Below are 112,716 nucleotides of genomic sequence, written 5' to 3'. Positions count from 1 at the left end.
GGCGTCGCCGCGATGGGCGTCCAGAACGCGATCGCGCGCTTGGCGCTGGCACATCTCGCCGCCACCACGGTGATGACGGTGAACGTGACGCAAGCCGTGATCGATGCCGTCGACCTTCTGCGGCTCGGCACAGGAGGCGCCGGCGCGGCGCGCGGGCGGATCGGCCGGATGCTGCCCGCGATCCTCGCCTTCGCGATCGGAGCGATCGCGGGGGCCTTCGGTGTGGCCCATCTGTCCTTCGCCTGCCTCGCCCTGCCGATTCTGGTGCTCGCAATCCTCATCCCGGTGGTCGGCCGCGAGTGACCGGGCGCCCATCACGGGGCAGCGTTGCTCTCGTCGCCGGGCTCGTCCCGGGCATGTTTCCACAGGGTGAGCGCCTTGCCCTCCTTCGGATCGGGATTTGCGTCGGCCGGGTCGCCGCGGTCGCGGGCGTGGCGGCCGCCCTCTGGCGCGAGTGGCGGGGGAGAGCGGGGGCGTCGCTAGGCCGGGTCTCCCGGAACGCGGGGTTCGGGGCGCCCCGAATCACGTGCCGGTGCCTCCCGGCAACGGCTTGGGTTGCGGGCGCGCGACCCCTCCCATATACTGTGTGGCAAAATTCCATCCGTTCGCGAGCGATCAGTCCCGCCGATGTCCGATCTGGTGCCCCTTCAGGCCGTGCTCAACGCCCGGACCTCCTCCTTCCCGGGCGAGGCCGCCGGTGCGGGCCGTCGTGGCTGCCCCCTATCGGACCTGCGCGACCGGCTGCGCCGTGCGGGCCTGCGCCCGACCCGGCAGCGCCTCTCCCTCGGCTGGCTGCTCTTCGGCCGCGGCGACCGCCATCTGACCGCGGAAATGCTCTACGACGAGGCCATGCGCGCCAAGGTGCCGGTCTCGCTTGCCACCGTCTACAACACTCTGCACCAGTTCACGGAGGCGGGCCTTCTGCGTCAGCTCGCCCTGGACGGGTCGAAAGCCTATTTCGACACTAACCCGAGCGAGCATCATCACTTCTACCTCGAGGACGAGGGGCAGGTGCTGGACATGCCCGATTGCGGCATCACGGTCGATTCGCTTCCCGACGCTCCGGAGGGCATGGAGATCGCCGGGGTCGAGGTGATCGTGCGTCTCCGACGCCGCCCGGGCAGCCGCCAGAGCTGAGCTCACGGCGCAACGAGGTTTTACGAGAAGGCCCGGTCCTGAGCGACCGGGCCTTTCTCATTCCACCTTCTCGTTCGGGTAGACGCCCCAGAGTCGATCCTGCCGGATGTAGCCGTCGACGTCGCCGCGCTTCTCGGGCAGCGCCACGATCAGGCGGCACCACGTGCCCGTGCAGGTCTTCACGCTCCCGATCACGCCGGCCTGCAGCCGCGCCTCGTCGGAGGCGCCCTCGTCCGCGCGCGAGCGCAGCGGCACCGGCGCGCTACGGTCACCGCCCTTCGGCGCCGTCACGATCGCGGTGCGCCGGCCCGACAGGAGCGAGTGCAGAACCCAGCCCTCGGTTCCCTCCGAGTCGCGGATGCGGCGCCACGTCTCGAATTCGGCCACGATCTCGACGGGCAGGCCCGCGCGCTGGAAGACCCAGAGCGTGCGGTGGTCCTTGGAGGGACCTTCGCGCAGGTTCACCCGGTCTGTCTTCAGGCTGGCGTAGCGCGGCAGCGGCAGCTTCGTGACCGGGCCGACGCCGGGCTCCGGGGCGCCTCCGGCAGGCGCTGCCAGGGCCGAGCCGGCAAGGAGCGTCAGGCCTGCGGCCAGAAGGGCATGGGAGCGCATCGTCCGTCTCCTGTTCCGCGCGGGCGCCCGAAAGGCTGTCGAAATCCCGGCCCGGTCCGCGCTGGTCGAGCGCTGGGCCGCGGACCCGCATTGTGTTCCGGCCCCTCTCTGATAGAGAGGCCGCAGGGGTCATCCAGGGCGGCCCCGGGGCGCCGTTGGGTCCTGTCTGACGGAAAAGTGGTTAACGGAGCTTGAAGCCGCGTCGCCACCTGCCGAAGGCGGCTGGCGGAACCGGCGGAGCCCGAGACGCGTCGATGCTGGGGCAGGGCGGTCATCGGCGGGGGAGGAGACATGTCGTCGTTGAAGCGCAAGCCGCTCGTCGTGGTGACGCGGCGCCTGCCTGACGTGGTCGAGACGCGCATGCGCGAATTGTTCGACACACGCCTCAACCACGAGGACAAGCCGCTCTCGCAGGAGGCGATGGCGGCGGCGATGCGCGAGGCTGATGTGCTCGTGCCCACCGTCACGGACGAGATCGATTCCGGTCTCCTCGCGCAGGCCGGTCCGAACCTGCGGCTCATCGCGAATTTCGGCAACGGCGTCGATCACATCGACGTCAGCGGGGCGCTGGAGCGCGGCATCACGGTCACCAACACGCCGGGCGTGCTGACCGAGGACACCGCCGACATGACGATGGCGCTGATCCTCGCCGTAGCGCGCCGCGTCACCGAGGGCGCACGCATCATCCCGGACGATGCCTGGGACGCGGGCTGGTCGCCGACCTGGATGCTCGGGCGCCGCATCACCGGCAAGCGCCTCGGCATCGTCGGGATGGGGCGGATCGGCCAGGCCCTCGCCCGCCGCGCCCGCGCCTTCGGCCTTCAGATCCACTATCACAACCGCCGCCGGGTTCCGTCGCCGATCGAGACGAGCCTCGACGCGACCTACTGGGAATCCCTCGACCAGATGCTGGCGCGGGTCGACATCGTGTCGATCAACTGCCCGCACACGCCCGCGACCTACCACCTGCTCTCGGCCCGCCGCCTCAAGCTCCTGAAGCCCGAGGCGATCGTCGTGAACACGGCGCGCGGCGAGGTGATCGACGAGAATGCGCTCGCTCGCCTGATCGAGGCCGGTGAGATCTCGGCGGCCGGCCTCGACGTGTTCGAGCAGGAGCCCGCGGTCAGCCCGCGCCTCGTCAAGCTCGCCCGCGGCGGCAAGGTCGTGCTCCTGCCGCACATGGGCTCGGCCACCTTCGAGAGCCGCGTCGACATGGGCGAGAAGGTCATCATCAACATCAAGACCTTCATGGACGGCCACCGGCCGCCGGATCGCATCCTGCCGAGCATGCTCTGAGGGGCATCGCGAGGAACGCCAGGGAGGGGACCCGAGATGAGCACGACGGCTGCCGGACCCGCTTCGGGCAAGCTCTCGCACGCGGTCTTCGACGTGGCGGCCGCGGCGTCGGGGCTGCCGGAGACCTCCGCGACCATGGTGGCCGACCACCGTTTCACGGAAGACCCGGCGGCGAGTGCCCGCGTCTTTCGCGTCTACAAGCCGACACCGCCCCATTCCCATGCGAGCTGCGACGAGTACCTCTACGTCCTGACCGGCCGCTGCCGGATGAAGTTCGGCGACGAGGAGCCCGTCGAGGTGGGGCCGGGCAAGCTCGTCGTCTTCAAGCGCGGCGTCGTGCACTCGGTGCCGGAGATCCTGGAGGAGCCGATGGTCTTCCTCTCGGTCGACACGCCCCGGCGCGAGCCCCGCGACATCCGATTCGTGACGGATGGGACGGGTACGCCCGACACCTTCATGCGCCAGACGGATTGAGGCGACTCACATCACCTCCGAGCCGGCCGGCACCGATGATGCGCGCCGGCCCGTATGCTGCGTCGCCTGGAACAGCCGCTCGCTCGTGAGCTTCAGCAGATAGAAGCCGAATTCCGGGTTCTGGTAGTAGAGCTGCTTCACCTCCAAATAGGAGATGCAGCGGGCCTGACCCGCCTCCACGCAGACGAGGGAACCGGTGCGCAGATTGCCGGGCGAGAGCATGCCGAGCTCGCCGACGATGGCGCCGGGGCGCACCGTGATGTCCTGCTCCGGGATTCGGAAGAGGCCGCTCTCGACATAGAGCATCTCGGCCGCCGGCTCGCCCTGGCGGAACACGACGGCGCCGGCAGTGAAGCGCCGCGCCTCGCCGAAGGGCTTCAGCCAGTCAAAGGAGAGGTCGCCGGTCGCCGCCCGCTCCGCGTCACGAATGAGGCGAATCATCTGGTAGAGCCGGATGGCGTTGAACGGGATCTGGATCAGCTCCGTCAGCACCACCGGCATGCTGCCGATCAGGAAGCCGTAGGTGATGACGGCGCAGCTCGCCAGCAGCGCCACGATCCGCAGCGGGATCATCGTGCTCATCGCCGAGGCCGCGATCGTCAACGCCGTGCCGAGATAGCCGATCGCTTCGACCCAGTTCATGCGGCGCTCCCTCGCGGCGACGGTTGAGGGGGTTCATCCCCGTCCGAGGCCCGCAAGGCAATGCGTGCGCCGCCGATTTCCCATTCCTCAGGCTGCTTCGGCCCGGATTCCGCCCGCGATGGCGTCGGCGGCGCGCGTCCCCTCCTCGTAGGCGCCACCCACCGTTCCCCATTGCAGGCGGGACAGGGCCTCCCCCGCGAACCACAGCCTTCCGCCCACCGGCCCACGCAGCATGGCTCGTGCGGGGGCGTGACCCGGTGGCACCACGGCCCAGGAGCCGCGCGACCACGGATCGTGCCGCCACGCGCTGATGGCTGGGATCGCAAGGTCGCGCAGACGCGCGGGTCCGAAATGTTCGGCGAGCACCGCGCGCACGAAATGCCGGACGCCGTCCGCACCGGCGCCGCGCGCGTCGAGTGCCTCGGCTGACGGGGCATCGAGCTCGAAATAGTGAAACGGCGTGCCGTCGATGCGCGCGAGCAATCCCGGCGGTTTGTGGCGGCCGCCCACGATGCTGGCGAGCCGGTCAGCACCGCGGAACGGGCTCGATGGCCAGTGCAGCACGGCGTGCTCGTAGATTCCGGAGACGAATCCGTCGATCAAGCCCCGAACCGATGCCGGCAGCGCGGGTGCGAAGGTGATGCTCTCCCGCAGCACCATCACGGGCACCGTGATGATGACGGCCCGCGCCGAGAGGTTGCGCCCGTCCGCCGTCTCGACGCGCACGCCGGGACCACCCCAGTCGATGCGGGTGACGGCGCTGCCGAGCGCGATCGGCAGCCCTTGAGCCAGCCGCGCCAGATAGGCACCGTACCCGCCGGCCAGGAAGAAATTGTCGCCGTACTCCATGCTCGGGAAATCGTGCAGCGAAACCTCGGCGAGGGGCCGACCCGAGACGAGCCCGTGCACCCGTGCCACTCGCTCGGCCCAGGGGCCGAGGCCCGGCGGCAGGGCGGTGGCTGCCGGTCGGTCAGGGCCGCCCTCGGAGGCGCCGGCCGTCATCGCGCGGTCGGCGACGGCGAAGGCCCGTCCGGAGGCCGCCGCCTCCTCGGGGCGCCCGGGCCGGCGCCCGACCCAGACGTGGCTGTCCTGCGGCGCCCGCCGCAGCGGCTCGCCCCGCGCGTGGCCCAGCCTGACGAGCGGGTTGATCGGTCCCGCATGCAGCCAATGCGCGCCGAGATCGACCGCGTGCCCGCGCAGCATCGTGGTGAGCGCCCTGCCACCGACCCTGTCGCGGGCCTCGAGCACGGCCACGGAGACGTTTCGCTCGAGGAGCCGCCGCGCCGATGCGATCCCCGCCGCGCCCGCGCCGATCACGACCACATCGGGAGCGGCCGGGAGCGTCGCGTGCCGGGGAGTGACGCTCGACCGGAAATGCGCGTGCCCGATCTCTCGTCCTAGCATCCTGTGATCCTCTGGTCCTGTCGCGGTCGGTCAGCGCGCAGCGAGCGCTCTCACGGCTTGAACACCTCGACCGTGCCCGACTTGTCGCCGCCCGGCTGCGGGCTGCCGACGAGCGTGTATATCCGGCCGTTGTAGCTCACCGCACCAAACCCGTGGCGGGGCGTCGGCAGAGAGGCGAGAGCGCGCCAGAGGTTCCGTGGCAGGTCGAAGGCCTCGACCGTGCCGAAGGCCTTCTCCCGGGATTCGCCGCCGATCACGTAGACCTCTCGATCGAGGACCGCGGAGGCCGACCCGCTGCGGGCCGTGGGAAGGGGCGCCGCCTCCGTCCAGGCCCCGGTCTTCGGATCGTAGATCTGCGTGGCGTCGAGGTTCCGGCCCGGATCGCCGTCGACGCGCCCGCCGGCGGCGACGATCCTGCCGTCAACCGCCTGCACCGCGAGGTGGTCGCGAGGCGTCGGCAGCGGTGCGGCCTTGGTCCAGCTGTCGGTCGCCGGATCATAGATCTCGTGGGCGGGCGTGTTGCCCCGTCCCGTCACGCTGCCGCCGACGACGTGGATGCGATCGCCGACGAGAGCCGCGCCGCCCGCCGCCCTCGCGGTCGGCAGGCTTGCCCGCGGCGACCACGCATCGGTCTTCGGATCGTAGGCGAAGCTGTTGCCGACCGCGTTCCAGCCGTTCGTGTAGCCGCCGAAGACGTAGATCCTGCCCTCGAATCCGGCCGCCATCGCGTGGTGGACAGGGTACGGGAAGGACGCGCCCTTGCTCCAGGTTTCGGCGGCGAGATCGAAGATCAGGAGCTCCGTGGCGCCGTTGTAGTCGCCGATGACGTAGGCCTTGTCGTCGATCGCCGCGACGGCGACCTCCGAGCGCTCCGCCGGTGCGGCGCTGCCGCCGGCCCAGGCGCCGATCTCGTGGGCGTTGGCCGGTGCGGCGAGGGTGAGGAGAAGGGCGAGCGGAGCCGACAGGCGCATCGGGCAAATCCTCCGGTGAAGCGGGGCGGACGGCACGAGAACGCGGCAGGGCGGCGAAAGTGCGGGCTTGCGCTTAGGGCCCCGTGCTCCTCTTTAAGCGCTCGGCCCACATCGGAGAGGATCCCCTCGGCATGCTCATCCAAGCCGCCTACGGCGCCTTGCGTCAGGTCTTCTCAGCCCCGCTCCGCGCGATCCTGTGGAAATCCCTCGCGCTCACGGTGGGGCTCCTCCTGCTGATCTGGTTCGGGCTGACGCGGCTGATCCAGTGGTTCCAGGCGAGCCACCACATCTCCGCCGACTACCCCGTCCTCGATACGCTGGCCTATTTCCTGGCGGGCGCGGGCCTGTTCGTGGCGCTCGCCTACATCATGCCGGCGGTCTCGATCCTGGTGGCGGGGTTCTTCCTCGACGACGCGGCCGAGATCGTCGAGCGGACGGACTTTCCCGGCGAGCCGCCCGGCCGGGCGCTGCCGACCGGCACCGCGCTCCTCTACGCTCTGCGCTTCGCGGGCCTCGCGCTCCTCGTGAACCTCGCGGCGCTGATCCTGTTCTTCGTGCCCGTCGTCGGGCTCGTGGCCTTCTTCGCGGCGAACGCCTACCTCCTCAGCCGCGAGTATTTCGAGACCGCCGCGGCGCGCTTCCGATCCCTCGACGAGGCCGCCGCCATGCGCCGGCACTTCGGCGGCACCACTCTGGCGGCGGGCTGCCTTCTGGCCGGGATGATGGTGGTGCCGGTGGTGAACCTGCTGACGCCTCTCTTCGGCATCGCCCTCATGGTCCATGTCCACAAGGCGCTGAGCCGGCGTGGACCGGCCCTCGCGACACCCGTCGCGCCCGAGCGGATCCGCTGAGGCGGCCCGCTTAGCGCCGCGAGCCCCAGCGCGTGCCCATGCGGCTGGGATTGGCAGCATTCGGGCCGACAGAGGGGCCGCTCGCGCGGTTCGGGCGGTGCTGCGAGCCCTCTCCCATCGGCTCCGGGCTCAGGGTGTCCGGTACTTCGGCCTCGGATTCCGAGCCGCGTCCTGTGGCGAACTGGCCGGCCTTGCGGAAGCGCCAGAGGTAGCCCGGCACCACGGCCTCGGCGGCGGTCGGCGTGATGCCGAGCGCTTCGAGCGTCCGCCCTTCAGCCTTCGCACCGTCCGAGACCACGTTGTCGGTCTGCAGCAGGATCACCTGATCGCGGGTCAGCTTCAGCTCGTCCGGCAGTAGGCCGAGGGTCAGCGTGTTGGCGATCTCCATGACCCGCGCCTGGATCTTGGCGACCGGCAGCGGCAGGGCGACGACCGGACGACGGCGCTGCGTCGTCTCCAGCATGTAGCGGACGAGGTGCTCGAGCGTCGCGACCTCGGGGCCGCCGAGCTCGTAGACCTTCCCCGCCGGCACGTGACCCTCCACGGCCCGGGCGATCGCTTCGGCGACGTCGCCGACGAAGACGGGCTGGAAGCGGGTGTCGGCGCCCGTGAGCGGCAGCACGGGAAGCGCGCGGGCGAGGCTCGCGAACCGGTTGAAGAAGCTGTCGCCGGTCCCGAAGATGAGGGAAGGACGGAACACGATCGCGTCCGGGCAGGCGGCGACGACCTGGGCCTCGCCCTCCGCCTTGGTGCGGGCGTAGGCCGACGGCGAGGCCGGGTCGGCGCCGATCGCGGAGACCTGGATCATCGCGGCGCCGACCCGGGCGGCCTGCCGCGCGATCTCGCCCGCGCCGTCCGCCTGGAGGCGGGAGAAACTCTGGGCGCCGGCCTCCTGCAGGATGCCGACGAGGTTGATCACGACGTTGGAGCCCTCGACGGCGCGGGCGATCGAGTCCGGGTAGCGCAGGTTCGCCTGCACGGCCACGATCTGCCCGACCTTGCCGAGGGGCTGCAGGAACAGGGCGAGATCGGGCCGGCGAACCGCGACGCGGATCCGGTACCCGCGCTTGGCGAGCGCCCGCACCACATGACGCCCGAGGAAACCGGACCCGCCGAAGATCGTGACGAGCTGCGAGGTGGGCCGTGTGAGGGGCAGGGTGTCGAAGCCGGTCATCGCCTGTTCTCGGTGTTGTTTCCGCCGCGCGCGGGCGCCGACGGTCGCGGGGCTGTTTAGCCCAATTTACGCCGCTGGGGAGCCGGAGAGGCATACGAAATGCAACGCTCCCGCGCGAAGTGCGATGCAGGAGGCCTGAGGGCGGTCCCGGTGTCGGGTCGGAACCCGGCGCGGCTCACACCAGCGCCTCGATTCGGCAGGCGACACCGTCGGCCCCGAAACTGAGATCGACGCGACCGTGCAGCTCGGCCGCGAGACCGCGTTCGAGGAGACGCGAGCCGAAGCCGCGGCGGGTCGGTGCGGTCACGGGCGGACCGCCGCGCTCCGTCCAGGACAGGTCGAGGCGGCGGTCCGCCGATGCGGCGCCGCCTGCGGGCTCGATCGTCCACGAGACCGTGACGCAGCCCTGCTCCACCGAGAGGGCGCCGTACTTGATGGCGTTGGTGCCGAGCTCGTGCAGAGCGAGCGCGAGGGAGAGTGCGGCGTTCGGCGTGAGGCGCAGGGCCGGGCCCACGACTTCGACCTGCCGCCCCGGCACGCCGAGGCCACCCTCGAGTGTGGCGTGCACCACCTCGGACAGGTCGGCTCCCTCCCAGCTCTCGCTGGTCAGGAGATCGTGGGCGCGGGCGAGCGCCACAAGGCGGGCGGTCAGGTCGCCCCTGGCCTGATCGAGGTCGCGGGCGGTGCGTAAAGTCTGGCTGGCAATGCCCTGAACGACGGCGAGCGAGTTCTTCACCCGGTGATTCAGCTCGTTGACCATCAGCTGGCGCCGCTCCTCGTTGCGGTGCCGTTCGGTGATGTCGCGGAAGAAGACCGAGAGACCGGCAGGGCCCGGGTAGATGCTGGTCTCGACCCAGCCCCGAGGGCCTCCGAGAAGTACTCGAGACGTTGCGCACTTCCGAGCAGCGCGGCACGCACGTGCGCCCGCCGGATCTCGCTGTCGGGCGAGCGGTCGAACACGTCCCAGATGATCTGCCCGATCAGCCCATCGCGCGGGCGGCCCCAGAGCGTCTCGGCCTTGCGGTTGACGTAGGTGAAGCGATCCTGCGCATCGATCGCGTAGAACGCGTCCGAGATGCTCTCCAAGATCTCGCTCATCTGCGCGTGGGACGCGGCGAGCGCCTCTTCGGCCCGCAGGCGCTCGCTGACGTCGTGGCCCTGCACGAAGATGCCGGTGACGGCGCCGGACGCGTCGGTGATCGGCTGATAGATGAAATCGAGGTGGAGGAGCGACGCTTCCCCGGTGGCGCCCCGGCGCAGCAGGACCGGCACGGCGTGGCCGATGAAGGGGCGGCCGGTCGCGTAGACCTCGTCGAGCAGGCCGAAGAAGGTCTGGTCCTCGAGTTCCGGCAGAGCCTCCCGGACATTGCGGCCGAAGAGATCGCGCGGGCCGACGAGATCGAGATAGGCCGCGTTGAACAGCTCGAAGACGTGAGCGGGCCCGGTCAGGACGGCCATGAAGCCCGGCGTCTGCTCGAACAGGGCGCGCAGGCGCAGGCGCTCGGCGTCGAGGAGGCGGTTGGTGTGGGAGACGGCCTCCGCGCGGTGCAGCACGTCGGTCTCGATCTGCGCGACGGCGGAGCCCGGCGCACCGAGCCGGGCGTGGCTGCGCAGTCGGTGCAGTTCCGTGACGTCCACGGTGTGTTGAAGGATCAGGGCGATGGCCCCCGAGCCGTCGAGGAGGGGTGTGTGCGTGGCGCTCCAGTAGCGCTCCTCGATGCCGCCGTCCGGTCGCGCGATGTCGTAGCGGATCAGCGGCAGGTGATCGACCTCCCGGGTGGTCAGGACCCGTTCCAGGGACGTGCGAAGCTCGCTCGCGCCGCTGTCGTTCGGGAAGGCCTCGAACATCGTCCGGCCGACGAGTGCGGCGCGGTCGCGCATGGTGACGCGGAGATACGCCTCGTTCATGTCGACGAGGACGAAGTTCGGATCGAGCAGGACGTAAGGATTGGGCGAGTGCGCGAAGATCAGCGCGAAGTCGATATTCTGGCTCGGCAGCACGTCCGACAACATTTCCGTTCCGCGCAGGGACGAGGGTGCGTCGGTAAACCTGCGTCAATAAGGGCTCTGATCGGCCCCGATCCGCGACCCTCGTCTCGGTCGGCGGGCGGGTTGGTGTTAGTGCATGAAGGCGGAAAGGGAAATCCGGTTTTCCCAAGGAGCGGTACGGCAGCGGGACGATGCCTGTCCGTGCGGTCCGGGCCTCAGTCCCGGATCTCCGTTCAGGCCGGGATGCGGACGGTGGCGCGCAGGCCGCCGAGGGGGCTGTCTTGGAGCGAGACGTCGCCGCCATGCGCCCGGGCGATGTCGCGGGCGATGGCGAGGCCGAGGCCCGAGCCGCCCGCATCCTGGCGGGCGTCGTCGAGGCGCACGAACGGTTTGAACACCTCCTCGCGGCTCTCAGGGGGAATGCCCGGCCCATCGTCGTCGATCGAGACTAGGAAGGCGCGGTTTTCCTCGCGGGCCGAGATCGTCACCGTCTCGCCGTAGCGGGCGGCGTTGGCCGCGAGGTTGAACAGACAGCGCCGCAGGGAATCCGGCCGCACGGTGAGGATGGGGGAACCGGCGAGTTCCACCGCGGCCACGTGCGCGCCGAGGCGCTCGACATCCGTGCGCAGATCTTCGAGTAACGCCCGCATGTCGGTGGGAGCCGCGGGCTCGGCGGAATCGCCGCGGGCGAAGGCGAGATAGCCTTCCAGCATCCGGCTCATCTCGTCGACGTCGCGCGACAGATCCTCGACCTCCGGCGTCTGCTCGACCAGCGCCAGCGACAGCTTGAAGCGCGTGATAATGGTGCGCAGGTCGTGGCTGACTCCGTTCAGCATCGTCGTCCGCTGCTCCATCGCCCGCTCGATGCGCCGGCGCATCTCGATGAAGGCGTGCCCCGCGGCCCGCACCTCGCGGGCGCCGCGGGGTCGGAACTCGATGTCGCGGCCCTTGCCGAATCCCTCCGCCACGGCGGCGAGCCGCAGGATCGGCTTGATCTGGTTGCGCAGGAACAGGATCGCGACGCCGAGGAGAACCATCGACGAGCCGATCATCCAGACGAGGAAGATGTGCGAGTTCGAGGCGTAGGCCTGGCTCCGGCGCGCCGTGATCCGCATCACTCCGTCGGGGATCGCGACCCGGATCTCGATGAGGTTCGAGCGCCCCACGGTGTCGATCCAGAAGGGGCGTCCGATCTGGCGCTTGATCTCGTCGGAGAGCGCCTCGTCGAGGATCGAGAAGAAGGGGCGCGGCCCCGGCACCGGGAGCTTGGCGCCCTTCAGGATGTCGAGGTCGAGGCTCAGGCGCTCGCTGGCGATCCGGGTCAGGATCTCCGCGTCCTTGGTCTGGGGATAGCTCTCGTAGATGTCGATCAGGGCGGCGATGTCGGCCGTTACCGCCGAGGACAGGCGCTTCGTCACGAGCTGCCAGTGCCGCTCCATGAAGGTGTAGGCGATCACCGACTGGAGCAGCACCACCGGCGCGATGATGATGATCAGTGAGCGGGCGTAGAGGCCCTTCGGCAGGGCATCGCCGATGGCGCGGGAGAGGCGCTTCAAGAGGGTGCGCGGCCTCGGTGCGGCGGTCGGCCGGTCCTGCCGGGCGAGGTCCGCCTGCCGCGCGAGGTCGGGATCCTGCGCGTTCATCGCGCCTGTCAGTCGACGGCCAGGCGGTAGCCGACGCCGCGGACCGTCTGCAGGAAGAGGGGGTTGGCCGGATCGACCTCCGTCTTGCGGCGGAGCCGATTGATCTGGACGTCGATGGTGCGCTCGGCCGCGGCGCCCCCGTTGCCCGCGAGCGCCTCGCGCTCGACGTTGGCCCCCCCCGCGGCGGCGAGGATCGTCAGGATCTCGCGCTCGCGCTCGGTTATGCGGATCATCTCGTCCTCCCGGCGCAGCTCACCCCGGTCGAGCCGGTAAGAGAACGGCCCGAACGTCACGGTCTCGCCGCCCGTGTCCCGGCGCGGACCGGCGTTGCGGTTGATGATGTTGTTGAGCCGCAGGATCAGCTCGCGGGGCTCGAAGGGCTTCGGCAGGTAATCGTCGGCGCCGATCTCGAGACCCGTCACCCGGTCGTTGGTGTTCGAGCGGGCGGTGAGCATCAGGATTGGCACCCGCGAGGTCTCGCGGACCTTGCGCGCGTAGTCGAAGCCGCTCTCGCCCGGCATCATTACGTCGAGGACCATCGCGTCGAAGACTAGGCTCTGGGCCTTGGCCCGCGCCTCGGCGGCATTCGCCGCAGCGGTGACGCGGAAGCCCTGCTCGAAAAGGTAGCGCGACAGGAGTTCGCGCACCCGCCGGTCGTCGTCGACCACGAGGACGTGCGGCGCCTGATCCGATAGCTCGCAGCGCGAGCCGGGGGCCGTTGCGCTCATCAGGCCGCCCCCTTCGTGCGCCGGGCCATCAGGCGGCGCACGGCGGCGCGCTCGTCGGGCTCGATCATGGAGAGGAGGAAGCTGTGAGCCGAGCTCGAGGCGCCCGAGGGCAGCGCCTCGCCCACCTCGACGGGGTCCGCGAGGGCACGGGCGAGCCGCCTGGCTTGGACGCGGGTGAGATCGGCGGCGAGTTCGGCGCCGGCGCGGCTGCAGAAGAGGAGCCGCTGACGCCGGTCGCTCGTGCCGGTCTTCTGCTCGATGTAGCCCTGCTCGATCAAATCCTTGAGCACCCGGTTGAGGCTCTGCTTGGTGATGCGCAGGATATCGAGGAGTTCGGCGATCGTGAGACCAGGGTAGCGGTCGACGAAGTGCAGAACGCGGTGGTGCGCGCGCCCGAAGCCGTACTCGGCGAGAATCCGGTCGGGATCGCCGACGAAGTCCCGGTAGGCGAAGAACAGCAGCTCGATCAGGTCGTCGCTGGCGCTGCCGGGACGGTCCGCGCGCCCGGCCGCCGGAGGCTCGGCATTCCCCGCCACATCGGCCTCTTGCCTCGTCATGGGGCGTGTCACGTCGCGATCGATCCCGATATAAGTCAGTGTTGTTGACATATCTCAGCCCGGTTGATACCCGTCAAGCCTTCCGGCAATACGGGCGCGCTCGGGCGCCCGCCCGACTGCCGGCGTTCAAGCCTGACCCGATCGATCCCGCGGCGCGAAGCGGATTCGGCCGCGCGAGAAGGAAGTACCCGCCATGTCCGTGATCCCGTTCGACGAGCGCGAGGGCACCATCTGGTTCGATGGCGCCATGGTGCCGTGGCGGGAGGCCAAGATCCACGTACTCACCCACGGTCTCCACTACGGATCGGCCGTGTTCGAGGGCGAGCGGGCCTATGGCGGGCGCATATTCAAGAGCCTGGAGCACTCGGAGCGCCTGCGCCGCTCGGCCCAGCTCCTCGACTTCGAGATCCCTTACAGCGTCGCCGAGATCGAGGCCGCGAAGGAACTCGTCCTGAAGACGAGCGGCCTGACCGAAGCCTATCTGCGGCCGGTGGCGTGGCGTGGTTCCGAGATGATGGGCGTGGCCGCCCAACAGAACACGATCCATCTCGCCATCGCCGCCTGGGAATGGCCGAGCTACTTCGATCCGGCCACCAAGATGAAGGGCATTCGGCTCGACATCGCGGATTATCGGCGGCCGGACCCGCGCACGGCGCCCTCCACCTCGAAGGCGGCCGGTCTCTACATGATCTGCACGATCTCGAAGCACCGGGCCGAGAACAAGGGCTACGCCGACGCCCTGATGCTCGATTGGGAGGACAACGTCGCCGAGTGCACCGGCGCCAATGTCTTCTTCATCCGGGACGGAGTGATCCACACCCCGAACGCCGACCGCTTCCTGAACGGCCTCACCCGCCAGACCGTGATCGACCTCGCCCGCCGCCGCGGTTTCGAGGTCGTGGAGCGCCGCATCCGGCCCGAGGAGATGGAGGGCTTCGCCGAGTGCTTCATCACCGGCTCGGCCGCCGAGGTCACGCCGGTCGCCGAGATCGGCCCTTACCGGTTCACGCCCGGTGCGATGACCAAGACCCTGATGGACGATTACCTCGCCGAGGTGCAGCCGAAGGCCAACGCGGCCTGAGGCCGCATCGGTTCCGGCGGCCGCACGGGCCGCCGGAACCGCGCGGACGGCTTCGCGTTTAACAGAACATTTCGAGAACAGGAGGTTCTGTGATGAGCAAGCCTGAGGCGAAGGCCGGCCCGACCAACCCGAAGACCGACCCGAAGGACGTCTCCAACCAGATCAAGGATCCAGATCAGTGGACAACTGGTGGCGAGCCGATGACCGGCGCGCAAGCGTCCTACCTGAAGACCCTCTCCGAGGAAGCGAAGGAACCGAAGGCGTTCGATCCCGACCTCGACAAGGCGGAGGCGTCGAAGCGGATCGATGCCCTGCGCAAGGAAGCGGGCCGGGATCGGTAGGTGCGGCGCTTGCGCCGCATTCCGGCTCTGCAAGTCCGCATGTCGGATCGGGCGCGCCGCTCATCGGACGGCAGAGAGAGACATCGGACGCGATCGACCATCACGCTCGGCCGCGGCGCGAGAGTGGCCCTTTGCCGTGACGACCGCGGTGCAAGTGAGAAGTTTGAGCCCCCGCGTCTCAGTTTTCCGGCCAGTTTTCCGAAATGGCGCAGGATGCGCGTGATTGGACAATGCGTGTCGTGCATCGGCCTGTTCCGGAGATCACCTTAAATCATCCGCAACGGACGAGCCGTAAGCTCTCTCACGCCGCGGGGTGCGGGCGGGAGCGAGATCCATGGCGAAACCAGCAGCGCAGGAGGGATGCCCCGCCATCCCCGGGCGCGTCTCGCGCCTCCGGGCGCTGATCAACGGTCTCGGGCGGGATCGCCGCGGCGCCACCGCCATCGAGTACGCGATGATCGGTGGCCTGATCTTCGCCGTCTCGGCGGGCGCGATCCGGCTCTACGGAGCGAAGCTCAACACCGTCTACGACAAGATCGGCACCACGATCGGCTCGAACCTGAACTGAGCGATCTCAGCGGGGCTTCGAAACCGTGGGCTTGCGTGCCGGCTTGGGGCTGCTGCCCCTCGACGCTTCGGGCTTCGGGGAAGCGGATTTATTAGGCGCGCCGGACGCAGGCGTCGCGGACTTCGCTGCCGCGGATCTCGGCGCGGCGCGCGAGGCGGCTCGAACAGGCGGCACTTTGTGCTGCTCCGTCTCCTTCCCAACCGCCTTCTCCTTCGGGTCTGCCCAGAATGCGTCGAAGATGTCCTGCATCGCCTTCACGTTCTGTGTCTGAACCTCGGCGCCGGTCTGGAGCATCTTGTTGAACATATCCAACGGTTGCTCGGCCGCCCCCTTGTCCGCACTCTTGTCCAGGCTCTTGGCCGGGTCCTTGGGGCTGCTTCTGGGTGCCTCGACGGGCGGCGGGCTCGGCGGCTGGGGCGCGAGGGGGTGGCCTGCGGCGGCTGAGGCGGGGCGAAAGCCCTCAGCATGTCGGCCCAGAACGTGTTGGCGGCGACGTAGGGGTTTGCCGGCGCGGGTTTCGGAGCCGGCTGCTGGGGCGCCGGGCTCTGGTTGAGGATCATGTGCACGATGCTCGCCACCACCATGCCCGCCATCAGCGGCAGCATCTGGCGCACCACCTGAGAACCGACGCCGCTCGCCGCAGCCGCCTGCTGCACGACCGCCTGCGCGAGCATCGGCGAGCCGAAAAGCTGCCCGAGCATTACCTCCGGCGTCTGCGCGGTCGGGTTTCCGGCCGAGGCGCCCGGCAACCCGAAGAGCTGGCCGAAGCCGATCGGGTCGCTCGGGGTGTTGCGCTGCAGGCCGATCGTGAAGGCGGGCAGGAGCGCCTCCATGGCACGACGCGTCTGATCTGTCGTGAGGCCGAATTGCTGGGCGAGCCCCTGCATCCCGGCGCTCTGGCCCTGGAGCATGTCGATCGGGTTGAACATGGCCTGTGGCCTCATCATCGGGCACGGCGGAGAAACCCCGCGCGCACGTACATATCCCATGGTGAAGTGTGTCCCATCCGCCGCCAACTGACCAGCGCCAGCGGCCTTTTGCCGGCGCAGCGCCGGCATTCGGCCGTGGATGGGTGGCCGGAACCTCAGACGAGCGCGCCGCTCTGCGCCGGCCCGGCGGCGAGCGAGGCCTCGGTGTGAGCCTGCGCTTCGGGGGGCGAGGGCGGGTTCGCGGCGCGCAGCGCGAGGGCGCGGCGCTCCAGCCGGGTCACGGTGCGGAAGGCGAGCCCGATCGCGAGCCCGCCGAACAGCAGCGAGCCGACCCCGACGCCCGCGATGACGCCCTGGGGTCCGTAGAGCGCGGCGCCGGCCAGCGCCGGCGGCATCGTGCCAAGCGTCGCCCGTCCCCAGTTGAGGCCCGTCGAGAGGAAGGGAAAGCCGAGGTTGTTGAAGGAGGCGTTCGACAGGAACAGCAGCCCGTTGAAGAACCAGATCGCGCCGCTGACATGGCAGAAGAAGGCGAAGAGGTCGCGCGCGCTGCCGTGCAGCTCGAAGAGGGCGGACAGCGGTGCGCAGGCGGCGAGGAGCGCTGCCCAGACCACGATCACGTAGGTCGCCGTGACGTAGGCGCCGGTCCGCAATACGCCGCGCATCCGGTCGAACCGGCCCGCTCCCCAGTTCTGGCCGAGGATCGGGCCGATCGAGCCCGACATCGCGAACAGGCCGCCGAAGGCGACGGGGGTCAGGCGGTCGATCACGGCGTTGCCCGCCACAGCCTCGGGCCCGAACCGGGCGAGCGCGTGGGCGACGAAGGCGCTGGCGACGGAGGGAGCGAGGTTCGTGAGGACCGCCGGAAGAGCGATCTTCAGCATTACCGGCGCGTCGGAGAGAACGTCGGAGAGGTGCGGCCGGGTCAGCATGCGGTGATCCTGCACGCCCTGCCAGCCGATCAGAGCGAAGGTGGCACGCGCCGCGCAGGTCGCGAGGGCGGCTCCGTCGACGCCGAGCCCGGCCCCGAAGATCAGGAGCGGGTCGAGGCCGGCCGTGACGAGGCCGCCGCCGAGGGTCACGTACATGGCCTGGCGCGCGGCGCCGACCGCGCGCAGAAGCCCGGAAAACATCATGCCGGGCGCCATCAGGACGTTCGAGGGCAGTGCGATCCAGAGGAAGCGCTCGGCGACCGGCAGGGTTTCGGCATCGGCCCCGATCAGGCGCAGCAGCGGCCCCAGCAGCGGCAGCATGACGACGACGAGGACGACCGAGACGACGAGCCCGTGCAGGGTCGCCGAGGTGGCGAGCCGGCGGGCCAGGGCGTCATCGCCCGCCCCGATCGCCCGTGAGACGAGAGCGCCCGCCGCGATCATCAGGCCGATATTGATCGAGATCGCGAAGAACTGGACGATCGTGGCGAACCCGACCGCGGCGGTCAGGCGCGGGTCGCCGAGCTTCGAGACGTAGAGGAGCGAGAGCAGGTCGACGACGAAGATCGCCATCAGTCCGATCGAGCCGGTCCCGCTCATCACGACGACGTGGCGCAGGATCGAGCCTTCGACGAAGCGCGCGGCCTCGCGGGGCGGTGCCGGAGCCTCCTCGCCGCGACGGACCGGTCCCTCAGGCATCCGGCCGCCCGTCCTGGGTCTCCAGCGCGCGGTTGGCCGCCTCGCGGCGCTCATGGCCGATGATGTCGCGGGTCTCGGCGTTGAGCGCGCGGGCCGGGCGCTGCGGCGCGGTGAGCGGCTCGGGCTTCAACTCGCCTGGCAGGCCGCGCAGCCACCCGGAGCCGTCCGGAAGGGCCCCGGCCTGCTGCAGGACGAGGCGGGCGACGTCGCGCTTGCGCACGTCCTCCGTGCGGCGTGCGGCCGCCTCCGCCGAGAGGCCCAGCGCCTCCAGCGTCGCGCGGCCGAAGGCCAAGGCCGATTCGGAGGTCTCGCGAAGCTGGAAATCGACGTCGCGATTCATCAGCTCGACAGCATGGGTCCGGTCGTAGGCCCGCACGTAGGTGCGCACGCTCTCGAACTCCTCGTGCACGATGTCGACGATCTTCAACGCGGCCTCGACGTCGTCGATGCAGATGCAGACCAGCTCGACGCGGCCGATCCCCGCCGCCCGCAGCACGTCGAGGCGCGTGCCGTCGCCGTAGTAGATCCGGAAGCCGAAGCGTGAGGCGGAGCGGATCTGCTCCACGTCCTTGTCGATGACGGTGACACTGATCCCCTCCGCCAGGAGAACCTGAGTCAGGATCTGCCCGAAGCGGCCGAATCCGATGAGCAGGACCCGCGCCTCGGTGCTCTCGACGACGTCGAGGGCCTGCTCTTCGGTCGCGCGCGGCCGGCGGGCGAGCACCGCGTCGAGGCTCTTGGCCGCCACGGGGCCGATCAGCATGGTGAGCGCGGCGAGTGCCACGGTGAAGCGCGTCGCGTTGGCGTCGATCAGCCCGAGTCCGCCGGCGACGGGCAACAACACGAAGGCGAACTCGCCGGCCGGCGCCAGGATGGCCGCCCCCCGCACGGCGTCGAGCCACGGCGAGCCGAACAGCCGGAAGAGGCCGACCACCAGGGCGACCTTGAGCAGGATGGCCCCCGCCGTCGCCCCGAACAGGATCGGCCACAGGCTCTTCACGAGGCCGCCGTCGATCGACATGCCCACGCTCATGAAGAACAGTCCGAGCAGCATGCCCCGGAAGGGCTCGATATCGGCCTCGAGCTGGTGCCGGAAATTCGATTCGGCCAGCAGGATGCCGGCGAGGAAGGCGCCCATCGCCATCGACAGGCCGACCTCCTGCATCAGCAGCGCGGTGCCGAGCACGACGAGGAGGGCCGCAGCGGTCATCACCTCGCGGGCGCCGCTCGCGGCGAGCAGCCGGAAGAACGGGTTGAGGCCGTAGCGCCCGACGAGAACGACGGCGAGGATCGCGGCGAGCGCCTTGCCGGTCGATTGCACAGCCTCGCCGAACCAGAAATCCCCGCCACCCCCGCCGCCGGCCGAGGCGAGGAGCGGCATCAGGGCGAGGATCGCGACGACGGAGAGATCCTGGAACAGCAGCACCGCGAAGGCGCGCCCGCCATAAGGCGTGCCGAGGTCTCCGCGCTCTTCGAGAAGCTGCAGCGCTACGGCGGTCGCCGAGAGCGCCAGCGCGATCCCGACGACCGTCGCCGCCGAGGGTGTCAGGCCGAACAGGAGCGCGGGCCCCCGAGCGCCGCCGCGCAGACGAGGAGCTGCGCCGTGCCGAGGCCGAAGATGTCCCGCCGCATCGAGACGAGCTGCGACAGGTGCAGCTCCAGACCGACGATGAAGAGGAGGAGCACCACGCCGATCTCGGCGACGCTCGCGGCGGTCTCGGGTTCGGCGATCAGCGAGAAGCCGAACGGGCCGATCAGCACGCCCGCCACGAGGTAGCCGAGCACGGCGCTCTGGCCGATGAGGCGGAAGACCGGAACGCCGATCACCGCGGCCGACAGGAAAGTCAGGACCGGCGGCAGGAAGCTCGCATGTTCCGTCGGGCTCGCCATGGGGCCGGTCGGTCGTCCTTGGTGAGAGGCGTCAGCGCGACCCGTTCTTAGACCGGGCCGGCGGCGGGAGCGAGCTTGCCCGCGTGAGTTTCCTCACGGCCCTGTCCGTGCTGCGAGCCCTCGACGCCGGCCTGGGCAGGCCATAGATGTGCGGACCATGACGACCCGCACGCCTCTCCTGCCCCTTCTCCTCACCGCGGCGGCCCTGTCCGCCGGCTGGGTCGCCGCCGCGGGTGCCCAGGCCGCGCTGAACCTGACGGGCACCTGCGAACGGCTCGTCATCGCGGGCCAAGACCTCACCGCTACCTGCCGAGGCACCCTGTTGAACAACGTGGCGCGAAGCCGAACGAGTTTCGGCTTCGCGTCGAGCGAGGGGCAGAACCTGACCTTCAGCGGCACCGGTGCCCAGCAGGATCGCACGGAGGAGACCGATCCGCTGCAGCCGATCAACCTCGTCAGCCCCGGCAAGTCGGGCCCCGAAGGCGTGGTCCAGACCCCGACGCCCGCGGTCGGTTCGTGCCGCTTCTCGACGCCGAGCCCGGGCAAGACGGCGATCACCTGTGAGGCCCATGCGGGCGGCAAGGATTACGCGGGCACTTTCGTCACGGACGCCAAATCTGCCGGGGATGCGGGCAAGCCCTGAAGACGAGCGCGCGGACCAAGCGGGACGGGGTGGTCAGGGAAGCGGGCAGGCCCCATGTAAACCCTCGCGATCTCTCCTAGAGGATGTGTCGAAGCGGGATGCCCGCGATCCGCGTCACGTCAGAGCAATCTCACGACGCCGAATCCCAGCGGCCGCGATCGAACCCGGGTCGCGCGGACAGCCCGCCTCCACCATCGGCCGTTGCCGCGAGGACAAGATGTTGAACGACGCCCCCCTGACCGGCGCCCCCGCGGGCGACGGATCCGCCGACCTGATCAGGGACACGACGACCGCGAGCTTCCGCCAGGACGTCATCGCCGAGTCGATGAACCGGCCCGTTCTCGTGGATTTCTGGGCGCCCTGGTGCGGCCCCTGCAAGCAGCTCACGCCCGTCCTCGAGAAGGCCGTGAAGGCCGCGGGCGGCAAGGTGGTGCTCGCCAAGATGAACATCGACGAGCACCCCTCGATCGCGGGCCAGCTCGGCATCCAGTCGATCCCGGCCGTCATCGCCTTCCAGCGCGGCCAGCCCGTGGACGGCTTCATGGGCGCGGTGCCGGACAGCCAGATCAAGACCTTCATCGAGCGCCTCGTCGGTCCCTCCGGCCCGACCCAGATCGAGGAGCTGATGACGGAGGCCGAGACGGCTTTGGCCGAGGGAGACCTCGCGGGCGCCTCCGAGCTCTACGCGGCCGTGCTCGGCCAGGAGCCCGACAACGTCGTGGCGCTCGCGGGCCTGGCCAAGATCCAGCTGGACGCGGGCGAGTTGGAGAACGCCAAGCAGGTCCTCGCCATGGTGCCGGAGGCGAAGGCGAACGATCTCGCGCTCGCGGGCATCCGCGCCGCGGTTGAGCTTGCCGAGCAGGCCGCGTCCCTCGGCGATCTCGCCGGCCTGCAACGTCAGGTCGAGGCGAACCCGGACGACCATCAGGCTCGCTTCGACCTCGCCCTCGGCCTCAATGCCCGGGGCGAGCGGGCGCAGGCGGTCGACCATCTGATCGAGATCCACCGGCGCGATCGGGAGTGGAACGAGGGTGGCGCGCGCAAGCAGCTCCTCCAGTTCTTCGAGGCCTGGGGACTGATGGACGCCGACACGATCCGCGGACGGCGCAAGCTCTCGACATTGCTGTTCGCCTGAGGCCCGGCGGGGCGGGGGAGATGCCATGAGCGCGCATGCGGGCTACAAGGGCCCGGCGGATTGTCCCGCCGTGATCCCGATCTTTCCTCTCCCCGGCGCGCTGCTGCTGCCCCGGGGCCAGATGCCCCTCAACATCTTCGAGCCGCGCTATCTCGCCATGGTGGACGACGCGCTGCGCACCGACCGGATCATCGGCATGATCCAGCCGGATGCGGAAGGGGGCGGCTCGCCGATGGCGCCGCGGCTCTATCGGGTCGGCTGCGCGGGCCGCGTGACCCAGTTCGCCGAGACCGGCGACGGACGCTACCTGATCTCGCTCACGGGGATCAGCCGCTTCCGGGTCGAGAGCGAGCTCGCCACGACCAACACTTACCGTCGCTGCCAAGTCTCCTACGACGATTTTGCCGCGGACTTCGAGGCACGGGCCGGCGAGGAGGCGGTCGACCGCGAGGGCGTGCTGAAGGCGCTGCGCGACTTCGTGGAATCGAACGACCTCAAGGTCGATTGGGCCGGGATCGAGGAGGCGCCGAACGAGGCCCTCGTCAACGCGCTCTGCATGATGAGCCCCTTCGGCGTTCGCGAGAAGCAGGCCATGCTGGAGGCGTCCGACCTCAAGACGCGGGCAGAGGTCTTGATCGCGGTGACCGAAATGGAGTTGGTGCGCGGTTCAGGGACCGAACCGACCCTGCAGTGACCTTTGGCGAGACACGCGACCATGGACGATGATTTCTCACCTCCCGTCGAGGCGACCCGGGTGGATCCGAAGCTCCTCGAGATCCTGGTGTGCCCGCTGACCAAGGGCTCGCTGGAATATGACAGCGCCCGCCAGGAACTGATCAGCCGCTCGGCCAAGCTCGCCTACCCGATCCGCGACGGCATCCCGATCATGCTGCCGGAGGAGGCCCGTCCGCTGACGGATTGACGGGCGGACCCGGCTGCGTCGCTCGGAGCGGCTTTGCGGGCGCCTTCATTCGCAGCGCTCCCGGCGGACGGTGGTGGACGAGCCGTCCTCCTCGGTGCGCGTCACGGTGCGCGTCTCGCAGCCGCCCTCGCGCTCGACCGGCACGACGCGGCGCTCCACGACGACGGGGTCGCGTTCGATCACCACCGCCCGCGGCGGCGCCTCGCGCTCGATGATCGTGGTCTGGGCCGAGGCCGTGCCGGCCGAGAGACCGGCGAGCAGCGTGGCGGCGGTGAGGATCAGGCGCATATCTTCTCTCTCCAGATCTCAGGCGACGAGGCCCGTAGCGCGGCAAGGCCGACGCGGAGCGCCGATATCCGGCGCAGAGGGGTCCATTCGGTCTAAGCAACGACGGGGCAAGCGTAGCAGTTCCCGGGCGAGGCCGCATCGCAGCGCGGAGCAGGCGCAAATGCAGGCCGATGAGATCTCGCGTACAGCTACGCTCTGATCCCCATCAGATCTTCGCGTGCCGAGGTGCGTCGCCGGTCATATTCTCGCCGCTTCCGATCAATATTCGGGTTTCATTCACATCGCGTCGGGCAACAGGCCCAAAACCGATCAGGCGATCCGCTCCGGCGGGTCCGGCCATGTCCCGATCCTGTCCGAAGGGGGTTCCATGATGAAGCTTGCCACGATCGTTGCGCTCGGCGCCGGCCTCTGCGCGCCGGCCATCACGTCGCCGCGCGCTGCGGACGGGGGCAACTTCAACGGCACTTGGTCGGTCGAGCTCGTCACCGAGAGCGGCCTGTGCGACAGCCGCTACAGCTACGCGGTCGCGGTTCAGGAGGGGCAGGTGCGTCTGGTCTCCAGCGGCGGTGCGGCCCGGATGAGCGGGCGCGTCGGGCCGGACGGCACCGTCGGCCTCAGCGTCTCGAACGGCACCGCGAGCGGGGCCATCTCGGGCCGTCTCCAGGCCCGCTCGGGCGGCGGCACCTGGAAGGTCTCGGCCCTCTGTTCGGGCCGCTGGACGGCCCGCCGCCACAGCTCGCAGGTCGCCCAGGCCGAGTGAGTCGGGAGCGGCTCAGGCCGCGCCGGCGAGCCAGGAACGCGCCTCGTCGAGACGGGCGCGCTCGAACACCTTGATCTGCGCCGGAGAGACGAAGCTGAACGTCTCCGCGAGCGCCTTCAGCCACGTCGCGTCCGTCACCAGGGCGACGTGGCTCACGCCTTTCATCATCGACAGGCCGATGCGCGGATCCTTGAAGAAGGCCGCCGGCTCCATGCCCTGGAAGCTGCGGATATCCTCCAGAAGCTTTATCTTCCCGCCCCCTTCCAGATCGGCCTTCATCGCCGTCATCACGGCGTTCATCTCCTCGTCGCTGATCTTTCCGTCGACGACGATCTCGGCGACGTTCGATCCCGCCTTCTTCTCGTAGCTCAGCACGTGCACGCTCCTCTTGGGCCGTCGGACGACGACGACCGGAGCCTGTAGGTTCCTACAAAAAGCTCTGCGGGTCGACGTCGATCGCGACCTTCACATTGCCGCGCACCTTCGGGCCGCGGGCGAGCCAGTCCCGCAGGTAGACTTGGAGGTCGATCCCGCGCTCGGTCTTGACGAGCAGGCGGAAGCGCCAGCGGCCGCGGATCAGGGCGAGCGGGGCCTCGGCCGGTCCGAGGACCATGACGCCTGCGGGCGGATCGGCGGCGCGGGCGAGCGCCTGTCCGTGAGCCTCCGCCGCCTCGCGGTCGTTCGCCGAGACGATCAGCGCCGCGAGCCGCCCGAAGGGCGGCAGGCCGGCCGCCTCGCGGGCGGCGATCTCCTCCGCGTAGAAGCGCTCCGCATCGCCCGAGAGAAGAGCCGCGATCACCGGATGGTCCGGCTGGTAGGTCTGGACCAGCGCCCGGCCCGGCTTCTCGCCGCGCCCGGCGCGGCCCGTGACCTGCTGCAGCAGCTGGAAGGTCCGTTCGGCCGCCCGCGGGTCACCGGTAGTGAGGCCGATATCGGCGTCGAGGACACCGACGAGGGTCAGGTGCGGGAAATTGTGGCCCTTGGCCACGAGCTGCGTGCCGATGACGATGTCGCAGCCGCCGTCCGCGACGGTCTGCAATTCGGCGCGCAGGCGCTCGGCCCCGCCGGGGAAGTCGCTCGACAGGACGACGATCCGCTGCTGCGGAAACAGCTCCGCCACCTCCTCGGCGATCCGCTCGACGCCCGGCCCGCAGGGGGTGAGGTGATCGAAGGCGCCGCATTCCGAGCAGGCCTCGGGCTTGCGCTCGGCGTAGCCGCACTGATGGCAGACGAGCGCCCGGCGGAAGCGATGCTCCACGAGCCAGGTCGAGCAGTTGCGGCACTGGTAGCGATGGCCGCAGGCCCGGCAGAGGGTGAGGGGCGCGTAGCCCCGGCGGTTGAGGAACAGCAGCGTCTGCTCACCGGCCGCGAGGTTGTGCTTGACCGCGTCGATCATCGGCGGCGCCAGGAAGCGGCCGCGCTCGGGCTTGTCGAGGCGCATATCGATCGCCCGGATGTCGGGCAGCCGGCGCCCGCCGAAGCGTTCGGGCAGGATAACGTGGCGGTAGCGGCCCTTCTCCGCATTCACCCGCGTCTCGATGGAGGGCGTCGCGGAGGCGAGCACCACCGGGCAGCCCTCGAGCTTGCCGCGCACCACGGCCATGTCACGGGCGTGGTAGTGGACGCCGTCCTCCTGCTTGTAGGCGGACTCATGCTCCTCATCGACGACGATGAGGCCGAGCCTCGCGAACGGCAGGAACAGGGCGGACCGAGCGCCGACCACGACCGCGATCTCGCCCGCGGCGACGCCCGCGCGGATGCGCTCGCGCCGCTTGCCGCCGATGCCGGAGTGCCACGCCGCCGGGCGCACGCCGAAGCGGGCGGCGAAGCGATCGAGGAACTGCGCGGTGAGCGCGATCTCGGGCATCAGGATGAGCGCCTGCCGCCCGTCTCGGACGCAGGCAGCGACGCCCTCGAAATAGACTTCCGTCTTGCCCGAGCCGGTGACGCCTTCGAGGAGCGTCGCGCCGGGATCACCCTCGGGGGGCAGCAATTCCAGAGCGGCGGACGCTTGCGCCTCCGAGAGCGGCACCCGAGGGTGGTCGGGATCGGGCGGCAGGGCCACGGGCTCGGGCTCCAGCGCCACCGTCTCCAGGGCGCCGTCGTCGATGAGCCCGTCGACGACGCTCACCGAGACGCCGGCCTCCTTCGCCAATGCGGTCTTGCCCCGCAACGCGTTGTCGTGGGCCACCGCCATCACCTTCGTGCGGGCGGCGGTCGCGCGGGCGGGAGGGCGGCCGGAGGCCCGCACGCCGACGCGCAGGCTCTCGCGGGCGGCCGCCTCGTCGGGAAGGCGGAGTGCCATCGCCAGAGCCGAGCCCTTCGGCGCGAGCGTATAGCGGGCGAGCCAGTCGACGAGGCGGCGCAGGGGCTCGGACAGGGGCGGCACGTCGAGCCGTCCCGTCACCGGCCGCAGGTTCGAGCCGGAGGCGCTCTCGGCGACGCCCCAGACCACGCCGATCGTCTCGCGAGGGCCGAGTGGCACCTGCACGACGTCGCCCTCGGTGAGGCTCAGGCCCGCGGGCACGGCGTAGCTGTAGGCCGTGTCGAGGGCGAGCGGGATCAGGATCTCGGCGGTCTGGGGCATCGGGTCCGCTGCATGTCAGCCATATGTTCTATATATGTCCTACCTTCGTTCCGTAGAACCGCGCGCTTGCGCGCTTCGTTGCGCGCGCAAGCTCAGGCTGACGGGCAAAGCCGCAAGGCTCAGGACCGCCATCACCCAGAAGGCGCGCGCTCCGAACGTCGCGTAAAGGCTGCCCGAGGCGAGCGTCAGCAGCGCGGTCGCGAGGCCGACACCGAGGCTTCCGTAGAGGGTCAGCGCCGTCGCGCGAAGCCCCGGTGCGACGTTGGCCGCGATCAGATCGAGGCAGGCGAGGTGCAGGAGCGCGAAAGTGAGCCCGTGCAGGAGTTGGATCGCGACGATCGCGGGTAGCGCCACGGTCTGCGCGGTGACGGCCCAGCGCAGGGCCCCGGCCCCGGCGGCGAGGGCGAGGCAGGGGCCGGGCCCCAGCCGCTCGATCAGCCACGGCCCGGCGACGAGGAACACCAGAACCTCGGCCGCCACCGCCTCGGACCAGAGCAGGCCGGCGAGCCCCGCGCCGATCCCTGCCTCCCGCCACAGGATCATCGTGAAGGCGTCGTGCATGGCGTGCGCGCCCACGACGAGGGCAGCGACAAGGAGGATGCGCCGGTAGGCAGCATTTCGAAACAGGGTGGAGAAGCCCTGCCAGAGACCTTCAGAGGCGCCGGCATCCACCTCGGCAGGCGCGCCTGCGGGGACGAGGCGCGTCGCGAAGGCGGTGGCCCCGAACAGGGCGCCTCCGGCTGCGACCGCGGCGCTGAGGCCGTGGCCGGCGACGAGCCAGCCGGCGAGGCTCGCCGCGCCGATGAAGGCTGCAGCCCCCGCGCCGCGGACCCAGCCATACTGGAACGCGCGGCCGTCCTCGGCGGCGACGAGCGCGAGGGCGTCGGCGAGCGGCGCCAGGGGCGCGGTGGCGAGCGCGTAGACAAGCCCAACGGCGAGGAGGACGGAGAAGCCCTGACCGGGCAGGTGCGCGAGGGCGGCGAAGCCTGCCAGCGCAGCCGCCGCGGCGAGGATGCCTCGCCCGGTCCCGCGCTGGTCGGCGATGCGCCCCGCGAGCGGGCCGGCGGCGAGGCGCACGAGCAGCGCGCCCGCGAGCACGACCGAGATCTCCCGCGCCGAGAGTCCGCGGGCAGCGAGGAAGTTCGGCAGGATCGGCGACAGGCAGCCATAGGCCGCGTAGAGGAGCCCGTAGAGCAGGAGGAAGCGCGGGAGCACGCCTCCCGTCTCCGCTACCGGCCCTTCGTGCCACCGCCCCATCCGATACCCCTTGCGGCCACGCTAGCACGCGTCGCCCCGTCGCGCGCGTTGCTCCCGGCCACTCATGCGTTATGGAGCCCGGACCGAGCCACCGGACCCGCCGATGACCCTTCCAGACGCCGCCGATGCCCGGCCCGAGCCGCCCCGCCTGGAACTTGCCGGCATCGGCCGCCGATTCGGCGCGGTCCAAGCGCTCGATCAGGTCTCCCTCGTGGTTCGAGCAGGGGAAATCGTCGCGCTGCTTGGCGATTCCGGCTGCGGCAAGAGCACCTTGCTGCGCGTCGTGGCGGGCCTCGAATCGGCGGATGCGGGCACGGTCCGCCTCGACGGCCGGCCGGTCGACGCCGGCGTGCCGCCGGAGGCCCGCGGCATCGGATTGATGTTCCAGGACTACGCCCTGTTCCCGCACCTGACGGTGGGCGAGAACGTGCGCTTCGGCCTCGGTGGCCGGCCGCGGTCCGAGGCGCGCGCGATCGCTGCGGGCCGGTTGGAGCAGGTCGGGCTCGCACACCGCGCCGAGAGCTATCCGGCGACGCTCTCCGGCGGCGAGGGTCAGCGGGTAGCGCTCGCCCGGGCGTTGGCACCGGGCCCCCGCATCCTCCTCCTCGACGAGCCCTTCTCGAACCTCGACCGGCGCACCCGCGACCGGGTGCGGGCCGACACGTTCGGGCTCCTGCGCGAGACCGGCACGACGACGCTTCTCGTCACGCACGATCCCGAGGAGGCGCTCGCCTTCTGCGACCGGATCGCGCTGATGCGGGCGGGCAGCATCGTGCAGGTCGGCACCGGCGAGGATCTCTACGAGCGGCCGCGTTCACGCTTCGCGGCCCGCTTCTTCGGCGATCTCATAGAGATGCCGGCCCGTTGCCGGGGCGGGCGCCTGGACACCCCGTTCGGTCTCCTCGCCGCGGGCGCGTCCCCCGAGGGTGCGGATCGCCTCGCCTGCCTGCGCCCCGAGGCGATCCGGCTCGCCGAGCCGGGAAGCGGGACGCCCGGGCGCGTCCTGCGGCGCAGTTACCTCGGCGCGCGCGCCGCGCTCGAGATCACGGTCGACGGTGTCTCCGCCCCGTTCAGCCTCGCGGTCCGTCCCGACGAGCCGGCGCGCCCGGGAGACACGGTCGCTCTCGCGTTACACGGCTCGCCGCTGATTTTCGAAGTGGATCGGGATTAAATTGCCCGCTGAATCGAGCGGTGCCAATTCTACGTTGAATGGGGCAGTATAGTTTTTAATCGTTTTAATTCAAAGACTTCGTGCTTGATTTTTCTTGCGTGATGCGTCCCAAGCTCCTGCCACGGAGTTGGGGAACGCATCATGTTGGGCTCGGTCGCGAGAATTGCCGTGGCGTGCGGTGGCCTGCTGGCCGCGGGAGCGGTGCAGGCGGCGGAAGTCAACCTCTATACGACGCGCGAGCCCGGACTGATCCGCCCCCTGCTCGACGCCTACACGGCGAAGTCGGGTGTGAAGGTCAACACCGTCTTCGTCGAGAAGGGCCTCGCCGAGCGCGTGGCGGCCGAAGGCGAGCGCGCCAACGCCGACGTCCTGATGACGGTCGATATCGGCAACCTGATCGAGATCGTGGATCGCGGCCTCGCGCAGCCGGTGAAGTCGCCAACCCTGGAGGCCGCGGTGCCGGCCGGCCTGCGCGACGCCGAAGGACGCTGGTTCGCGCTCTCCACGCGCGCCCGCGTCGCCTACACCGACGCCAAGGACTTCGCCGACCTCAAGACGCTGGCCTACGAGGATCTCGCCGATCCGAAGTGGAAGGGGAAGATCTGCCTGCGCTCGGGTCAGCATCCCTACAACACGGCGCTGATCGCCCATTACCTCGTCAAGCACGGGCCGGAGAAGACGGAAGCGTGGCTGCGCGGCGTCAAGGCGAACCTCGCCAAGAAGCCCGCGGGCGGCGATCGGGACGTGGCCCGCGACATCCTGGCCGAGACCTGCGAGATCGGCCTCGGCAATTCCTATTATGTCGGTCTGATGCGTTCGGGCCGCGGCGGCCCGGAGCAGAAGAAGTGGGGCGAGGCGATCCGAGTCGTGCTGCCGAGCTTCGAGAACGGCGGCACCCACGTGAACGTCTCCGGCGCCGCGGTGGCGAAGAGCGCGCCGAACCGCGACGAGGCGGTCAAGCTCCTCGAATACCTCGTCTCGGACGAGGCGCAGGGCATCTACGCCAAGACCGATTATGAGTACCCGGTGAAGCCCGGAGCCCCGGTCGACCCGCTCCTCGTAGAGCTCGGCACCCTCCAGATCGACCAGACGCCGCTCGCCGAGATCGCCCGCAACCGGAAGGCCGCGAGCCTCCTCGTCGACAAGGTCGGCTTCGACAACTGAAGGGATAGAGCCGAGATCTCTTCGTTTTCGGCCACCGCGATGGGTCCGCTGCCTCCGGAAATCCGGGCCGTTCCATGAGCTTTCCGCTCGCACAGACCTTTCGCTCTCCGCCTCTCGCCTGGGCGCTCGGCGCCCTGGCGTTGACCGGGCTCGTACTGAGCCCGCTCGTCTCGCTGGCGCACGCCGCGCTGCAGGGCTCCGGGGAACTCTGGCCGCACCTCCTCGAATACGTGCTGCCGCAGGCGATCCTGCAGACGGCGGGGCTGCTCGCGGGCGTCGGGCTCACGGTCACGCTGATCGGCACCGGAGCGGCGTGGCTGGTCGCGGCCTACGACTTCCCCGGCCGGCGCCTGCTGGAGATCGGGCTGCTGCTGCCGCTCGCGGTCCCGACCTACATCGTCGCCTTCGCCTATCTCGATCTGCTGCACCCGCTCGGCCCGGTACAGTCGGGCCTCCGCGACGCTCTCGGCCTCGCCAGCCCGCGCGACCTGCGGTTGCCTGAGCTGCGCTCGCTGCCCGGCTGCATCCTGCTCCTCGGCTTCGTGCTCTACCCCTACGTCTACCTACCGACGCGGGCGCTCTTCCTGATGCAGGCGGCCAATCTCCTGGAGGCGGCCCGCACCCTCGGCCACAGCCCTCGCGCCGTCTTCGCCCGGGTGGCGCTGCCGATGGCCCGGCCGGCCGTGGTGCTCGGCGCGAGCCTCGCCCTCATGGAGGCGTTGAACGACATCGGCGCGGCCGAGTTCCTCGGCGTTCGCACGCTGACGGTTCAGGTCTACGCCACTTGGATCAACCGCTCGGACCTGCCGGGCGCGGCACAGATCGCCCTCGTGATGCTCCTCGTGGTGATCGGCCTCGTGGTCGCGGAGCGCTGGGCCCGGCGCGGGCGCGGCTTCGCCGGCACCGCTCAGCGCCCGCGGACCCTTACCCGAACACACCTGACAGGGTCCCGTGCCGCCGCGGCCTTCCTCCTCGGCCTCACTCCTGTCGCCCTCGGCTTCCTGATCCCGGCCGGATACCTCGCCCATTCCGCCGCGGGCCGGATCGCGCGCGCCGGCCTGCCCGAGACGCTGCCGGCCGAGATCCTCAGCACCGTCCTGTATGCCGGTGCCGCCACGCTGATCGCGGGCATGGTCGGCTTTCTCGTGGCGGCGAGCCCGCGGTTGATCGCCAAGCGGGCTGGCACGGCCCTGATCCGCGTGGCGAGCCTCGGCTACGCGCTGCCGGGCACGATCCTCGCCATTGGCCTCCTCGGGCCCCTGGCTCTCGCCGATTCGGCACTCGCCGCCGCCTCGAGCGCCGTCTTCGGTGCGGCGCCGGCACTGATCGGCCTCGGTACGGGCGGAGCGCTCATCACCGCCTACCTCGTGCGCTTCCTCGCGGTGGCGATCGGCACCTGCGAGGCGGGCCTGTCGCGGGTGCCGGGCTCCTTGCCCGACGCGGCGCGCATGCTGGGGCGCGGGCCCGTCGCGACGCTCGCCCACGTGCAATTGCCGCTCACCTGGCCGGCGCTCGTCAGCGGCGGCCTCCTCGTCTTCGTCGATTGCGTGAAGGAGTTGCCGGCGACCCTCCTGTTGCGCCCGCTCAACGTCGAGACGCTGGCCACCCATCTCTACGGCGAGGCCGCGCGCGGCACCTACGAAGACGGCGCCGTGGCCGCCCTGCTCATCGTGCTGGTCGGGCTGATCCCGGTGGCGATCCTCCTGCGCCTCGGGTCGCGCAGCCAGCAGGCCATGCGCTGATCAGCGCCTGCCCGTCGAGCCGCGCAGCACCGGCCGTCCACTGAGCACCACCTTGCGCACCGGCTGGTCCGGGCTTTTCAGCCGATCGAACAGCAGATTCATCGCCTGCGCGCCAATCTCGGCCACAGGCTGCTCGATGACGGTGAGGCCGGGGTCGAGGAGTTCGGTCCAGGGCTCGTTGTCGAAGCCTGCCAGCGCCAGCGCGCCCGGAACCGCCAGGGCGAGCGCGCGGGCCGCCCGCACCGCACCCATCAGCATCAGCCCGTTCGACACGATCAGCGCCTCTGGCCGGTCGCCCTCCGCGAGCCAGCGCACGCTTTCCGCCTCCGCGGCGGCGGCGTTCGGCGCGCAGGCTCGCGTCGCTGGCTCGAGCCCGTGGCGGGCCATCGCCGCCTCGTAGCCGGCGCGCCGTTCCTGGGCGGTCGAACTCGTCGAACCGAACAGGCCGCCGATCCGCGCGTACCCTTGCGCGACGAGATGGTCGACGAGGGCGGCGGAGGCGGCCGTGTTGTCGAGAACGACGCTGTCGTGCGCGCCGGGCGGCCCCGAACGGTCGATGAGCACGACGGGGAAGTCGAGGTCGCCCGCGCGCATCGCCTGCGCGGTCGTCCGCGTCGGCGCGAAGATTACCCCCGTAACCCGCTCCTCCTGCATCAGGCGCAGGTATAGGGCCTCGCGCTCCGCATCCTCGTCGGTGTTGCAGAGGATGACCCGCATGCCCGCCTGATAGGCCGCATCCTCCACCGCCCGGCTGACCGCGGTGAAGAACGGGTTGCGGATGTCGGCGACGATCAGGCCGATCGTCTGTGTCGCCTGCGAGCGCAGGCGCCGCGCCGAGAGGTTAGGCCGGTAGCCGGTGGCGCGCACTGCGGCCTCGACCTGCTCGCGGAGCGCGTCGCTGACCGGGCCGCGGCCGAGCGCGCGCGACACCGTCGCCGTCGAGACCCCCGCCGCGCGGGCCACGTCGCGGATGCCGACACTCATCGAACGGGAAACGTTTGCAGCGCCATACCCGCGTTCTGCCACGGGCTGCAACTTGCAGCAAGGGCTCACGGATGCGTGATCCCCTGTATCGGTTGACACAATCACTGAAAACGTTTTCAGTTAACTCAGGAACGAAATCAGACAACGATCCGGGAGGAGCACGCCATGCTCGCACCGACGCCCAACCTCACGCCTCGCCTGCTCATCCGCATGGGCACCGCGCCGAAGGACAAGGTGGCCGCCATCCGCGAGGCGGCCCAGCTCCTGAGCGCGGCCGGCTGCATCGACCCGGCCTACGGCGAGAGCATGCTGCGGCGAGAGGAGGTCGCCAATACCTACCTGGGTCACGGTGTCGTCATCCCGCACGGCATGGTCGACGACCGGCACCTCGTCCGGCAGAGCGGACTCGCCGTGCTCCAGGTTCCCGGCGGCCTCGAATGGCACGATGGGCAGACGGCCCATCTCATCGTCGCCATCGCCGCGCAGTCCGACACCCACATCACTGTCCTGCGCCGCCTGACCCGCCTGATCCAGGACGAGGCCCGGCTGGAGCGCCTGCGCGGAACGAGGCGCCAGGAGGACATCGCCGAGGCGCTGACCGAGGACTCGGCGGCCCCCGCCGCGTCCGGGTCCGCCGCCGACTTGAGCCAGCGCTTTGACTGGACGGTCGATTACCCGACCGGCCTGCACGCGCGTCCCGCCTCCCACTGGGTGGAGACGGCCCGCGCCTGCGCGGCGCGGATCCAGGTGCGGCACGGTTCGCAGGCGGCCGACGCCAAGAACCTGATCGCCCTGCTGCAGCTCGGCCTCCGCTGCGGCGACGAGGTGGTGATCTCCGCCGAGGGCGACGACGAGGCCGGCGCGCTCGCGAAGATGTGCGCGGCCGTGACGGGCCTCAGCGCCGGCGAGAAGGCCGCGGCCCAGCGCGCGGCCGAGGCTGCCGCCAGGGCCGCTGGTCCGGTCGCGGGTTGGAACCCGGCGGACGCCCCGCGCGTCCATCCCGGCATCGGCGCGAGCCCCGGGATCGCGATCGGCCCGGTCCACGTTCTCGCCGCGACCGAGATCACGGTGCCGGACGAACCGGAGCCCCTGACGAGCGGGGGCGACCGGCTGCACGCCGCGCTCGCCGCGACCGCCGATCAGCTCAAGGCGCTCGCCGACGACACCGAGCGCCGCCTCGGCAAGGCGGATGCCGGCATCTTCAAGGCCCAGGCCGAGCTCATCGCCGACACCGACCTCATCACGCTCGCCTGCCAGCTCATGGTCGAGGGCCACGGCGTCGCCTTTGCCTGGGACCGGGCGGTGGAGCGCCTCGCCGGCCAGCTCTCGGCGCTGGGCAACCCCGTTCTCGCGGGTCGCGCCGCGGATCTCCGTGACGTCGGCCGCCGCGTGCTCGCTCAGATCGACCCGGCGCTCAAGAGCGGGCACGACCTGCCGGACGAGCCCTGCATACTGATCGCGCCCGACCTCGCGCCGTCCGACACGGCCGGCCTCGACCCGGCACGCGTCATCGGGCTCGCCACCGCTCAGGGCGGTCCGACCTCCCACACGGCGATCCTGGCACGCACCCTCGGCATCCCCGCCATGGTGGCGGGGGGCGCCGCGCTCCTCGGGCTCGCGAACGGAACGAACGCCATCCTCGACGGCGCCACCGGCCGCCTCTACCTGGATCCCAGCGCGGGCGACGTTGCCTCGGCTGCAGCATGGCGCGAACGCCAGCGCGAGAAGGCGGATGAAGAGGCCCGCGAGCGGGCGCTCCCGGCCCGCACCCGCGACGGGCACGTCGTGGCCATCGGCGCCAACGTCAACAATCCGGAGCAGGTCCCCTTCGCCCTCGACCAGGGCGCTGAGGGCGTCGGCCTGATGCGCACCGAGTTCCTGTTCCTCGAGCGCGGCGACACGCCCGGCGAGGACGACCAATTCGAGACCTATCGCGCGATGTTGCGGGCGCTCGACGGGCGCCCGCTCATCGTGCGCACGCTCGACATCGGCGGAGACAAGCAGGTCGCCCATCTCCACCTGCCGCGGGAGGAGAACCCCTTCCTCGGCGTGCGCGGCGCCCGCCTGCTGCTGCGTCGCCCGGACCTGATGGAGCCGCAGCTGCGCGCGCTCTACCGGGCCGCCAGGGAATGCGTGGCGCCGGGCGCCCCCACGGGCAAGGACGCGCCGCTCTCGATCATGATGCCGATGATCACCTCGGTGCCCGAGGTGCTGCGCCTGCGCGAGGTCTGCGACCGGATCCGCGTCGAGATCGGCGCTCCGGAGGTGCCGCTCGGCATCATGATCGAGGTGCCGGCCGCCGCGATCCAGGCCGACGCGCTGGCGCAATACTGCGACTTCTTCTCGATCGGCACCAACGACCTCACACAATACGCGCTGGCCATCGACCGGCAGAACACGGACCTCGCGCCCGAGGCGGATTCGCTGCATCCGGCGGTTCTGCGCCTCATCCACATGACCTGCGAGGGCGCGGCCCGGCACAGGCGCTTCGTCGGCGTCTGCGGCGGCATCGCGGGCGATCCGTTCGGGGCCTGCCTGCTGGCCGGCCTCGGTGTTCACGAACTCTCGATGACGCCCCGGGATCTGCCCGGCGTGAAGGCGCGTCTGCGCGCCGTCGAGATGGGTGAATTGCGGGCGCTCGCCGCCCGGGCCTGCGCGCAGGAGGACGCGGCCGCCGTCCGCGCCCTCGACACGGCCGAGATCGGGGGAGCGGCGTGAGCGCCGTCGTCACCCTCACCCTCAACCCGGCGATCGACCAGACCGTCACGCTGGACCGCCTGGTGCCCGGCGCCGTTCACCGGGCGCGGGACGTGCGCTCGGACGCGGGCGGCAAGGGCGTCAACGTCGCCCGCTGCCTCGCGGATTGGGGGATCCCGGTCGCCGCCACCGGCATCCTCGGGCAGGATAACGCAGCGCCCTTCGAGCAGTGCCTCGCGGAGAAGGGCATCGACGACCGCTTCTGCTGGATTTCCGGCGAGACCCGCACGAACCTGAAGCTCCTCGACCTCGCCACCGGCGACACCACGGACGTGAACCTGCCGGGCCTCGCGGTGACGCCCGGCACCCTCGACGCGGTGCGCGCCGTTCTCGTCGACATGGTGAGGCCGGACACGCTCGTGGTGCTCGCCGGCAGCCTGCCCGGCAGCCTGCCGCCCGAGACCTATGCGCACCTGACCCGGGACCTGAAGGCGCGCGGTGCCAGGGTCCTGCTCGACGCGTCGGGCCCGGCGCTCGCAGCCGCGCTCGCGTCCGAGCCGGCGGGCCTGCCGCATCTCGTCAAGCCGAACCGGCACGAACTGGAGGAATGGGCGGGGCGCCCGCTCACCGCGCTCGGCGAGGTCGCCGATGCGGCGCGCACGCTCGTGGCCCGCGGCATCCCCCTCGTCGTGGTCTCGCTCGGCGCCGACGGCGCCATCCTCGCGTCGCAGGATGAGACGCTCCACGCCCGGCCGCCGGCGATGCGAGTGGCGAGCACGGTCGGAGCCGGCGACGCGCTGGTCGCCGGTCTCGCGGCAGCCCTCCACATCGGCTTCGACCTCGCGGGCACCGCCCGCCTCGCGCTGGCCTTCGCCGCCGGCAAGCTCACGAAGCCCGGTGCGAACCTGCCGGGCCGCGCCGAGGTCGAGGCGATCGCCCGCACGATCGCGGTCGAGGCGGTTCGGCCGTGACTGTGGCGTCCGGCCGCCACGCGGCGGGCCCCGCTCCCGAACGGGACAGGGCTCGCGCGCCCTAGGAGATCACGCCGCGGCCGAGGCGCGCGGCGACCCACGAACGAGACCACCAGGAGGAAACCATGGCACAGCTCTTGGCGGTGGTGGGAGGCGGTGACCTCTCGACCCACGCCGTCCTCGCCGTCGAGGCCCTGCGCAAGGCCGCGGGCCGCCGCAACCAACCGATCGCGCTCGAATTGCGCAGCCCGGGCACCAGCGGCAACCCGCTGCCGGAATCCGCCATCGCCCGCGCCGAGGCGGTGCTTCTCGTGGGCTCCGGTGATCTGGGTGAGGGCCGTTTCGGGGCGCTGCGCCGGGCCAAGGTCGCGATCGAGGACGTGCTCACCGACGTCAACGCCGTCATCGATCGCGTGCTGAGCGGCGCAGGTGACGCGCGGGCGGCTTCCGGCCCCACCGTGGCGGCAGCCGCCGGACCGATGCGGATCGTCGCCATCACCTCCTGCCCCACCGGCATCGCCCACACGTTCATGGCGGCAGAGGGCATCCTGAGCGCCGGCAAGGCGCTCGGCCACGAGGTCCGGGTCGAGACACAAGGATCCGTCGGCGCCCGCGATGCGCTGACAGCGCCCGAGATCGCGGCTGCCGACATCGTGCTGATCGCGGCCGACACGGGTGTCGACCGCGCGCGCTTTGCCGGCAAGCGGGTCTACGCGACGAACACCAAGGCGGCGATCCGCGACGGCAAGGGGCTGATCGCGACCGCGCTCGCCGAGGCGCAACTCCAGGCAGCAGGCGAGGCCGAGGCGGAGAGCCCGGCCCGTCCGGCCGCCGCCGAGAAGAAGGCCGGTGCCTACAAGCACCTGATGACCGGCGTGTCGTTCATGCTGCCCTTCGTGGTGGCGGGCGGCCTCCTGATCGCACTCGCCTTCGCCGTCGGCGGCATCGACGCGATGGCGCCCGGCAATGCCGGCACCCTCGGCTACGCGCTCGGCGAGATCGGCGCCAAGGGCGCCTTCGCCCTGATCGTCCCGGCGCTCGCCGGCTACATCGCCTATTCGATCGCCGACCGGCCCGGTATCGCGCCGGGCATGATCGGCGGGATGCTCGCCGCGAACCTCCAGGCGGGCTTCCTGGGCGGCATCGCGGCGGGCTTCATCGCCGGATACACGGCCCGCTTCCTCAACCGGCACATCCACCTGCACAAGAACCTGGAAGGGTTGAAGCCCGTCCTGATCCTGCCGCTCCTGGCGACCCTCGTGACCGGCCTCTTGATGGTCTACGTGGTCGGCGTGCCGGTGGCTGCGATCCTCTCGGCGCTGACGGGCTGGCTCAAGGGCATGCAGGGCGCCGGCGCCCTCGTCCTCGGCCTCGTGCTCGGCGGCATGATGGCCGTCGACATGGGCGGTCCGATCAACAAGGCGGCCTACGCCTCGTCCGCCGCGCTGATCTCGTCGGGCATCTACGCCCCGATGGCCGCGGTCATGATCGGCGGCATGACGCCCCCGCTCGGCATCGCTCTCGCCACCCGCCTCTTCCCCGTCCGCTTCACGGCCCCGGAGCGCGAGGCCGGCGGCGCGGCGGCGGTGCTCGGTGCTGCCTTCATCACCGAGGGCGCCATCCCCTTCGCGGCGGCCGACCCGCTGCGGGTGATCCCCTCGATGGTGGCGGGCTCCGCAATCGCCGGCGCCGTCGCGCTGAGCCTCGGCGTGGAGCTGAAGGTCCCGCATGGCGGCCTCTTCGTCCTGCCGATCCCGAATGCGGTGACCAACCTGACGGGCGCCATGATCGCGATCATCGCCGGCACGGTCGTCACGGCGATCCTCGTGGGCCTCCTCAAGAAACGCGCGGCGTGAGGCCGTGAGGACACGGACGCGAACCGCGGCACTGATTTAGCCTTGATGAAATCAGGATAGATTCGCGGTGTTTGAGCAGTAATAGTTAAAAATACAATATACGTTTCAACCCGGCGAAGATCGGGACAACAAGCCATCAGAGGTCACGTCGGGGGGATCATGAAGGGATGTCGGAGCTGGCTCGCCGCGCTGGGCCTATGCACGGCCGGAGGATTCGCGGCGCAGGCGCAGCCGATGCCACAGGACGGCACTGCCGGCATCGCGGTCCCTGCGACCGCGCAGCGACCGGCGAATCGCCTGCGTCGGGGACCTCCGCCGCGACAGGATGGCCAGGGCTTCGACGGGGCGGATTCCGCTGCCGGGGCGGCCGACACGCTCGGGCAGACAGCGACGCCGCCGACCTTGCCGCCCGGTACTTACAACCTCGGCAACGGCCTCAGCGTCCTGCTCAACTACACCGGCCAGGGTGCCATCAACCCGGTCGGTGGCATCCGCCAGGGCTCGGCCTGGGCGGGCCAGCTCTTCTTCGGCCTCGACGCTGACCTCAACCGGCTCGCGGGCATCGACGGCGGCTCGCTCCACATCGCGGTCACGAACCGCCACGGGCGCAGTCTCGCCAACGACTACATCGGCAACAACACCAGCGTGCAGGAGATCTTCGGCGGCGGCCAGACCACCCGCCTGACCCTGTTCAGCTACCAGCAGAAGTTGTTCGATAACCGGTTGGATATCGAGGTCGGCCGCTTGGTCGCCAACATCGCCTTCCTGAACTCGCCGATCTACTGCAATTTCCAGACGAATTCCGCCTGCGGCAACCCGACCTTCGTCTTCAAGACCTCGAACTTCACCTTCTGGCCGGTGGCGAGCTGGGGCGCCCACGCGAAGGCGTGGCTCACCGACACGGTATTCTTCCATGCCGGCGCCTACGAGGTGAACCCGCTGCACCAGCAGCCCGGCGACAACGGGCTCGACTTCTCGACGAAGGGCGCCACCGGCGCGATCATTCCGTTCGAGCTCGGCTACTCGACGACCTTCGCCACCGACCGCCTGCCGCGCAACTACGGCATCGGCGGCTGGTACGATGCGTCGGACTATCCCGACCCGGTGCGGGACGGGCGGGGCGGCGTCTCCGTCCTGACCGGCTTGCCCTCGGCGACCCGGTTCGGGCGCTCGGGCGTCTACGCCCGCTTCGACCAGATGGTCTGGCGGCCGGACCCGACCGCGCCGCAGGGCCTGTCCCTGTTCGGCGTGGCGATGGCGGGCACCTCCGGCCGGCTGATCGAGGATTATTTTCTGGAGATCGGCGCGCTGCAGACCGGCACCTTCCAGGGGCGGCCCTTTGACACGGTGGGCTTCGTCATCAACACCCAGAAATTCAGTCCCCTGGGGCTCGCCAACATCACTTTCGCTCAGAATGCGCTCAACCTGAACCGGAGCATTCCGACGCAGCAGATCATGATGGAGCTGAACTACGGCATCCAGGTCACCCCCGCGATCCGGCTGACGCCGAACCTGCAGTACATCATCAATCCGGATCAGACCCGCTTCCCATTCCGCACCCGCAACATCCCGGATGCCTTCGTGGTGGGCGCGAAGCTCTCGGTCGATCTGTTCACGCTCGCCGGGCTCGCCAAGGGACCAGGCAGTCCGTGAGGGCAGGGCGCCGCCTTGCGACGTCCCGGATGATCGCGCCGCGTCAGATTCTTGGCCGCGGGGTGTCCCCTCCGCGGCTCGGCAATGCTATGCACACCTGCTTTTTCCTCGTAAGGACGCCTCGGCCGCGCCGCGGCTTCGTCAAGACGTGAGTGATCGATGAACAGCCCCCTGACGCCGCTCTTCATTCTCGTGCTGCTGCCGATCGCCGCGATCGGCCTCGTGCTCTTTACCGACACGGGCATCGAGCCGGCGCTGTTCTACGCCTCGGTCAAGACCTTCGTGATCCTCGGCATCATCGGCGTCGCGATCTCCTTCGCGGCGAGCCGGCTCGCCGATCGCTCGAACGGCTGACGAGCGCGGCCCGATCCGGCGCGCGGGTACGCCGCGCGCACGAATCTTGAATGGGCGGGACGGCCACGGCCGTCCGGCCGGCCATCGACGGGAGGCGCCTCCATGATCACGATCGTTCCGGCCTTCGGACGCATCGGTGAGGAGAACGCCTTCGCGGTCCTCGCCCGTGCCGGCCAGCTCGCCGCGGAAGGGCGCGACATCATCAATCTCGGCATCGGCCAGCCGGACATGCCGACGCCGGCCCATATCGTGGAGGCCGGCATCCGGGCATTGCGCGACGGGCACCACGGCTACACGCCGGCCGTCGGCATCCTCCCCTTGCGCGAGGCGGTCTCCCGCGATCTCCACCGCCGCCACGGTGTCGAGGTCTCGTCGGACAGCGTGTTGATCGTGCCGGGCGGCAAGGTCACCATGTTCATGGCGATCCTGATGTTCGGCGAGCCCGGCGCCGAGATCCTCTATCCCGATCCCGGATTCCCGATCTACCGCTCGATGATCGAGTTCACCGGCGCGACGCCCGTGCCGGTGCCGATTCGCGAGGCGAACGGCTTCGCCTTCTCGGCGCAGGAGACCCTGTCGCTCATCACCGAGCGCACCCGGCTCCTGATCCTCAACTCGCCCGCCAACCCGACCGGCGGCGTGACGCCGAAGGCGGAGATCGATGCGCTGGTGGCGGGGCTCGCGGCTCACCCGGATGTCGCGATCCTGTCGGATGAGATCTACGGCACCATGACCTACGACGGGGAGGCGCACCACTCGCTGCTGCGCTACCCGGAGATCCGCGAGCGCCTGATCTACCTCGACGGCGCCTCCAAGACCTACGCGATGACGGGCTGGAGGCTCGGCTGGTCGGTCTGGCCGAAGCCCCTCTACGACGCGGCCCGCAAGCTCGCTGTGAACGCGCATTCCTGCGTGAATGCGGCGACGCAGTGGGCGGGCGTCGCGGCCCTCGACGGGTCGCAGGATTGCGTGGCCGAGATGGTCGCCGAGTTCGACCGGCGCCGAGCCCTCGTGGTCGAGGGCCTGAACGCCCTGCCGAACGTCTCCTGCATCACGCCGAAGGGTGCCTTCTACGCCTTCCCGAACGTCGGGAAGACGGGCTGGAAGGCGAAGGCACTCGCCTCGGCACTTCTCGAGGAGGCGGGCGTCGCCACGATCGGAGGTCCGGATTTCGGCGTTCACGGCGAGGGCTACATCCGGCTCTCCTACGCGAACTCGTCCGAGAACATCCTGCGGGCACTGGAACGAATGGGCTCCTTCCTGTCCGAGCGCGCGGGCGGCTGAGGGACGCGACGCGCTCGGGCGCCTCGCGCCTCCGGGTCAGCAGCGTGCGGCCCTGTTTCGCGAGACTTGGCTCCCTTCCTCACCCCGCGAGTTCCCGGTCGACCCGTCCCGCCGCTTCCTCCGCGACGTCGAGGGCCTCGGCCAGCATCTTCAGGAACTGGCGTTCCTGCAGCGTGTCCGCCGCGATGGCGAGACGCGCGGCGGCATAGATGCGGGCGGCCGCGTCGGGGTCGTTCACCGCGTCGGCAATCTCGTCGACATCCGCCGGGTCGGCGAGTTCCTTGTCGAGCCAGGCCCGCCCGTCCGGGGCGACGCCCGCGGCTTCGACCGCGGCGTCGAGGCGGCGGCGCTCGTCCGCGTCGACCATGCCGTCGGCGACGGTAGCGGCCACCATCGCCCGCAGCATCAGGCGGGCCTCGTCCTCGTTCACCTCGGCGAAGGATGCCGTCGCAGCCGCCGGCGCGGCCTCTCCGCGAACCGCCCGGTAGGCTAGGCCGGCAACCAGTGCGAGACCGCCGAGAGCCGCCCCTGCGGCGAGACCGCCCCTGCGCGAGCGCACGAGAGCGTCCACCAAACTCTTCGCATCAGCCATGACCTGCCCTCTCCGAACACAACCAAAGGATCGGTCCGGCAACGACGGGACCGGGCCTGCGGTTCAGTCGGAGTTGTCCGGGCGAATGCTACTCGGCCGCGACCCGCGGCGGGTAGATCCGTGGATCGTTGGCGGCATAGCCCGGCGGGGCATAGGCGGCCTCGTCCTCCGGATCGTCCCGCTCGCCGACGAACCGGCCGAGGATTCGCGCGAACAGGCGCGAGAGGTCGTCCATCAGCACGAAGAAGGCCGGGACGAAGATCAGCGAGAGCCCCGTCGAGACGATGAGGCCGCCGATCACCGCGATCGCCATCGGCGCGCGGAACTCGCCGCCGATGCCGAAGGCCATCGCCGAGGGCACCATGCCAGCGGCCATGGCGATCGTCGTCATCACGATCGGCCGAGCCCGCTTGCGGCCGGCATCGACGATGGCGGTCGCCCGGTCGACGCCGCGGGCCATCTCCTCGACGGCGAAGTCGACCAGCATGATCGCGTTCTTCGTCACGACGCCCATCAGCATCAGGATGCCGATCACCACCGGCATCGAGATCGGCTTGTGGCAGACGAGGAGCGCCAGGATGGCGCCGCCGATCGAGAGCGGCAGCGAGAACAGGATCGTCACCGGCTGGAAGAAGCTGCCGAAGAGCAGGATCAGCACGCCGAACACCATCATGATGCCGGCGCCCATCGCCATGGCGAAGCCGCCGAACACCTCGGCCATGATCTCGGCATCACCCGTCTGGCTGATGGTGACGCCGGGCGGCAGGGTCTTGGCGGCCGGCAGGTTCATCACGTTCTCGATGAGCGAACCCAGGGCGTCGGAGCCGCGCATGTCGGCCTCCAGGGCCACGCGCACGGCCCGGTCGTAGCGGTCGATCGCGGTCGGACCCTGGCCGAGGCTGAGGTCGGCCACGGTCGAGAGCGGCACGGCGGCCCCGCCCTTTACCGGCACCTTCAGGGTCGCGAGTTCCGCGAGGTCGCCGCGCAGGCGCTCGGGCAGCTGCACGCGGATCGGCACCTGCCGGTCTTTGGCGTTGAACTTGGCGAGATTCGCGCCGATGTCGCCGATCGTGCCGACGCGCACGGTCTCGGCGATCAGGTCGGTCGAGACGCCGAGGTCGGCCGCGACGCCGGGCTTCGGGCGGATGCGGATCTCGGTGCGATCGAGGGGAGCCGTCGAGACCACGTTGACGAGGTGCGGCACGGCGGCCGCCTCGCGCTGGAGGCGGGCGGCGACGTCGGCCACGACTGCCTTGTCGGGGCCGGCGATGATGAGGGCGAGGTCGCGCTGGCCGCCCTCGCGCAGGGCCCAGAAGCGGAGGTCGGGCTCCTGGCGGAGGATGTTGCCGACGACGACGTCGACCTCCTTCTGGGTCAGGTGGCGCTCGTTCTTCGGTGTCAGGTTGATGGTCAGGCTCGCGAGCCGGACCTCCTTCTTGCCCGGCAGCTGGCGGCCGCCATCGACGAAGACGCTGCGGACCTCGGGCAGCGCCCGGATCTTCTCGACGAGCTTGTCGGTGACGCGGGTGGTGTCGGCCAGCCGCGCGCCGGGGGCAATTCGACGACGAAGAGCGTCCGTGCGGCGTCCTCGGCCGGGATGAAGCCGGCGGGGAGAAGGCCCGTGGACATGATCGAGGCGGCGAAGCAGCCGAGGCCCGCCACCAGCGTGATGTACTTGTGACGCACCGACCACGCGACCGCGCGGGTATAGGCACGCATCACGAACCCGTCCCGCTCCTCCGGATGGCCGTGGTCGCGCAGGAAGTAGGCGGCGAGCAGCGGCGTGATCAGGCGCGCGACGAGGAGCGACATGAACACGGCGGCCGCGATGGTGAGGCCGAACTGCTTGAAATACTGGCCCGCGATGCCGCCCATGAAGGAGACGGGAGCGAAGATCGCGATGATCGTCGCGGTGATCGCGATCACCGCGAGGCCGATCTCGTCGGCGGCCTCCAGCGCCGCCCGGTAGGGCGACTTGCCCATGCGGATGTGGCGGACGATGTTCTCGATTTCGACGATCGCGTCGTCGACGAGGATGCCGGTCACCAGCGTGATCGCGAGCAGGCTCACGGCGTTGAGCGAGAAGCCGAGCGCGCTCATCACCCAGAAGGTCGGCAGCACCGAGAGCGGCAGGGCGATCGAGGCGATCACCGTGGCGCGCCAGTCCCGCAGGAACAGGAACACGACGACGACCGCGAGCGCCGCGCCCTCGATCAGCCCCATCATGGCCGAGTGGTAGTTGCCGATCGTGTTGGTGACGGAGGTGTCGATCAGGTCGAAGCGGACGCCGGGATTGGCCTTGTGCAGATCGTCGATCTTCCGCGCCACGGAATCCGCGACCTCCGCATCGCTCGCCCCGTTCGCCCGGGAGATCGCGAAGCCGACCACGGGCTCGCCGTTGAAGCGCGCGAAGGTGCGCGGCTCCTCGGCCCCGTCGATCAGAGTGGCGAGTTCATCCAGGCGGACCTTGCGGTTGCCCGGCACGATGATCGTCGTGGCGGCCAGCGTGTCGAGGCTCGCGGAGGCGGCCAACGTCCGGATCGACTGCTCCTGCCCGCCGACCTCGCCGCGCCCGCCCGCCATATCGGCGGAGGTGAGGCGCAGTTGCCGGTTCACGTCGGCCGCCGTGATGCCGAGCGCCAGCAGCCGGTCCGGCTTCAGGGTGACCCGAACCTCGCGGGCGACGCCGCCGAGGCGCTCGACGCCGCCGACACCCTTCGCGCCCTGGATCTGGCGGGCCACGACGTCATCCACGAACCAGGACAGGTCCTCCGGCGTCATCGCGGGCGCCGAGGCGCCGTAGATCATGATCGGCAGTCCGGCGATCTCGACCCGGTTGATGATCGGCTCGTCGATGGTCCGTGGCAGGTTCACGCGGATCTTCGAGATCGCGTCCTTGACGTCGTTGACGGCCCGGTCGGTGTTCACCTCCAGCCGGAACTCGACCGTCGTGATCGAGGAGCCCTCGGTGATCGTCGAGAGGATGTGTTTGACGCCCTTCACGCCCGCGATCGAATCCTCGACCCATTTGGTGACCTGGGTCTGAAGCTCCGAGGGCGCGGCGCCGGCTTGCGTGACCGTCACCGAGACGATCGGGATGTCGATGTTCGGAAACCGCGTGATCGGCAGGCTACGAAAGCTGACGAGCCCGAGCACGCCGAGCACGATGAACAGCACGATCGAGGGCAGGGGCTTTCGGATCGCCCAGGCTGAGATGTTGAGGCGCATGGGGCGTCCGATCCGTCAGCGGGGCGCGGCGTCGGCGGCCGCGAGGGGTTTCGTGCCCTCGGGTGCCACCGCGCGCACCCGGTCGCCGTCGCGTAGGAAGCTGCCCGCGCGAGCCACCACCGCCTCGCCCGCGGCGAGCGTTCCGCGCACCTCCGTGAAGCCCTCGGCCGAGAGGCCGGTGGTGACCGGCCGCGCCTCGACCCGCCCGTCGCGCACGACGAGGACGCTGGCGCCCCCATCGCTCGCGAAGAGCAGGCTGGAGACCGGCACGGCGATTCCGCGGCGGCGCGCCACCTCGACGGTGCCGCGGGCGAAGGCGCCGATGCGCAGGGCCGGATCGTCCTTGAGCGAGATGCGGACCTTGCCGAGGCGGGTCATGCGGTCGACTTCCGGATAAACCCGCCGCACGCGGCCCGCGAGCTTGCGACCCTCGTCGAGGTCGAGGGCGGCGGTGTCTCCGACGTGCAGGCGCGGCATCACGGTCTCGGGCACCTCGCCCTCGAGCTCGATCTCGCCGCGGGCGATCAGGCGGAACAACGGCTCGCCGACCGCCGTCGCGGTGGCGCCGACGCGGGCGGTGCGCCGGTTGACGATACCGGCCTCCGGCGCCCGGATCTCGGTGCGGGCGCGCCGCAGCGAGATCTCGGCGGCCTGCGCCTTGGCGGTGGCGAGGTCGGCCTCTGCTGCCTGCAGGCCGCCGCGGGCGGCCGCGAGTTTGCCCTCGGCGCCCTGCGCGGCAGAAACGCGCTGCTCCAGGGTGACGGCGGTGGCGTTGCCGGTGCGGATGAGCGTCTGCGCCCGCTCCAGGGATTGGCGCGCCTCGGTCTGCGCGGCCTCGGCCTGCACGATCTGGCTGCGGGCCTGCACGATCGCGGCCTCGGCCCGGGCGATTGCGGCGAGGTTGGCGGCCTCCTGCGTCTCGATCATCTCGCGGGAGAGGCGGGCCAGCACCTGACCCTGAGCGACGCGGTCTCCCTCCTCGACGAGGAGTTCGGTGATGCGGTGACCCTCGATCTCGGGCGAGACCAGAATCTCGTCCCGCGGGACCAGGGTGCCGGTGACGATCGCGCGCTCGACGATCTCGCGATCCTCGGCGGGCACGACCGTGACGGCGGGCGCGAGCGACTCGGCCGACGATACGGAGGCGACCTCGGCCGCCGCGGCCGGTGCCGCGGCGAGCGGCAGGAGCAGCGGAGCGAGGGTGGCGAGGAAAACGGGAAGACGCGGCGCGGGCATCGAACCACCCAGTGCAGGTGCGGCGGACTCTGTTGCTCGGCACCCTGTTCCGGGGCCGCGGCCGGTCTGTCGCCGCTCAGGCCGGCGTTTTGATGGCGTGTATCATACACGACCATCCCCTACGGCATCGAGCGGGCACGACACCCCTGCGGCGCCGCGGCACGAATCAGACGCCGACGCAACCAGAGAGGCGGAAAGTCGTTACCAAGTCGTGAATGTCCGGCCCTTCCGAGCCGGAGTGAACGAGGCGCTCGATGAGCATCTTCCAGATCCGGCAGAAGACCAGCGGCGCGATCCTGTGGACGGGATCGGCCGACGACGAGGAGACCGCCCTCGACGCCATGGCCAGAGAAGCCGGCTACCGCGATTACGCCGCCCTGCCCGATTCGATTCGGGCGAGCGGACTGGAGACGGCAAAGCTCGACATGATCTCCTGACTGGGCGCCGGCGGGTCGCACCCCCGACCGCGCTCTTGCGACACCATGACATTTCAAGGCGCGCCCGCCCTGGTGAGGCGCCTTTCGGCATGTCCGGAGAGTGCGTGTTGCGATCGAGAAAAAGACTTCTGCCGCGCTTCGTAAGCACTTGTCAGCTTCCGCGCGGCGGGCCTACCATCCCTGACGTGCGAGGGGCCCGGCGGTTCTCAGAAGACTGCCGGAAACCGCCGCCCGATCGCAGACGAAGGAGGCTGGCCATGTACGCTCACGCCCTTCATTCCCGTCCGGCTCGTACCGCTGACGGTGATCAGGACACGCCACCGGACCATCTGCGACAGGGATAGTGGCTCTCGGGAGGGCTGTCGGCGCCCGCCGCGGCGAGAAAGCGTCGCGGGGCCGGTGCTGAGACCCGTCAAGGAAACCCTCGAACCCGAGAGCGTGGACCCTGCCAGGGCCCGCCGGCACACGCCGTCGGGCCTTTTCTCTGCGGGTTGTCTCCCTGCCGCGTTTCGCGCTCTCCACGCAGGCGATCAATGCACCGGACCGGATCCCCCCGCAGGCAGGTTGAGCGCCTCCGCGAACGGAAACTCGAAGACGATCTCGTCGGACTCATCCGTCACCACCATGGCAGCCGAGAGCAGGCGCGGATCGGCGCTCGCCGCCATCAGATCCAAGATCATCGCCCGGGCCGCGTCCCAAGCCGCGTCCGCGTCATCGAGGCTCCGGATGTAGGGTTCCGCCGGCGCGTCGGCACCGATGATGACGGTGAAGGCGTAGCGCGGCATAGGGGCCTCGTCAGCGGGGAGGGGATTGTCGGTCGGATCCGGACATCGAAGCCGGATGCTTTTCGCTGTCCCCACGGTACCGGGCCACGCCCGCCGCGTCATCGGCCCCAACGGCCGGGACGGATGCCGATCGAGATTCTGCCCGAGACTGTGCCGATGAGTAACCTGACCGAGCGGCATCTTCGACAGATTGCGCATCACCTCGGCGTCCCGGTGACCGACTTCTTCGACGGCGAGGCGGCTCCGCTTCCGCCGATACGCGCCCTGCCGCCTGAGACCGAGGCCGCCGCATTGGAGATGCTCGGTCTGTGGTCGCTCATCCGCGACCCGCAGGACCGCGAGCGCTGCCTGAACATGCTCCGCTCCTGCGCCGCGCGGACCGATTCGCCGCTGCGGCTCCTGCCTCCGCAATTCTGACGGGCCGGGCGGATGGGAGCGATCGACCGCTGCCGTCTTGCGCAGACCGGGCGTGGCGAGTACAGCACGCCACCCGCACCGAACGGACCGCCCGCGCCTCGCGCGCCGGCCCGGTCCGCGCCGGGTCCGGAGGGGTGGCCGAGTGGTTGAAGGCGCACGCCTGGAAAGTGTGTATACCGGAAACGGTATCGCGGGTTCGAATCCCGCTCCCTCCGCCAGCTTTATGCGCCCTCTGACACCGCGCCGGCCGCGCGTGCTCACGGGTCAACATCGCCGTCAAATGTGATATGGGACGCGCCTGCCTCGGCGGTTTCGGCCGGCCGCACGGTTGACAGGGTAGCCCCCGCCTCGCCACATCCGCTGGACCATGAGCGCCGATAACACAAATCTCTTCGCCTCGGATGGGGCGTCCGCCATCGGGGCCAAGCCGCCCCTCGAGATCCTCCTCGCGGCACCCCGCGGGTTCTGCGCAGGCGTGGTCCGGGCGATCGACGTCGTCGAGCGGGCCCTCGCGATCTATGGGCCGCCGGTCTACGTCCGCCATGAGATCGTCCACAACAAGTACGTGGTCGAGAGCCTGAAGCGGAAGGGTGCCGTGTTCGTGCGCGAGCTCGACGAGGTGCCGGACGGCAGCGCGCCGGTGATCTTTTCCGCCCACGGCGTTGCCAAGACCGTGCCGGCCAATGCCGATTCGCGTGGACTGACCACCATCGACGCGACCTGCCCGCTGGTGACCAAGGTTCACCGCGAGGCCGAGATCCACCACAAGCGCGGGCGCCACGTGCTCCTCGTCGGCCATTCGGGCCATCCGGAGGTCGTGGGCACGATGGGCCAGCTGCCCAAGGGCTCGATCACCCTCGTCGAGGATCTCGACCAGATTGCTGCCCTGACCCCCGAGAATCCGAATAACCTCGCCTGGGTGACGCAGACGACGCTCTCGGTCGACGACACCCGCCACATCGTCGAGGCGCTGAAGGCCAAGTTCCCGAACATTACCGGCCCGCACAAGGACGACATCTGTTACGCGACGACGAACCGTCAGGAGGCGGTGAAGCAGATCGCGCCGCTCGTCGACGCGCTGATCGTGGTCGGCTCCTCGAATTCCTCGAATTCGCAGCGCCTTCGCGAGGTCGCGGAGCGGGTCGGCTGCCCCATTACCCGCCTCGTCCTGCGCGCCGAGGAAATCGATTGGCCGGCCTTCACGAACGTGCGCAAGCTCGGCCTCACCGCCGGTGCCTCGGCGCCGGAGGTGCTGGTGGAGGAGATCATCGACGCCTTCGCCGCCCGCTACGAGGTGACGGTCGACACGGTCTCGACGGTCGTCGAGGACATGTCCTTCCCGTTGCCGCGCGAGCTGCGCAGCGAGGCCGCGGAGTAAGGCGACAGCCCGCTCCGAACATCCGAGGAGTTTCGGCAGGGGCGCCCCGGCGGCGCCCCTTTGCCGTGCTCCCGGCCCCGCGTCTGACAACCCGAGACATCCCGAGCGCGACACGTGGCCGTCTATACCGAGGTCCCCGACGAGGCGCTGACCGCCTTCCTCTCCGCCTACGAGATCGGTGGGCTCCTCTCCTACAAGGGCATTGCCGAGGGGGTGGAGAACACGAACTTCTTCCTGCACACGACGCAGGGCTCCTACATTCTCACCCTCTACGAGAAGCGGGTCCGCGAGGAGGACCTGCCCTTCTTCCTCAACCTCATGGAGCATCTGGCCACGCGCGGCCTCGCCTGTCCGCAGCCGATCCGGAACCGCGCCGGCACCGCCCTTGGGAGCCTGTGCGGGCGGCCGGCAGTCATCGTCAGCTTCCTTGAGGGCGTCTCCGTCAAGCATCCGGGCGTCGATCATTGCCGGGCGCTCGGCGGGGCGCTGGCGCGGCTCCACGCTGCGGGCGCCGATTTCGGCATGCGGCGGGAGAACAACCTCTCGGTCGGGGCGTGGCGCTCGCTCTTCGCTCAGGCCGAGGCGCAGGCCGACACGGTCTCGCCCGGCTTGGCTCGGCGTACGCGGGACGACCTCGCGGCCCTGGAGGCGGGTTGGCCCCACGGATTGCCGGGCGGCGTCATCCACGCGGACCTCTTCACCGACAATGTATTCTTCATCGGCGACGACCTTTCCGGGCTCATCGATTTCTACTTCGCCTGCACGGATGCCTTCGCCTACGACCTCGCCATCTGCCTGAACGCATGGTGCTTCGAGGCCGATGGCACCTTCCACCACGACATGGCCGCTGCCCTGATCGGCGGTTACGCGGCGGTCCGGCGGCTGGAGCCCGCGGAGGTCGCGGCTTTGCCGATCCTCGCGCGCGGGGCGGCCTTGCGCTTCATGCTGACCCGCCTCGTCGACTGGCTCAACGTGCCTCCGGGAGCCCTGGTTCAGCCGAAGGACCCGCGCGAGTACGACCGGCGCCTGACCTTCCACCGCAGCGCGGGTCACGCCCGCGACTACGGCTGGGCTCCGTGAAGGCACCCTCCGACAAGCGGGTCACGATCTATACGGATGGCGCCTGCTCCGGAAATCCGGGCCCCGGAGGTTGGGGCGCGATCCTGATCTACGGGGACAGGGAGCGCGAGCTCTCCGGCGGCGAGGCCCACACCACCAACAACCGCATGGAGATCCTGGCTGCAATCGAGGCGCTGGAGGTGCTCAAGCGTCCCTGCCGCGTCGATCTCTTCACGGATTCCCAGTACCTGCGCCAGGGCATCACCGAGTGGATCCACGGCTGGAAGGCGCGGGGCTGGCGCACCGCCGACAAGAAGCCCGTGAAGAACGAGGACCTTTGGCGGCGCATCGATGCCGCCCGCGAGCGCCACGACGTCCATTGGCATTGGGTCAAGGGCCACGCCTCGGACCCGTTGAACAACCGGGTCGACGCACTGGCGGTGGCGGCGATGGCGCCGTTCAAGATTCGGGTTTGAAACCGGGGACCCGACATGCCCCCGGCGCTCCGTGATCGCTTCGCGGACGCTAGCGCGCACCCACCCTCAGATCACCTTCAGCAACGCTTCGGCGCTCGACGCCTCGGCCTTCGAGGGCGATTCCTCGATGTTGAGGACGCGCACCACGCCGTCCTCGACCAGCGCCGCGTAGCGTTTCGAGCGCGTGCCGAGGCCGAACCCGCTGCCGTCCATGTCGAGGCCGGCGGCCTTGGCGAAATCGGCGTTGCCGTCCGCCAGGAAATCGATGCCCTCGGCGCCGGACGCCTTCGCCCAGGCATCGAGCACGAACACGTCGTTGACGGACGTGACGGCGACGGCGTCGATGCCGCGAGCCTTGATCTCGGCGAGGTGCTGGACGAAGCCCGGCAGGTGATTGCGGTGGCAGCTCGGCGTGAAGGCGCCCGGCACGCCGACGAGCACCACGCGGCGGCCCTTGAACACGTCGTCCGTGGTCTTGGCTTGCGGGCCCTCCGGCCCGTTCACGCGGAACGTCGCCTGGGGCAGGTGGTCGCCAACCTGAATCGTCATCCGCTGTTCTCCTCGATCGGGGCGTCGGGGCCGCACATCCGCCGGTTCGGCCGGGTTCGGGGCCGCGCCCGTCTAGCGTGGCGGTCCCCCTCTGTCGAGGCGATCCGCACCGGACCGCACGATGGGCACGGCTTGGGTGCTTTGTCCGCTGGACAACCGGATGGGGGGGCGTAGCATAGGGGTATGCACACTCCCCGGCACGGTGGTAGCGCGTATCTCGACGGTCAGTTCCTGGTTGCCATGCCGGGGCTGGCGGACAGCCGTTTCTCGCGCTCCGTGATCTACGTCTGTGCCCACTCGGCGGATGGCGCCATGGGCATCATCGTCAACAAGCCGGTGACCGACCTCAGCATGCCCGATCTCCTGGTGCAGCTGGATGTGGCGCCCGCCGCCGACGCGATCCGCCTGCGCGAGCGGGTTGGGCACATGCCGGTGCTGATGGGAGGGCCTGTGGAGGGCAAGCGCGGCTTCGTGCTCCACACCGACGATTTCCACATCGACCAGTCGACGCTGATGATCGACGACGGCATCTGCCTCACGGCGACCGTCGAGATCCTGCGCGCTATCGCCAACGGCGACGGCCCGGCAAGCGCGGTGTTGGCGCTCGGCTACGCCGGTTGGCAGGCGGGCCAACTCGAGAGCGAGATCATGGCGAATGGCTGGCTCAACTGCCCCGCCGATCCGGACCTGATCTTCCATCCGGCCCTCGAGACCAAGTACGAGCGGGCCCTGCGTAGCAACGGCATCGATCCGGCGATGCTCTCCTTGAGCGCCGGGCGCGCCTGATCCGGCCTCACTCCGCGATCGCGGACCCGCCAGCGTCCGGATTCATGCCGTCGACGACAGGCTTGCGGCGCGGGCGCGGTGCCACGGCGGCCGTCGGCGCGGCCGTGTTGGCGCCGAGCCGCGCGGCGAGGGCCAGCGCCCGCGCCTCGGAGAAGCGCAGGTGGCAGAAGCCGTGAGAGCCCTCGCGGGCATAGGTGCGGCAGACCTGCTCGCGATCGGAGGAAAAGGCGGCCTGCTCGGTCACGATCGGGCGCACGTCCTCGCGGCGTGCCCGCTGCGTCATCACCTTGTAGTTCTCGCGCACCGCCTTGTCGGCGACGCCGCGGGCGGTGTCGAACTCGGCCGAGCGCGGGATCAGGGTCGCGGCGCCCGGACCCCAGAGGCCGGCGGGCGTCGTCGCGCAATCGGCCGCGGAGAAGGTGCAGACCGGGTTGCCGCCGAGCGGCGTGACGAGGACGCCGCCCTCCAGCACCTCGAAGCGCAGCGGGCATTCGGCCGCCCCCGCCTCGAACCGGGCCACGCCCTCGGGCTTGCCCGCCGCGGTGAGCGCGATCGCCTGCCCCGCGGAGAGCGGCACCGAGCAGGATTCCGTCGGCTGAGAGACCTTCGTGCCCGGCAGCGTGACGCGGGCCGTCATGCTGGCGCCTGCGCGCTCCATCTTGAGCGTGCCGTTCAGCCCGTTGAGCAGGAGATCCTGCCCCACTACGTTGTCGTCGGCCGGAGCCTTGAGGACGACCGGGCGCATCGGTACCGGAGCGGCGGGTTTCTGCGCCTCGGCGTTCGGGTCGATGGGCGCGCCGGGAGCTCCAGGAGCGCCCGGCTGGGGCGCCGTGCCGGGTTGAGCCGGCGGAGGGGCGTTCGGCACGCCGCGCGGGGGGGCCGGCGGGCGGGCGGCGCGCCCGATGCCGAACAGCTCCTCGAAGAAGTTCTGCGCCGCAGCCTCCTGGGCGAGGGCGGAAAGGCCCGCGAGCGCGAGGAGGGGAGCGAGGAGAACGCGGGTCGGACGCATCGGGTCTTTCGGGCCTGGGGCTTGCAGGGAACACCGTCCGCCGGCATCGGACGGCAGGTCCGTCTCATCGAGATCAAGTCTAGCATGCGATCGATGGCGCGGGCGTGGCAGCAGAGCAACAAAATCTGGGCCCCACCGCTGGCGACGGAACCGCACGCCCGGCCGGTTAACCCAGCACCCGCAACGGGATAGCGGAGATCGACGCGATCGTCGGGCTTCGCCTTGCGAGCCCGCTTTGACCTTCTTATATCCGGCGAGGCGCGGGATTAAGCGCCGGGCCCGGCCTTTTCGGCCGTCCGTCCGGCCCTCGTCCCCACCTCATAATTCCATTCCACACCGCCATGGGCCGAGCTGCTTCGGGGCTCGGCGGTCTGCTTGATCAGAACAAAAGAGGGATCCCACCATGGGTAAAGTCATCGGCATCGACTTGGGCACCACCAATTCCTGCGTGGCCGTCATGGAAGGCACGCAGCCCAAGGTCATCGAGAATGCGGAGGGCGCCCGCACCACCCCGTCCATCGTCGCGTTCACCGACGACGGGGAGCGCCTCGTCGGCCAGCCCGCCAAACGGCAGGCCGTGACCAATCCGGAACGCACCTTCTTCGCCATCAAGCGCCTCATCGGCCGCACCTACGACGATCCGATGACGCAGAAGGACAAGGGCCTCGTGCCCTACAAGATCGTGAAGGGCGATAACGGCGACGCCTGGGTCGAGGCGGACGGCAAGAAGTACTCGCCCTCGCAGATCTCCGCCTTCACCCTGCAGAAGATGAAGGAGACGGCCGAGTCGTACCTGGGCCAGCCCGTCACGCAGGCGGTCATCACGGTCCCGGCCTACTTCAACGACGCCCAGCGCCAAGCCACCAAGGACGCCGGCAAGATCGCCGGCCTTGAGGTGCTGCGCATCATCAACGAGCCGACCGCGGCGGCGCTCGCCTACGGCCTCGACAAGAAGAAGGCCGGCACGATCGCGGTCTACGACCTCGGCGGCGGCACCTTCGACGTCTCGATCCTCGAGATCGGCGACGGCGTGTTCGAGGTGAAGTCGACGAACGGCGATACCTTCCTCGGCGGTGAGGATTTCGACAATCGCGTGGTCGAGTACCTGACGAGCGAGTTCAAGCGCGAGCAGGGCATCGACCTGACGAAGGATAAGCTCGCCCTCCAGCGCCTCAAGGAGGCCGCCGAGAAGGCCAAGATCGAGTTGTCCTCCGCAACGCAGACCGAGATCAACCTGCCCTACATCACGGCGGATGCCACCGGGCCGAAGCACCTCGCGCTGAAGCTCTCGCGGGCCAAGTTCGAGAGCCTCGTCGACGATCTCGTGCAGCGCACGATCGAGCCTTGCCGCAAGGCGCTGAAGGACGCGGGCGTCTCGGCCAACGAGATCGACGAGGTCGTGCTCGTCGGCGGCCAGACCCGCATGCCGAAGGTGCAGGAGGTCGTGAAGGCCTTCTTCGGGAAGGAGCCTCACAAGGGCGTCAATCCGGACGAGGTCGTGGCGATCGGCGCGGCCGTGCAGGCCGGCGTGCTCCAGGGCGACGTCAAGGACGTACTGCTCCTCGACGTGACCCCGCTCTCGCTCGGCATCGAGACGCTGGGCGGCGTGTTCACCCGCCTCATCGACCGCAACACCACGATCCCGACCAAGAAGTCCCAGGTCTTCTCGACGGCCGAGGACAACCAGAACGCGGTCACCATCCGGGTCTTCCAGGGTGAGCGCGAGATGGCGGCCGACAACAAGCTGCTCGGCCAGTTCGACCTCGTCGGCATCCCGCCGGCGCCCCGCGGCATGCCGCAGATCGAGGTGACCTTCGACATCGACGCCAACGGCATCGTCAACGTGACGGCCAAGGACAAGGCGACGAACAAGGAGCACCAGATCCGGATCCAGGCCTCGGGCGGCCTGTCCGACGCCGACATCGACCGGATGGTCAAGGACGCCGAGGCGAACGCGGAAGCCGACAAGAAGCGCCGCGAGCTCGTCGAGGTGAAGAACCAGGGCGAGAGCCTGATCCATTCCACCGAGAAGTCGGTGAAGGATTTCGGCGACAAGGTCTCCGAGGCCGACCGGGGTGCCATCGACACGGCGATCACCGCTCTGCGCACCGCGCTCGAGGGTGAGGATGTCGAGACCATCAAGGCCCGCACCACGGACCTGATGCAGGCCTCGATGAAGCTCGGCGAGGCGATGTACGCCGCCAGCCAGGCGGGCGGTCCCGAGGCGGGTCCGGAAGCGGGCGCCGAGAAGAAGGACGACGTCATCGACGCCGATTTCCAGGAAGTCGACGACAAGGACCAGAAGAAGCGCGCCTGATGCACGCGCGCACGGGACCGGGTCGCCCCGGTCCCGTATCTTCGTGAGCGAACGATTCGGTAACGGCGAGGTCCCCGGGCGGAAGGCTCGGGGATCGGCTTATTGGGACCTTGGGGCCTAGGGAATGTCGAAGCGGGATTACTACGAGATTCTGGGCGTCTCGAAGACCGCCAGCGACGGCGAGATGAAGGTGGCGTTCCGTAAGCTTGCCATGAGCTATCACCCGGACCGCAATCCGGGCGACAAGGAAGCCGAGATCAAGTTCAAGGAGATCAACGAAGCCTACCAGTGTCTCTCCGACGGTCAGAAGCGCGCGGCCTACGACCGCTTCGGCCATGCCGCCTTCAGCCAGGGCGGAGGCGGCCCCGGATTCGGCAACGAGTTCGGCGACTTCATGTCGGACATCTTCGAGAACTTCTTCGGGGACGGGCGCGGCGCTGCGCGCGGCCGCGGCGGCCAGCCGGGCCGGGAGCGCGGTGCGGATCTGCGCTACAACCTGGAGATCTCGCTGGAGGAAGCCTTTACCGGCAAGACCGAGACCATCAAGATTCCGACGTCGGTCACCTGCGAGGTCTGCGCCGGCTCCGGCGCCAAGGCCGGCTCGAAGCCGCGGACTTGCCCGACCTGCGCGGGCTACGGCCGGGTGCGGGCGGCGCAGGGTTTCTTCGCTATCGAGCGGACCTGCCCGAACTGTCATGGCCGCGGCGAGGTGATCGACGATCCCTGCCCGAATTGCTCGGGGGCGGGCCGGGTCAACCGCGAGCGCACACTCTCAATCAACGTACCGGCGGGTGTCGATGACGGCCTGCGCATCCGGCTCGCCGGCGAGGGCGAGAGCGGCATGCGCGGCGGCCCGGCGGGCGATCTCTACGTGTTTCTCTCGATCAAGCCGCACGAGTTCTTCCAGCGCGACGGGGCAGATCTGTTCTGCCGCGTTCCGATCTCGATGGTGACCGCGGCTCTGTCCGGTGAGATCACCGTGCCGGTGATCGACGGCTCTCAGACGCAGGTCCGCATTCCGGCGGGCACGCAGACCGCCAAGCAATTCCGCATCAAGGCCAAGGGCATGCCGGTCCTGCGCTCGCGGGACGTTGGCGATCTCTACATCCAAGTCTTCGTCGAGACCCCGCAGAACCTGACGAAGCGCCAGCGCGAACTCCTGCAGGAATTCGATCAGACCGCCTCCGACGAGAACCACCCCGAGAGTGCGGGCTTCTTCTCGAAGATGCGGGACTTCCTCGGCGGCCTCAGCGGCGCGGCCCGGCAGTGAGCGTGGCCGGGATCCAATCGGACTACCGCCCGGTTAAGGACTTTGCAGCGGGGCACCTCGGTGCCCCTGCAGGTGGCTGCTTGTGCGCCATGCGCACGGTGCGGCTTGACTGGGGTCGGGCTTTCGTCGTCTAGCCTGTCCACACGCCTGCCAATTCGAGGGACTTCGGTCTTGCCGCCGTTACGTCGTTCCAGGGCGAAAGCCATGGTTGCAACCGGTGTGGTGCGCGAGCGGCGCGATCCGCTGGAGGACGAGGCGCGCTTTCTGCGCTCCTGGTTCGAGCGGCCCCTCGTGACGGGCGCGGTGACGCCGTCCGGCAAGATGCTGGCCCGCACCATGGCGTCCTACGTCGATCCGCGCGTGGACGGGCCGGTGGTGGAACTCGGTCCCGGCACCGGCCCGGTCACCGAGGCGCTGATCCGGCGCGGCATCGCGCCCGAGCGCCTCGTCCTCGTCGAGTTCAACCCTGGGTTCTGTGAGCTGCTCCGCCACCGCTTCCCTGGCGTGACGGTGGTCCAGGGGGATGCCTACGACATCCGCCGCACGTTGGGTGGGGTGCTGGCGCGGCCCGCGGCCGCCACGATCTCAAGCCTTCCGCTGTTCACGAAGCCCCTGGAGCAGCGCCTCGACCTCCTGAACTGCGCCCACGACCTGATGCAGCCGGGAGCGCCCTTCGTGCAATTCACCTACGCGGTGGTGCCGCCGATCCCGGCCCGTTGCGAGGCCGGCAGCTATACGGCGAGCCGCTCGAACCGGGTTTGGCTCAACCTGCCGCCCGCCCGGGTCTGGGTCTATCGCCGGCCGTGAGGGGCGCGACCTGAAACTGCAACAAAGTGTTGCGATCTCCGTCAGTGGGCGTTCAGGCCGGGGTGCCTAGTTGTGCACCATCCGGCATCAACGCCGGCCCACCGGAAGCAGGAGATCGTTCATGTCCCTGAGCTCGCGCTGGTCAGGCCGCGGCCTCGCCGCCGCTCTCGCCCTCGCCGGCGGCCTCGTCCTGGGTGCCCCGCTCGCGCAAGCCGCTCCGCTCGCCCCCGCGCCGGCCGTCGCCGGCGAGCCTGACGGCACGCTGATCCAGGTCCGCGGTGGCCATCACCATCATGGCTGGGGCCATCACCACGGCTGGCGCCACAGGCATCATGGCTGGGGTCACCGCCACCACGGATGGCGCCACCATCATCACCGGCATCACCATCACCGGCACCACCGCCACTACCGCTGGTAAGGTCGTCCGGCCTCGCGCAACGCGGCCCCCTCCTGCCTTCAGGCAGGAGGGGGGCTACTCCACCCGCTCCAGCACCGCGGGTTCCACCGACGGCGCCTTCCCCAGCCTGTAGGCCGCTCGCAAGGCCGCCTCGGCCGCCTCTGCCGCGGCGTCGTCGCGGGCGTGCACGATCCCGAGGATCCCGCTCGCCGTGCCGGGTCGCGCCAGATCGGTGAACCCGACCGCGGGGTCGATCCCATCCTGAGGCCGGGTCCGACCGCCGCCCAGGCCGATCACCGCGAGCCCGATCTCGCGGGTCGCCACGCTGGCGACGACGCCCTCGGCGCGGACTTTTCGGACGACCGGTGCCCGCGGCAGGTGCCGCTCCGGCCGTTCCAAGAGGTCGGCAGGTCCTCCGAGCATGGCAACCATCCGCGAGAAGATCTCCGCCGCACGCCCCGAGACGAGGGCGTCCTCGAGCCGCGCGGCAGCCGTGTCCGCGCCCATGCAGAGGCCGCCGAGCACCAGCATCTCGGCGCAGAGCGCCAGCGTCACCGCGTGGAAATGCGGCTCGCGCCGCCGCCCCGTCAGGTAGTCGATCGCGTAGGCGACCTCGACCGCGTTTCCGGCCGCCGAGGCGAGCGGCGCGTCCATGTCGGTGATGAGGGCGCGGGTCGGCAGGCCGGCTCCATTCGCCACGGTGACGATGCTCTCGGCCAGCGCCCGAGCCGCGTCGCGTTCCGCCATGAAGGCGCCGGAGCCGACCTTCACATCCATCACGAGGCCGCCGAGGCCCGCCGCGAGCTTCTTCGAGAGGATCGAGGCCGTGATCAGGTCGAGGGACTCGACCGTGCCGCTGACGTCCCGGATTGCGTAGAGCCGCCTGTCCGCCGGTGCGAGGTCGCCAGTCTGCCCGATGATGGCGCAGCCGACCGCCCGCGTGACCGCCTGGAAGCGGTCGAGCCCCGGCGCGACGTCGTAGCCCGGGATGCTCGCGAGCTTGTCGAGAGTACCGCCGGTATGGCCGAGCCCGCGGCCGGAAATCATCGGTACGTAGCCGCCGCAGGCGGCGACCATCGGCGCGAGCGCGAGGCTCACCGTGTCGCCGATGCCGCCGGTCGAGTGCTTGTCGAGGACAGGGCCGGGCAGGTCCCAGGCGAGCACGGTGCCAGAGGCGGTCATCGCCCGGGTCAGCGCCACGCGCTCCGGGAGCGACAAGCCGCGGAAGAATACCGCCATGGCGAAAGCCGCGGCCTGCCCCTCCGTAACCGTCTCGGCCGTGATTCCCTCGACGAAGGTCGCGATCTCCGCTTCCGTGAGGGTCAGGCCGTCACGCTTGCGTCGGATGGTTTCCTGCGGAAGGCTCACGAGGCGCGCGCCACGGCAGCGGTCAACTCTCCGTAGAGGCTGCTCGCCCCGAGCCGGAAGGTTGCCGGCTCGGCCCAGTCCGAACCCATGACGCGGTCGGCGAGGGCGAGGTAGGTGGCCGCATCCGCGACGCTGCGCAGCCCGCCCGACACCTTGAGGCCGACGCGCCGGCCGCCCCCGTGCGCCCGAATTGCCCTCAGCATCGCCTCGGCAGCCTGCGGCGTCGCCGAGACGGGGGACTTGCCCGTCGAGGTTTTCAGGAAATCCGCGCCGGCCTCGATCGCGAGGCGGGAAGCCTCGTCGATCCGCTCCGGTTCGCCGAGGGCACCCGTCTCCAAGATCACTTTGAGGCAGGTCTTGTGGCAGACGTCCCGCACCGCCTCGACGAGGCCTCGGGCCGTCTCCGCGTCGCCGCGCAGGATGGCGCGGTAGGGAAGGACGAGGTCGATCTCATGAGCCCCGTCCGAGATCGCCTCCGCCGCGTCCTCGACCGCGCGCTCGATGTCCTCGCCGCCGGCCGGGAAGTTGACGACGGTGGCGACGCGGATCGGCGTGCCCTTGAGTGCCCGGGCGGCCTCGCCGACGAATTGCGGCCAGACGCAGACCGCCGCCACGCTGCCGGCGCGGGCGTCGCGGCAGAGCGCCTCGATGTGGCTCGTTGTGCAGATGTCGGCGAGGTTGGTGAGGTCGAGGAGTGGCAGGGCCCGCCGGGCGATTCCCGCATCGTCGGTCGTCGGGTCGGTCATGCTCTCGTCCGTCATGGTGTCACCCTCACGCCTGAGGCCCGAGGCGCTCGACGAAGGCCGTCACCAGCCGCGTCAGATCCGCGGCCGCACGGGCCGCCGCTGCCTTCGTCTCGGTGTGGTGCGGATCACCGCCGCCGATGCCCGCGGCCCGGTTCGTCACCACAGAAAGGGCGACGATGCGCAATCCGAAGAAGCGGGCGAGGATCACCTCCGGCACCGTCGACATGCCGACGAGGTCTGCGCCGAGACGGCCTGCCATGCGCACCTCGGCCGGTGTCTCGAAGCTCGGGCCGGAGAACCACGCGTAGATGCCCTCATGCAGGGGAAGACTGGACTCGCGCGCGGCCTCGCGCATCCGGTCCCGCAACGTCGGGTCATAGGCTTCCGTCATCGGCACGAAGCGCGCGTCGCTCGCCTCGCCGATCAACGGGTTGAGACCCGAGAGATTGAGGTGGTCGGTGAGCATCACGAGGCTGCCGGGCCCGGCCTCGGTCATCAGCGAGCCTGACGCGTTGGTGAGAACGAGCGCATCGGCCCCCAGGGCTGCGACGGTGCCGACCGGGATACGCATCGCTGCCGCGTCGCCGCGCTCGTAGGCGTGGGCGCGGCCCTCCAGCACCAGGACGGGCCGGCCGCCGAGGCGGCCCCTGTGCAGGCTGCCGCCGTGCCCGCTCACGCCGGGCTTGGGAAACCCGGAATCGCGGCGTAGGGCAGGCTCTCGCGCTCCGCGAGGCTCGCGGCCAGGAGCCCGAGCCCAGTGCCGGTCACGATCGCGCAGGCGTACGGGCCGGCGAAGCCCGCCTGACCTAGCGCCGCGACGGCGCGATCGATATCGGACTCAGCGCCCACCACCGAGAGTCTCCGGGCCGAAGGAAGCGGGCAGGAGTTCGTCCAAGCTGAACGTGCGGCGCAGGCCATCCGGCCCGGCGACGTGGATCGGGGTTGCGCCCTCCGTGAACTCCCGGATGCGCTGGCGGCAGGCGCCGCAGGGTGTCACGAGCTCCGCTCCGCCGCCGAGGACGAGGATGGCATCGATCCGCCGCCCCCCGCCCGCGACCATCGCGGCGATGGCGCCTGCCTCCGCGCAGGTGCCGACCGGATAGGCTGCGTTCTCCACGTTGCAGCCGGCGTGGATCGTCCCCGTCTCGTCGCGCAAGGCGGCGCCGACCGGGAAGCCAGAATACGGGGCGTGGGCCCGCGCCCGTGCGGCGGCGGCCGCCCGGAACAGGTCCTCGATCGCGGGGCTCATGCGGGCGGGCCCGCGTCCATGGGCCATCTCGGGGCCGCTGTCTCAGCGCACATGGCGCGATCATTGGCACTGGCCGGGCGGCCCGTCGAGGGGCGAGATCGACAAGGCCCGGCGAGGCTCCTATGAGCGAGGACGGAGATTTCGCGAACCGGGAGAGCGGGATGCTGGGCCGTTACGAGCGTGGAGCGAGCGGCGAGGCGGTGGTGGAGTACGGCGACGGCACCATGCGGGTGATCAAGCCCGGCAGCTACGTGCGCTGTGCGGTGACCGGCGAACCGATCCACCTTGACGCCCTGCGCTACTGGAGCGTCGAGCGCCAGGAGGCCTACGCGACACCCGACGCCGCCATGCAGCGGCTGAAGGAGGCGGGGGCCCGCTGAAAGGCCGCCTCAGCGCGCACGGACGAGCGCGGTGAGTTGCCTCCGCATCGGTTCCGGATCGGCAAAGCGCAGCGCGACGGGGAGGGCACGCACCCGGGCCCGGAATTCCGGCGGCAGGCGGACCGCATCCTTCTCGGTGGTGACGAGATCCGCCCCGAGCCGGTCTGCGGCATCGGCAAGCGCTGAGAGGTCACCGGCGCCGAAGGGATGATGATCGGGGAAGGCGCGGCTCCCTGCGATCGCCGCCCCCGTCGCGCGCAGGCTCTCGAAGAATTTTTCAGGCCGTCCGATCCCCGCGAAGGCGTAGACGCGCCGGCCCGCGAAGCCACTCGCCGCGGCCACCAAGGCGGCCCGGTACACCGGCAGGCCCCGCCGTTCCGCCTCACGCGCCAGGGGATCGCCGGCCACGCCTTCGCCGACGAGGACGAGGCCGCCGACATGGCGCCACTGCCGGTCGAGGGGGGCCCGCAGGGGGCCGGCCGGGAAGGGAAGGCCGTTTCCGATGCCCGCGCCGGCATCGACCACGGCGAGCGCCAGATCCTTGGCGAGGCTCGGGTTCTGCAGGCCGTCATCCATGACGATGACGTCCGCGCCCGCCGCGAGGCAGGCGCGTGCTCCGGCCGGGCGGTCTCGGGAAACGATGGTCGGGGCGACCCGGGCGAGGAGGAGGGGCTCGTCGCCCACCTCTCGCGCCGCGTGCCGATCCGGGTCCACGACGACCGGGCCCGCGAACTGCCCGCCGTAGCCGCGGCTGAGGAAGGCGGGCCGGTGACGCATCTCGGCGAGCAGGGCGGCGATCGCCAGAGCGGTCGGCGTCTTGCCGGCGCCACCGAGGGTGACGTTTCCGATGCAGAGGACGGGGCACGGGAGGCGCTCGCCCGGCCGATCCATGCGAGCAGCGGTGAGCGCCCCGTAGACGCGCCCGATCGGCGTGAGAAGCCGCGCCGCCGGGTGACCGGGACCGGCGGACCAGAACCGAGGCGGCCGCATCATTCGAAGGCCGGATGAGGTCCGAACGGAGCGTTGCGGAGGCCGACCGCTTCGAATCGATCCGTACCCGTCACCTGGCCAGCGTTCCGCGAAATACCCGCGATACTCAGTTCACCGTCGACCCGTCCAATCATCCGGCGACGGTATCAGGAGGGGTTCAGTGCCGCGAGCTTCATCTGCGCGATGAAGGGGTCGAGCACGGCGAGGGTCCGTTCCACCGCGCCCTCGAAGGGACGCAGGGCCCGCTGGCCGGAGGTGGCGATCACGCGGATGCGGCGGGGATCGTCCAGAAGTTCGCCGACCGTGGCGGTGAGTTCCGCCCCGTCCGCGACGGAGAGTGCGCCGCCGGCTTCATCGAGGGCGCGGTAGACCTGCTCGAAATTGTGCGTGTGGGGCCCGTGCACCACCGCTGTATCGAGGCGCACGGGCTCGATCGGGTTCTGGCCACCGTGGGGAACGAGCGAGCCGCCGAGATAGACGAGCGGGCTCAGCCGGTAGAACAGGCCGAGCTCGCCGATCGTGTCCGCCACGTAGACCTCGACGGACGGGTGCGGTCGTCCGCCCGCCGCCCGACGCGCCGTGCGCAGCCCTTCGGCGGCGGCGCAGGATGCCGCCTCCTCGCCCCGCCGCGGGTGGCGCGGCACGATGATGGTGAGGAGCCGGGGCAGGCGCTCCTTCAAGGCCGCGTGCGTGCGCGCCACCAGGGCATCCTCGCCCGCATGCGTGCTCGCCGCGACCCAGACGGGCCGGTCGCCGATCATGTCCCCGAGATAGGCGATCTGCTGCCGGTCGGCGGGTGGCACGGCGGCGTCGTATTTGAGATTCCCGGCAACGCTCACCCGCGGTGCGCCGAGGCGCTCGAAACGCTCCGCATCCTCCTTGGTCTGCGCGAGGCAGATGGCGATGCGGGCCAGGAGTGCCTGTGCGGTGCGCGGCGAGCGCTCCCAGCCCCTGAAGGAACGCTCCGACATCCGCCCGTTGACGAGGAGAAGCGGGACCGCGCGGGCGTGCAGGGCCAGGATGGTGTTCGGCCAGATCTCGGATTCGGCCACGAGGGCGAGGTCCGGCTGCCAATGGTCGAGGAAGCGCTCGATCCAGCGGGGCGCGTCGAGGGGCATGTACTGGTGCACGGCGCCCGGCGGCAGGCGGCTGCCGATCAGTTCGGCCGCCGTCCTCGTGCCCGTCGTCACCAAGACCGAGAATCCGCGCCGGATCATCCCGTCGACCAGACCGACGAGCGAGAGCGCCTCGCCGATACTCGCCCCGTGCATCCAGACGAGGGAGCCGACCGGGCGTGCTCGGCCCGGAAGGCCGCGCCGCTCGGGCAGGCGCCCCGGATCCTCCTTGCCGCGGCGCGCCCGGACGGCGAGCAGGCCCGCCAGCGCCGGTTCGCCGAGATAGAGCCCGGCCCGGTAGGCCCGAAGGGCGAGGGTGAGCGGAGGCGCCCTCATGCCGGCAGCCCCAGGATGGCAGGCCGATCCGGTCCGGTCTCCCGACGAGGCCGTAGGCTTGGTCGTGGACGCGGTTCATCTCCGCCTCGACCCGGCGCCGCAAGTTCTCGAAGGTCTCGGCATCCGCCTCGCGCGGTACGGAGATCGGCTCGCCGAACACCATCGCACCGCGGCCGAAGGGAAGCCCGAGGCAGGCCCGGTCCCAGGAATTGAATCGCAGGTGACGGCTCGTCACCACGGCGACGGGCACGATCGGCCGGCCCGAGAAGCGGGCCAGCGTCATGATGCCGGCGTCGCAGCGGCGCGAGACTTTCGGAACATCGGCGCTGAAGGCGACCGTCTCGCCGTCCTTGAGCGCCCGCAGCATGGCGCGCAGGCCCTCGGCGCCGCCCTTGGCGCGGGCGTCGCGCACGACGCGGCCTCGCGCGCCCGAGGCCCGCATCACTCGGATGCCGAGGCGCTCCAACGCGATCGTGTTGATGTTGCCGTCCGGGTTGCGGGAAATGATCGTCGCGACGCGATCCTGAGGCCGGCGCAGGAACGGCACCATGATGTGCTGGCCGTGCCACATGCCCGCGATGAAGGGCGTGAGCCGGTCGATCCACGCGTCGGTCTCCTCGGCGGGGATCACGCTGAAGCGATTGGTCCGTCGAACAAGCCGCAGGTAATCGGCGGCGAGGTGGCCCAACGCGCCCTGGACGGCCGGCAATCGGCTGATGCGTTTGACGAGGCTCATGTCTCGCTTCTGAAAGTCCGGCGACCCGATCCGGGCGCGTCGCAGGAATCCTGTTCTGACCGTCGGGCTCGCCCCTCTGGACGAGCGATCGCGGCCCTCTCAAGCAGCCTGTCGGGGCGGCGGCCTGTCTAGCTCCGATCCCTCCGGAGCATCAACCGAACGGGCCGGCGGCGCCCTTCACAGAGCCGTGGGCTCCTAAGTTAGGCAGCGGGCGAAAAAGCGGCGCCCGACTTGTTTAGATCCATTCTAATATATAGATTGGAATCAATCCAAACAGGAACGCTGCCGCATGCCGATCGCTCTTCCGAATGCCATCGAGCCCGACGCTACCGCCGAGGAACGCCACCGCAGCTTCGTGTTGCAATACGTGCAGCCCGCGCTCGCTGGGTTGATCGACGGCTCCGTCTCGACGCTGGCTCCGATTTTCGCGGCCGCCTTCGCCACGCACAGCAACGGGGCGACATTCCTTGTCGGTCTCGCCGCCTCGGTCGGAGCCGGCATCAGCATGGGCTTTACCGAGGCCCTCTCGGACGACGGGCAGGTGACTGGGCGCGGCTCGCCCGTGATCCGAGGCGCCGTCTGCGGCGTCGCGACGGCTCTCGGCGGCCTGGGCCACACGCTGCCCTACGCGATCCCCGATGCCTGGCCGAACGCCTTCCTGCTCGCGACGGGACTCGCCATCGCCGTCGTGGTGCTGGAGCTTCTGATCATCTCCGGCATCCGCACCCGCTACATGGCGACGCCATTCTGGCGCGCCTCCCTGCAGGTGGTGATCGGCGGCATCCTCGTCCTGCTGGCGGGCGTCCTTATCGGGAGCGCATGAGGCGGTCCCGCATCCGCGGCACGCTTGACGCGGGAAGCCCGAGCCGCGATGCGGAGCCGGCGCGATGCGCGCGGTGATTGTCCGGCCCCATGTTCCGTCTCGCCCATCTCACCGACCCGCATGTCGGCCCGCTGGCGCGGCCGCGGCTGCGGCAGCTCTTCAGCAAGCGGGCCACAGGCTACGCCAACTGGCGGCGCGGACGGTCCCGCAGCCACGACATGGAGGTCCTAGCGGCCCTCGTCGCGGACATGAGGGTGCAATCGCCCGACCACGTCGCCTGCACGGGCGATCTCTGCAACATCGGCCTGCCGAGCGAGTGGGAGACGGCGCGCGTCTTCCTGGAAGCGCTGGGCACGCCCGAGCGCGTCAGCTTCGTGCCCGGCAATCACGATGCCTACGTGCGCGGCTCCCTCGATGGGCTGCTCGGCACCTGCGGCCCCTGGACGGCGGACGATGCGGGGCGTCGCGGGTGCTTCCCCTTTCTGCGACGGCGCGGGCCTGTCGCCCTCGTCGGCCTGTCGTCGGCGATCCCGACGAAGCCCTTCGCTGCGAGCGGGCGGCTCGGGGAGGCGCAACTCGCCGCCGCGGAAGCGCTCCTCGTCGCGCTGGGAAGCGAGCCCGATCGGCCCTGCCGGGTGGTGATGATCCACCATCCGCCGCATCCGGGCGGTGCGGTGGCGGGCCGCGAGCTCAAGGACGCGGCGGCGTTCACGGCGATGATCGGCCGGGCGGGCGCGGAGCTGATCCTGCACGGCCACAACCATGTCGGCAGCGTCGCGCACGTTCCGGGACCGGATGGCCTGAGGGTGCCGGTCGTCGGCGGGCCCTCGGCCTCCGCGCGAGCTGGCACGCATGCCGACCTGCCAGCCCGGCGCGCCGCCTACTATCTCTACGCGTTCACGTGCGAGGGCGGTCGACACCGCATCAGCGCGACGAGCCGCGGCCTCAACGGCAGCGGTCTCATCGAGGATCTGGGTCCGCTTGATCTCGCCGGAGCGTGAGAGCCTGCAAATTCCGTCGACCTCGTGCGGGATGCGCAGAAGCAGGCGCGCGCGTCAGGGTGCGGCTCTCATGCCTCCGGAGGTAGCAGGGCGTCCCGCCGCTGACGGGCGATGGTCGCCTCGTAGCGCTCGGCTTGAAGGCGCGTCAGGCCTGCGATCAGCGCGGTGGGGCCGCGGTAGACGGTGTAGGTGCCGTCCTGGGTGGGTTTCACACGAATCATCTCGGACATGGGAGCCACCCTGCCTTTGAGGTTGATCGTCGAACGCTGTCACGATGGCACGACGTTAACCCGCCGTTCAGACGGCGCAAGCCCTTCACAGTACCTTCTACCTAAGTATTTCTGCTGCGCTGCGAGAGGAAAAGCCATCGCTGTCCTTGGCCGGTCGCGCCGTCTCGACTGAATTAACAAGAGAAAAGCGTGGCCGTACGCCGCGTGCTGCGATGCGGGAAGCGCTGCAATCGCCGCGCGCATTTTGCTGGCTGATCGGCTATGGTCCGGCCAAAGCCGCCCGGGAAACGGACGGAGGATGGGGGAATCCGCGGCGCGCCGGCGACGGCGACCGGTACGGGACTTGCCCTGGCTCCTACGCTCGGCGAGGCTCCCGCCTCAGGCCCGGAACGACGCGAGACAGCGCCGAATGGATGTGTTCGTACAGCAGCTGATCAACGGGCTCACGCTCGGGGCGATCTACGGTCTGATCGCGATCGGCTACACGATGGTCTTCGGCATCATCGGGATGGTGAACTTCGCCCACGGCGACGTCTTCATGGTGTCGACCTTCATCGCGCTGATCGGCTTCCTCATCCTCACGACCTGGCTCGGGATCGCCTCGGTCCCGCTCGCGCTGATCGTTGTGCTCCTGATCACCATGCCTCTCACCGCCCTCTGGGGCTGGGCGATCGAGCGCGTCGCTTACCGGCCGCTGCGCGGCTCCTTCCGGCTCGCGCCGCTGATCTCGGCGATCGGGGTCTCGATCTTCCTGTCGAATTTCGTGCAGGTGGCACAGGGCGCGCGCAACAAGCCGACACCGCCGATGCTGAACGGCGGCTTCACCCTGTTCGAGCGCGACGGCTATGCCGTGACCCTTTCCTACAAGCAGTGCCTGATCATGGCCGTGACCGTGATCTTGCTCGCCGGCTTCTGGTATCTCGTCCAGCGCACGGCCTTCGGCCGGGCGCAACGGGCCTGCGAGCAGGACCGGCGCATGGCCGCGCTCCTCGGCATCGACGTCGATCGGACGATCTCGTTGACCTTCGTTCTCGGTGCGGCGCTCGCGGCGGTCGCCGGCGTCCTCTACCTCCTCTACTACGGCGTCGTCTCGTTCTCGGACGGGTTCGTGCCCGGGGTGAAAGCGTTCACGGCGGCCGTTCTCGGCGGCATCGGCTCGCTGCCGGGCGCCGTTCTCGGCGGGCTGATCATCGGGCTCATCGAGACCTTCTGGTCGGCCTATTTCTCGATCGAGTACAAGGATGTCGCCGCCTTCTCGATCCTCGCCATCGTCCTGATCTTCATGCCGTCGGGCATCCTCGGCCGGGCCGAGGTCGAGAAGGTCTGAGCGGCATGGCCGGCACCAAGCTGGACGGGGTGGCGCGAGGTCCGGACCTCGGGGGGATCCTGCGGGACGCGGGGCTCTATGCCCTCGTCACCCTCGGGCTCTGCATCCCGGTCGTGAGCTACCGGACCGATCTCAGCCAGACGAGCGCCCTCGACCTCACCCCGCGCTGGGGGCTGGTCGCCGGCCTCTGCGCGGCGATCTTCGTCCTTCGCGTGGCCCAGCGCCTGATCCTGTTCCGCCGGGACGCGCGCCGCGCGCTCACCCCTTCGCCGCGTCAGGCGACGGAAGCCGTCGACGCGACGCCGCATGCCGGCCAGCGGATCTCGTCCCTGGCGCTGCCGCTCTTCCTCGGCGCGGCCCTGGCGCTGCCGCTCGTCGCCGCGCTCGCGAGCGGCGGCCTCGGACCCGCGCGCTACTGGATCGACCTCGGCATCCTGATCCTCACCTACGTGATGCTCGGCTGGGGGCTCAACATCGTCGTTGGGCTCGCGGGCCTGCTCGACCTCGGCTACGTCGCCTTCTACGCGGTCGGCGCCTACACCTACGCGCTGCTCGCCACCACCTTCGGCCTGTCGTTCTGGCTCTGCCTGCCGCTCGCTGGGCTCGCCGCCGGGCTCTGGGGCATGCTGCTCGGCTTCCCCGTCCTGCGCCTGCGGGGCGACTATCTCGCCATCGTGACGCTGGCCTTCGGCGAGATCATCCGCCTCGTCCTGATCAACTGGGTCGACCTGACCGGCGGCTCGGCCGGCATCTCGTCGATCCCGCGGGCGAGCTTCTTCGGCATCCCGTTCACGGCCGGGCCGACCGGCTTCGCGGCGACGTTCGGCCTCAACTTCGACGCGATGCACCGCAACGTCTTCCTCTACTACCTGATCCTGGCGCTGGCGCTGATCACCAACGCGGTGACGCTCCGCCTGCGGCGCCTGCCGATCGGCCGAGCCTGGGAAGCTCTGCGCGAGGATGAGATCGCCTGCCGATCGCTCGGCATCAACACCACGACGACGAAGCTCACCGCCTTCGCGCTCGGCGCCATGTTCGGCGGCTTCGCGGGCTCCTTCTTCGCCGTGCGCCAGGGCTTCATCAGTCCGGAGAGCTTCAACTTCCTGGAGAGCGCGATCATCCTGGCGATCGTGGTCCTCGGTGGCATGGGCAGCCAGGTCGGCGTCGCGATCGCCGCCATCGCGATGGTCGGCGGGCCGGAACTCCTGCGCAACCTCGGCTTCCTGAAAGCGGTCTTCGGCGCCGGCTTCGATCCGAACGAGTACCGCCTGCTCCTGTTCGGCCTCGCCATGGTCGCCATGATGGTCTGGCGTCCGCGCGGGCTGATCTCGGTGCGCATGCCGTCCGTCGCCCTCAACGAGCGACGGGCCGTCTCGGGTGCCCTCGTGCGCGAGGGCCACGGCTGATGTCGGGCCCGATCGAGCCGCGCAAGGTCGTCCTCACCGTCGAGCATCTCTCGATGCGCTTCGGCGGCCTGCTCGCTGTCAACGACCTCTCCTTCGAGGTCTTGCGCGGAGACATCACCGCCTTGATCGGTCCGAACGGGGCGGGCAAGACCACAGTCTTCAACTGCATCACCGGCTTCTACAAGCCGACCGAGGGGCGCCTGACCCTCGCCCATGCGGACGGCGCCCGCCACCTCTTGGAGCGGCTGCCGAACCACGCGGTGAACCGCCGGGCGCGGGTGGCCCGAACCTTCCAGAACATCCGCCTGTTCTCCGGCATGACCGTGCTGGAGAACCTCCTGGTCGCTCAGCACGCGCCGCTCATGCGCGCCTCGGGCTTCACCCTGCTCGGGCTCCTCGGCATCGGCGGCTACCGGGCGGCGGAGCGCGCCGCGATCGAGCGGGCGCGCCTGTGGCTCGAGCGGATCGGGCTGACCGCCCGCGCCGACGATCCGGCGGGCGATCTCCCCTACGGAGCGCAGCGCCGCCTCGAGATCGCGCGGGCGATGTGCACGGAGCCCGTCCTTCTCTGCCTCGACGAGCCAGCCGCCGGCCTCAACCCGCGGGAATCGGCTGAGTTGACGGAACTCCTTCGCCGCATCCGCGAGGACGGCACCTCCGTGCTCCTCATCGAGCACGACATGTCGGTGGTGATGGAGATCTCCGACCACGTCGTCGTGCTCGATTACGGCGTGAAGATCGCGGACGGCTCGCCCGGCTCCGTGCGGGCCGACCCGCGTGTCGTGGCCGCCTATCTCGGCGTCGAGGACGAGGAGGTGGAGGCCGTCGAGGCGGAGGTCGGGCTCGTCCTGCCGAGCGCGGAGGCCGAGGCATGAGCGTTGCCGGCATCAACGTCCTCGTCGAGGAGACCCGCGCACGCCAGGCGGCCGCCGCTTCCCCGCTCCTCGCGGTGCGGGGCGTCTCGGCCTATTACGGCAGCGTCGCTGCGCTCCGCGACGTCGATATCGAGGTCGCGGAGGGCGAGATCGTCACGCTGATCGGCGCCAACGGGGCCGGCAAGTCGACCCTGATGATGACGATCTTCGGCTCTCCGCAAGCGCGCACCGGCAGCGTCCGCTTCGCCGGGCAGGACATCACCCGGCTTCCAACCCACGCCATCGCGCGGCTCGGAATCGCGCAATCCCCGGAGGGGCGACGCGTCTTCCCGCGCATGAGCGTGCAGGAGAACCTGCAGATGGGCGCGAGCCTCCACGGCGGGCGCCACTTTGCCGAGGATCTGGAGCGGGTCTGCACCCTGTTCCCGCGCCTGAAGGAGCGCCTGCAGCAGCGCGCCGGCACCATGTCGGGCGGCGAGCAGCAGATGCTCGCCATCGCCCGCGCCCTGATGAGCCGGCCGCGCCTCCTCCTCCTCGACGAGCCGTCGCTCGGCCTCGCGCCCCTCGTCGTGAAGCAGATCTTCGGGGCCATCCGCGACCTCAATCGGCGCGAGGGGATGACGATCTTCCTCGTGGAGCAGAACGCCTACCACGCCCTCAAGCTCGCCCACCGGGGCTACGTCCTCGTGAACGGTCGCGTCACGATGAGCGGCAGCGGTCGCACCCTGCTCGACGATCCGGCCGTGAAGGCGGCCTACCTGGAGGGCGGCATCGTCGAGGCATCGACGATCGCCGAGGCGAAGGGCTGAGCATGCCGGCGGAACTCTTCGAGGGCTCGCCCCTTCTGTTCCTCCTCGTCACCGTGGTCATGGGCGGCTGGGCCGCCTGGATGACGGCCCGCGGCATCGCTCGGACTTGGCGCCCGTTCTGGCAAACCGTGCCGGCGCTGCTCGCGGTCGCGGCGGCCGTCCGCTTCATCCACTTCGCCCTGTTCGAGGGCACGCTCCTCTCCGGCCCCCGCTACCTCGCCGACGCCGGCGTGGTGCTGGCGATCGGAGCGATCGCCTTTCGGGCCACCCGCACCCGGCAGATGACCACCCAGTACCGCTGGCTCTACGAGCGCACCTCGCCGCTGACATGGCGGGAGCGCCCGCGCGCGGAGATGCCGTAGGATGCGGGTTCTCGCCCTCCGGGGCACCGACGACAGAAGGGGACGTGAGATGAGGACGATGGTGTTGGCGGGCCTCGCGCTCGGCCTGCTGGTCTCGGGAGAGCCGGTCTCGGTGGCGCAGGCTCAGATCAAGATCGGCGTCGCGAGCCCGGTCACCGGCGGCAGTGCCGCCTTCGGAGCGCAGATCCGCAACGGCGCTGTGCAGGCGGTCGAGGACATCAACAAGGCGGGCGGCATCAAGGGCAAGAAGTTCGAGCTGTCCAGCGGCGACGACGCCTCCGACCCGAAGCAGGGCGTCTCGGTCGCCAACAAGCTCGCCTCCGAGGGCGTCACCATGGTGGTGGGCGACTTCAATTCCGGTGTCTCGATCCCGGCCTCCGACGTCTACCAGGACGCCGGCATCATCCAGATCACACCGGCCTCGACGGCGGTGAAGTTCACCGAGCGCGGCAACTGGAACACCTTCCGCACCTGCGGCCGCGACGACCAACAGGGCGCGGTGGCGGGCGAGTATCTCGCCAAGCACTTCGCGGCCAAGAGGGTCGCCTTCGTCCACGACAAGACGCCCTACGGCAAGGGGCTCGCCGACGAGACCCGCAAGGTCTTCCGCGCCAAGGGCGGCAAGGATGCCGTCTACGAGGGCATCAATCCCGGCGAGAAGGATTTCTCCGCCCTCGTCTCGAAGCTGAAGCAGGCCGGCATCGACATCGTCTATTTCGGCGGCATCCATACGGAGGCCGGCCTGCTGATCCGGCAGATGCGGGACCAGGGCCTGCAGGCGGCGCTGATGGGCGGCGACGGCATCACCGACAAGGAGTTCGTGCAGATCGCCGGCCCGGGCGCCGAGGGCACGCTGATGACCTTCTCGCCCGATGCCCGCAAGAACCCGGACGCCAAGGACGTGGTGGCGGCCTTCAAGGCAAAGGGCATCGATCCGGAGGCCTACACGCTCTACTCCTACGCGGCGGTCCAGATCCTCGCTAAGGCGATCGAGGCGACGGGCTCGACGGACGGCAAGGCGCTCGCCGACTATCTCCACCAGGGCAAGCCGACGCGGACCGTGATCGGCGAGATCGCCTACGACAAGAAGGGCGACATCACCCGCCCCGACTACGTGATGTACGTTTGGAAGAAGAACGCTGCCGGCGCCATCGACTACAGCGGCAATGAGGTGACGCAGTAGGAGCGCGGGCGGGGGCTCTCCGCGCTCGCCGTGATCCGCGGCGCACTTGCGCATCTCAAGCGGTCGGATCGCTTCCCGGGATGTCAGGGTGGGGAGGGGCCGGCTTCTCGGAACGCCGGGTGCCCGCGGGGAGGCTAGCGAGCGAGCAGAAGATAGGGATGGGCGTTCTCTTCGTTCTCGCCGTCGGTCTCGTCGCGGGAATCATCAGCGGCATCGTGGGTACCGGCTCCTCGATCATGCTCGTGCCGGTGCTTGCCGCCGTCTACGGGCCGAAGGCGGCCGTGCCGATCATGGCTGTCGCTGCCGTGATGGCGAATGTCTCGCGGGTGCTCGCGTGGTGGCAGGCCGTCGATCGGCGCGCCTTCGCGGCCTACGCGGTGCCGGGAGCCCTCGCCGCAGCGGCCGGAGCGCGGACGCTGCTCGTGCTGCCCGCGCGCGCTGTCGACCTCGCGATCGGTGCGTTTCTTCTCGCGATGATCCCGGCCCGGCACTGGCTCGCCCGGCACCTCGTGCGCCTGAACCTCGTCCATCTCGCGCTCGGCGGGGCCGTGATCGGCTTTCTCACCGGCATCGTGGTCTCGACGGGGCCGATCTCGGTGCCGCTCTTCGTGGCCTACGGGCTGTCGAAGGGTGCCTTTATCGGCACCGAGGCCGCGGGTTCCTTCGCCGTCTACGCGAGCAAGACGCTGACCTTTCAGGGGGCGGGCGCGCTGCCGATGGCGGAGTTGGCGAAGGGGCTCGTCGTCGGCGCCTCGCTGATGGCCGGGGCATTCCTCGCCAAGCCCTTCGTGCTGAGACTCTCGCCCGAGCGCTTTCGCGTCCTGATGGATGGGCTGATGCTTCTCGCCGGGCTCAGCATGATCTGGAGTGGCCTGGTCCCCGCGTGACCGCACTCCAAGCTGCGCGATTCATCCCGAAAACGGGCGCGGCCAAGGGTCCCGGCAACCAAGGCATTGCCTTCCGGCCGCGCTTCGGCAAACTCTTCGGGCGAGAGAGGGCTTCGGCCCGGAACAGCGTGACGGCCGTGCCTCAGAATCAGCTTTCCGAGTTCCAGGTGACCGTGTCGGGCTTGGCCCGGGCCGCGGCACGCGACGAGCGCCTCGCCACCGATTACGCGCGGCTCGCAGCCTACATGGCGCAGGACGGGCGCCCATCGGCCGTCGACCTCTTCGAGGGCCTGAGCCGGCACCACGCCATCCGCGCCCTGGAGGAGCGGGGTCAGCTGGAGGCGACCGTCCACGCCCAGCACGATCCGGCGAACTGATCCACGTCGTCACGCCGCCGGCCGCGACACGCTGATGACGCGCGTGGCCGCCACGGCAATGCGCCGGGCCGGCCGCGGCCCGGTCAAAGCTTGCGTGAGAGGCCGTGTGGCGGCCTCGATCTCGACCCGGTCCCGCCCGCCGTTCTTCGCCCGGTAGAGAGCCTCGTCGGCGGCCTTGAGAAGCGAATCGGCGTCGAGCCCCTCATTCCGCCAGCGGGTCCGCGCCGCCGTCACGCCGACGCTCACGGTGACGTAGCGGCGTGGGCCGAGTCCCGGATGCGGGATCGCGAGACCGGCGACCGCCTGGCGCATCTCCTCGCCGGCCGCGCAGGCCGCCGCCTCCGTGAGGCCGGGAACCAGGGCAACGAACTCCTCGCCGCCGTAGCGGGCGATGAGGCCGCCCCGCGCCTCGACCGGTCCCCGCAACGCCTCGGCGACGCGGGTCAGGCAGGCATCCCCGGCCGCGTGACCGGCCGAGTCGTTCAGGAGCTTGAAGCGGTCGATGTCGACGACAACGATGCCGATCCAGTCGCCGTCCACCGGCCTGGATTCCCAGACCGCCCGCAGGCGCTCCGTGAACAGGCGCCGGTTCGCCACGCCCGTCAGCGGGTCCGTCTCCGAGAGAATGGTCAGGCGCGCATTCGCCTGCGCCAGGGCCTCCGCCTGCGCCTTCTCGCGCAGGCCGAACAGGAAGCTGCGCTTGGTCTCCCATTCCCGGGAATAGGCGAGCTTCAGCGGCACCAGAACCAGGCTCGCCACGAGCAGCGGGACCCCGCTGCCCCCGGTGTCGCTGAGTCCGAAGGCGACGATCGAGATCACGTAGAGGGCGAAGCTGCCGAAGCAGAAGACGAGACTGTGCCGGAAGGAGAGGGGCGCGATCATCCCGACCACGAGCGGCACGATGGCCGCGAGGATCAGGTAGGTATGCGCGTGCTCCGGCGGCGCGATCCGCGCGCTGTTGAGCACGATCGCCATATCGACGAGCCCCGTCACGAGCACCGCGCCCATCTGGACACCGGCGGAGGGACGTCCTCGCAGGATGATGATCGAGCCGATCGCCAGCGGCACGAAAAGACCGAGCGTGAGGCCCGCCGGGATGGCGATCGCCTCCGCCCCGAAGGCATCGAGATCGACCTTCAGAGACAGGATGTTGAAGGCGATGAAGATCACCATCCACGACTGGAGATACCAGCCGTCCGGCGGCTCGTGCTCGGAGTGGTAGCGCGCTTCCAGCGCCGCGGGCAGCCGGAGGTCGTACCAGCGCCGGTTCAGGCCGGCCTCAATCAGCGCGTGCATGCGGCGGGCGGCTTCATCCTTCTGGTCGGCGGCAAGGTTACCGCTGTGTCTCCTGACCGTTGGTAAAGAATCGCACAGAAATGCAACGGCCGGCGCGGGTCTCTCAGGGTCGTGCAACGCTGACGCGAGATCGGACCGCGTGTCCTGACGCGGGCCGGCATCGGCGAGCGTCAGCGGAACCGGCGAGCGTACCCGTCGTTCGCTTCCCACGGGCGCCGCGTGCGCCACCGCTCAGTTCCAGGAGGAAACCATGGCTGTCGATCAGGATCGCGTCGAAGGCTCGGCCACCAACCTCGGCGGGAAGGTCAAGGAAGGCGCCGGCCGGGTGACGGGCGACGAGAAGCTCAAGAACGAGGGCATCGCCGATCAGGTCAAGGGCAAGGTGCAGAACGCCGTGGGCAGCGTGAAGGACGCGCTCAAGGGCAAGTAGGCTCTGGCCTCCGATCGAAGACACTTGTGCGGCTCCTCGCGCGGCTCACGCGCGGGGGGCTTTCAGTATCCGAGGGATACAAGCGCGAACGCCGTCGCGAAGACCCCGCTCACCGAAACGTAGAGCGAAAGATTGATCAGGGCGGTCGCTGTGTCGGGGTTCTGACGGCGGCTAATGGTGTGCCTCATGCCAGGACGATCCGCCTGGGTGTAGCGCCGCCTCGTTGCAATCCGAATGCGCTGGCGCACACGGGATCACTGGCGCGGACCGCCCCGCGCGGCATGGTCAGCGGGCGGTGAACAGATGGCTCAGTGCAGTTCGGCGCTGACGACACCATCCTCACCGTGCGTGAGCTGACGGCTCACCTCGAATGCCGCGAATTCGATGGCCTGCCGAGCCGACCGGCTGCTCGTCCGCAGAGTCTCGGCCTGTGCGGCCAGAATGTGGGCTGCGGCGATCTCGTGGCTCGACCGCGGCACCCGACCCGGCCCGACCTCCGGGGCGATGAGGCGACCGACGAGCCCATCGGCCCTGGTTTCCTTGGACACCGCACCCAGGATTTCGTTCACCGAGCCGAGGAAGCCGAGGAAGCCGTGACGATGCGGATCGTGACGCGGCATCGCGACCGCGGCGACCCAGACGGGCCGTCCCTGCCGATCGATCAGGCGATAGCGGACGCTGAACTCGCGGCCCTCGTCGATGGCGCGTGCCACGAGAGCGCGCACGATCTCGGCATCTTCCGGATGCACCACTCGCACCCATCCGTAATTCGCGGCACTCCGCGCATCCTGCCCGGTGATCTCGGCCCATCCTGGACTGAGATAGGCGAGTCTACCGGCGGCGTTGGTCGTAAAGATCATGGATCGGCAGCGGGATTCGATGATGCCACTCTTGCTTGCATTGATGCTTGACCGCAACGAAGAATACGTCAACCCGGAGCATTCATGGCGACGGGCGGGATACGTGGCCCACGAGATCGGCACGGCCCGTCCCGATGTCGTCGACGGGATCTGCCGGCCTCACCCGAATCGAATCGGCGATGCCGAGGCCCGCCCTGGCATCGCGTCCGATCGCGGTCAGGCCGGGTGGAGGCGCTCCATCACGTCGCAGGCGGCGGGCACGCCGTCGCCCCCCGCCATCCGCTGCCGGGCCGTGGCGCAGGCCTGCGCGACCTGCGGGGCCGCCAGCATTCGGCGAATCTCGGCGGAGGCCCGTCTCGGTGTGAAGCGGCGGCGGCTGAGGGCGGTACCGACGCCGAGGCTCTTCAGGCGTTGCGCCTCGTCGAAATGGTCGAACGCGACCGGCACGACGAGTTGCGGGATCCCGGCGGCGAGGCCTTGGGCCACGGTCCCGATCCCGCCGTGATGAACCAGCGAGGCGCAGCGCGGCAGCAGCCGGCTGAACGGGGCGTAGCGCACGTGCAGGACGTCCGGCGGCAACTCGGTTGGGACTTGGTCCTCCTGTGGCGCAAGGAGGACGCCGCGCCGGCCCATGCGCCTGCAGGTCCGCACGGCGGTGTGGAAGAAGCTGCGGCCCTGGCGCATCGCCGAGCCGTAGGTGAAGGCGAGCGGCGGCTCACCTGCCTCCAGGAATGCTTCGAGGGCAGGGCTGAGGTCGTCCGCATCGCCGAAGCGGTCGGCGAGGGGGAATCCAACCTGCACAGCCTGGACCGGCCAATCGGGCTGCGGCGGCACAAACCAGTCCGCGAAGGTGAGCAGCACCCGCAAGGGGCTGTTCCACCAGTGGCGCAGGCGGCGCACCGGCGGCAGACCGAGTCGAGCACGGAACGCGTTGAGCTCGGGCAGAACGGCCGGTCCAATCACGTAGGTGTCCGCGCCGCGGCCGAGCCAGTGCCGGAACCGCGCCGGCAGGAAGGAGGGCAGGGGGAAGCCGGGCAGCACCGGGGGCGCGTGACGGCTCTCCACGAGGATCGGCATGACATGGACCGTGACGAGGGGAAGGCCGAACTTGTCCTGCGCGACCCTGGCGCCGAGGCCGAGCGTCGAGGCGACGACGATGCCCTCTCCGGGCCGCCAATTCTCCGCGAGCCAGGCGAAGGTCGGCTCCGTGAGGGCCGAGACGTAGCGGAAGGCAGCCTTCACCCCGCGCCTCGGGTGCCAGAGTTCCGGCTCCGCCGCGAATCGGGCGTAATCCGCGCAGGTGCCGAGCGCATGGAAGGCGAGCCCGGCCCGGTCCGCCATCGTCGCGAAGGGAGCCGGGGCCGCGAGCGTGACCGCGTGGCCGCGCCGGTCGAGCTCGGCCGCGAGGGCGAGGAATGGCAGAACGTCGCCGTGGCTGCCGATCGCGACGAGGAGCACCCGCATTTCCCGAAGAAGAGCGTCCCGCAGCGCTTCGCGCCTTCACATTTGTCGCAGTCTCACGCCACGGCTGGTCAGCCGCCGGCGAAGGCAAGGCGGGTGAGGAGCGTGTAGCTCGCCTCGAACGTCATGATGGCCACGAAGACGAGGAGGGCTGCCGGTGGAACGAGGATCGCGTAGACGAGCGCGAGGCGCTCCCAGGCCATGTGCATGAAGACGGCGACGATCAGGCCGGCCTTCACGATCATGAACAGCAGGATCAGGAACCAGCGCAGGTACCCGTGCAGGTGGAAGTAGTCGACGAGGTAGGAACAGGCGCTCAGCACGAACAGCCAGCCCCAGACGAGGAGATAGAGCCGGATCGGGTGGGCCTGCCCGGTCTCGTGCGCTGCGCCGGCCGCCATGACTCGTCCTCCTACCAGAGATAGAACAGGGCGAAGATGAACACCCAGACGAGATCGACGAAGTGCCAGTAGAGGCCCGCGATCTCGACGTTCTCGTAGCGTCCGCGCTGGCTCGTGAAGAAGCCGCGCCGGCCGGAATCGAAATCGCCGCGCCAGACCTTGCGGGCGATGACGAGGAGCGCGATGACCCCGATCGTGACGTGCGTGCCGTGGAAGCCCGTGATCATGAAGAACGTCGAGCCGAACTGGTCCGCACCCCACGGATTGCCCCAGGGCCGCACGCCCTCGTGGATCAGCTTCGTCCATTCGAAGGCCTGCATCCCGACGAACATGGCGCCGAGGAGCGCCGTCAGCAGCATCAGGAGCGCGGTCTTCACGCGCTCGTGCCGGTAGCCGAAGGCGACCGCCATCGCCATGGTGCCGCTGCTTGAGATCAGCACGAAGGTCATGATCGCGATCAGGATGAGGGGCAGCTCGGTGCCGCCGATCTCGAGGGCGAAGACCTTGCTCGGGTTCGGCCAGGGCACGGTCGTCGACATCCGCACCGTCATGTAGGACAGCAGGAAGCAGCCGAACACGAAGGTGTCGCTGAGGAGGAAGATCCACATCATGGCCTTGCGCCAGGACGCGCCGCGGAAGGTCTGACGGTCGGCCGACCACTCGTCCGAGAGGCGCCGCCACTGGCTCGGCCGGGTCTCGGCGGGAGCGATCGAACGGAACGCGACGTCGGTCATGCTCTCCTCGCTTCCTCAGGCGGGGCCGCACAGGGCGTAGATCCAGCCCGACCAAGGCGTCCGGAACAGGAGCCCGAACAGGACGAGCCAGACGCCGAGCAGGGCATCGGCATAGAGGGCGCAAAGCCCCACGCCGAGGCGCGATGCCTCCGTTCCGGGCGCGGTCGCCGCGCGGGCCGTGATTGCGCAGAGGGCGACGAGACCGCCACCCACGTGAAGGGCGTGCAGGGCAGTGATCAGGTAGAAGAAGGCGCCCGCCGCACTGGCGTTCGGGCCGGCGCCGAGGTCGAGGAGCTGGCGCCAGGCGAGGCCCTGACCGGCGAGAAAGCCGAGCATCGCCGTCAACGCGGCGGCCAGCCAGAGCATCAGGGCGCTCCGCCCATCACGTTCCGCCGCGCCCTTCCCCCCGTGCAGCGCGAGGCTCGCCAGGGCGAGAAGTCCCGTCGTCAGCCAGAGGATGTGCGGATCGGGCAGGCTCTGCCAGGACTCCCGCGGGACGCGCATCCCGTAGGCCGCCACCAGCAGCGCGAAAAGCAGGCCGATCGCCGCCAGCAGCACCGACACGCCGAGCTTAGCGGCCGGGATCCGCATCGGCCCAGGCGGGAGATCGAGCGCTGCGCCGGTCTCTAGCCATGGCTTCGAGGCGAGCCGCTGCCGCGCCAGCCACCGGGCGGACAGGGCCGCGAGCGCGGCGAGGTAGACGAGCACGAGGGTCATGGCGCGCTCATGCGGGTGCCGCGGTGGAGATGGGGGACGGGCCCGGGATGCGTTCGGGCTGGTTCTGGGGGATGAAGTCTTCGGACGCGCCCGGCACGCTGTAATCGTAGGGCCAGCGGTAGACCACGGGGAGGTGCGCGCCCCAATTGCCGTGGGGCGGCGGCGTCGTGGGGGTCTGCCACTCCAGGGTGGTCGCCCGCCACGGATTGCCGCCGGCCGGCGCGCCGTGGGTCCGGCTGTGGACGAGGTTGTAGAGGAACGCGATCTGGGCGGCGCCGACGAGGAAGGCGACGACGCTGATGAAGGCGTTGAGCGTCGCGACCGAGGGCGTGGCGAAGCTGAGGCCCTCGATGTCGAAGTAGCGGCGCGGGACGCCCATCAACCCGAGATAGTGCATCGGGAAGAAGATCGCGTAGGCGCCGAGGAAGGTCGTCCAGAAGTGCAGGTGCCCGAGGCGCTCGTCCAGCATCCGGCCGCTGACCTTCGGATACCAGTGATACAGGCCGCCGAAGATGACGAGGATCGGCGCGACGCCCATCACCATGTGGAAGTGTGCGACGACGAACATCGTGTCGGAGAGCGGGACGTCGACCACCACGTTGCCGAGAAAGAGACCAGTCAGGCCGCCGTTTAGAAAAGTCACGATGAAGGCGATGGCGAACAGCATCGGCAGCGTGAGATGGATGTCTCCGCGCCAGAGGGTCAGGACCCAGTTGTAGACCTTGATCGCCGTCGGGATGGCGATGACGAGCGTCGTCGTGGCGAAGAAGAAGCCGAAATACGGGTTCATCCCGCTGACGTACATGTGGTGCGCCCACACGACGAAGCTCAGCGCCCCGATGGCGACGATCGCCCAGACCATCATCCGGTATCCGAAGATGTTCTTGCGCGCGTGCGTGCTGATCAGGTCCGAGACGATCCCGAAGGCGGGGAGCGCCACGATGTAGACCTCCGGGTGGCCGAAGAACCAGAACAGGTGCTGGAACAGGATCGGGCTGCCGCCGCCGTAGCGCAGGCGCTGCCCCGCCTCGATAATCGCGGGCATGAAGAAGCTCGTGCCGAGCAGGCGATCGAGGAGCATCATCACGGCGCCGACGAACAGCGCCGGGAAGGCGAGAAGCGCCAGGATCGTGGCGGTGAAGATGCCCCAGATGGTGAGCGGCATCCGCATCAGGGTCATGCCGGGCGCCCGCGCCTGGAGCACGGTCACGACGTAGTTCACGCCGCCCATCGTGAAGCCGATGATGAACAGGATCAGGGAGAGGAGCATCAGCACGATGCCCCATTCCTGGCCCGGCGTGCCGGAGAGGATCGCCTGCGGCGGGTAGAGGGTCCAGCCGGCTCCGGTCGGGCCGCCCGGCGCGAAGAAGCTCGCCACGAGGACGAGCACGGCGAGCAGGTAGATCCAGTAGCTCAGCATGTTGACGTAGGGGAACACCATGTCCCGGGCGCCGAGCATCAGCGGGATCAGGTAATTGCCGAACCCGCCGAGAAAGAGGGCGGTCAGCAGGTAGATCACCATGATCATGCCGTGCATGGTGATGAGCTGATAATATTCCTTCGGCCCGATCAGGGAGGCGACGCCGGGAAAGCCGAGCTGGAGCCGGATGAGCCAGGACAGGATCAGCGCGACAAGGCCGATCGCCAGCGCGGTCGTCGCGTACTGGACGGCGATGATCTTGGCGTCCTGGCTGAAGACGTACTTCGTCAGCCAGCTGTGCGGGTGGTAGAGTTCGACGTCGTCGATGCCCCCTTTCGGCAGGGGGGCACGGTTCCGAGCTGCGCGTCGGCCATCGGGCGCCTCCTTCACCGCTCCTGCGAGCCTGCCCGGCCCGCGGCCAGGCGCTTCTGACTGGCGACGCTCGCGAAGGTCTTCTGCTGGCCGAGCCACGAGCTGTAGGCCGCCTCGCCGTCCACGGTCACGCGGCCCCGCATGGCGTAGTGGCTGACCCCGCAGACCTCGTTGCAGAGGGCGTCGAAGGTGCCCGTCCGGGTCGGCGTGAACCAGAAATACGTGACCATGCCGGGGATGATGTCCATCTTGGCCCGGAACTCCGGCACGTAGAAATTGTGCACCACATCGGTCGAGCGGAGCAGGACCTTCACGGGCCTGCCGAGGGGCAGGTGCAGGTCGCCGTCGATGACGAGGTCGTCCCGCGCGGCCGTGTCCTTCGGATCGAGTCCGAGCGGGTTCTCGTCGCTGACATGCTCGATGCCGGAGGCGCCGAGCCGCCCGTCCGCGCCGGGAAGCCGATAGGCCCAGCGCCATTGCTGGGCGACGATCTCGATCTCGGTGGCGTTGGCCGGCACCCGCACGAACTGCCCCCAGACGATCAGCCCGGGCGCGAGCAGGGCGGCGACGCCGAGGGCGGTGACCACGGTCAGCCAACCCTCGAGGCGCCGGTTCTCCGGCTCGTAGGCCGCGCGCCGGCCCGGTCGGTGGCGGAAGGCGACCAGGCAATAGGCGACGAACAGGACGATCGCCGCGAAGGCGAGACCGGTGATCCAGAAGGTGATGATCAACGTGGAGTCGATGTAATTCCAGTTCGAGGCGATCGGCGTCCACCACCACGGGCTCAGGACATGGAAGGCGATCGATCCGAGGGCGATCAGGACGAGGATCAGCGCCAACACGGTTGCCTCCCGCACCTCATCTCACGGACGGATCACCCGGATCCCTTCGACGGAGGCACGGGCCTCGACGTCCTCCCGTTCGGGGCCGCCGCTCATGGAGCGACGGTGCGCCGGTACAGGTGCCACGTGGCGTGGCCGAGGATCGGCAGCGCCAAGGTCAATCCGACGAAGAGCGGCAGCATTCCCATCACGAGGCAGGCCGCCACGATGAATCCCCAGAGCACCATGATGCGCGGATTCATCCGCACTGCCTCGAGCGAGGTCTCGATGGCCGTGAGCGCGTCCGTCTCGCGGTCGACGAGGAGCGGCAGGGACACCACGCTCACCGCAAGGGCCAGCAGGGAGAAGGCGAAGCCCACGAGGTTGCCGATGATGATCAGGGTCCAGCCACGGCGGGTGGTGAGGACATCCTCGGCGAAGGCGAAGATCGTCTGGGGCTGCTCGTCACCGTAGATTGCCCAGTAGAGGCCCATCGCGGCGATGAGCCAGGCGATGAGGATCGCCATGAGGACGATGCCGACGGTGACGATCGCGCCGGCGGACCGCGCCCTCAAGGGGGCGTATGCGCGCGACCAGCCCACATCGAGCCCTGCCGCCCGGCGCCGGCTCAACTCGTACAGGCCGATGGCCGCGAACGGGCCGACGAGGGCGAAGCCCGAGGCGAGCGGGAACAGGAGCGGGATCAAATCCTGATCGAACGTCACGGTGGCGATGATCAGGCCTGCGATCGGATAGATCGCGATGACGAACAGGACGTGAGTCGGCATCGCCAGGAAATCCTCGACACCCTTCGAGAGGGCGTATCGCAGATCCTCTGTGCCGATCGTGCGCACGCCGGGGCGTGCCTTGACCTGTTGGGGGAAAACCGCACGCAGCGTTGCCATCGCAGAGCCCTCCAGCGGAAGACCGTTCACGACGACCGGGCGGGCACCGAGCCCGCGAAAGCCGCCGCCAATCGTGAGCGCGACTGCCGAGAACTATAACTTACTTTGACGTCCTATTTCCAGAGCTTTTCATGGAGGTGGTGACAAAGATAAGCATTTGTGAAGTTGCGCGTCCAAACTCTTCGAAACGGCAACGCTCCGGCGGCGAAATGCGCGGCCCGGACGGACGAGGATCTTGGTAGCGGCTGAATCACGTCGTGCGAATGCGCGACCGTGCGTCCGCGCGCTCGCGAATAGCCTTTCGCCGACCGTTGGGGTGCGAGCCCGGCCTCAGTGAGCGCAGCGCTCGCGCGACGGGGCGATCTTGCTCAGAGCCGCCTCCAGATCGGAGGTCCGATACGGCTTCTGCAAGATGTCGAACTCGCTCGGGTCCTGATCTTCGCGAAGGTAGCCGGAGGTGAGGAGCACCGAGACGGCCGGCCAACGAACCCGGATGATCCGGCCGAGTTCGAGGCCGGTGATCGCGCCCGGCATGTTCACGTCGCTGAAGACGAGGTGGACGTCCGGATTCGTCTCCAGCGTGCGCAGAGCGTCCTCGCCGTCCTTCGCGTCGATGACCCGGAAGGCGAGGGATTCCAGGGCGGAGATCGCGATCTGGCGGACGTCGGCGTCGTCCTCGACCACGAGCACGATCTTGCCCTCGCCCGTCACCGCGTGCCCGGCGGAGGGCGCCGGCCGGTCCGAAAGCCCGGTCGCCTCCCCGACGAAGGCCGGCAGCGCGACCGTGATCGTGGTACCCTGATCGGGCACGCTGTCGATCGCGATCGTGCCCCCGCTCTGCTGGACGAAGCCGTAGACCATGCTGAGGCCGAGGCCCGTGCCCTTGCCGGCTTCCTTGGTGGTGAAGAAGGGCTCGAAGACGCGGGCGAGGACGGATGGCGGCATGCCGGTTCCGGTATCGGTGACGGCGATCTCCACGAACGGGACCCGAGCACCCTCGGAGGCCGCGTCATTCCGGGCCCGCACCGACAGGTCGAGCCTGCCGCCTTCCGGCATGGCGTCGCGCGCATTGACGGCGAGGTTGATGAGCGCCGCCTCCAGTTGTGCGTGATCGACGCGGACGGGCGGGATCCCCGCGTCCATCGTCAGCGTCACGCTCACGCGCTCGCCGAGCGTCCGCTCCAAGAGCTTGACCAGCCCCGGCATGAAGGTGGCGAATTCCAAGAGCTTCGGCTGCAGCGGCGAGCGGCGCGAGAAGGTGAGGAGGCGGCTCGTCAGTTCCGCGCAGCGCTGCGCGCCGTCGAGGGCGTGCTCGATCCGGCGCGAGACCTTCTCGTCGGGCGGCAGAGCGCGCTGCAGGAGATCGAGATTGCCGATCACGATGCCCAGCATGTTGTTGAAGTCGTGGGCGATGCCGCCGGTGAGCCGGCCGACTGCCTCGAGCTTCGACGCGTGCAGCAGGCTGAGTTCGAGTTCCTTGCGGTCGGTCACGTCGAACCAGACGCCGAAGAGTTCGGCCGGAACACCGTCCTCGCTCCGGTTCAGCACGATCTGATCGAGGATGTGGCGCTCCTCGCCGTCGGCATTGCGCCAGCGGTACTCGATCGCGACGGTGCCGTTATCGCCGATCGTGTCCAGCGCGGCGAGCGCCCGGTCCCGGTCCTCGGGGTTCAGCCGCGACTGCCACAACCCGCCGGCCGCGAACGCCTCGCGCGAGAAACCCGTGATCCGGGCGATGCTGTCGCTCGTGAAGTTCAGGCGGCGGTCCGCCTCGCCGACCGAGGCGGTGTAGAGGGCGATCGGCAACCCGCGCAGGACGGCCGATTGATGCTCCTCCTGCCGGCGCAGGGCCCGCTCCGCCTCGAGCTTCTCGCCGCGCACGCGGAGGTTCTCGAGGAGCAGCCGCTTCTCGGCGGCGGCCTTGCCCTTGATCTCCTCGGTTTTCCGGTAGAGGTCGACGAAAATGTCGACCTTCGACTTCAGGACCAGGGGCTGGATCGGCTTGAAGACGTAGTCGACGGCCCCCGCCGAGTAACCCCGGAAGATGTGGATGTCGTCCTTGTTGTGCGCCGTCAGGAACACGATCGGCACCCGGGAGGTGCGCGGCCGGCTCCGGACCAGCGCGGCGACTTCATAGCCGTCCATCCTCGGCATCTGCACGTCGAGGAGGATCAGCGCGAAATCCTCCCGCAGCGTGCGGCGCAGGGCCTCCTCGGGCGTATCCGCGAGAACGAGCTCCAGGCCCGGCTGATCGAGCACCTCGGATGCCGCCAGCAGGTTGCGCCGGTCGTCGTCGACGATCAGGATCTTGGCACGGATCGCGCGGTGCTCCGCCTCCGCCGGCAGATCGTCCGCGGGCTCCGGAAAGCTCAGAGGCAGCGGCGGATAATCCATCATTGGACGCGCGTGCCCTCGTCCGAGAGAGGCGGCGCGCCCGCGTTCACGCTGTGGGCTCCGTTGCCGCGGCGCTCGAGCTGGACGCGGAGCACGGCAAGAAGCTGGTCGATGTCGACGGGCTTGGACACGTAGTCGGACGCGCCCGCCTCGATGCACTTCTCCCGGTCGCCCTTCATCGCCTTCGCCGTGACGGCGATCAGCGGAAGGGTCCGGAACGCATCGTGGCTGCGGATTTCCCGCATGGTCTCGTAGCCGTCCATCCCGGGCATCATAATGTCCACGAGCATCGCGTCCACATTCGGATTCGCCTTCAGGAGCTCGATTCCGTCGCGCCCGTTCTCCGCAAACAGAACCTCCAAGCCGTACTGCTCCAATGCGCTGGTGAGCGAGAAGATGTTCCGCACGTCGTCGTCGACGAGGATGATGCGGCAGCCCTGGAGCGACGTGGATTCTTTCCGCGAAACGATGATCTGCTCCTCCGCCGGTACGGTGGCGATCGTGCGATGGAGGAAGAGGGCCGTCTCCTCCAGGAGCCTCTCTGGCGAGGTTGTGTCCTTGATGATGATGGTCGAGGCCGACTGCTTCAGCTGCTTCTCCTCGACGGAGGTGAGCTCCTTGCCGGTGTAGACGATGATCGGCAGTTCCTCGCCACCCTCGATGCTGCGGATCTGTTCGATGAGGTCGGCACCGCCCATGTCCGGCAGGCCGAGGTCGATGATCGCGCAGTCGAAGCGGCCGCCGTTGACGGCCTCGAGCGCCGCCGACGCGGTAGAGAATCCGCAGACGTTCACGTCCTCGTCCTTGAGGAGCGCCGTGACGCTGGCGCGCTGGTTCTCGTCGTCCTCGACGAGCAGGAGATTGCGGACCGGCCGCGTGATGAAGTCCTTCGATCGCTCCAGCGCCTTCAGCAGGCCCTCCCGGTCGACCGGCTTCTCCAGGAACCCGAATGCGCCCGCGCGCAGGCCGCGCTTCTTCTCGTCGTTGACCGAGATGACGTGGATCGGGATGTGCCGGGTGCGGGCGTCATTCTTGAGGAGGTCGAGCAACGCCCAGCCGTCCATGTCGGGCAGGCCGATATCGAGGGTGATGGCGTGCGGCTTGTAGCGGTGCGCGAGCCCGAGCGCCGCCGCCCCGTCCTGCGCGATCAGCCCCTTGAAGCCGCGCTCCCGCGCCAGTTCGAGGAGGACGGAGGCGAACATCGCGTCGTCCTCGATGATGAGCACGAGGTGGTCGCCGTTATGGATCGCGTGGCGATCGTCGGCCGAGGCCGAGAGCGCGGTGGCCGCGGAGAGCTGGCGCGCGCTGAGCGGGGCGGCCCCGTCGCCGAAGTCGATCGTCCGGCCGATGCCGGCGGAGGCCGGCGGCTCGAAGGGCAGGAACAGCGTGAAGGTGCTGCCCTCACCCGGCCGGCTGTCGAGGACGATCTCGCCGCCGAGGAGGCGCGCGATCTCGCGACTGATCGCCAGGCCGAGACCGGTGCCGCCGTACTTGCGGCTCGTGGTGCCGTCGGCCTGCTGGAACGCTTCGAAGATGATCCGCTGCTTGCCCTCCGGGATGCCGATGCCGGTGTCGGTCACGGCGAGCGAGAGCCACTGGCTGCCGGCTCGCAGAGGCGAGCCCTCCGCCGAAGCGATCCGCAGCGTGACGCCGCCCTTCTCGGTGAACTTGAAGGCGTTCGACAGGAGATTGCGCAGCACCTGCTGCAGGCGCTTCGCGTCCGTGCGCACGACCCGCGGCAGCCCCGGCGCGAGGTCGATCTCGAAGGCGATCTGCCGCTCAATCGCGAGTTGCCGGAACGTCCGCTCCTGGTGATCGACGAGGTCCTGCAGGGCGATGTCGCCGAGTTCGAGGGAGACGGTGCCGGACTCGATCTTGGACAGGTCGAGGATATCATTGATGAGCGAGAGCAGGTCCGTCCCAGCGGCGTTGATGGTCTTGGCGAATTCCCGCTGCTTGTCGCTCAGGTTGCCGTCGCGGTTCTCGGACAGGAGCTTCGAGAGGATCAGGAGGCTGTTGAGCGGCGTGCGCAGCTCGTGGCTCATGTTGGCCAGGAACTGCGACTTGTAGCGGGAGGTCAGCGCCAGCTGCTCGGCCTTCTCCTCCAGAGCCGTCTTGGCGACGGAGACCTCGCGATTCTTGCCCTCGACCTCCTTCTTCTGAATCTCGAGGAGGCGCGCCTTCTCCTCCAACTCCTCGTTCGTCATCTGCAGGCGCTCGCGCTGGCTCTTCAGCAGATCCTCGGATTGCTGCAGGGAGGCGGCCTGGAGTTCCAGCCGGTCGTTCGTCTTCTTCAATTCCTCCTGCTGGCTCTGCAACTCGCTCGTCAGGAGCTGCGACTGCTTGAGCAGGCCCTCGGTGCGCATGTTCGCCGCGATCGTATTGAGCACGATGCCGATCGATTCCGTGAGCTGGTCGAGGAAGGATTGGTGCGCCTCGCTGAACCGGTTGAACGAGGCGAGCTCGATCACGGCGCGCACGTCCTGCTCGAACAGGACCGGCAGCACGATGATGTTGAGGGGTGGCGCTTCGCCGAGCGCCGAGCCGATCGTGATATAATCGCCCGGCACGCTGGTGAGCAGGATGCGCTTCTTCTCGTAGGCGCATTGCCCGATCAGGCCCTGGCGCATCCGGTAGCGGTTCGAGAGGTTCTTGCGCTCGGTGAAGGCGTAGCTCGCCACCAGTTCGAGCGAGGGCTCGGTGCCCTCGTTCTCCACCATGTAGAACACGCCACGCTGCGCGTTCACGAGCGGCGCGATCTCGGACAGGATCAGGTTCGAGACCGTGGCGAGATCGCGCTCGCCCTGCAGCATGCGGGTGAACTTGGCGAGGTTGGTCTTCAGCCAGTCCTGCTCGGCGTTCTTCAACGTCGTGTCGCGCAGGTTGCGGATCATCTCGTTGATGTTGTCCTTCAGCGAGGCGACCTCGCCGGAGGCTTCGACCGAGATGGAGCGGGCGAGGTCGCCCTTGGTCACGGCGGTGGCCACCTCCGCGATGGCGCGCACCTGGGTCGTGAGATTCGCCGCCAGTTGGTTCACGTTGTCGGTGAGGTCGCGCCACAGGCCGGCCGCGCCCGGCACCCGCGCCTGTCCGCCGAGCTTGCCCTCGACGCCCACCTCGCGGGCGACGTTCGTGACCTGATCGGCGAAGGTGGCGAGCGTCTCGATCATCTCGTTGACGGTGTTGGCGAGCGCCGCGATCTCGCCCTTGGCGTCGACCGAGAGCTTGCGCTTGAGATCGCCCTGCGCCACCGCCGTGACGACGCTCGCGATGCCGCGCACCTGCCCGGTGAGGTTCGCGGCCATCATGTTCACGTTGTCGGTGAGATCCTTCCAGGTCCCGCCGACGCCGCGCACCTGGGCCTGACCGCCGAGCTTGCCCTCGGTGCCGACCTCGCGGGCGACGCGGGTCACCTCGGACGCGAAGGAGTTGAGCTGATCCACCATCGTGTTGATGGTCGATTTCAGCTCCAAGATCTCGCCGCGCACGTCGACGGTGATCTTCTTCGAGAGGTCGCCGTTGGCGACCGCCGTGGTGACCTCGGCGATATTGCGGACCTGCCCGGTGAGGTTCGCGGCCATCATGTTCACGTTGTCGGTGAGGTCCTTCCAGGTCCCGCCGACGCCGCGCACTTGGGCCTGACCGCCGAGCTTGCCCTCGATGCCCACCTCGCGGGCGACGCGCGTGACCTCGGAGGCGAAGGAGTTCAGCTGGTCCACCATCGTGTTGATGGTCGATTTCAGCTCCAGGATCTCTCCCTCGACCGCGACGGTGATCTTCTTCGAGAGATCGCCGTTGGCGACCGCCGTCGTGACCTCGGCGATGTTGCGGACCTGCCCCGTGAGGTTCGCCGCCATCATGTTCACGTTGTCCGTCAGTCCCTTCCAGACGCCGCCGACGCCCTTCACTTGGGCCTGACCGCCGAGCTTGCCCTCGGTGCCGACCTCGCGGGCGACGCGCGTGACCTCGGACGCGAAGGAGTTCAGCTGGTCCACCATCGTGTTGATCGTCAGCTTCAGTTCCAGGATCTCGCCGCGCACGTCGACGGTGATCTTCTTGGAGAGGTCGCCGTTGGCGACCGCCGTCGTCACGTCGGCGATGTTGCGGACCTGGCCGGTGAGATTGGCGGCCATCAGGTTCACGTTGTTCGTGAGATCCGCCCAGGTCCCGGCCACGCCCTCGACCCGGGCCTGTCCGCCGAGCTTTCCGTCCGAGCCCACCTCCTTGGCGACGCGGGTCACCTCGGAGGCAAAGGAATTCAGCTGATCCACCATCGTGTTGATGGTGTTCTTGAGCTCCAGGATCTCGCCGCGTACGTCGACGGTAATCTTCTTCGAGAGGTCGCCGTTGGCGACGGCGGTGGTGACCTCGGCGATGTTCCGGACCTGTCCGGTCAGGTTCTCGGCCATCAGGTTCACGTTGTCGGTCAGATCCGCCCAGGTGCCGGCCACGCCCTTCACCTGGGCCTGTCCGCCGAGCTTTCCTTCCGAGCCCACCTCCTTGGCGACCCGGGTCACCTCGGAGGCGAAGGAGTTCAGCTGATCCACCATCGTGTTGATGGTGTTCTTGAGCTCTAGAATCTCACCCCGCACGTCGACGGTGATTTTTTTCGAGAGATCGCCATTGGCGACGGCGGTGGTGACCTCGGCGATGTTGCGGACCTGCCCCGTGAGGTTCGCCGCCATCATGTTCACGTTGTTGGTCAGATCCGCCCAGGTCCCGCCGACGCCTTCGACCTGTGCCTGACCACCGAGCTTGCCCTCGGTGCCGACCTCGCGGGCGACGCGAGTCACCTCGGAGGCGAAGGAGTTGAGCTGATCCACCATCGTGTTGATCGTGAGCTTGAGGGCCAGGATCTCGCCCTTCACGTCGACGGTGATCTTCTTCGAGAGGTCGCCCCGCGCGACCGCCGTGGTGACCTCGGCGATGTTGCGAACCTGGCTCGTCAGGTTCTCGGCCATCATGTTCACGTTGTCGGTGAGATCCTTCCAGACGCCGCCGACGCCCTTCACCTGGGCCTGACCGCCGAGCTTGCCCTCGGTGCCCACCTCCTTGGCGACGCGCGTGACCTCGGAGGCGAAGGAGTTCAACTGATCGACCATCGTGTTAAAGGTCGACTTGAGGTCGAGGATCTCGCCCTTCACATCGACGGTGATCTTCTTCGAGAGGTCGCCGTTGGCGACGGCGGTGGTGACTTCCGCGATGTTGCGGACCTGGCCCGTGAGGTTCGCGGCCATCAGGTTCACGTTGTCGGTGAGATCCTTCCAGGTCCCTCCGACGCCCTTCACCTGGGCCTGACCGCCGAGCTTACCCTCCGAGCCCACCTCGCGGGCGACGCGGGTCACCTCGGAGGCGAAGGAGTTGAGCTGGTCCACCATCGTGTTGACGACCTTGCCGATCCGCAGAAACTCGCCTCGGAGCGGGCGGCCTTCGATCTCGATCTGCATGGTCTGGCCGAGATCGCCCTTGGCGACGGCGCCGATGACGCGCGCCACCTCGGTGGTCGGCTGGACGAGATCGCCGATCATCGAGTTCACCGAGTCGATGCACTCGATCCATCCGCCCGTCGCGGCGGGCAGCTTGCCCCGCTCGCCGATGCGCCCATCCTTGCCGACCGTGCGGGCGACGCGGTCGAGTTCCCGCGCGAGGCCCTCGTTCAGCTCGGCGATGTCGTTGAACGCCTCCGCGATCTCGCCGTCGATCCCCGTCAGGTCGAGCGGCAGCCGCACCGAGAAGTCGCCCCTGCGGAAGGCCCGCAGGCTCTTCAGGAGGAGCTTCGGCTCGAGCTGGGTCGATGTGGGCGTCATGCGGACTGACCTTCGGGCATCGGAGCGCGGCCGCGCGCGGCCGCGCGCCAATTGCAGGCGCTGATCCGCTGCTGGTAAGCGCGTGCATGAAGGCGAGCAAGCGCAACTGGCGGTTGCTGCTAACGAGCGGTGAGGACGGCGGAGGATCGCCGCGCCGCGGGGATGGACGACCTTGGGGCCCGGATGCGTGCCGCGGTGGGCCGCCGCCCGACTCGCAGCGGGCAAGCGTCCTGTCGAAATCGAGAGAGGCGGCGCAGAGCGCCACCTGCGTGCGCTTGCGAACCCCGAGCTTGCGCATGATCTCCGAGACGTGGGCCTTCACCATCGAGTCGCTGATACCGAGCCTGAAGGCGATCTGCTTGTTGATCAGTCCACGCTTGATCAGGGTGAGCACGTTCATCTGCGCGGGCGTCAGCGAGCCGACGCGCAGAGCGGCGGGTTCGATGCCGTGGTCGGGATGCGGGCCGCCCTTGATCGCCGCCGGCACGAAGATGTGCCCGTTCATGACGCGCTCGACCGCCTGCAGGTAGGTCGCCTGCCCCGACGATTTCGGCACGAAGCCGGCCGCGCCGAGCTGCAGCGCCTCCCGGATGATGCGGGCTCAACGGCAAGCCCGTGATCCGCTTCTACCTCCCGCATTTCCACGCCGACCACTGTCTCGGCGCCACCTCCTTCCCCGCCGATACAGTCTCGGCCGGGCCCGGCCAGCAGGCCGACTTGAGGCGCTTCGGCAATGAACTCGCCGCCGGCGTGTACCGCGTCGCGGGCGACTGGATGCGGGGCACCGGCGCGCGAGGCCCGCGACGGCGTGGAGGGGATCGGCGAGCGTCGCTTCCGTCTGTTGCACCTGTCGGGCCACACCGTCGAGGACCTCTGCCTGTTCGAGGAGAGATCCGGCCTGCTGTTCCCCGGCGAACTCGTCTTCCTCGACCGTGCCGCGACGACCCCGGACGCCGACCTTCCGCGCTGGCGGGCCGCGCTGGCGACGCTCGGCGGGATCGGACACGGACGGCTTGTCCCGGGACACTGCCCCGTCGAGAGCGGCCGACGCGGGATCGACCAGGCGCTCGCCTGGCTCGAGATGGTCGAAGGGCGGATCGGCCCGGCGTACGAGGAGGGCCTGGTCATCACCGAGACGATGGGGCTGCGGTTGCCGGACTGGGCGGAGAGGATCGCGGTCGCCCGCTACGCGTACGCCCGCTCGGGGATGCATCTGCTGGCGCAGATCGAAGCCGAGCGCCTGCCGTTCCTCGCCTCCTGAACTCCGGAGCGACGAGCGTTGGCGGATGGCCCGCTTGACCGGGGGCTTTGCCACGCACACCGAGACTGCTCTGCGTCGGAGCATCGATGAGACCGGATTCGGCGCGGGACGAACCCGCCTAACGAGAGGCTCGAGACTTTCCCGCGGCCGGTTGACTTGCTCAACGCTCTGCAATCAGCGATTCGCTTGATGCCAGCATCGCATGTCGGATAATGCAAAGGACTTTTGCATAGCCGAAAATGTGCGAGGAGGGGTCGAAAAGATGTTGTTCGGCAACATCTTGCTTGACGAATCGATTTTAGAAATCAGAATTTTGATCATTTTGGAAAATCGTTGGCTCGACTATCGAGCAACTTGATCGAACAGCCAGGGTTGTATGCGAAATCATCGGAGTGTCTGATGTCCGCATCATCCTTGAATGTCTTGGGCCAGCCGCTGGCCCGCAGCCTCGAATGGCTTGTCAGCCCGGGAGCTCTTCTCTCCTCGACCGCTCTGTCGACCGCGCAGCTGTCGAGCCTCGGCCCCGTCGCATCCCTCGTCGAGTCGACGCTCGACGGGACGGGCTCGGACACTGCGAACGCCACCGTGCCGGATGGCGCGGCCGCGATCGCGAACGGCCTCGTGCTCGACACGCATGCGCAGCTCGAGGCTACTGGTCATCAGGTCACCGCGCTGAACGGGCCGCTGCACGCCCTCACGAATCTCGGCGAGACGCTCGGCCTCGGCCATCTCGGCGAGACCGGCAACCTGATCACGGATCTGACAGGCGCCGCCGGCCAGCCCACCGAGCTTGGGAATATCGCCAGCCTGCTCGGCGATGCGGGCCACGCCACCGACGCGGCCGGAACGCTCGTGCAATCCCTGACCGCGGCGCCGGCGTCGGGCAACGGCATCGTCGGGCCGAATGGTGCCCTCGATCCCGCGACGAACCTGCTCAACCAGAGCGTGCTCGATTTCCATACCACGCTCGAGGATGTCGGGCATCAGAACCCGACGCTGAATGGGCCGATCCACGCCCTCACGGGCCTCGGCGAGGCGCTGGGGCTCGGCCATATCGGCGAGCCGGCCAATCTCGTCAGCGACGCTCTGGCGCTACCGGGAGGGCTGCTCAACGGCGGCGGCGTCTCCGCCGTGACCCCGCTTCTCTCGGATCTCGGCGAGGTTCTCAACGCGGGCGGCACGCTGCTCGGCAGCCTCACGGGTGCTGCGAGCGCGAACGGTGGACTGCTCTCGCCGAACGGATTGCTGGCTCCGGTCTCGAATCTCGCCAATGCCGCCATTCTCGACCTGCACGCCGGGATCGAGACGATCGGACACGACGTGCCGCTCCTGAACGATGCCCTGCACGGCCTCACCAATCTCGGGGAGACGATCGGGCTCGGGCATTTGGGCGAAACCGGCAACCTCGTGACGGATGTGGTCAACCTGCCCGGCGGCATCCTCGGTGGAGATGGCCTCGGATCCGTCTCCCCGATCCTGGGAGACCTCGGCGCGGTCACGAACGCGGCCGGCGGTCTCGTCGACGGCCTGACCGGAGCCGTTGGGGGGCTCGGGCAAGGGGGTGGCGGCGATCTTGCCGGCGGCGTCCTCGCACCCGTGACCGGCCTGCTCGACGGCGCGACGGGCAGCGCGAACGGGGGGCTGCTCGGCGGCCTGCTCGGCGGATCCGGGGGCGGAGGGGACGGCGCGCTCCACCCCCTGATCGATGTGGGCGTCGGGCCGGCCACGGCGAACCCGATCGCCGATGTCGCGGTTGCTTCCCCTTCGGCCGAACCCGCGCACGCCGTCCAGGTCAGCGCCCTCGGCGTCCCGGCCGAACAGCCGAGCCTCGCCAGCCTCAATCTGCTCGCGGGTGACAGCATCGCGTTCCCCGCGAGCGGGGGCGGTGGGTCGGATGCGCTGGTCGGCAAGCTCCTCGACCTCGCGCCGCTCTCCGCAGTGCCGGATGGTTCGGAGAGTTCGGGCGGGCTGAGCCTCGATCTCGGCATCGCCTCGCTCGATCTCGGCGGTCACGTCGACAGCCACCATACTGACCCGAGCGGTCACGCGAGCACCACCGGTCTGCACCTGCTCGGCCTCTGAGCGGAAGCGCCTCCGCCGCCCTTCGGCGGAGGCCATCGCGACGCAGCGGGAGAGGTCACGTGATCGACGATCGCAGCTTGCGCCGGCGCGGGCGCCACGAATTCTGGGGCGCCGTCCGGGCCGGCCGGGGGGCGCTCGTCACCGCCATCGTGGCGAGCGGCGTCATCAACCTGCTGATGCTGACGGCCCCGCTGTTCATGCTCCAGGTCTACGACCGGGTGCTGCCCAGCCGCAGCATCCCGACGCTGCTCGGGCTCGCCGGCATCGCCGGGATGCTGTTCCTGATCCAGAGCCTGCTCGAAGTATTGCGGGCCCGCATCCTCGCGCGGTTCGGGCGGCTCGTCGACGAGCGTCTGGGGGAGCGCCTGTTTCGCACGCTGGTCGCGCGCAGCGCTGAGCCGCCGCGCACCGACGAGGGGCCGCAGGCACTGCGCGACCTCGACACGGTCCGCGGTTTTCTCGGGAGCATGGCCTTCACGGCCGTCTTCGATCTGCCCTGGGTGCCGCTCTACATCGCGATCTGCTTTCTCTTCCATCCCTGGATCGGGATCACGATCGCGGCCGGTGCCGCGATCCTCGCCGCGCTGACGCTCCTCACGGATTGGGCCAGCGCCGAGCCGACGCACGCTTCGGTGAAGGCCACGGCCGAGCGGCGCGCCTTCACCGACATGGTCCACCGCGCCGCGCCGATGCTGACCGCACTCGGCATGCGCTCGCGCATGGTCGCGCTCTGGCAGGACAGGGCGCGGCGCAATCTCGACGTCACGACCGATGGCAACGATCTCGCGATCGCCTTCGGCAGTGCGGCCCGGCTCCTGCGCACGGTGCTCCAGTCCGGCATCCTCGGTCTCGGCGCCTTCCTCGTGGTCCGCGAGGAGGCGACGGCCGGCGTGATGCTCGCCGCCACCATCCTCTCCGCTCGCGCGCTGGCGCCGGTGGATCTGGCGATCGCGAACTGGAAGTCGGTGGCCGCGGCACGACAAGCCTGGTCGCGACTCATCGCCTACTTGCCGGGCGCGGAGCCATCCGCGCCCGTGCCGCTCCCGAGGCCGCGCGAGAGCGTGCGGGTCACGGCCCTGTCCATCGCTCTCCCGGGAACCGATCGGCTGGCCCTTCACGACGTGAGCTTCGCCCTCGCCCCGGGCAGCGCGCTCGGCGTGATCGGGCAGAGCGGCTCCGGCAAGTCCACGCTCGCCCGGGCCTTGGTCGGGATCACGCCCCCGAGCCGGGGCGTCATCCGCCTCGATGGCGCTGCCCTCGATCAGTGGGACCGGGACGAGCTCGGCCGCAGCCTCGGATACCTCGCGCAGGACGTCGAGATGTTCGATGGGACCATCGCGCAGAACATCACCCGGTTCGATCCCAGTCCCGACCCCGAGGCACTGCTGTCGGCGGCACGGGCCGCCGGAATCCACGAGATCGTGCTGCGCTTGGCCGGCGGCTACGACACGCCGATCGGGCCCGGGATCCCGGCCCTGTCCGGCGGGCAGCGCCAGCGCGTCGCCCTGGCCCGCGCGCTCTACGGCGATCCTTTCCTCGTCGTCCTCGACGAGCCGAATTCCAACCTCGACCTCGACGGGGAGCGGGCGCTGGCGGCCGCGGTGCAGGGCGTGCGCTCCCGCGGCGGCATCGCCGTCGTCATCGCCCATCGGCCGAGCGCGCTGACGGCGGTCGACCGCATCCTCGTCCTCAACGACGGCCGGGTGCAGATGCACGGGCTGCGGGACGAGGTCCTCGCGCAACTCGCCGCACTCACGCGCCAGACCCCGACGAGGGTGGCATGACGGATCAGGATCCCGTCCGCGCGACCCGCCGCTCCCTGCGGCGCCACATCTTCGGCGTGCTCGCCGTCCTCGCGCTTGCCACGGGCGTCGGGGCCTGGACCGCCCTGACGGAGCTGTCGGGGGCGATCATCGCCACGGGCTCGCTCGTCGTCGAGACCAACATCAAGAAGGTGCAGCACCCGACGGGTGGCGTCGTCGCCGAGCTGCGCGTCGAGGAGGGCGCGCGGGTCAACGCGGGCGATCTGCTGATCCGCCTCGACGCGACGACGACCAGGGCCACCTACGACAGCGTCAGCAAGAGCCTCTGGGAACTCGCCGCCCGCACGGCCCGTCTCGAAGCCGAGCGCGACGGCCTCGAACAGATCGGGTTTCCGGCCGAGCTGCGCGCGGCCGGCACCGGTGTCGCCCGCATCGTCGAGGGCGAGAGCAAGCTCTTTCGGCTCCGTCGCGACGCGCTGCTCGGGCAGAAGGCGCAGCTGCGTGAGCGCGTGGGTCAGTTGAGGGACGAGATCCGCGGCCTGTCCGAGCAGGGCGAGGCCAAGGAGCAGGAGACCGCGATCATCCAGCGCGAGCACGAGGGGGTCCAGGATCTCTGGAAGAAGAACCTCATCCAGCTGAGCCGGGTCACGAGCTTGGAGCGCGACATCGCGCGGCTCAAGGGCGAGCGGGGCGTGTTGGTTGCAAACGTCGCGCAGACGAAGGGCAGGATCTCCGAGACGGAGCTGCAGATCATTCAGCTGGAGCAGAACCTGCGCAGCGACGTGGCGAAGGAACTGGCCGAGATCCGGGCCAAAGCAGCGACCCTCACCGAGCAGAAGATAACGGCCTTCGATCAGCTTCAGCGCATCGAGATCCGCTCGCCCCAGGCCGGCTACGTGCACGAGCTCGCCGTCCACACGCGCGGCGGCGTGATCACGCCGGGCGAGCCGATCATGCTGATCGTTCCCACGGCCGATTCGCTCGTCGTGGAGGTGCGAGTCGCGCCGCAGGACATCGACCGGGTGCGGCTCGGGCAGGCGGCGAGCCTGCGCTTCCCGAGCTTCGACCAGCGCACGACGCCCGAGCTCGGCGGCACGGTCACGCGGGTCGCGGCCGATGTCAGCGAGGACAAGCGCACGGGCACGTATTACTACCTCGTGCGCCTCGGCGTATCGAAGCAGGAACTCGCCCGCCTCGACGGTGCGAAGCTCATGCCCGGCATGCCCGTCGAAGCCTTCATCAGGACGGCGGACCGGACGGTGCTCTCCTACCTCACCAAGCCCCTGACCGATCAGACGCGTCGAGCCTTCCGCGAGAAGTGAGCGCGCGGCTCCGTCCCGTGGTCGGGGACCGCACGGGCGAAGATCCCGCCTTCAGCCAGAAGCGGCGGGGTCGTATCATGGCGCTCGTTGGGAGCGGGGCCGCATCCTCCTCGTTGCGGCGCGCCGCTCCGATGCGGGCCTGCCAATGCGTGTTCGCCCCGCGTCCGCGGGCCGCGGATCAGGCGGAACAACCGGTGCGGGCAATCCCGTCTCGGGATGCCGCCACCCCTTCGGCCCGCTCGGGTTCGTACGTCACTGGAGGCGGTGATGGCACAAACGACGGCTCCACTTTCGCAACCCACGACCGCAGGCGCGTCCGGCCAGGAGCCGGATCTCGGAGCCGTCAAGGCACGTCAGCAGGCGACGTGGTCGACGGGCGATTACGCCGTCATCGGGACGACGCTTCAGATCGTCGGCGAACGCCTCTGCGAGGCGGTCGACCTCCGGGCCGGCGAGCGGGTGCTCGACGTGGCAGCCGGAAACGGCAACGCGTCGCTTGCTGCCGCGCGCCGCTGGGCCGAGGTGACGGCGACGGATTACGTCGGCGCGCTGCTCGACCGGGCGCGGGAACGTGCCGCCGCAGACCGTCTCACGATCGCGTTTCAGGAAGCCGATGCGGAGGCGCTGCCATTCGAGGCGGCGAGCTTCGATGTCGTGCTGTCCACCTTCGGCGTGATGTTCACGCCCGATCAGGACAGGGCTGCGAGCGAGCTGCTGCGGGTGTGCCGCACGGGCGGACGCATCGGCTTGGCGAACTGGACGCCCGACGGCTTTATCGGCCAGATCTTCAAGGCGATCGGCAAGCACGTGCCGCCCCCGGCAGGCGTACGCTCTCCCGCTCTGTGGGGCACCCAGGCACGGCTCCAGGAATTGTTCGCCGGCCATGACCTGAGCATCACGCCGCAGGTCTTCAACTTCCGCTACCGATCGGCCCATCACTGGCTCGACGTGTTCGAAGCCTATTACGGGCCTGCGCATCGCGCCTTCGCGGCACTCCCGGCCGATGGCCAGGGCGCATTGCGAGACGACATCATGGATGTTCTCGCCCGGATGAACCGGGGCGGCAGCGACACCCTGATCGTACCGAGCGACTACGTCGAGGTGGTCGTCACGAAGCGTTAAGCGAACAGCAAGCCTCAAGCGTCGTGCGAGTCAGCCCGGAAATCGGCACGCGCGGCGGCGATCCGATCCGCTCAGCGCGGGGCGCTCGCCTCCGCGCCGAACAGGATCTCGTAGGTCAGCGGATCGTAGAACCGCATCAGGCTCTGGACGAAATGACGGGCGTCGATGCCGAGTGCATCGGCCCAGGCGCGATAGCGATCGGGCGGGATGCGGCCGCGACCCGTCTCCAACTGCGAGATGAACGTATAATATTCGGCGCCGACCAGCGTCGCGAGTTGCCGCTGTGAGAGGCCGCGCGTCTCGCGCAATTCCTTCAGGAACCGCCCGCCTTCCCGACGCAGTCCCTGAACTTCCTCCGAGTCCAGGCGCTGATGATGAGCATACACGGTGAAGGTTTCCCCTGGCTCTCGGCGCGCAGGCCCGGTCTATACAGTGACATCTATATAGGCTTGACCCCGCATTGCTGTCCAGATGGGATGCCGCGTGTGCCGGTTGCCGCCGGCGCGAGCGTGCTTGGAATAGCTCCCCGACGCTCTATGATCGACGATGTGGGGCCGCGGCCGAACGGGTCGTTAGACGCGGCTGGCAGGTGCGGAGGTTCGTGAGGGACGCCGAGCGATCTGCCGGGCGTGACGGGTGAACGCCCGATCGAAATCCCGACGTCGCGGGATGCGGTTCGGCAGAAGGGGCGCGGTGCGCGTCTGGACGGATACGAGAGTTTTACACAACCCTGAACGGGCACCGAAATGGGCAGTCCTGCCACCTCATCCGTGCTGAAAACCGGCCTGCGCTCGATGCGGCCGATGCTTGTGACGGCATTCGTTTTCAGCTTCTTCATCAACATACTGCTCTTCGTCAGCCCTCTGTACATGCTGCAGATCTACGATCGCGTTCTGTCCAGCCGCAACGAGACCACGCTTTTCGGGATCACGCTCATCGCGGCATTCGCGCTCGCCGTCTACGCGGCGCTCGAGCTGCTGCGCGCGCGCATCCTGGTCCGCGCCGGCATGGTCTTCGATCAGAAGATCGCGGGGCCGATCTTCGACGCGGTGCATCGCGGCAGCCTGCGCAGGCCCGGCGCAGGGCACGAGTCGGCGCTGCGCGACGTGGACACCCTGCGGGAGTTCCTCACCGGCAGCGGGCTCCTGGCCTTCTGCGACGTGCCCTGGACGCCGATCTTCCTGCTGGCCTGCTTCATCCTGCATCCCTGGTTCGGATGGATGGCGCTGGTCGGCGGCGCCGTGATCCTCGGCCTGACGCTCGTGAACGAGATCGCGACCCGCCGCGCGCTCGAAGCGGCGAATTACGCCTCGGGCGCCGCCGGGCAGCAGGCTAGGGCGACCTTCCGGAACGGCGAGGTCCTCCAGGCGATGGGGATGCTCGCGTCCTTGCGCGAACTCTGGCGGGCCCGCCACGACGAGGTCCTGCTGCTCCAGGCCCTGGCCAGCGACCGGGCCGGCATCGTCGTCGCGGCGACGCGCTTCGTCCGCATGTTCCTGCAGACCATGGTTCTCGGGGTCGGTGCCTATCTCGCCATCCACCGGGAGATCTCGGCGGGATCGATGATCGCCGCCTCGATCATCATCGGGCGCGCGCTGGCGCCGATCGAGCTCCTCGTCGCCAACTGGAAGGGCTTCACGGCCGCCCGCGCCGGCTATCGCCGCCTGACGGAGCTGGTCTCCCTCGCCGGCCCGGAGCCGCACCGCGTGGTCCTGCCGCGGCCGCAAGGGAGGATCGAGGCCGAGGCTTTGTGCGTGGCCGCCCCCGGCTCGACGATCCCGATCCTCCGCGACGTCAGTTTCCAGATCGAGCCCGGCAGCGTCGTCGGGGTGATCGGGCCGAGCGCGGCGGGCAAGTCGACCCTGGTCAGGGCGCTCACCGGCGTCTGGCCGCTTCTCTCGGGTGCGGTGCGGATCGACGGGTCGGAACTCGGGCACTGGGACCCCCAGGCGCTCGGCCGCCATATCGGCTACCTGCCGCAGGATGTGGAGCTTTTCGACGGGACGGTGGCCCAGAACATCGCGCGCTTTGCCGTCGATGACGAGGCGTCGATCATCGCGGTGGCGCAGAAGGCCGGCTGCCATGCCCTAATCCAGAGCCTGCCGGACGGGTACAACACGCGGATCGGGCCCGGCGGGCATGGCCTGTCCGGCGGCCAGCGCCAGCGCATTGCGCTGGCCCGGGCGCTCTACGGCCATCCGAGCCTCGTCGTGCTCGACGAGCCCAATGCGAGCCTCGATCAGGCGGGCGAGACGGCCCTGATGCAGGCGGTGGTCGCGGTGAAGGAGGAGGGGACGACAATCGTCATCGTCACCCACAAGCTCAGCATCCTGACGGGGGCCGACCAGGTTCTGATGATGAACGGAGGCACGCTGCAATCCTACGGAGCGGCGGACCAGATCCTCGCGCAGATCGTTGGTCCGCGGCCGGTCCCGTCCCTCGTGCCGGTGGCGAGCGCCGACGGGCACCGGGCAGCGGCGGGCTGACGCCATGGCGAAGGGCTTGGCCGTGGCGACGCCATTGCGGGTTTCAGCCCGGCAGGATTGCGGCCCCGGGGCGGCGATGCCCGAGCAGGCGGCCCTTCTCGGCCTGACGAGCTGGCGGCGCTACGCGATCGCGGGCTACGCGTTGATCTTCGCGACCTTTGGAATCCTTGGCATCTGGGCGGCCGTCACCCGCCTCGACCGGGCGGTGATCAGCCCGGGCGTGATCACCGCGGAGGGCAGCCGAAAGGTCGTCCAGCATTTCGAGGGCGGCATGGTCCAGGAGGTGCTGGTACGGGACGGCCAAAGCGTGCGCGAAGGCGACGTCCTGCTGCGCATCGATCCGCTCCAGTCCCGTGCCAGCGCCGATCTGTTCCGGAGCCAGCTCGACGCGGCCCAGATCCTCGAAGCCCGCCTGCGGGCCGAGCAGGACGAGGACGCCGACCTCGACCTGCCGCCCGACCTCGGCGCGCGGCGCGACGATCCGGGCATCGCGCGCCTGATCCGGGACCAGACGGAGCAGCTTGCGGAGCGGCGGCGCTCGCTCCGCTCGCAGTTCGACCTGATCGAGGCGCGCATTACGCAACTGAAGACCGAGATGTCGGGCCTCGCGGTCGAGAAGACCTCCGTGCAGGAACAGGTGGGCTTCATCAATCAGGAGCTCGGAGGCCTGCGGGCCCTGCGCGACAAGAACCTCATCCCACTCTCGCGGCTGCTCGTCATGGAGCGCGAGCGCACGCGCCTCGAAGGCGTGATCGGTCGCTCGGTGGCGGAGACCGCAAAGGCGCAGAACGCCATCGGCGAGGCGGGAATGCAGATCACCCAGCTGAAACAGAAGCAGCAGGAGACCGTCACGGCGCAACTTCTGGAGACGCGTCAGAAGATCTCGGAGCTGCGCGAGAAGCTCCTCGTCGCGCAGGACGTCCTGAGGCGGCACGAGGTCCGCGCCTCGCATGGCGGCGTCGTCCAGGGACTGAAGGTCTACACGATCGGGCAGGTGATCCGCTCCGGTGAGCCCCTGATGGAGATCGTGCCGACCAGTGACCGGCTCGTCATCAGCGTCCAGTTCTCGCCGAACGACCTGGAGATGATCCATCCTGGCATGCGGGCCGAGGTGAAGTTTCCGACCTTCCAGACCCGCCGAACGCCCGCGATGTTCGGCACGCTCAAGACGGTCTCGCGCGACCGCCTGATCGACGACGCCACGCGGCAACCCTACTTTTCCGGCATCGTCGAAATCGACGAGCAGCAGGTCCCGGACGCGGTCAGGCGGCGGCTGCTGGCCGGCCTGCCAGCAGAGATCGTGGTCTCGGCCGGCGAGCGCACGGCGTTCGACTACATGGTCGCCCCCTTCTTCGACGCAATGGGACGCGCCTTCCATGAACGCTAGACTTAAGGTGGAACGGTGGGCGACGGCGCGGGCGGCGTGCCCGCAGCCCTCCGTGGCGCGGGCGTCCGGTTGCTGAGTATGAGGTCGACATGGCTGCGGTAATCTCCTTCTTCCGGCCGGCCGCGACCACGGCGGGCGCGTGGTCCCAGCAGGAGCTCGCCGAGTTCTACCGGGTCGAGGCCGCGCTGATCCGCGCCGGGATTCGCATCACCAGCGAGCAGGGCGTGAGCGACGAGGCGGATCCGTGGTTCGCCTTCTGCCGCCCCGATGGCGACGCCATCATGCATTTCGCTCGGATCGACGGCAGCTACGTGGTGGCGTCCGAGGCCCTAGACCGGCCGATGCGCGGGTCCGACTTCCGAGCGCTCCTCGACGAGATCGCGGCCCGGAATCCCGCGCTCCTGCCAATGCCGCAAGCCGGTGCCGGCACCAAGCTCGTGGTTCATCCGGCGGCCCTGCTGGCGGCGATCGTCGCGGCGGCGGCGCTGATCCTCTCCTCCGAGGACGCCGCGGCCGGCGAGTTGGACGCGATCGGCCCTGACGGGAGCCTGCCCGCAATGCCCGGCGGCGGCCCTGCGGCGGTTTCGGCGGAGACGGCGCAGGGCAAGCCCAGCGACGATTCCCGGTCGGACGACCACCGCCGGCAGGTCGAGGCGATCCTGTTCACGGCGATGATCTTCGCCGCGCAGTCGGTCGCGGCGGACGAGCTCGACCGCAGATCGGGTCCGGATCTGCTCTCGGCCGAACCGACGAGTGCTCCGACCCAGAATGCGGCCCAGGGCGAGGCTTCGACGGCCGGCGCGCAGGCCCGGTCCACGCGGGCCGAGGCGGGGGCGATCCAGCCTGCCTCTGCCCTCGACGCCGACCTCGCGAACCGGAGGGGCGAGGACGCGCAAGCCACGCCCGAGCGGCCCGGCGCAATCCAGCAGGGCCGGCCCGACGCCGGCTCCGAAGGCCCCGCGCATCCGAAACTCGCGGCCGCGACCAAGCCCGCGGCGGGCGAGGCCGACGAGCACACGGCGCCGCGGTCCACGGAGCCGAGCCTACTCGTCGGCGTGGGCCGCCTCTCCGCGAACGACGGACGCCCGGCGGACGGCGCGGACACCTCCGCCGTTCCGGACGGGAAAGCCGCGAGAGCCGGATCGGCCTCCGTCTCGCCGGACGATTCCGGATCAAACGATGCGAAGCCGGGCGCGGCGCAATCCGGGTCTCAGGGAAATTCGCCGCAGACGCCCTGGCTCGTCTCGGTGCTTCGCTCCGACGACGAGAAGTCGGGATCGTCCTCCGGTCGCGGCAAGGCGGCCCAGGACGAGACAGCCAAAGGCGAGACGGTCAAGGCCGACAAGAGCCAGGACGCCAAGAGCCAGGACGCCAAGAGCCAAATCGACGATCTGAAGGGATCCGGCTCGGGGCCGTCCGGGGAAGAGCGCGCGGAGTCCGGGAATTCCGGTTCGTCGAAAGCGGCTGCCGCCGGCGCGGGCCCGGCAATCGCCGAGGGCAAGGGGGCCGAGGCGTCCCACACCGGCCCCAGCGCCGCGGCGCCCGGCCAGAACAAGACCAAGGCCGAGGCGTCAGGCGTCGAACCGGCCAAGGCCGCGGAGCCGGATCAGCCGAGTGCGGGCGGTCACGGCGCGAAGGCGGACGTCGCGGCTGCGGGCGCGGAGGCCGAGGCGGGCGGGGCGAGCCAGGGACCCATGAACGCCACGGCTCCCGGACAGATCAAGCAGGCCGAGAAGGCTGCCGCCCAGGCTGAAGCGGCGAAGAGCACCGGCTCCGAGAAGCATGCCGTGGAGGGCCAAGGTTCGACAGCGGAGGCGGCGCCGGCCGCCGAGCCCGGCGTGATCGAGCCGGGCAAGCATCCGAACAAGGCTGCCGATGCTGCCGGCCCGGACAAGGTCACCGGCCCGGATAAGATCACTGGCCAGGACAAGCACGCTGCGGACGGCCACGCCCCGGCGCCGGAAGCCACATCGCACCCCGTGAAAGCGAGCGACGTCGGACCTGCGGCCGCGAGCGCCGCTGCTCCCGGGCAGCAGGCCAAGCACCCGGACAAGGCGGCCGACCCGTCAGATCCGGTCAAGAGCACCGGCCCGGACAATCTGGCCGTTGACGGTCACGACGCGAAGGCGGATGCCGCGGCAGCCAAGCACGCTCCGACGCCCGCGGAAGCCGAACCCGGACAGCCTGCGCCCACGGAGAGCGATGCGAGCGCCGCTCACGGCAAGGCCGCTGTCCATCCCGCGCATCAGGCGGCGTCGATTCAACCTGCGGACGCGATCGAGACGCATCCGAGCCCGCCGCCCGGCGACACCACGCCGTCACCCGCCTCGGTTCCGGTCGCGCGAGCGCCCGATCCCCAGCCCGCGTCCCCTCCGATGGTGGAGACGCGGCCGGTCGGTCTCGCTGCGACGGTCGATGCGGACGGCAACCTCGTCTTCGGCCCGGGCAATGGCTCGAAGGCCCATCCGTCCCCTGGCCATCCGGCACCGCCTCACGCGCCGGAGATGGACCCGCACGCGGATGTGGGGCTCGTGGGCCTCTCGCACCTGCATGCGCCGCTTCATCACCCGGACGTTCACTGAACGTCCGTCCCGGAGCCGGTCGCGGCCGATCAGGCCGGGACGCTGCCGAGCTTCGGGCCCGCTTGCCCCATCGCGCTGGCCAGGACCTCGCGGGCCCGACTGACCCGGCTCTTCACGGTCCCCACTTGGCACCCGAGCACCGCTGAGGCCTCCTCGTAGGTCATCCCCTGCGCGGCCACGAGAATGAGCGCCTCCTGTTGCGGCACCGGAAGCCGTCTGATCCGCGCCCAGAGTTCCTGCAGGGCTACCCGATCGACCTGATCGGAGAGCGCGATGAGCCGACCGGCCGCCGCACCGTCGACATCCTCGACCTCGCGCTTCGTGCGACGGCGCTCCGTGTAAAACTGGTTGCGCAGGATCGTGAACGCCCAGGCCTTGAAGTTGCTGCCCGGCCGATAGCGATGCTGATTCTGCCAAGCCCTGAGCAGGGTCTCCTGAACGAGGTCGTCGGCGTGGCTCGGATCACGGACGATCGAACGGGCGAAACCCCGCAGATCGGGCAGGAGCGCCAGCAACTCGTCGCGGAACGCGGTCGGATCGGAGGGAGCGCCCACGGTCAGAGCCGCCTCGAGCCGGTCGAGAAGGTCGAGGAACCGCCTCGGTGTCTCTTCAGCCGGGGCCGTCCCGTACAAGGTTCGAAGATGAAGCCCGAGGTGGTCGCGCAGGAACGCCGGAAGGCGCGGACGAAAATCCGGTTTCAGCGCGGGCGACCGGTCGTCGCGAGCCCGGGCCGGCCGCGTCGGAGCTTGTGCGTGGAACGCCATTGCGTGCTCGATCTCCCTATCGCACCCGCCATACAGTGAATTCATAATAGGTCGTCGCTGTATGTCGATCAAGGACCGAGCCCTCGCTCGCGAGGACGCGGCGCGATGTTTCGGGGCGAGCGATGCGGGCCTCCGCCTTCAAGCGGCGCGACGGGCCTCAGGCCTCATCCGGAGGCAGCGTTTCGGGGTCCGCGGATTCGAAATCCGCCGCCAGCGAAGCGTGCGCTGAGCGCACCCTGCGCGGCGGCATCCCGTAGCGCTTGCGGAAAGTACGGTTGAAGTACGAGAGATCGCCGAAGCCGACCTCGAAGGCGATTGCACTGATCGATTGGGGCCCCTTGGCCGTCGAGCGCAGCAGGCGCAGGGCGCGTTCGAGGCGGCGCTCCAGAACGAATTCCGAGAAGGTCTGCCCGTCCGCCTCGAACAGCTTCTGGAGTGAGCGCACGCTCATCCCGGAGAGCTGTGCGAAATGCCGCGCACTCAAGTTGCGTTCGCCGAGCCGCACCTCGATCTCCGCCTTGATCGCGCGGATGCGACCGGCCTGCCGGCTGGTCCCCGGCCCCTTGGAGGGCAGGGCCGCGTCGGAACACATGATGTCGACGAGCCCTGCCATGTGGCGGATCGCATGGTCGCGCAGAGACGGGGTCGTCACCGGCAGGAGCCCGCGCATCAGGGCCGCACCGTAGCTGCCGAGCAGCGCCAGAGCGGCATTGTCCTCGCTGAAGACGCGCAGGCTCGCGGCCGCGCCGACCATCGACGCGCTGAGGTCGTCGTCGGCGAGTTCGAACCAGTCGAGGCGCTCGACCCCCATGAGACGGATCGTCGGCGACTCGGAGAGCGTCAGGAGGATCGCTTCCCGCGTCGTCACCACGGCGCGCTGGTCCTGCTGCTGCACCACCATAATGCCGCTCGACGGGCGCAGCAGCATGCCCCCGGGGCAGGATGCGCTCCAGCGGGGCCGGATCGCCGCGTGCTGCGGGCTGGTAGCAGATCGTCAGCCCCACATGCGGATCCAGCCGCAGTAGCGCCATCGCCTCGAACGGCGCATCCCGGGCCGGCCCGAGCGAGCGGGGGGCGAGGTCCCGGCCGTAGGCGTGCCGACCCGCCCAGGCCGACGCTTCCCGCATCATCTCGTCGGCCAGCAGCCACACCGCGGCCGGCCCACGGCCGTTCGGCGCTTCCGGATCCTGCGCTTTTCGCCCCTGTCCGTCTTTCACTGCGCATCCGTCCGAGACAGCCGCGAATGCAGCGGCCTAATAGTGCCCAAGCACAGACGCCGATGAAGGCAAAAAATCAAGCCGCCGATACCGTTATATTCAGATTAGAATAATTTGAAACAGCGGGATGAACTGGGAATAAGCGTGAAGTTGGTTGGCGAATGCCAGCTGCACGTGTGTCCAATCCATTCGCCGATCCGCAGGACTCTGGAAGCCGATGCGTTACCCCTTCGTCTCGACGACGGCATTGCTGGTCGTCACCGCACCGGCCGCCGCTCAGGCACCGTCGAGTCAGGCTGTCGAACTCGATCAACTCTCGGTCACCGCCGCCCGCGCCGAGCGCTCCGTCTCCGACATCCCGCAATCCGTCCAGATCGTCGGGCGCCAGGAGATCGAGCAGCAACTCAAGCAGAGCAGTAGCGCCTCGGCGGCGCTCTCGCGCCTCGTGCCCGGCTTCTCGGTCTCGAACCAGAGCGTGTCGGGTGCCTCGGAGACCTATCGCGGGCGCGACCTTCTGGTCCTCCTCGACGGTGTTCCCCTGAACACGCCACTGCGCGACGTTAACCGCATCCTCGCGCTGATCGACCTGAACTCCGTCGACAGGATTGAGCTGGTCGCCGGCGCGTCGAGCCTCTACGGCGCCGGTGCGACCGGCGGCACGGTCAACTTCATCACCAAGCGGGCGGAGCCCGGCCCACCCCGGGTGACCGTCAACACTGTGACCCGCGCCTTCACCAGCGACATCGCGGCCTCGATCGTCCCGGAGCTGTCGACGACGGTCTCGGGGAGGAATCCGGACGGGTTCGACTACGTCTTCACCGGGACCGGGCGGATGGGGCGCCGGACCTATGACGGGATCGGGCGCGAACTGCCTTCGGACGCGATGCTCGGCCAGGGCGGCGGCGACCGCTTCGGCAGCGGCAACGTCTTCGCGAAGCTGGGTTACGACATCGATGCGGCGAAGCGGATCGAGGGTTCGTTCGCGTGGTTCTCCTTCAATCAGGATCCGCGCTACCTGACCAACTATTCCGCCCCGTACGCGAGGCCGATCCTCACTCAGCCCTATCCGGGCCTAAGCATCCTCGAGGACACGAAATCCTTGCAGCTCCGCTACATCGACAGGGATTTCGCGCTGGGCTCGTTGAGCGTGCTCGGATATTACAACAGCATCGAGAAGCGCTTCAATTTCACGACCTTCTCCTATCCATACAACTCACAAGTCTACTATTCATTCGATCCGCTTCGGCCCACGAGCCCGAGCAACCAGACGACGCTGTTCTCCGACCGCGGCGGCATCAACGCCACCGTCGACACACCCCTCGACGACGTCTGGGCCGGAGCCCGGCTCACCTGGGGTGCCGACCTGATCCTGGAGAAGACCAATCAGACGCTGACGAATGGCCAGAACGTCTTCACGCCGCTGCAGCAGACCACGACTGCTGCCTTCGGCCTGCTGCAGGTGCCGGTGACCGAGAGCCTGACCGTCCGAGGCGGCGTGCGCTACGAGTATTTCGCGCTGAACGTCGAGGACTTCCTGCGCCCCGCCGCCTACGCCGCCGTCGCCGCGCGGACGCCGCTCGGATATCAAGCCTTCGTGCTGCCGGCGCTGCGCGTCACCGGCGGCGATTTCGACTATTCGGCACCCACCTTCAATCTCGGCGCCACCTACAGGCTCGATCAGGCGGCCGAACTCTACGGCGGCTTCTCGCAGGGCTTCGCTCTGCCGGACGTCGGGGCCTAAACCCGCCGGGCCGGCCTCTCCACCGCCTTCGCCTGCCCCGTCGCGAACCCGAACTGCCTGCCTGCCGCCCGCCGGTCGGTCACCTTCCAGTCGATCGCGCCCGAGGCGCAGATCGTGAACAGCTACGAGCTTGGCATCCGCGGCGGCAACGGACCTTTCCGCGGGAGCCTCGCGGGCTTCATCAGCACCTCCGAGCGGGGCGTCACCTTCGATCCGATTACCAACACCATCTCGCAGCAGAAGGAATTCATCTACGGCACCGAGGTCATCGGCCAGTACGCGCTGACGGAGCGCGCCTCGGTCGGCGGCAACGCCACCTATCGGGAGGGCCGCTACGACAGCAACAAGGACGGGCGCCTCGACAGCTGGCTGCCGAACAACCGCATCGCCACGCCCTTCCGCACCACGATCTGGGGGTCTTACCTCTTCGACGGCGGCGTCAGCCTGCGGCTTGAGGGGGAGGCGTGGTCGGGGCGCGATGCGCGCATCGACCTGGTCGGAAGCCGCTACGGCATCAAGCCGGGCGTGACCATGAACGCGGCCCTCAGCGCGCCGATCGATGGCGGCGAGGCTTACTTCGCGGTCAACAACCTCCTCGATGCACAACTCGTGAATCCAACCGCGACCTCGGTGCGAAACCTCGCCGTCTATTCCTGGGGGCGGACCGTCACGCTCGGCTACAGGAAGACGTTCTGACCATGGTCCGGCTCGATGATGAGGGCGTCGTTCTGACGTTGCGCTTCCTGCCGCCCTATCGCTCGGAGGACGAGCGCGACTATCTCGACGCCCTGACCAAGATCGGACGCCGGGGCGAGCCCTTCGCCCTGCTCGCGCTCTTCGGCGGCGGGGGCCGGCTCTCGCAGGCGGGGGAGCGGGCGCAGGCGCTCTGGTTCAAGGCGACCCGGGATCAGTTCGAGCGGCATTGCGTGGCGATCGCCCTCGCGCGGCCGGGAGCCACCGAGCGCATGGCCGAGACCTTCCGCCGCCTCTGGCCCATGCCTCTGACGGTGACGGACGACGAGGCGGAGGCTCGCCGCTTCCTGGCCGAGCATGTCCCGGCCCTGCGGGCGGGCCCGGATCGTCACGGCGGGGCCGGCGAGACGCCATGATTGCCGCCGTGCAACCCGCGCTCCAGGCGCCCGCGCTCGGCCGCAGCCGGCTTTTCGTGGTGCTGGGCGGGCTCTACCTCGCCCAGGCCATCCCGTCCTACCTGATCGCCGCCGCCCTGCCGCCCATCATGCGGGAGGCCGGGATCTCCCGCACGGCGATCGGCTATCTCAGCCTCCTGTTCCTGCCGCTCGTGCTGAAATTCCTGTGGGCCCCCGTGGTCGACCGCGTCCGCCCCTTTGCGCGGGCGCACCGGGCCGGCTGGGTGATCGCGACGCAGACCGGGGTGATCGGCTGCATCCTCGCGATGATCCCGCTCGGGCCGACCAACGTGGCCGGGATCCTCGCGGTCGGGTTTCTCGCCGCGCTGCTCATCTCGACGCAGGACATCGCGACGGACGGCTACGCGGTGAAGCAGCTCCGGGCGGAGGATCGCGCCGTGGGCAACGCCATCCAGGGCGGCTCAGTCGCTCTCGGCGTGGTCATCGGCGGCACACTCAGCCTCGTCCTCTACCACCATGTCGGCTGGACGGGCATGCTGCTCTCTGCCGCCGGCTTCTCGCTCCTCCCCCTGGTCGCGGCACTCGCCATGCGCGAGAGTGACCCGGCTCCGGCCGCCGAGGCGCCGCGCCCGTCGATCCGGGCGTTCCTGAGGCGGAAGGAGGTTCGGACCATCCTCTGGGTCGCCCTGACCTACCGGGTCAGCGAGGGTCTCGTGAAGGCGATGGAGGGGCCCTACCTCGTCGATGCCGGCGTGCCCCTCAACCAGATCGGGTATCTGTCCGGCCTCTCCGCGGCGACGGCGGGCCTCGCCGGCTCGGCGGTCGCGGCGCTCCTCGTGCGGCGCTGCGGGACTGCTGCGACGCTCGGCCTGCTCGGGACCTTGCGCACGCTCTGCTTCGCCCTGTTCGCCGCGCACGCGCTCGGCACCGTCGTCGGCCTGTGGCCGCTCTTCGGGGCGGCGGGTTTCCAGACCCTGATCCGGTATATGGAGATCGTGGCTCTCTACAGTCTCTTCATGGCGGTCTCTTCGCCCGAGCAGCCCGGCACAGACTTCACGATCCTCGCCTGCGCGCAACTCGTCGTCTACCTCGTCGGCTCGCTCATCTCCGGCAAGCTCGCCGACCTCCTCGGCTACGGGGCCCTGTTCGGCCTCGCCACGCTTCTGTCGGGCGTCGCCACGGTGGCGACCGTCCGGCTGCTCGCATCCGCCCGGCCGGGTCAGGCAGCGCGATGATCGGGCGCGCGCATCGGAAGGAGGACGGTGCAGGCAGCGAGCGCCGCGCCGATCGCCGCACAGGTCCAGAACGGCAGCGCGGGGTCGATAGCGAACGCGACCCCGCCGCACAGGGCGCCGATGCCCTGCCCGAGGACGTGGACGCTGGACAGCCAGCCCGCCGCAGCCGCCTGACAATGCTCCGGCACCCGCGCCACGAGGGAGGCGGTGTAGTTCGGCGTCGCCAGGGCGATGCCGGCCGCAGCCACGGCCGCGCCGAGCATGGCCATCCACGGGACCGCCGCGCAGGCGATCAGGGCGGCCCCCCGGCGAAGCCCGCAAGCCCCAGCCGCAGGTTGCGCCCGAGATCCCGGCCGAGCCGCGGGACGAGGAGAAGCTGCGTCAGGATCATCGTCACGGCGACGAGGGCGAAGATCGCCCCGCCGAGCCCGGCCGCGGCCGGTGCGCCGAGGCCGAAGCGCTGCTGCAGGAACAGGCCGAACACGATCTGGATCTGCCCCAGGCCGAAGGTCAGGGCGAAGCCGATGCCGAGGAGCGGTGCGCCCGCGCGCGTCCAGCCCCGGTTCCGACCGTCCCGAGCCGGAGCGGGACGATGCGCGCGGGCGAGGTCCGGTGCGGCCAGGAGCAGCAGCGGACTCGCGGCGAGCACGACGAGGGGCGCGGCGAGCCCGAGGATGCCGACGGCCATCACGAGCGACCCG

98 protein-coding genes, 1 tRNA gene and 7 pseudogenes (2 of these 106 running past the window's edge) are annotated in these 112,716 nt (G+C 69.6%); 56 read left to right on the top strand and 50 right to left on the bottom strand.

The window, feature by feature from the left end; all coding sequences use genetic code 11:
• Together DK389_RS07370 and irr are read left to right on the top strand one after the other, a co-directional pair.
• Positions 1-303, top strand: the final stretch of a protein-coding gene (locus DK389_RS07370; protein WP_109896115.1) for a YoaK family protein. Its footprint begins 348 nt before the window's first position; 303 of the gene's 651 nt are visible here — the last part of the coding sequence; its start codon lies beyond the left edge, outside the window; the stop codon is at positions 301-303.
• 324 nt (positions 304-627) lie between these two features.
• Complete coding sequence (gene irr / locus DK389_RS07365; RefSeq protein WP_109888494.1) at positions 628-1,137, top strand: Fur family transcriptional regulator Irr; 510 nt, start codon at positions 628-630, stop codon at positions 1,135-1,137.
• Positions 1,138-1,194: 57 nt separating this feature from the next.
• Here the strand turns inward: irr and DK389_RS07360 are convergent, their stop codons facing one another.
• Complete coding sequence (locus DK389_RS07360) at positions 1,195-1,749, bottom strand: SH3 domain-containing protein (RefSeq protein WP_109888493.1); 555 nt, start codon at positions 1,747-1,749, stop codon at positions 1,195-1,197.
• A gap of 291 nt (positions 1,750-2,040) precedes the next feature.
• Here DK389_RS07360 and DK389_RS07355 point away from each other — a divergent pair, with 291 nt between their 5' ends.
• Together DK389_RS07355 and DK389_RS07350 are read left to right on the top strand one after the other, a co-directional pair.
• Positions 2,041-3,045 (top strand): 2-hydroxyacid dehydrogenase, encoded by a 1,005-nt coding sequence (locus DK389_RS07355; protein ID WP_109888492.1) that lies wholly within the window; start codon positions 2,041-2,043, stop codon positions 3,043-3,045.
• A gap of 36 nt (positions 3,046-3,081) precedes the next feature.
• Positions 3,082-3,519 carry a cupin domain-containing protein gene (locus DK389_RS07350; RefSeq protein ID WP_109888491.1) on the top strand — a complete coding sequence of 146 codons (438 nt, stop codon included), beginning with the start codon at positions 3,082-3,084 and terminating at the stop codon, positions 3,517-3,519.
• Positions 3,520-3,525: 6 nt separating this feature from the next.
• On the opposite strand, the gene DK389_RS07345 is transcribed toward DK389_RS07350, so the two are convergent.
• From DK389_RS07345 to DK389_RS07335, 3 genes are all read right to left on the bottom strand, one after another.
• Positions 3,526-4,161 carry a cyclic nucleotide-binding domain-containing protein gene (locus DK389_RS07345; protein WP_109888490.1) on the bottom strand — a complete coding sequence of 212 codons (636 nt, stop codon included), beginning with the start codon at positions 4,159-4,161 and terminating at the stop codon, positions 3,526-3,528.
• A gap of 87 nt (positions 4,162-4,248) precedes the next feature.
• Positions 4,249-5,565: a flavin monoamine oxidase family protein gene (locus tag DK389_RS07340; protein WP_109888489.1), complete on the bottom strand. Its 1,317-nt coding sequence runs from the start codon at positions 5,563-5,565 to the stop codon at positions 4,249-4,251.
• 50 nt (positions 5,566-5,615) lie between these two features.
• Complete coding sequence (locus tag DK389_RS07335; RefSeq protein ID WP_109888488.1) at positions 5,616-6,536, bottom strand: Kelch repeat-containing protein; 921 nt, start codon at positions 6,534-6,536, stop codon at positions 5,616-5,618.
• A 131-nt stretch (positions 6,537-6,667) separates the two neighbouring features.
• Between DK389_RS07335 and DK389_RS07330 the strand changes: the two genes are divergently transcribed.
• Positions 6,668-7,387, top strand: coding sequence for a sulfate transporter family protein (locus DK389_RS07330; RefSeq protein WP_109896113.1), 720 nt, complete (start codon positions 6,668-6,670; stop codon positions 7,385-7,387).
• Positions 7,388-7,397: 10 nt separating this feature from the next.
• On the opposite strand, the gene DK389_RS07325 is transcribed toward DK389_RS07330, so the two are convergent.
• The 6 genes from DK389_RS07325 to DK389_RS07300 form a co-directional block, all read right to left on the bottom strand.
• Positions 7,398-8,561, bottom strand: coding sequence for a complex I NDUFA9 subunit family protein (locus DK389_RS07325; protein ID WP_109888486.1), 1,164 nt, complete (start codon positions 8,559-8,561; stop codon positions 7,398-7,400).
• A gap of 175 nt (positions 8,562-8,736) precedes the next feature.
• A complete protein-coding gene (locus tag DK389_RS07320; protein WP_109888484.1) occupies positions 8,737-9,321 on the bottom strand; it encodes a sensor histidine kinase in 585 nt (194 codons plus the stop codon).
• On the bottom strand, positions 9,321-10,574 hold the full coding sequence (locus tag DK389_RS07315; protein ID WP_109888482.1) for a PAS domain-containing protein: 1,254 nt from the start codon (positions 10,572-10,574) through the stop codon (positions 9,321-9,323). Before DK389_RS07315 ends, DK389_RS07320 begins: the two co-directional genes overlap by 1 nt.
• Before the next feature lie 209 nt (positions 10,575-10,783).
• On the bottom strand, positions 10,784-12,193 hold the full coding sequence (locus DK389_RS07310) for an ATP-binding protein (RefSeq protein ID WP_109888480.1): 1,410 nt from the start codon (positions 12,191-12,193) through the stop codon (positions 10,784-10,786).
• A gap of 8 nt (positions 12,194-12,201) precedes the next feature.
• Positions 12,202-12,921, bottom strand: a complete 720-nt coding sequence (locus tag DK389_RS07305) for a response regulator (RefSeq protein ID WP_109888478.1) — start codon at positions 12,919-12,921, stop codon at positions 12,202-12,204.
• Positions 12,921-13,478, bottom strand: coding sequence for a MarR family winged helix-turn-helix transcriptional regulator (locus DK389_RS07300; RefSeq protein ID WP_109888476.1), 558 nt, complete (start codon positions 13,476-13,478; stop codon positions 12,921-12,923). Before DK389_RS07300 ends, DK389_RS07305 begins: the two co-directional genes overlap by 1 nt.
• 193 nt (positions 13,479-13,671) lie before the next feature.
• Here DK389_RS07300 and DK389_RS07295 point away from each other — a divergent pair, with 193 nt between their 5' ends.
• From DK389_RS07295 to DK389_RS07285, 3 genes are all read left to right on the top strand, one after another.
• On the top strand, positions 13,672-14,559 hold the full coding sequence (locus DK389_RS07295) for a branched-chain amino acid aminotransferase (RefSeq protein ID WP_109888474.1): 888 nt from the start codon (positions 13,672-13,674) through the stop codon (positions 14,557-14,559).
• A gap of 92 nt (positions 14,560-14,651) precedes the next feature.
• Complete coding sequence (locus DK389_RS07290; RefSeq protein ID WP_109888472.1) at positions 14,652-14,900, top strand: DUF3072 domain-containing protein; 249 nt, start codon at positions 14,652-14,654, stop codon at positions 14,898-14,900.
• Between the two features lie 334 nt (positions 14,901-15,234).
• The gene (locus DK389_RS07285; protein WP_109888470.1) at positions 15,235-15,468 is read left to right on the top strand and encodes a Flp family type IVb pilin; all 234 of its coding nucleotides are present in this window, start codon (positions 15,235-15,237) and stop codon (positions 15,466-15,468) included.
• 254 nt (positions 15,469-15,722) lie between these two features.
• Here DK389_RS07285 and DK389_RS07275 read toward each other — a convergent pair whose 3' ends face one another.
• From DK389_RS07275 to DK389_RS07265, 3 genes and pseudogenes are all read right to left on the bottom strand, one after another.
• Complete coding sequence (locus tag DK389_RS07275) at positions 15,723-16,397, bottom strand: DUF937 domain-containing protein (RefSeq protein WP_162560546.1); 675 nt, start codon at positions 16,395-16,397, stop codon at positions 15,723-15,725.
• A 155-nt stretch (positions 16,398-16,552) separates the two neighbouring features.
• Positions 16,553-18,025, bottom strand: a complete 1,473-nt coding sequence (locus DK389_RS07270; RefSeq protein ID WP_109888465.1) for an MATE family efflux transporter — start codon at positions 18,023-18,025, stop codon at positions 16,553-16,555.
• Positions 18,018-19,915, bottom strand: a pseudogene (locus DK389_RS07265) (monovalent cation:proton antiporter-2 (CPA2) family protein). The gene DK389_RS07270 and the pseudogene DK389_RS07265 overlap by 8 nt, the downstream one beginning before the upstream one ends.
• 157 nt (positions 19,916-20,072) lie before the next feature.
• On the opposite strand from DK389_RS07265, the gene DK389_RS07260 reads away from it, so the two are divergent.
• From DK389_RS07260 to DK389_RS07245, 4 genes are all read left to right on the top strand, one after another.
• A complete protein-coding gene (locus DK389_RS07260) occupies positions 20,073-20,558 on the top strand; it encodes a hypothetical protein (RefSeq protein WP_236960697.1) in 486 nt (161 codons plus the stop codon).
• 217 nt (positions 20,559-20,775) lie between these two features.
• Positions 20,776-21,693, top strand: a complete 918-nt coding sequence (gene trxA / locus DK389_RS07255; protein ID WP_109888464.1) for a thioredoxin — start codon at positions 20,776-20,778, stop codon at positions 21,691-21,693.
• 25 nt (positions 21,694-21,718) lie between these two features.
• Positions 21,719-22,387: an LON peptidase substrate-binding domain-containing protein gene (locus DK389_RS07250; RefSeq protein ID WP_109888462.1), complete on the top strand. Its 669-nt coding sequence runs from the start codon at positions 21,719-21,721 to the stop codon at positions 22,385-22,387.
• 21 nt (positions 22,388-22,408) lie between these two features.
• A complete protein-coding gene (locus tag DK389_RS07245) occupies positions 22,409-22,615 on the top strand; it encodes a Trm112 family protein (RefSeq protein ID WP_109888460.1) in 207 nt (68 codons plus the stop codon).
• Between the two features lie 45 nt (positions 22,616-22,660).
• Here DK389_RS07245 and DK389_RS07240 read toward each other — a convergent pair whose 3' ends face one another.
• Together DK389_RS07240 and DK389_RS34920 are read right to left on the bottom strand one after the other, a co-directional pair.
• Positions 22,661-22,903 (bottom strand): hypothetical protein, encoded by a 243-nt coding sequence (locus tag DK389_RS07240; protein WP_109888458.1) that lies wholly within the window; start codon positions 22,901-22,903, stop codon positions 22,661-22,663.
• A 205-nt stretch (positions 22,904-23,108) separates the two neighbouring features.
• Positions 23,109-23,243 carry a hypothetical protein gene (locus tag DK389_RS34920; protein ID WP_257791931.1) on the bottom strand — a complete coding sequence of 45 codons (135 nt, stop codon included), beginning with the start codon at positions 23,241-23,243 and terminating at the stop codon, positions 23,109-23,111.
• A gap of 27 nt (positions 23,244-23,270) precedes the next feature.
• On the opposite strand from DK389_RS34920, the gene DK389_RS07235 reads away from it, so the two are divergent.
• Positions 23,271-23,663, top strand: coding sequence for a hypothetical protein (locus DK389_RS07235; protein ID WP_109888456.1), 393 nt, complete (start codon positions 23,271-23,273; stop codon positions 23,661-23,663).
• Positions 23,664-23,675: 12 nt separating this feature from the next.
• On the opposite strand, the gene DK389_RS07230 is transcribed toward DK389_RS07235, so the two are convergent.
• Genes DK389_RS07230 through DK389_RS07220 form a run of 3 tightly spaced genes read right to left on the bottom strand, consistent with a single transcriptional unit; the run spans position 23,676 to position 27,465 of the window.
• Positions 23,676-24,038 (bottom strand): SpoIIAA family protein, encoded by a 363-nt coding sequence (locus DK389_RS07230; RefSeq protein ID WP_109888454.1) that lies wholly within the window; start codon positions 24,036-24,038, stop codon positions 23,676-23,678.
• Between the two features lie 52 nt (positions 24,039-24,090).
• A complete protein-coding gene (locus tag DK389_RS07225; protein ID WP_109888452.1) occupies positions 24,091-26,250 on the bottom strand; it encodes a primosomal protein N' in 2,160 nt (719 codons plus the stop codon).
• Between the two features lie 39 nt (positions 26,251-26,289).
• The gene (locus DK389_RS07220) at positions 26,290-27,465 is read right to left on the bottom strand and encodes an MFS transporter (RefSeq protein ID WP_236960695.1); all 1,176 of its coding nucleotides are present in this window, start codon (positions 27,463-27,465) and stop codon (positions 26,290-26,292) included.
• Positions 27,466-27,610: 145 nt separating this feature from the next.
• Between DK389_RS07220 and DK389_RS07215 the strand changes: the two genes are divergently transcribed.
• The 3 genes from DK389_RS07215 to DK389_RS07205 all read left to right on the top strand — a co-directional run bounded on the left by DK389_RS07215 (position 27,611) and on the right by DK389_RS07205 (position 31,584).
• Positions 27,611-28,678 (top strand): ABC transporter ATP-binding protein, encoded by a 1,068-nt coding sequence (locus DK389_RS07215; protein WP_109888448.1) that lies wholly within the window; start codon positions 27,611-27,613, stop codon positions 28,676-28,678.
• Between the two features lie 141 nt (positions 28,679-28,819).
• Positions 28,820-29,842, top strand: coding sequence for an extracellular solute-binding protein (locus tag DK389_RS07210; RefSeq protein ID WP_109888446.1), 1,023 nt, complete (start codon positions 28,820-28,822; stop codon positions 29,840-29,842).
• 74 nt (positions 29,843-29,916) lie between these two features.
• Entirely contained in the window at positions 29,917-31,584 is a 1,668-nt protein-coding gene (locus tag DK389_RS07205) for an ABC transporter permease (protein WP_109888444.1), read from the top strand.
• Here the strand turns inward: DK389_RS07205 and DK389_RS07200 are convergent, their stop codons facing one another.
• The gene (locus DK389_RS07200; RefSeq protein WP_109888442.1) at positions 31,585-32,568 is read right to left on the bottom strand and encodes a LacI family DNA-binding transcriptional regulator; all 984 of its coding nucleotides are present in this window, start codon (positions 32,566-32,568) and stop codon (positions 31,585-31,587) included. It lies immediately after the preceding gene.
• A 165-nt stretch (positions 32,569-32,733) separates the two neighbouring features.
• Here DK389_RS07200 and ptsP point away from each other — a divergent pair, with 165 nt between their 5' ends.
• The 6 genes from ptsP (at position 32,734) to DK389_RS07170 (ending at position 41,383) form a co-directional block, all read left to right on the top strand.
• On the top strand, positions 32,734-35,286 hold the full coding sequence (gene ptsP / locus DK389_RS07195; protein ID WP_109888440.1) for a phosphoenolpyruvate--protein phosphotransferase: 2,553 nt from the start codon (positions 32,734-32,736) through the stop codon (positions 35,284-35,286).
• Positions 35,283-36,236, top strand: a complete 954-nt coding sequence (gene pfkB / locus DK389_RS07190; RefSeq protein WP_109888438.1) for a 1-phosphofructokinase — start codon at positions 35,283-35,285, stop codon at positions 36,234-36,236. The genes ptsP and pfkB overlap by 4 nt, the downstream gene beginning before the upstream one ends.
• Before the next feature lie 125 nt (positions 36,237-36,361).
• Positions 36,362-38,092: a fructose-specific PTS transporter subunit EIIC gene (locus DK389_RS07185; RefSeq protein ID WP_109888436.1), complete on the top strand. Its 1,731-nt coding sequence runs from the start codon at positions 36,362-36,364 to the stop codon at positions 38,090-38,092.
• Positions 38,093-38,326: 234 nt separating this feature from the next.
• Complete coding sequence (locus DK389_RS07180) at positions 38,327-39,745, top strand: carbohydrate porin (RefSeq protein WP_418292014.1); 1,419 nt, start codon at positions 38,327-38,329, stop codon at positions 39,743-39,745.
• Positions 39,746-39,904: 159 nt separating this feature from the next.
• Complete coding sequence (locus DK389_RS07175; protein ID WP_109888432.1) at positions 39,905-40,099, top strand: hypothetical protein; 195 nt, start codon at positions 39,905-39,907, stop codon at positions 40,097-40,099.
• A gap of 102 nt (positions 40,100-40,201) precedes the next feature.
• On the top strand, positions 40,202-41,383 hold the full coding sequence (locus DK389_RS07170; RefSeq protein ID WP_109888431.1) for a pyridoxal phosphate-dependent aminotransferase: 1,182 nt from the start codon (positions 40,202-40,204) through the stop codon (positions 41,381-41,383).
• A 79-nt stretch (positions 41,384-41,462) separates the two neighbouring features.
• On the opposite strand, the gene DK389_RS07165 is transcribed toward DK389_RS07170, so the two are convergent.
• The 3 genes and pseudogenes from DK389_RS07165 to DK389_RS07155 form a co-directional block, all read right to left on the bottom strand.
• Positions 41,463-41,975, bottom strand: coding sequence for a DUF533 domain-containing protein (locus DK389_RS07165; RefSeq protein WP_109888429.1), 513 nt, complete (start codon positions 41,973-41,975; stop codon positions 41,463-41,465).
• Between the two features lie 88 nt (positions 41,976-42,063).
• Positions 42,064-45,203 (bottom strand): annotated as a pseudogene (locus tag DK389_RS07160) (efflux RND transporter permease subunit).
• Between the two features lie 15 nt (positions 45,204-45,218).
• Complete coding sequence (locus DK389_RS07155) at positions 45,219-46,439, bottom strand: efflux RND transporter periplasmic adaptor subunit (protein WP_109888428.1); 1,221 nt, start codon at positions 46,437-46,439, stop codon at positions 45,219-45,221.
• Between the two features lie 254 nt (positions 46,440-46,693).
• Between DK389_RS07155 and DK389_RS07150 the strand changes: the two genes are divergently transcribed.
• Positions 46,694-46,876: a hypothetical protein gene (locus DK389_RS07150; RefSeq protein WP_109888426.1), complete on the top strand. Its 183-nt coding sequence runs from the start codon at positions 46,694-46,696 to the stop codon at positions 46,874-46,876.
• A 530-nt stretch (positions 46,877-47,406) separates the two neighbouring features.
• Here the strand turns inward: DK389_RS07150 and DK389_RS07145 are convergent.
• Positions 47,407-47,661 (bottom strand): DUF6894 family protein, encoded by a 255-nt coding sequence (locus tag DK389_RS07145; protein ID WP_109888424.1) that lies wholly within the window; start codon positions 47,659-47,661, stop codon positions 47,407-47,409.
• A 156-nt stretch (positions 47,662-47,817) separates the two neighbouring features.
• On the opposite strand from DK389_RS07145, the gene DK389_RS07140 reads away from it, so the two are divergent.
• The 5 genes from DK389_RS07140 (at position 47,818) to rnhA (ending at position 50,991) form a co-directional block, all read left to right on the top strand.
• On the top strand, positions 47,818-48,078 hold the full coding sequence (locus tag DK389_RS07140; RefSeq protein WP_162560545.1) for a hypothetical protein: 261 nt from the start codon (positions 47,818-47,820) through the stop codon (positions 48,076-48,078).
• Positions 48,079-48,206: 128 nt separating this feature from the next.
• A tRNA-Ser gene (locus DK389_RS07135) sits at positions 48,207-48,296 on the top strand.
• Positions 48,297-48,445: 149 nt separating this feature from the next.
• On the top strand, positions 48,446-49,456 hold the full coding sequence (ispH, locus tag DK389_RS07130) for a 4-hydroxy-3-methylbut-2-enyl diphosphate reductase (protein WP_109888420.1): 1,011 nt from the start codon (positions 48,446-48,448) through the stop codon (positions 49,454-49,456).
• Between the two features lie 114 nt (positions 49,457-49,570).
• The gene (gene thrB / locus DK389_RS07125) at positions 49,571-50,536 is read left to right on the top strand and encodes a homoserine kinase (protein ID WP_109888418.1); all 966 of its coding nucleotides are present in this window, start codon (positions 49,571-49,573) and stop codon (positions 50,534-50,536) included.
• The gene (gene rnhA / locus DK389_RS07120; protein ID WP_109888416.1) at positions 50,533-50,991 is read left to right on the top strand and encodes a ribonuclease HI; all 459 of its coding nucleotides are present in this window, start codon (positions 50,533-50,535) and stop codon (positions 50,989-50,991) included. The genes thrB and rnhA overlap by 4 nt, the downstream gene beginning before the upstream one ends.
• 66 nt (positions 50,992-51,057) lie before the next feature.
• On the opposite strand, the gene DK389_RS07115 is transcribed toward rnhA, so the two are convergent.
• Entirely contained in the window at positions 51,058-51,540 is a 483-nt protein-coding gene (locus tag DK389_RS07115; RefSeq protein WP_109888414.1) for a peroxiredoxin, read from the bottom strand.
• 183 nt (positions 51,541-51,723) lie between these two features.
• On the opposite strand from DK389_RS07115, the gene DK389_RS07110 reads away from it, so the two are divergent.
• Positions 51,724-52,326, top strand: a complete 603-nt coding sequence (locus tag DK389_RS07110; protein WP_109888412.1) for a YqgE/AlgH family protein — start codon at positions 51,724-51,726, stop codon at positions 52,324-52,326.
• Positions 52,327-52,333: 7 nt separating this feature from the next.
• Here the strand turns inward: DK389_RS07110 and DK389_RS07105 are convergent, their stop codons facing one another.
• Positions 52,334-53,335: a cupin domain-containing protein gene (locus DK389_RS07105; RefSeq protein ID WP_109888410.1), complete on the bottom strand. Its 1,002-nt coding sequence runs from the start codon at positions 53,333-53,335 to the stop codon at positions 52,334-52,336.
• A 403-nt stretch (positions 53,336-53,738) separates the two neighbouring features.
• On the opposite strand from DK389_RS07105, the gene dnaK reads away from it, so the two are divergent.
• The 4 genes from dnaK to DK389_RS07085 all read left to right on the top strand — a co-directional run bounded on the left by dnaK (position 53,739) and on the right by DK389_RS07085 (position 58,147).
• Positions 53,739-55,652 (top strand): molecular chaperone DnaK, encoded by a 1,914-nt coding sequence (gene dnaK / locus DK389_RS07100; RefSeq protein WP_109888408.1) that lies wholly within the window; start codon positions 53,739-53,741, stop codon positions 55,650-55,652.
• A gap of 124 nt (positions 55,653-55,776) precedes the next feature.
• Entirely contained in the window at positions 55,777-56,922 is a 1,146-nt protein-coding gene (gene dnaJ / locus DK389_RS07095; RefSeq protein ID WP_109888406.1) for a molecular chaperone DnaJ, read from the top strand.
• Between the two features lie 171 nt (positions 56,923-57,093).
• Positions 57,094-57,729 (top strand): class I SAM-dependent methyltransferase, encoded by a 636-nt coding sequence (locus tag DK389_RS07090; RefSeq protein WP_109888405.1) that lies wholly within the window; start codon positions 57,094-57,096, stop codon positions 57,727-57,729.
• A 121-nt stretch (positions 57,730-57,850) separates the two neighbouring features.
• On the top strand, positions 57,851-58,147 hold the full coding sequence (locus tag DK389_RS07085; protein WP_109888403.1) for a hypothetical protein: 297 nt from the start codon (positions 57,851-57,853) through the stop codon (positions 58,145-58,147).
• A 54-nt stretch (positions 58,148-58,201) separates the two neighbouring features.
• On the opposite strand, the gene deoA is transcribed toward DK389_RS07085, so the two are convergent.
• The 4 genes and pseudogenes from deoA to DK389_RS07065 all read right to left on the bottom strand — a co-directional run bounded on the left by deoA (position 58,202) and on the right by DK389_RS07065 (position 61,516).
• Complete coding sequence (gene deoA, locus DK389_RS07080) at positions 58,202-59,494, bottom strand: thymidine phosphorylase (protein WP_109888401.1); 1,293 nt, start codon at positions 59,492-59,494, stop codon at positions 58,202-58,204.
• On the bottom strand, positions 59,491-60,240 hold the full coding sequence (gene deoC / locus DK389_RS07075; protein ID WP_109896110.1) for a deoxyribose-phosphate aldolase: 750 nt from the start codon (positions 60,238-60,240) through the stop codon (positions 59,491-59,493). Before deoC ends, deoA begins: the two co-directional genes overlap by 4 nt.
• Before the next feature lie 25 nt (positions 60,241-60,265).
• Positions 60,266-61,071, bottom strand: a pseudogene (locus DK389_RS07070) (purine-nucleoside phosphorylase).
• A gap of 7 nt (positions 61,072-61,078) precedes the next feature.
• On the bottom strand, positions 61,079-61,516 hold the full coding sequence (locus tag DK389_RS07065) for a cytidine deaminase (protein ID WP_236960690.1): 438 nt from the start codon (positions 61,514-61,516) through the stop codon (positions 61,079-61,081).
• A 134-nt stretch (positions 61,517-61,650) separates the two neighbouring features.
• Between DK389_RS07065 and DK389_RS07060 the strand changes: the two genes are divergently transcribed.
• Positions 61,651-61,869 (top strand): DUF2093 domain-containing protein, encoded by a 219-nt coding sequence (locus DK389_RS07060; RefSeq protein WP_109896109.1) that lies wholly within the window; start codon positions 61,651-61,653, stop codon positions 61,867-61,869.
• Between the two features lie 9 nt (positions 61,870-61,878).
• Here the strand turns inward: DK389_RS07060 and lpxK are convergent, their stop codons facing one another.
• The 3 genes and pseudogenes from lpxK to DK389_RS07045 all read right to left on the bottom strand — a co-directional run.
• Positions 61,879-62,859 (bottom strand): tetraacyldisaccharide 4'-kinase, encoded by a 981-nt coding sequence (gene lpxK / locus DK389_RS07055; protein ID WP_109896107.1) that lies wholly within the window; start codon positions 62,857-62,859, stop codon positions 61,879-61,881.
• Between the two features lie 146 nt (positions 62,860-63,005).
• A complete protein-coding gene (locus DK389_RS07050) occupies positions 63,006-64,310 on the bottom strand; it encodes a 3-deoxy-D-manno-octulosonic acid transferase (protein WP_109888397.1) in 1,305 nt (434 codons plus the stop codon).
• A gap of 22 nt (positions 64,311-64,332) precedes the next feature.
• A pseudogene (locus tag DK389_RS07045) lies at positions 64,333-65,046 on the bottom strand (lysophospholipid acyltransferase family protein); the annotation flags it as partial.
• Positions 65,047-65,359: 313 nt separating this feature from the next.
• Between DK389_RS07045 and DK389_RS07040 the strand changes: the two are divergent.
• Together DK389_RS07040 and DK389_RS07035 are read left to right on the top strand one after the other, a co-directional pair.
• A pseudogene (locus DK389_RS07040) lies at positions 65,360-65,869 on the top strand (VIT1/CCC1 transporter family protein); the annotation flags it as partial.
• Positions 65,870-65,958: 89 nt separating this feature from the next.
• Complete coding sequence (locus DK389_RS07035) at positions 65,959-66,870, top strand: metallophosphoesterase family protein (RefSeq protein WP_109888393.1); 912 nt, start codon at positions 65,959-65,961, stop codon at positions 66,868-66,870.
• A 68-nt stretch (positions 66,871-66,938) separates the two neighbouring features.
• On the opposite strand, the gene DK389_RS33365 is transcribed toward DK389_RS07035, so the two are convergent.
• Positions 66,939-67,100 (bottom strand): hypothetical protein, encoded by a 162-nt coding sequence (locus DK389_RS33365; RefSeq protein ID WP_194075172.1) that lies wholly within the window; start codon positions 67,098-67,100, stop codon positions 66,939-66,941.
• A gap of 409 nt (positions 67,101-67,509) precedes the next feature.
• Here DK389_RS33365 and DK389_RS07030 point away from each other — a divergent pair, with 409 nt between their 5' ends.
• The 8 genes from DK389_RS07030 to DK389_RS32125 all read left to right on the top strand — a co-directional run bounded on the left by DK389_RS07030 (position 67,510) and on the right by DK389_RS32125 (position 74,326).
• Entirely contained in the window at positions 67,510-68,427 is a 918-nt protein-coding gene (locus DK389_RS07030; protein WP_109888391.1) for a branched-chain amino acid ABC transporter permease, read from the top strand.
• Positions 68,428-68,432: 5 nt separating this feature from the next.
• Positions 68,433-69,833, top strand: coding sequence for a high-affinity branched-chain amino acid ABC transporter permease LivM (livM, locus tag DK389_RS07025; RefSeq protein WP_109888389.1), 1,401 nt, complete (start codon positions 68,433-68,435; stop codon positions 69,831-69,833).
• Positions 69,833-70,708: an ABC transporter ATP-binding protein gene (locus DK389_RS07020; RefSeq protein WP_109888387.1), complete on the top strand. Its 876-nt coding sequence runs from the start codon at positions 69,833-69,835 to the stop codon at positions 70,706-70,708. The genes livM and DK389_RS07020 overlap by 1 nt, the downstream gene beginning before the upstream one ends.
• Positions 70,705-71,517 carry an ABC transporter ATP-binding protein gene (locus tag DK389_RS07015; RefSeq protein WP_109888385.1) on the top strand — a complete coding sequence of 271 codons (813 nt, stop codon included), beginning with the start codon at positions 70,705-70,707 and terminating at the stop codon, positions 71,515-71,517. Before DK389_RS07020 ends, DK389_RS07015 begins: the two co-directional genes overlap by 4 nt.
• 2 nt (positions 71,518-71,519) lie before the next feature.
• Positions 71,520-71,879, top strand: coding sequence for a DUF6867 family protein (locus DK389_RS07010; protein WP_109888383.1), 360 nt, complete (start codon positions 71,520-71,522; stop codon positions 71,877-71,879).
• Positions 71,880-71,928: 49 nt separating this feature from the next.
• Positions 71,929-73,062: a branched-chain amino acid ABC transporter substrate-binding protein gene (locus DK389_RS07005; RefSeq protein WP_194075171.1), complete on the top strand. Its 1,134-nt coding sequence runs from the start codon at positions 71,929-71,931 to the stop codon at positions 73,060-73,062.
• Positions 73,063-73,220: 158 nt separating this feature from the next.
• A complete protein-coding gene (locus DK389_RS07000; RefSeq protein WP_109888381.1) occupies positions 73,221-73,949 on the top strand; it encodes a sulfite exporter TauE/SafE family protein in 729 nt (242 codons plus the stop codon).
• A 137-nt stretch (positions 73,950-74,086) separates the two neighbouring features.
• Complete coding sequence (locus DK389_RS32125) at positions 74,087-74,326, top strand: hypothetical protein (protein ID WP_162560544.1); 240 nt, start codon at positions 74,087-74,089, stop codon at positions 74,324-74,326.
• Positions 74,327-74,335: 9 nt separating this feature from the next.
• On the opposite strand, the gene DK389_RS06990 is transcribed toward DK389_RS32125, so the two are convergent.
• Positions 74,336-75,622, bottom strand: coding sequence for a GGDEF domain-containing protein (locus DK389_RS06990; protein WP_109888377.1), 1,287 nt, complete (start codon positions 75,620-75,622; stop codon positions 74,336-74,338).
• 250 nt (positions 75,623-75,872) lie between these two features.
• Between DK389_RS06990 and DK389_RS06985 the strand changes: the two genes are divergently transcribed.
• Entirely contained in the window at positions 75,873-76,052 is a 180-nt protein-coding gene (locus DK389_RS06985; RefSeq protein ID WP_109888375.1) for a CsbD family protein, read from the top strand.
• A 308-nt stretch (positions 76,053-76,360) separates the two neighbouring features.
• On the opposite strand, the gene DK389_RS06980 is transcribed toward DK389_RS06985, so the two are convergent.
• From DK389_RS06980 to DK389_RS35520, 11 genes and pseudogenes are all read right to left on the bottom strand, one after another.
• A complete protein-coding gene (locus DK389_RS06980; RefSeq protein WP_162560543.1) occupies positions 76,361-77,035 on the bottom strand; it encodes a PAS domain-containing protein in 675 nt (224 codons plus the stop codon).
• A 93-nt stretch (positions 77,036-77,128) separates the two neighbouring features.
• A complete protein-coding gene (locus DK389_RS06975; RefSeq protein ID WP_109888372.1) occupies positions 77,129-78,376 on the bottom strand; it encodes a glycosyltransferase in 1,248 nt (415 codons plus the stop codon).
• Positions 78,377-78,444: 68 nt separating this feature from the next.
• Entirely contained in the window at positions 78,445-78,774 is a 330-nt protein-coding gene (locus tag DK389_RS06970) for a cytochrome C oxidase subunit IV family protein (RefSeq protein ID WP_109888370.1), read from the bottom strand.
• A gap of 11 nt (positions 78,775-78,785) precedes the next feature.
• Entirely contained in the window at positions 78,786-79,508 is a 723-nt protein-coding gene (locus tag DK389_RS06965; RefSeq protein WP_109888368.1) for a heme-copper oxidase subunit III family protein, read from the bottom strand.
• Positions 79,509-79,523: 15 nt separating this feature from the next.
• Positions 79,524-80,225, bottom strand: a complete 702-nt coding sequence (locus DK389_RS06960; RefSeq protein WP_109888366.1) for a cytochrome c oxidase subunit 3 family protein — start codon at positions 80,223-80,225, stop codon at positions 79,524-79,526.
• 7 nt (positions 80,226-80,232) lie between these two features.
• Positions 80,233-81,987, bottom strand: coding sequence for a cytochrome c oxidase subunit I (locus tag DK389_RS06955; protein WP_109896103.1), 1,755 nt, complete (start codon positions 81,985-81,987; stop codon positions 80,233-80,235).
• Between the two features lie 44 nt (positions 81,988-82,031).
• On the bottom strand, positions 82,032-82,856 hold the full coding sequence (locus DK389_RS06950) for a cytochrome c oxidase subunit II (RefSeq protein WP_109888364.1): 825 nt from the start codon (positions 82,854-82,856) through the stop codon (positions 82,032-82,034).
• 95 nt (positions 82,857-82,951) lie between these two features.
• Positions 82,952-83,743, bottom strand: coding sequence for a DUF2189 domain-containing protein (locus DK389_RS06945; protein WP_109888362.1), 792 nt, complete (start codon positions 83,741-83,743; stop codon positions 82,952-82,954).
• Positions 83,744-84,073: 330 nt separating this feature from the next.
• Complete coding sequence (locus tag DK389_RS06940; protein WP_109888361.1) at positions 84,074-86,140, bottom strand: response regulator; 2,067 nt, start codon at positions 86,138-86,140, stop codon at positions 84,074-84,076.
• Entirely contained in the window at positions 86,137-91,944 is a 5,808-nt protein-coding gene (locus tag DK389_RS06935; RefSeq protein WP_236960688.1) for a HAMP domain-containing protein, read from the bottom strand. The genes DK389_RS06940 and DK389_RS06935 overlap by 4 nt, the downstream gene beginning before the upstream one ends.
• A 313-nt stretch (positions 91,945-92,257) precedes the next feature.
• Positions 92,258-92,344 (bottom strand): annotated as a pseudogene (locus DK389_RS35520) (DNA-binding response regulator); the annotation flags it as partial.
• Positions 92,345-92,752: 408 nt separating this feature from the next.
• Here DK389_RS35520 and DK389_RS06925 point away from each other — a divergent pair.
• The 5 genes from DK389_RS06925 to DK389_RS06905 all read left to right on the top strand — a co-directional run bounded on the left by DK389_RS06925 (position 92,753) and on the right by DK389_RS06905 (position 99,494).
• Entirely contained in the window at positions 92,753-93,205 is a 453-nt protein-coding gene (locus DK389_RS06925) for a hypothetical protein (protein ID WP_109888359.1), read from the top strand.
• A gap of 399 nt (positions 93,206-93,604) precedes the next feature.
• Positions 93,605-95,287, top strand: a complete 1,683-nt coding sequence (locus DK389_RS06920; protein WP_109888357.1) for a hypothetical protein — start codon at positions 93,605-93,607, stop codon at positions 95,285-95,287.
• Positions 95,288-95,346: 59 nt separating this feature from the next.
• Positions 95,347-97,071, top strand: a complete 1,725-nt coding sequence (locus DK389_RS06915; protein ID WP_109888355.1) for a type I secretion system permease/ATPase — start codon at positions 95,347-95,349, stop codon at positions 97,069-97,071.
• A complete protein-coding gene (locus tag DK389_RS06910; protein WP_109888353.1) occupies positions 97,068-98,372 on the top strand; it encodes an HlyD family type I secretion periplasmic adaptor subunit in 1,305 nt (434 codons plus the stop codon). The genes DK389_RS06915 and DK389_RS06910 overlap by 4 nt, the downstream gene beginning before the upstream one ends.
• A 267-nt stretch (positions 98,373-98,639) precedes the next feature.
• Complete coding sequence (locus DK389_RS06905) at positions 98,640-99,494, top strand: class I SAM-dependent methyltransferase (RefSeq protein ID WP_109888351.1); 855 nt, start codon at positions 98,640-98,642, stop codon at positions 99,492-99,494.
• Between the two features lie 71 nt (positions 99,495-99,565).
• Here the strand turns inward: DK389_RS06905 and DK389_RS06900 are convergent, their stop codons facing one another.
• Entirely contained in the window at positions 99,566-99,880 is a 315-nt protein-coding gene (locus DK389_RS06900) for a helix-turn-helix domain-containing protein (protein WP_109888349.1), read from the bottom strand.
• Between the two features lie 360 nt (positions 99,881-100,240).
• Between DK389_RS06900 and DK389_RS06895 the strand changes: the two genes are divergently transcribed.
• The 3 genes from DK389_RS06895 (at position 100,241) to DK389_RS06885 (ending at position 105,949) form a co-directional block, all read left to right on the top strand.
• Complete coding sequence (locus tag DK389_RS06895) at positions 100,241-101,980, top strand: type I secretion system permease/ATPase (protein ID WP_109888347.1); 1,740 nt, start codon at positions 100,241-100,243, stop codon at positions 101,978-101,980.
• Positions 101,981-102,056: 76 nt separating this feature from the next.
• Positions 102,057-103,367, top strand: a complete 1,311-nt coding sequence (locus DK389_RS06890) for an HlyD family type I secretion periplasmic adaptor subunit (protein ID WP_236960930.1) — start codon at positions 102,057-102,059, stop codon at positions 103,365-103,367.
• Positions 103,368-103,456: 89 nt separating this feature from the next.
• Positions 103,457-105,949: a hypothetical protein gene (locus tag DK389_RS06885; protein ID WP_109888344.1), complete on the top strand. Its 2,493-nt coding sequence runs from the start codon at positions 103,457-103,459 to the stop codon at positions 105,947-105,949.
• Positions 105,950-105,978: 29 nt separating this feature from the next.
• Here DK389_RS06885 and DK389_RS06880 read toward each other — a convergent pair whose 3' ends face one another.
• Entirely contained in the window at positions 105,979-106,614 is a 636-nt protein-coding gene (locus DK389_RS06880; protein WP_418292047.1) for a NepR family anti-sigma factor, read from the bottom strand.
• A gap of 256 nt (positions 106,615-106,870) precedes the next feature.
• A complete protein-coding gene (locus tag DK389_RS06875; protein WP_236960686.1) occupies positions 106,871-107,614 on the bottom strand; it encodes a helix-turn-helix transcriptional regulator in 744 nt (247 codons plus the stop codon).
• A 533-nt stretch (positions 107,615-108,147) separates the two neighbouring features.
• Here DK389_RS06875 and DK389_RS06870 point away from each other — a divergent pair.
• The 3 genes and pseudogenes from DK389_RS06870 to DK389_RS06860 all read left to right on the top strand — a co-directional run bounded on the left by DK389_RS06870 (position 108,148) and on the right by DK389_RS06860 (position 112,015).
• Positions 108,148-110,367 (top strand): annotated as a pseudogene (locus tag DK389_RS06870) (TonB-dependent receptor).
• A gap of 2 nt (positions 110,368-110,369) precedes the next feature.
• Complete coding sequence (locus DK389_RS06865) at positions 110,370-110,780, top strand: hypothetical protein (RefSeq protein ID WP_109888338.1); 411 nt, start codon at positions 110,370-110,372, stop codon at positions 110,778-110,780.
• A complete protein-coding gene (locus DK389_RS06860) occupies positions 110,777-112,015 on the top strand; it encodes an MFS transporter (protein ID WP_109888337.1) in 1,239 nt (412 codons plus the stop codon). Before DK389_RS06865 ends, DK389_RS06860 begins: the two co-directional genes overlap by 4 nt.
• Here the strand turns inward: DK389_RS06860 and DK389_RS33970 are convergent.
• Both DK389_RS33970 and DK389_RS33965 read right to left on the bottom strand, forming a co-directional pair.
• On the bottom strand, positions 112,000-112,284 hold the full coding sequence (locus DK389_RS33970) for a hypothetical protein (RefSeq protein ID WP_236960684.1): 285 nt from the start codon (positions 112,282-112,284) through the stop codon (positions 112,000-112,002). The genes DK389_RS06860 and DK389_RS33970 overlap by 16 nt on opposite strands.
• A gap of 23 nt (positions 112,285-112,307) precedes the next feature.
• Positions 112,308-112,716 carry the 3' portion of an MFS transporter gene (locus tag DK389_RS33965; RefSeq protein WP_236960682.1) on the bottom strand. It continues 305 nt past the right edge of the window, so only the last 409 of its 714 coding nucleotides appear in the window; the start codon falls outside the window, past its right edge — the gene reads right to left on this strand; it ends in the stop codon at positions 112,308-112,310.

Source organism: Methylobacterium durans (assembly GCF_003173715.1).
In the GTDB taxonomy this organism is placed as follows: Bacteria; Pseudomonadota; Alphaproteobacteria; order Rhizobiales; family Beijerinckiaceae; genus Methylobacterium; species Methylobacterium durans.
This window is presented reverse-complemented; position numbering and strand designations above follow the sequence as displayed.

What these genes read in the sequence shown, in the direction of transcription:
- irr (WP_109888494.1), top strand. Translation starts at nt 628, where the DNA reads ATGTCCGATCTGGTGCCCCTTCAGGCCGTGCTCAACGCCCGGACCTCC.
- DK389_RS07360 (WP_109888493.1), bottom strand. Translation starts at nt 1,749, where the DNA reads ATGCGCTCCCATGCCCTTCTGGCCGCAGGCCTGACGCTCCTTGCCGGC.
- DK389_RS07355 (WP_109888492.1), top strand. Translation starts at nt 2,041, where the DNA reads ATGTCGTCGTTGAAGCGCAAGCCGCTCGTCGTGGTGACGCGGCGCCTG.
- DK389_RS07350 (WP_109888491.1), top strand. Translation starts at nt 3,082, where the DNA reads ATGAGCACGACGGCTGCCGGACCCGCTTCGGGCAAGCTCTCGCACGCG.
- DK389_RS07345 (WP_109888490.1), bottom strand. Translation starts at nt 4,161, where the DNA reads ATGAACTGGGTCGAAGCGATCGGCTATCTCGGCACGGCGTTGACGATC.
- DK389_RS07340 (WP_109888489.1), bottom strand. Translation starts at nt 5,565, where the DNA reads ATGCTAGGACGAGAGATCGGGCACGCGCATTTCCGGTCGAGCGTCACT.
- DK389_RS07335 (WP_109888488.1), bottom strand. Translation starts at nt 6,536, where the DNA reads ATGCGCCTGTCGGCTCCGCTCGCCCTTCTCCTCACCCTCGCCGCACCG.
- DK389_RS07330 (WP_109896113.1), top strand. Translation starts at nt 6,668, where the DNA reads ATGCTCATCCAAGCCGCCTACGGCGCCTTGCGTCAGGTCTTCTCAGCC.
- DK389_RS07325 (WP_109888486.1), bottom strand. Translation starts at nt 8,561, where the DNA reads ATGACCGGCTTCGACACCCTGCCCCTCACACGGCCCACCTCGCAGCTC.
- DK389_RS07320 (WP_109888484.1), bottom strand. Translation starts at nt 9,321, where the DNA reads ATGGTCAACGAGCTGAATCACCGGGTGAAGAACTCGCTCGCCGTCGTT.
- DK389_RS07315 (WP_109888482.1), bottom strand. Translation starts at nt 10,574, where the DNA reads ATGTTGTCGGACGTGCTGCCGAGCCAGAATATCGACTTCGCGCTGATC.
- DK389_RS07310 (WP_109888480.1), bottom strand. Translation starts at nt 12,193, where the DNA reads ATGAACGCGCAGGATCCCGACCTCGCGCGGCAGGCGGACCTCGCCCGG.
- DK389_RS07305 (WP_109888478.1), bottom strand. Translation starts at nt 12,921, where the DNA reads ATGAGCGCAACGGCCCCCGGCTCGCGCTGCGAGCTATCGGATCAGGCG.
- DK389_RS07300 (WP_109888476.1), bottom strand. Translation starts at nt 13,478, where the DNA reads ATGACGAGGCAAGAGGCCGATGTGGCGGGGAATGCCGAGCCTCCGGCG.
- DK389_RS07295 (WP_109888474.1), top strand. Translation starts at nt 13,672, where the DNA reads ATGTCCGTGATCCCGTTCGACGAGCGCGAGGGCACCATCTGGTTCGAT.
- DK389_RS07290 (WP_109888472.1), top strand. Translation starts at nt 14,652, where the DNA reads ATGAGCAAGCCTGAGGCGAAGGCCGGCCCGACCAACCCGAAGACCGAC.
- DK389_RS07285 (WP_109888470.1), top strand. Translation starts at nt 15,235, where the DNA reads ATGGCGAAACCAGCAGCGCAGGAGGGATGCCCCGCCATCCCCGGGCGC.
- DK389_RS07275 (WP_162560546.1), bottom strand. Translation starts at nt 16,397, where the DNA reads ATGTTCAACCCGATCGACATGCTCCAGGGCCAGAGCGCCGGGATGCAG.
- DK389_RS07270 (WP_109888465.1), bottom strand. Translation starts at nt 18,025, where the DNA reads ATGCCTGAGGGACCGGTCCGTCGCGGCGAGGAGGCTCCGGCACCGCCC.
- DK389_RS07260 (WP_236960697.1), top strand. Translation starts at nt 20,073, where the DNA reads ATGACGACCCGCACGCCTCTCCTGCCCCTTCTCCTCACCGCGGCGGCC.
- trxA (WP_109888464.1), top strand. Translation starts at nt 20,776, where the DNA reads ATGTTGAACGACGCCCCCCTGACCGGCGCCCCCGCGGGCGACGGATCC.
- DK389_RS07250 (WP_109888462.1), top strand. Translation starts at nt 21,719, where the DNA reads ATGAGCGCGCATGCGGGCTACAAGGGCCCGGCGGATTGTCCCGCCGTG.
- DK389_RS07245 (WP_109888460.1), top strand. Translation starts at nt 22,409, where the DNA reads ATGGACGATGATTTCTCACCTCCCGTCGAGGCGACCCGGGTGGATCCG.
- DK389_RS07240 (WP_109888458.1), bottom strand. Translation starts at nt 22,903, where the DNA reads ATGCGCCTGATCCTCACCGCCGCCACGCTGCTCGCCGGTCTCTCGGCC.
- DK389_RS34920 (WP_257791931.1), bottom strand. Translation starts at nt 23,243, where the DNA reads ATGGCCGGACCCGCCGGAGCGGATCGCCTGATCGGTTTTGGGCCTGTT.
- DK389_RS07235 (WP_109888456.1), top strand. Translation starts at nt 23,271, where the DNA reads ATGATGAAGCTTGCCACGATCGTTGCGCTCGGCGCCGGCCTCTGCGCG.
- DK389_RS07225 (WP_109888452.1), bottom strand. Translation starts at nt 26,250, where the DNA reads ATGCCCCAGACCGCCGAGATCCTGATCCCGCTCGCCCTCGACACGGCC.
- DK389_RS07215 (WP_109888448.1), top strand. Translation starts at nt 27,611, where the DNA reads ATGACCCTTCCAGACGCCGCCGATGCCCGGCCCGAGCCGCCCCGCCTG.
- DK389_RS07210 (WP_109888446.1), top strand. Translation starts at nt 28,820, where the DNA reads ATGTTGGGCTCGGTCGCGAGAATTGCCGTGGCGTGCGGTGGCCTGCTG.
- DK389_RS07205 (WP_109888444.1), top strand. Translation starts at nt 29,917, where the DNA reads ATGAGCTTTCCGCTCGCACAGACCTTTCGCTCTCCGCCTCTCGCCTGG.
- DK389_RS07200 (WP_109888442.1), bottom strand. Translation starts at nt 32,568, where the DNA reads ATGAGTGTCGGCATCCGCGACGTGGCCCGCGCGGCGGGGGTCTCGACG.
- ptsP (WP_109888440.1), top strand. Translation starts at nt 32,734, where the DNA reads ATGCTCGCACCGACGCCCAACCTCACGCCTCGCCTGCTCATCCGCATG.
- DK389_RS07185 (WP_109888436.1), top strand. Translation starts at nt 36,362, where the DNA reads ATGGCACAGCTCTTGGCGGTGGTGGGAGGCGGTGACCTCTCGACCCAC.
- DK389_RS07180 (WP_418292014.1), top strand. Translation starts at nt 38,327, where the DNA reads ATGCCACAGGACGGCACTGCCGGCATCGCGGTCCCTGCGACCGCGCAG.
- DK389_RS07175 (WP_109888432.1), top strand. Translation starts at nt 39,905, where the DNA reads ATGAACAGCCCCCTGACGCCGCTCTTCATTCTCGTGCTGCTGCCGATC.
- DK389_RS07170 (WP_109888431.1), top strand. Translation starts at nt 40,202, where the DNA reads ATGATCACGATCGTTCCGGCCTTCGGACGCATCGGTGAGGAGAACGCC.
- DK389_RS07165 (WP_109888429.1), bottom strand. Translation starts at nt 41,975, where the DNA reads ATGGCTGATGCGAAGAGTTTGGTGGACGCTCTCGTGCGCTCGCGCAGG.
- DK389_RS07155 (WP_109888428.1), bottom strand. Translation starts at nt 46,439, where the DNA reads ATGCCCGCGCCGCGTCTTCCCGTTTTCCTCGCCACCCTCGCTCCGCTG.
- DK389_RS07150 (WP_109888426.1), top strand. Translation starts at nt 46,694, where the DNA reads ATGAGCATCTTCCAGATCCGGCAGAAGACCAGCGGCGCGATCCTGTGG.
- DK389_RS07145 (WP_109888424.1), bottom strand. Translation starts at nt 47,661, where the DNA reads ATGCCGCGCTACGCCTTCACCGTCATCATCGGTGCCGACGCGCCGGCG.
- DK389_RS07140 (WP_162560545.1), top strand. Translation starts at nt 47,818, where the DNA reads ATGAGTAACCTGACCGAGCGGCATCTTCGACAGATTGCGCATCACCTC.
- ispH (WP_109888420.1), top strand. Translation starts at nt 48,446, where the DNA reads ATGAGCGCCGATAACACAAATCTCTTCGCCTCGGATGGGGCGTCCGCC.
- DK389_RS07115 (WP_109888414.1), bottom strand. Translation starts at nt 51,540, where the DNA reads ATGACGATTCAGGTTGGCGACCACCTGCCCCAGGCGACGTTCCGCGTG.
- DK389_RS07110 (WP_109888412.1), top strand. Translation starts at nt 51,724, where the DNA reads ATGCACACTCCCCGGCACGGTGGTAGCGCGTATCTCGACGGTCAGTTC.
- DK389_RS07105 (WP_109888410.1), bottom strand. Translation starts at nt 53,335, where the DNA reads ATGCGTCCGACCCGCGTTCTCCTCGCTCCCCTCCTCGCGCTCGCGGGC.
- dnaK (WP_109888408.1), top strand. Translation starts at nt 53,739, where the DNA reads ATGGGTAAAGTCATCGGCATCGACTTGGGCACCACCAATTCCTGCGTG.
- dnaJ (WP_109888406.1), top strand. Translation starts at nt 55,777, where the DNA reads ATGTCGAAGCGGGATTACTACGAGATTCTGGGCGTCTCGAAGACCGCC.
- DK389_RS07085 (WP_109888403.1), top strand. Translation starts at nt 57,851, where the DNA reads ATGTCCCTGAGCTCGCGCTGGTCAGGCCGCGGCCTCGCCGCCGCTCTC.
- deoC (WP_109896110.1), bottom strand. Translation starts at nt 60,240, where the DNA reads ATGACCGACCCGACGACCGACGATGCGGGAATCGCCCGGCGGGCCCTG.
- DK389_RS07065 (WP_236960690.1), bottom strand. Translation starts at nt 61,516, where the DNA reads ATGGCCCATGGACGCGGGCCCGCCCGCATGAGCCCCGCGATCGAGGAC.
- DK389_RS07060 (WP_109896109.1), top strand. Translation starts at nt 61,651, where the DNA reads ATGCTGGGCCGTTACGAGCGTGGAGCGAGCGGCGAGGCGGTGGTGGAG.
- lpxK (WP_109896107.1), bottom strand. Translation starts at nt 62,859, where the DNA reads ATGCGGCCGCCTCGGTTCTGGTCCGCCGGTCCCGGTCACCCGGCGGCG.
- DK389_RS07050 (WP_109888397.1), bottom strand. Translation starts at nt 64,310, where the DNA reads ATGAGGGCGCCTCCGCTCACCCTCGCCCTTCGGGCCTACCGGGCCGGG.
- DK389_RS07035 (WP_109888393.1), top strand. Translation starts at nt 65,959, where the DNA reads ATGTTCCGTCTCGCCCATCTCACCGACCCGCATGTCGGCCCGCTGGCG.
- DK389_RS33365 (WP_194075172.1), bottom strand. Translation starts at nt 67,100, where the DNA reads ATGTCCGAGATGATTCGTGTGAAACCCACCCAGGACGGCACCTACACC.
- DK389_RS07030 (WP_109888391.1), top strand. Translation starts at nt 67,510, where the DNA reads ATGGATGTGTTCGTACAGCAGCTGATCAACGGGCTCACGCTCGGGGCG.
- livM (WP_109888389.1), top strand. Translation starts at nt 68,433, where the DNA reads ATGGCCGGCACCAAGCTGGACGGGGTGGCGCGAGGTCCGGACCTCGGG.
- DK389_RS07020 (WP_109888387.1), top strand. Translation starts at nt 69,833, where the DNA reads ATGTCGGGCCCGATCGAGCCGCGCAAGGTCGTCCTCACCGTCGAGCAT.
- DK389_RS07015 (WP_109888385.1), top strand. Translation starts at nt 70,705, where the DNA reads ATGAGCGTTGCCGGCATCAACGTCCTCGTCGAGGAGACCCGCGCACGC.
- DK389_RS07010 (WP_109888383.1), top strand. Translation starts at nt 71,520, where the DNA reads ATGCCGGCGGAACTCTTCGAGGGCTCGCCCCTTCTGTTCCTCCTCGTC.
- DK389_RS07005 (WP_194075171.1), top strand. Translation starts at nt 71,929, where the DNA reads ATGAGGACGATGGTGTTGGCGGGCCTCGCGCTCGGCCTGCTGGTCTCG.
- DK389_RS07000 (WP_109888381.1), top strand. Translation starts at nt 73,221, where the DNA reads ATGGGCGTTCTCTTCGTTCTCGCCGTCGGTCTCGTCGCGGGAATCATC.
- DK389_RS06990 (WP_109888377.1), bottom strand. Translation starts at nt 75,622, where the DNA reads ATGCACGCGCTGATTGAGGCCGGCCTGAACCGGCGCTGGTACGACCTC.
- DK389_RS06985 (WP_109888375.1), top strand. Translation starts at nt 75,873, where the DNA reads ATGGCTGTCGATCAGGATCGCGTCGAAGGCTCGGCCACCAACCTCGGC.
- DK389_RS06975 (WP_109888372.1), bottom strand. Translation starts at nt 78,376, where the DNA reads ATGCGGGTGCTCCTCGTCGCGATCGGCAGCCACGGCGACGTTCTGCCA.
- DK389_RS06970 (WP_109888370.1), bottom strand. Translation starts at nt 78,774, where the DNA reads ATGGCGGCCGGCGCAGCGCACGAGACCGGGCAGGCCCACCCGATCCGG.
- DK389_RS06965 (WP_109888368.1), bottom strand. Translation starts at nt 79,508, where the DNA reads ATGACCGACGTCGCGTTCCGTTCGATCGCTCCCGCCGAGACCCGGCCG.
- DK389_RS06960 (WP_109888366.1), bottom strand. Translation starts at nt 80,225, where the DNA reads ATGACCCTCGTGCTCGTCTACCTCGCCGCGCTCGCGGCCCTGTCCGCC.
- DK389_RS06945 (WP_109888362.1), bottom strand. Translation starts at nt 83,743, where the DNA reads ATGGCAACGCTGCGTGCGGTTTTCCCCCAACAGGTCAAGGCACGCCCC.
- DK389_RS06940 (WP_109888361.1), bottom strand. Translation starts at nt 86,140, where the DNA reads ATGATGGATTATCCGCCGCTGCCTCTGAGCTTTCCGGAGCCCGCGGAC.
- DK389_RS06935 (WP_236960688.1), bottom strand. Translation starts at nt 91,944, where the DNA reads ATGACGCCCACATCGACCCAGCTCGAGCCGAAGCTCCTCCTGAAGAGC.
- DK389_RS06920 (WP_109888357.1), top strand. Translation starts at nt 93,605, where the DNA reads ATGTCCGCATCATCCTTGAATGTCTTGGGCCAGCCGCTGGCCCGCAGC.
- DK389_RS06910 (WP_109888353.1), top strand. Translation starts at nt 97,068, where the DNA reads ATGACGGATCAGGATCCCGTCCGCGCGACCCGCCGCTCCCTGCGGCGC.
- DK389_RS06905 (WP_109888351.1), top strand. Translation starts at nt 98,640, where the DNA reads ATGGCACAAACGACGGCTCCACTTTCGCAACCCACGACCGCAGGCGCG.
- DK389_RS06895 (WP_109888347.1), top strand. Translation starts at nt 100,241, where the DNA reads ATGGGCAGTCCTGCCACCTCATCCGTGCTGAAAACCGGCCTGCGCTCG.
- DK389_RS06890 (WP_236960930.1), top strand. Translation starts at nt 102,057, where the DNA reads ATGCCCGAGCAGGCGGCCCTTCTCGGCCTGACGAGCTGGCGGCGCTAC.
- DK389_RS06885 (WP_109888344.1), top strand. Translation starts at nt 103,457, where the DNA reads ATGGCTGCGGTAATCTCCTTCTTCCGGCCGGCCGCGACCACGGCGGGC.
- DK389_RS06875 (WP_236960686.1), bottom strand. Translation starts at nt 107,614, where the DNA reads ATGGTGGTGCAGCAGCAGGACCAGCGCGCCGTGGTGACGACGCGGGAA.
- DK389_RS06865 (WP_109888338.1), top strand. Translation starts at nt 110,370, where the DNA reads ATGGTCCGGCTCGATGATGAGGGCGTCGTTCTGACGTTGCGCTTCCTG.
- DK389_RS06860 (WP_109888337.1), top strand. Translation starts at nt 110,777, where the DNA reads ATGATTGCCGCCGTGCAACCCGCGCTCCAGGCGCCCGCGCTCGGCCGC.
- DK389_RS33970 (WP_236960684.1), bottom strand. Translation starts at nt 112,284, where the DNA reads ATGGCCATGCTCGGCGCGGCCGTGGCTGCGGCCGGCATCGCCCTGGCG.